Genomic DNA, 114029 nt, shown 5'->3' on the forward strand with positions numbered 1-114029 from the left:
CTGGCGTTGATTTTTGGCACGCTGTTGAGTTCTCAAGGAACGGACGCTTCCTTCGTACTCACCCTCGCGGGCTTTCCTCCGGGCTTTTCCCTTCGGTCTTGCGTTTCCGACTCTATCAGATCTTTCCGATCCGATTTCCTCGGTGCTTTCCAGTCCCTTTTGCTTTCGCTCCGGGCCCTTCCGGCGGTTCCGACTCTATCAGATCCTTTCGGCGTCTGATTCCCGGTCAGCGGGAGTTGTCTTTCCGGCTGTTGGGCCGTTCCGACGTCTCAAACTCTAGCGGATTCCCCCGGCGACTCATAATCGAGTCTTTCGAAATGAATTTCGGCATGGCGAAATTCTTCCCGATGAGGGAGATCGTGCTGAGAAGAGGTGCCGCATGAGCGGCGGGAGTGGCTGTCGCAGAACCGTTCCGGCTCCGTGACAACTCGGAGAACACTACGCATCCGGGAGGGGCGTGTCAACCTCCCCCTCTACCCCGCCCGCCACGGCCTCAATCGAGGTCGGTCAGCCGGCCGCCGGCGTCGGGCTGGGTGTGCTCCACGCGGCGGAGGAGGCGGATGAGGACGTCGCCGAGGACGCCCTTCTCCTCCGTGCTGAGGTCCTGGAGGAGGTCCTCCTCGAAGGCGGTGGCCATGCGCATGGCCTCCAGCCACTTCGTGCGGCCCTCGTCGGTGAGCTCGACGATCACGCGGACCCGGTTGTTCTCGTCGCGATCGCGGGTGACCAGGCCTTCTCCCGCCATGCGGTCGATGCGGTGGGTCATCGCGGCCGGGGTGAGGCCCAGGCGCTTGGCCAGCTCGCCGGGGCCGAGCCGGTAGGGCTCCCCGGAGAGGACCAGCGTCTTGAGGACCTCCCACTCGGCGTTGCTGATGCCGAGGTCGGCGAGCTGGCGTCCGTACGCCACGTTCATCCGTCGGTTCAGCCGGCCGAGGGCGGAGACGACCTTCTCGACCTGGGGGTCGAGGTCGCGGAACTCGCGCTGGTAGGCGGCGATCTGCTCGTCGAGGCTCGGCTCCTGGAGGGCCTGCGGGCCGGATCGCTCGGGGTTTTCGGACATGCGGCGAGTATCCCACGGGCCCCGTTGGCGTTGAAGTCCTTCGATGTGTACAGTTGAGACGTTAACTTTAGCTTTTAAGTCTTCAGGGTTCAGGGCTACAGGACTGAACCCGCGACCGAAGTGGGTGAGTGTGACCAAGGCGAGGGGCGCGGCGATGCGCCGGATTCAGGCAGGCAGCGCGCTGAGCGCGTTCGGACTCGGCTTCACCGTGCCGTACCTCTATGTGTACGTGGCACAGGTGCGGGATCTGGGCGCCGCGACGGCGGGCATCGTGCTCGCCGTCTTCGCCATGGCCGCGCTCGTGGTGCTGCCCTTCAGCGGCCGGGCCATCGACCGGCGCGGGCCCGTGCCCGTGCTGCTCGTGGCCTCGGTCGTCGCCGCCGTGGGCGCGGTGGGGATGGGCTTCGCCTCCAGCGTGCCGGCGGCCGTGGGGGCGGCGGCACTGCTGGGTGCCGGTACGGCCGTCCTCCAGCCGGCCCTCGCCACGATGATCGTCTGGTGCTCGACGCCCGTCGGGCGCACCCGGGCGTTCGCCATGCAGTTCTTCCTGCAGAACCTGGGCCTGGGCGTCGGCGGTCTGATCGGCGGGCAGCTGGTCGACACCAGCCGGCCGGGCAGCTTCATCCTGCTGTTCTCGATCGAGGCCGCGATGTTCCTGGTGCTCGCCGGGATCGTCGGGACCGTCCGGATGCCGGGCTCCCCCGCGCTCCAGGACGCCCGCCCGTCCGACGCGGGCAAGGGCGGCGGCGTCCGCGCGCTGCTCGGGCACAAGGCGATGGTGCAGCTCTGCGTCCTCGGCTTCGTCCTCTTCTTCGCCTGCTACGGACAGTTCGAGTCGGGCCTCGCCGCGTACGGCACCGAGGCCGCCGGGATCCAGCCGTCCGCGCTGGGGCTCGCGCTCGCCGCCAACACGGCGGTGATCGTGCTGGCCCAGTTCCTGGTGCTCAAGTTCGTCGAGCGCCGCAAGCGGTCCCGGGTGATCGCGGCCGTGGGCCTGATCTGGACCCTGGCGTGGCTCATCGCCGGGTACGCGGGCCTCGGGCACGGCAGCCAGGCCATGGCGACGGCGGCCTTCGTCGCCACGTACGCGCTCTTCGGGCTCGGCGAGGCGATGCTGTCGCCGACCGTGGCGCCGCTGGTGGCCGATCTGGCGCCGGAGTCGATGGTCGGGCAGTACAACTCGGCCTTCGCCCTGGTGAAGCAGCTCGCGCTGGCCGTCGGCCCGGCCGTGGGCGGGCCCATGGGGGCCGCGCTGCACGGGCCGTACATCGTGACCTTCGTGCTCTTCTCGCTCGGGATCACCTTCCTGGCCGTCCGGCTCGGCAAGCAGCTCACCCCCGAGCAGAACCAGCCGTCCCTGGCCCTCCGGCCGTCGAAGGTCGTCGTCCGGCACGAGCCGGCCGCGAAGGACGTGCCGGTCAGCGCGCCCTGATTCCCCGGTGCCCTAGTCCCTCAGGGCGAACTCGCACCAGACCGCTTTGCCGCCGCCCGGTGTGCGGCGGCTCCCCCAGGACGAGGCGATCGTCGCGATGATCGAGATCCCGCGACCCGCCTCGTCCTCCGTTTCCGCCCTGCGGCGGCGCGGCAGGTGGTCGTCCCCGTCGGTGACCTCGATGATCAGGCGCCGGTCGGTGCGGCGCAGCCGCAGGCGCATGGGCGGGGTGCCGTGCTGGAGGGAGTTCCCCACCAGCTCGCTGGTGGCCAGGACCCCCAGGTCGCGCAGCTCGACCGGGAAGCGCCAGCTGGAGAGGACCCCGGAGGCGAAGGCACGCGCGCGGGGAGCCGCCTCCACCCCGCCGAGGAGCTCCAGGGCGGCGTTGTGGAAGAGCTCCGCGTCCGTCCCCTCCCGGGAGGGGTGCTGGACGACCAGGACGGCGACGTCGTCGTCGTGCTCGGCGGTCACCCCCAGGGAGCGCAGGAGCCGGTCGCAGACCACCTGCGGGGTGCCGCTGGCGCCGGAGAGGGCGCGGGCGAGCGCGGCGACGCCCTCGTCGATGTCCTCGCGGCGCCGCTCCACCAGGCCGTCGGTGTAGAGGACGGCGGTGGAGCCGGGCGGCAGCGCGATGGAGCCCGAGGTGTGGAGCCAGCCGCCGGTGCCGAGCGGCGGGCCCGTGGGGTCCTCGGCGCGGCGGACGGTGCCGTCCTCGTCCCGTACGAGGATCGGGAGGTGGCCGGCGGAGGCGTACACCAGCTTGCCCTCGTTGGGGTCGTGGATCGCGTACACGCAGGTGGCGATCTGGCTGGCGTCGATCTCGGCGGCGAGGCCGTCGAGGAGCTGGAGGACCTCGTGCGGGGGCAGGTCCAGGCGCGCGTACGCCCGGACGGCGGTGCGGAGCTGGCCCATGACGGCGGCGGCGCGGACGCCCCGGCCCATCACGTCGCCGATGACGAGCGCGGTGCGGCCGGCGCCGAGGGTGATCACGTCGTACCAGTCGCCGCCGACGGCCGCGTCCGTGCCGCCGGGCTGGTAGGTGGCGGCGATCCGCAGGTCGTCGGGCTGCTCCAGGTCCTGCGGGAGCAGGGAGCGCTGGAGGGTGACGGCGGTCTCGCGGTGCTTGCGCTCGCTGGCACGCAGCCGCTCGGCGGCCTCGGCGTGGTCGGTGACGTCCGCGGCGTGGACGAGGACGGCGCCGCCGTCGAGCCGGGGGCTGTCGACGGGCAGGCAGGTGACCGTGTACGAGCCGCCGTCCCGGGTGCGGCGGGACTTGACCGTACGGGGCTTGCCGCTGCGCAGGACCTGGTCCATGAGGGGCGGCAGGCCCAGCTCCTCGGCCTCCGGGCAGGTGGCGGCGACGGTGGCGCCGGGGGTGCGGTGGCCGAAGGCGGCGGCGTAGGCGTCGTTGACGTACGCGATGCGGTGCTCCGGGCCGTACACGAGCGCGACCAGGCCGGGGAGGCGGCCGAGGAGCTCCCGTACGGAGAAGTCCTCCAGGGAGGGGACGTCCTCGGCGACGTCGGCGGGCCGGTCCAGCTGCTGCCCGTGCTCACCGCGGGCAGCGGGCACGGAGCCTTCGGTCCCCCGCGCCGTGCGGCGCTGCGTTCCGGGGAGCCGGGCGCTCCAACGGGTGAAGTTCACGGATCTGTATGCCTCGTGGTGTCGGTGCCGTGCAGAGTCACGCTGTGCAGGTGTGAGCCCACCTATGGTCACACGTCCAGTGTGGACGAGTGCACTGACAGTGATGTCAGGACGACGGCTTGTCGTCGTCGCCGGGGGGCGGGGAGGCGGCGAGTTCGAATTCGGCGCGGGGGTGTTCCAGCGAGCCGAGGGAGACGATCTCCCGTTTGAACAGGCCTGACAAGGTCCATTCGGCCAGGACGCGGGCCTTCCGGTTGAAGGTGGGGACCCGGCTCAGATGGTAGGCCCGGTGCATGAACCACGCCGGGTATCCCTTGAGTTTGCGTCCGTAGACGTGGGCGACGCCCTTGTGGAGGCCGAGGGAGGCCACCGATCCCGCGTACGCGTGCGCGTACTCCTTGAGCGGCTGTCCGCGCAGGGAGGCGGTGATGTTCTCGGCGAGGACCCGGGCCTGGCGGACGGCGTGCTGGGCGTTGGGCGCGCACTCCCCGCCGGGTTCGCCAGAGGTGACGTCGGGGACGGCTGCGGCGTCGCCGGCGGCCCAGGCGTGCTCGACCCCTTCGACGGAGAGCCGGGCGGTGCAGCGGATCCGGCCGCGTTCGTTCCGCGGGAGGTCGGTGGCGGCGAGGAGGGGGGCGGGTTTGACGCCGGCGGTCCAGACGACGGTGCGGGTGGGCAGCCGGGTGCCGTCGCTGAGCACGGCGACCCGGTCCTCGCAGGAGTCGAGCCGGGTCCGCAGGCGCACGTCGACGTTCCGGGCGCGCAGCTCGCGGACGGCGTACCGGCCCATCTTCTCGCCGACCTCCGGGAGGATCCGGTCGGTGGCCTCGACGAGGATCCAGCGCAGGTCGCCGGGCTTGATGTTGTGGTAGTACCGGGCGGTGTAGCGGGCCATGTCCTCCAGCTCGGCGAGCGCCTCCACGCCCGCGTAGCCGCCGCCGACGAAGACGAAGGTGAGGGCGGCGTCGCGGATCGCGGGGTCACGGGTGGAGGAGGCGATGTCCATCTGCTCGATGACGTGGTTGCGCAGGCCGATGGCCTCCTCGACGGTCTTGAAGCCGATGCCGTGCTCGGCGAGGCCGGGGACCGGGAGGGTGCGGGAGACGGAGCCGGGCGCGATGACCAGTTCGTCGTAGGTGAGCTCGACGGGGCCGGTGCCCTCCTCCTCGGTGGCGAGGGTGGTGAGGGTCGCGGTCCGCTTGGCGTGGTCGACGGACCCGACCTCGCCGATGAGGATCCGGCAGCGGTCGAGGACGCGGCGCAGCGGCACGACGACGTGGCGCGGGGAGATGGAACCGGCCGCGGCCTCGGGCAGGAACGGCTGGTACGTCATGTACGGCTCGGGGGTGACCACGACGATCTCGGCGGCGCCGGATCGGAGTTCCGCCCTGAGCTGCCGCTGGAGGCGCAGCGCGGTGTACATGCCGACGTATCCACCGCCGACCACGAGAATGCGCGCAGGTTCGGTCACTGTCCCATGACGCACCCCCGCCCGTTGTTTGTCCACAGCCTCGACAAATTGTGTGACCGGAGGGGTACGGAGGCGCGGGGTGGCGCGTGCGGCGAGGGCGGTGGGATCGGCCCAGGTCACGGTGGTCGGGGCGGGTGCGGCCGGGGGTGGGAAACGGGCGTGATCCGGGCCTTGCTCCGATCGGGGGGCGGACCGTGCGGAACACCCCCTTCTGAATTGACCCCGACTCAACTATGTTCGTACTTCGTCGGGGTGTCGGATGGAAGCGCGTGGACCGAAGCGCTCGTCGGCCGGAAACCCCGCATCAGGGCGGGGAGTCTCCGGGGGGAGACATCATGAGCGGGGGAACGCTTATGCAGATGCAGGATGCACGCTGGCAGCCGGGCGCCGGAGCGCTGGCCGTCGACGACGCGCGCGCCGCGGGGGCCGTCGCCTCCGAGCGCAACGGCGGGCCGGTGGCGGGCGGCAGGGCCGCACCGCTGCGGGTGGACGCCCAGCGCAATCTGGAGCACGTGCTGCGGGCCGCGCGCGAGGTGTTCGGCGAGCTCGGCTACGGGGCTCCGATGGAGGACGTGGCGCGGCGCGCGCGCGTGGGGGTCGGCACCGTCTACCGGCGCTTCCCCAGCAAGGACGTGCTGGTGCGCCGGATAGCCGAGGAGGAGACCGCCCGGCTGACCGAGCAGGCGCGGACCGCGCTCGGTCAGGAGGAGGAGCCGTGGTCGGCGCTCTCCCGGTTCCTGCGGACCTCGGTGGCCTCGGGCGCGGGGCGGCTCCTGCCGCCGCAGGTGCTGCGGGTGCGCGTGGGCGACGCGGTGTCGCCGGCCGTCGCCGACGACGCGGACGACGCCCGGGTGCCGTACCAGCGGGGCGGCGACGGGCAGGCGGACGGGCGGGTGTTCGCGCCGCGCGGCGTGCCGGCCGAGGAGCGGGACGACGCGGGGGCCGCGGAGCTCCTGGAGGTCGTCGGGCGGCTGGTCGACCGGGCGCGGGAGGCGGGCGAGCTGCGGGCGGACGTGACCGTGGCGGACGTCCTCCTCGTCATCGCCACCGCGGCGCCGGCCCTGCCGGACGCGGTGCAGCAGGCGGCGGCCTCGTCGCGGCTCCTGGACATCCTGCTGGAGGGCCTGCGGTCCCGGTGAGCGGCCGGGGCCTTCCGCCGGTGGTGTGATCCGGTCCGGTCCGATCCGTGGTCCGGGCGGACCGACGAGCATGACACGAACGTGTGAGCGGTTACGCCCGGATACGGGAAGTCGCCCCGGACGAGTGGTAAGTGGACGGGTCGCTTCGGCGTGCCCGCGCTCTGTGGCAGGCTTGGCCGGTGTTCGGTTCTGAGCATGTATACGGGGGCTTCCGCGATGAGCGGTGAGAGTCGGGACGAGCCGCTGAAAAACAGCGGTACCGCCGAGGCCGGGGGTCTGCCCGCCCGGCAGGTGCCGAGCCAGGGCGGGCCGGTGGGTCCCTCCGGTGCGGGGGGCGGGTCCGGGGCTTCTTCGGCCGGGCCGCCGGGTTCTCCCGGGTACGTCGATCCGCTCGACGCGAGCGTTCCGCAGCAGCGTGAGGGGAAGCCCGCCGGGGCCGTCGCGGGGGCGGCCACCGGAACCGGGCCTGGCGGAACCGGGCCCGACGGGGTCGGCTTCGCGGAGGCCGGTGGCGAGACCGACGCCGAGGACGAGGCCGGTGGGGTCCTTCCGCCGCCCCTCGAACTGCCGCCCTCCGACGCCGATCTCGTCCAGCTCATGCGGGACGGCGACGACTCCGCGTACGAAGAGCTGTTCCGCCGCCACTCCGAGGCCGTGCGCCGGTACGCCAAGACCTGCTGCCGCGACGCGCACACCGCCGACGACCTCACCGCCGAGGTGTTCGCCCGCACCCTCCAGGCCGTACGGGGCGGGGCCGGGCCCGAGCAGGCGGTCCGCGCCTACCTCATGACCACCGTCCGGCGGGTCGCGGCGAGCTGGTCCAGGACGCAGAAGCGGGAGCACCTGGTCGAGGACTTCGCGGTGTTCGCGGCGGAGGCCGCCCGCTCCTCCGAGGTCTCCGACCAGGACACGATGGACCTCGGCGCGGACGTCCGGGCCATGCACGAGGCCGAGCAGTCGCTCGCCATGCAGGCCTTCCGGTCGCTGCCCGAGCGGTGGCAGGCCGTGCTGTGGCACACCACCGTCGAGGAGGAGTCGCCGAGCGAGGTCGCCCCGCTCTTCGGACTGACCGCCAACGCCACGGCCGTGCTCGCCAGCCGGGCCCGCGAGGGGCTCAAGCAGGCCTACCTCCAGGCCCACGTCAGCCAGTCCCTGACGGCGGGCGGCGACTGCGCCCGGTACGCGGACCGGCTCGGCGCCTACGCGCGCGGCGGACTGCGGATGCGGGCCGAGCGCGGTCTGCGCAAGCACCTGGAGGAGTGCGCCAAGTGCCGGCTCGCCGCCGGTGAGCTGGCGCACGTGAACGCCGGGATCCCCGCGCTGCTGCCGGTCGCCGTCATCGGCTGGTTCGCCGCCGGGTACGCGGTCAAGGCGGCCGGTGTCGTCGCGGGCGGGACCGCCGCCGCGGCCGGTGCGGGCGCGGCGGCCGCCGCCTCCGGGGCCTCGGGGGGCGCCGCGTCGGGCGGTGCCGCCGCCGAGGGGCTCGGCGCCCCCGCCAAGGCCGGGATCGCGGCGGTCATGGCGATCGCCGCGGCCGCCGGGCTCGCCTGGGCCATGGCCGGGGACCCGGAGCCCGTGGCCGCGCCCAAGCCCTCGCAGCCGGTCGTCACCCCGGTGGCGCCGCAGGAGCCCGCGCCGCCGGCGGAGCCGGAACCGGCGGCGAAGCCCGTACCGCCGGTTCCGCCCGCCGCGCCCGCGTCCCCGGCGCCCGAGCCGGTGGCCGCGGCCGCCCCGGCGAAGCCCGTGCCGAAGGCGACTCCGACGCCGGAGCCGACGCATCCCGCGTCCCCGTCCCCGGAGCCGCCGAGGTCCTCGCCGTCGGCAAGCCCCAAGCAGACGCCGAAGCCCACTCCGAAGCCGACCACTCCGCGGCCGACCCCGAAGCCGACGCCGAGCCCCGAGAAGCCCGCGCCCGCGCCGCCGACCGTCTACCAGGTCGACGAGCTGGACTACGGGATCTTCGGTGACGGCACCAAGCCCGAGGTCTCCATGGCGGAGAGCGGCTTCATGTGGCAGCGCAGGGGCCTCTCCACCGGCGGCACCCGGTACCCGTACGGGGTGAGCGTCCACGCGCCGTCCTCGCTGGTCATCGACCTCAACCGGCAGTGCACGAGGTACGACGCGGTGGTCGGGATCGACGACCTGAGCGCCCTGTTCGGCATGGGCGGCGTCCGCTTCTCCGTATACGGGGACGGGCAGCGGCTCTGGCGGTCCGGCGTGATCGAGGCGGGCGACCCTCCGGTCCCGGTGCACGTCGACATCACCGGCCGCTCCCGGATCCGGCTCGTGGCCGAGGAGACGGGCCCGCTGGGGCGGGCCGCGATCGCGAACTGGGCGGAGTCCCGGATCAGCTGCTCCTGACGCCGCCCGGGGAGTCCTGCGAGGGGTTCTCCGAGGGGTCCTCCGCCGCGTCCCGCAAGAAGTCCTTCACGAGGGACAGGACCCCGTCGACGTCCAGGTCCTCGCCCGCCGTCCGGGCGGCGGCGAGGCCCGGCGCGCCGAGGGCGGCGAGCGAGCGGGCCGTCACCGCCTCGGCCTCCTGCCGCTCCGGGACCGAGCGGGGCAGGTCGCGGCGCCAGGAGTCGACGGCGGCCAGGACCGTGGCGGCGGAGGCGGGTTCGTCCGCCCGGGACAGGGCGACCGCGAGCCCCTCGCCGAGCGCCGCGGCGATGAGGTCCGCGCAGTGGGCGTCCCGCGCGGCGCGCAGCGCGGTCGCGGCGGAGGTGACGGCCGCGGCGCCCCCGCCCCCGTACGCCTCGACGCGGGCGGCGAGTCCGATGACCGCGGCCGAGAAGTGCGGCGGCGGGTTTCCGGCCTCGACCAGGCGGCCCGCCTCCTCGACGTGGGCGCGGGCCTCCTCGACGTCGCCCCGGTGGAGGGCGATGGCGGCGCCCAGGAAGGCGACGAAGGGCCGGGCGTCCCCGACGTGGTGGCGCTCGGCCTCCGCCGAGGCCTCGGCCAGGCCCTCCTCCGCGGTCTCCAGGTCGCCGGAGCGGTAGGCGATCTCGGCGAGGCGGGCGAGGAGGAAGGGGGACTCGGCGTGGGCGCCGACCTCGCGGGCGAGGCGGAGCGCCTCCTCGTAGTCCGCCCGGGACTCCTCGTACCGGCCGCGCATCATGGAGGACTCGGCCGCCGCGCTCGCGATCTGCGCCCCCATCCAGCGGTCGCCGACCCGGCGGGCGAGGACGCGGAGCTCGGCCAGGTCCTCGTCCACGTCGGCCTGGCCGCCGGGCATGTCGACGACCATGTGCGTGCGGAACATCAGGGTGACGCCGACCTCCCAGTCGCCTCCGTGGCGGCGGCAGTTGGCGAGGGCGGTGTCGAGCAGGTCCCGCAGCTCGGTCGGCTCCTCGGCCTGGATCTCGTTGAAGGCCTCGGTGAACGGCCAGAGCAGGCCGGGGAAGCGGGCGGCCTCGGGGCCCGGCTCGTCCCCGAACGCGGACCGCACCCGCCGTACGAGGGCGAGGGTGTCGGGGTCGTCGCGGAGCTCCGCGACGGTGCGGCTCTCGATCGCGAGGAAGAAGTACAGCATCCGCAGGCGCATCCGGGGCCAGTGGCGCGGGTCGGCCGGATCGTCGGGGTCCTCGCCGAGGGCGACCGCGCGTTCGGTCCAGGCCAGGCCCTCGGAGCGGTAGTTGCGCAGCCACCAGAACCAGCCCATGGCGAAGACGAGCCGGAGGGCGGCGGTCTCGTCGGGGGCGGTGACGAGGGTGCGGTGGAGGGCGGCGCGGATGTTGTCGAGGTCACGTTCGAGCCGGTCGATCCAGGGGAGCTGCCCGCCGGAGCGCAGCTCGGGCTCGGCGGTCTCGGCGAGGGCGGTGAAGCGGGCGGTGTGGGCGGCTTCGGCGGCGGCGAGCAGGGCGGGGGTCTCGGCGGCGCGCTCGGTCGCGTACTCGTGGACGGTCTCCAGGAGGCGGTAGCGCATCTCGCCGTCCTCGGTGGGGGCGGCGACGACGAGGGACTTGTCGACCAGGGCGCCCAGGGTGTCGGCGGCGTGCGGGGAGAGGGCCTCGGCGGCGGCGAGGTCCCAGCCTCCGGCGAAGACCGAGACCTGCCGGAGCAGGGTGCGCTCGTCCGGGTCGAGCAGGTCCCAGGACCAGTCGACGACCGCGCGCAGGGTCTGCTGGCGGGGCAGGACCGTGCGGGAGCCGGAGGTGAGGAGGCGGAAGCGGTCGTCGAGGCGGTCCGCGATCTGGCGGGGGGTGAGGAGGCGGAGGCGGGCGGCGGCGAGTTCGATGGCGAGGGGCAGGCCGTCGAGGCGGCGGCAGATCTCGTCGACGGCCGCGGCGCCGTCCCGGTCCCGGGGCCCGTTCGCGTCGAAGGAGGGGTGTACGGCGCGGGCGCGTTCGACGAAGAGGCGGTGGGCGGGGTCGGGCGGGAGGGGCTCGACGGGGCGGACCGTCTCCCCGGGGATGCCGAGGGGTTCGCGGCTGGTGGCGAGGACGCGGAGCCGGGGGCAGTGGGTGAGGAGGGTCTCGGTGAGGGCGGCGGCCGCGTCGATCACGTGCTCGCAGTTGTCGAGGACGAGGAGGAGGGGGCGGTCGGCGAGGTGCTCGACGAGGTGGGCGGCGGGGTCGTTCTGGAGGGGCGCGCCGTCGCGGGCGATCAGGGTGGTCTCGCGGAGACGGAGCGCGGAGAGGACGGCGCCGGGGACGGCTCCGGGGTCGTCGAGCGGGGCGAGCTCGGCGATCCAGGCGGCGGGGCCTCCGGCCCGCAGCGCGGCCTCTTCGGCGAGCCGCGTCTTGCCGCTTCCGCCGGGGCCGGTGAGGGTGACGAGCCGGGAGCCGGCGAGGTCGGCCCGGAGCGCGTCGAGCTCGGGCTCGCGGCCGACGAAGGAGGTGAGGCGGGGACGGATGTTTCCGGCGGGGCCCTCGGCGGGGGCGGGGCGGGACGGGGGCGGGCCCGCGAGGAGTTCGCGGTGGAGGGCGGCGAGTTCGGGGCCGGGGTCGGTGCCGAGGGCGTCCACGAGGGCGCGGCGGGCCGACTCGTACGCGGCGAGGGCGTCGGCGTGGCGGCCCTCGGCCCGCAGGGCGCGGACGAGCTGGGCGTGGAAGGCCTCGTCGTACGGGTACGCGGTGGTGAGCTCGGTCAGTTCCGGTACGAGTCCGTCGGTGGCGCCCCGGCGCAGGTCCGCCTCGACGCGGTGCCGGAGGGCGGCGAGCCGCTGGGCCTCGGGCCGGACGCCCGCCGGGTCGGGCAGATCGGCGAGGGCGGGGCCGCGGAAGAGGCCGAGGGCCTCCCGGAGGAGGGCGGCGGCGGTGTCGGGGTCTCCGGCGTCGAGGCGGGCGGCGGCCTCCGCGGCCCGGCGCTCGAAGACGTACAGGTCGATGTCGTCGGGCCCGGCGACGAGCCGGTAGCCGGGGCCGGGCGTGGAGACGACGGCCTCCCTGCCGAGGATCCGGCGGAGGCGGCCCACCAGGGCCTGGAGGGCGGCGGGCGCGTCCTGCGGCGGATCGTCCCCGTACACGTCGTCGGCGAGCTCACCGACGGAGGCGGGCCGTCCACCGCGCACCGCGAGCGCGGCGAGCAGCGCACGCAGCCGGGCACCGCCGAGGGGAAGGGGGGTGCCATCGGGCCGAAGGGCCTCGGTGGTGCCGAGGATGAGATACCGCACCGGTTCATTGTGGCCGCGGGCCCGCGCGGACGCCTCGGGGTTTCCCCGGGCCCGCCCCGGAGACGGGCGGACGTCAGAACTCGGCCGTGTCCAGGGTGAAGCCCAGGGGCGCCGGGATCGGGACGGGCGTCCCCAGCTTGTGGACGGACTTGTGGTCGTAGTCGTCTCCCGCCGGCCCGGAACACACGACGGCTTCGCCGGCCTCGCGGTCGATCAGGAGGTAGAGGGGGATGCCCGCGCGCGCGTAGGCCCGGATCTTCTGGACGCGGTCGCGGCTCGCGGTGGAGGAGGAGGTGACCTCGGCGACGAGGAGGACGGGGTCGGGGGCGTGCCATTCCTGCTGGTCGGCGAAGCTGCCCTTGGGGGCGATGACGAGGTCGGGGATGACCCGCGCCGTGTCGGCTGTACCCGGCAGGCTGAGGCCGATGCCCGTGTAACGCCCCACACCCTTGTCGTGGTCTCGGACCTGGCCGTTCACCTCCGAAACGATCTCCTCGTGCTCGCCATTGGCCGGAGGCACCACGTGAATCTCCTCTTCGATCAGCTCCACGCGCCAGCCCTTGGGGGCCAGCGCGCTGAACAGCTCGAAGGTCTCCTGCACACTCGCACCCTCGCGGTCGGGCGTGCCCTCGGAGAACGCGTCTTCCGGAATCGGCAGCGGCAGCGCCATGCCGGACCTCCTTCGCTCGGTGCGACGCTTTCAGCTTAGAACGGGCGTCGCGGCGGGGTCCGGAGTGCGTTCACTCGAACGAGCGTGCCGCGCACCTGCGACCGGAAGCCGCCCGCGGGGCCTCACGCCGGAAGTGACCGTGACGCCGGGATCAAAGGCCCCTGGACCGCGCGGTGGGCGCGGGGTTCCGTGGTGTTGGTCCAGCAGGAGCCGCGGCGGGCGAGGAGGCGGCGGAGCCAGAGTTCGGTGGAGACGAGGTCGGCGAGGCCGTCGAGGGGGACGGGTTCGCCGTCGGCGGCGGCGCGGAGGGCCTCGCGGACGACGCGGGCCTCGATCAGGCCCGCGTCCGCGAGGAGCGGCGCGTCGAAGAGGGCCAGGAGCTGGGGGAGCGCGGCGCGCAGGCCCGCGCGGACGGCGGCGGCCGGGACGGCCGGGTGGGGGGCGCCCCAGCCCGGCGGCAGCTCGTGGACGCCGGCGCCGGTCAGGACCGTGCGCAGGATGCCGGCGCGGGCGTCCGGCTGGACCCGGAGCGATTCGGGGAGGGCGCGGCAGGCCCGTACGACCTGGTTGTCCAGGAAGGGGGCGTGCAGGCGCTGGCCGCGGATCTCGGCGGCCTGTTCCAGGACCCGGTGGTCGGCGGCGGCCCGGGCCAGGGCCGCACGCGCGCGTGCCTCGCCGGGGCGCTGGACGGAGGACGGGAGGGTCGCCGCCCGGTTCAGGCGAACCGATACTTCGGCCAGCGCCTCCCCCGTCAGCCAGCGCGCCGCCGGACCCGGCCGCGACCAGGCGAGGGCGGAGAGGGAGGCCTCCAGGGGGCCGAAGCCGTCGGGGGCGGTGCGGTTCGCCTCCAGGACCCGGCGGGCCGCCGTCTCCAGACCCGTGCGGTACGGGGTGCGGGCCAGCTTCCGGGCCGCCCGGTACACGGTCAGCGGCACCAGGAGCGCGCCCGCCGAAGGACCCGAGGCCTTGGCGAGCGCGGTGACGGGACGCACCAGGGAGCGGCGTCTGCGGTCCATCAGGAGGTCGGCGAGGCGCGCCGGATGCGCGTCCAGGACCTGCTTGGCGCCCATGCCGGTGAAGTGGTCGGCGCTGCCGCCCGCGAGCCGCCGCCGGTGCCGCTCGGCCGTGACCAGCGCGGGCCCCGGCTCGTCGGTGAGCGGCCCGTCCAGGGCGGCGTACGGGAGCGCCTCCTCCCCGGCCGTGACGACCACGTGGTGCAGGCGCGGATCGGCGGCCAGCTCCCGGGCCCGCGTCAGCTCGTCCTCGCGGTCCGACCCCGCGCGCGTGGCCAGGTCGTTGAAGGTGACGGCGAGCAGCCGCTCCCCCGCGCCCGTGCCGTGGCCGGTGATCGTGCCCGGCACCCCGGGGAGCCCGGCCGCCAGGAGGGCGAGGGTGCCGGAGGCGCTGCCGCCGGACAGGTCGGCGCCGATGCCGGGCGCCGGGCGTCCGCCCCGGGCCGCGCGCCGGTCGGCGGGGCCCATGCCGGGGACCGGGCCGGGGTCGGGGAGCGGCGCCTCGGGCGCGTGCCGGGGGGCGGTGAGCCGGGCCCGTACGGCTTCGACCAGGGCGTCCCTGACCCCTTCGACGGCCTGCCGGGGGTCGGACTCGGGGGTCGCGACCGCGAGCGAGGCGACCTGTTCGTACCCGGTGATCTCGCGCGAGCCCTCCCGGAGGATCAGCGCGTGGCCGGGCGGCACCCGGCGGACCCCCTCGTAGGGGGTGGAGTCGCGCAGCGCCTCCGGGGTCTCGGGGCAGGCGAGCAGGGCCCCCAGGTGCCCGATGTCGAGCTGGGCCTCGACGAGGTCGGCGAGGGGCAGGGCGGCGGTGGCGTACGCGGTGCCGCCCTGCCACGGGGTGTGGAACACCGGCCGGGCTCCCGCGAGGTCGCCCGTGACGGTGACGCGGCGGCCGGCCTTGACGACGGCGGTGTAGCTTCCCGGCCAGGCCGTGAGGTGTCGCAGGGCGCCCCCGCGCGCGGTGAGCAGCCCCCTGCGCAGTTCGTCGTCGCCCGCGGCGCAGCAGCCGAGGACGGCGATGTGGGTGTGGTCGTCGACGGCCACGACCCGGACTTCGTCGGGGCGCCAGTCGCCGACCGCCCACAGCGGATCCGGTCCGCCCCACAGGAGTTGTGCGCCCACCGGTTGCACCGTGCGCCCCTCGGCCGCCGTCGCCCGGTCCGTACCGTAGGGGCCGTGGGACGCCGCCGCGCCGGGGCCGTACGCGCCGGGGCCCGCCGCCGTGCCGGAGGAGCCGGGGCCGTACCCGCCGTGGCCCGTCGTGACCGGGGAACCGGAGCCGTACGCGTCGTACGCGCCGTGGGCCGCCGCGCCCGCCCCGTACGAGCCGTTCGCCGTCCCCGTCCGTGCTCCCCCGGTCGTTGCGAAGCTCGCGGCGACACTGCTCCAGCCCACCAGCCATCGCATCGGCGCCTCCACGTCCGTTTCGGTGGGAGACATGCTGCCATGACAACGGCGCACGGGGCGGTGTCCGGGGGCACGCGCGCGAAAGCCGAATGCGCCCCTGGCATGGGCCAGTTGGACACCGGCGACATTCGGCCGAATATCGACCGCGCCCAAAGGTTTAGAAGGCGCACGGGAACGAACAGGGGCGGTCCGTTCTCCACGGACCGCCGGCTGACCGGGAGGCGGTTCCGCCTCCCGGCGCCGTCCGCCGCCCGCGGGGAATGGGGCGGCGGTGTCCCCCAGCCCACTGGTCCGGAGCTCCGACCCCGGCCGAATGGGCCGACCCACGCGCTACCGATGGAAGCGCTCCCCCGTCGGCCGGACGAGAGCGCACGGCCGGGCGCACGGCCACACGGCCGGAGCACGCGTCCCTCCGACGGTCCTCCCCGCCGATTGGTCACACAACAATCTCGCCATACGGAACACCGCCCCTTAACGGTAGGGATGCGGCGAACTACGCTGTGCTTACGAATGCCGCACGCCTATGCCCGGCGTCGTGGCGGCCGTCTGTGCTGTCGAGGGGTGGCGTCATGTCCAGGGAGCAACGCGGGCCGAACGAAAAGCTCGGCACGGTTCTCGCCCTCGCGGGAATCAGCAACGCCGGGCTCGCCCGGCGCGTCAACGACCTCGGTGCGCAACGGGGTCTGACGCTTCGTTACGACAAGACCTCGGTCGCCCGCTGGGTGTCCAAGGGCATGGTGCCGCAGGGCGCCGCCCCGCACCTGATCGCCGCCGCGATCGGGCAGAAGCTCGGCCGCCCCGTGCCGCTGCACGAGATAGGGCTCGCCGACGCCGACCCGGCGCCCGAGGTGGGGCTGGCCTTCCCGCGCGACGTGGGCGAGGCGGTCCGCTCGGCCACCGACCTGTACCGGCTGGACCTCGCCGGGCGGCGGGCCGGCGGGGGCGGCATCTGGCAGTCGCTCGCCGGATCGTTCGCGGTGAGCGCGTACGCCACGCCCGCGTCCCGCTGGCTGATAACCCCGGCCGACCCGTCGGTGGAGCGGGAGCTCCCGCGCCCGGCGGTCGGCTCCCCGGCGGCGCCCGCGCCGGAGCACGCGCGCGTGGGCCACAGCGACGTCGCCAAACTCCGCGAGGCCGCCGAGGACGCGCGCCGCTGGGACTCCAAGTACGGCGGCGGGGACTGGCGCTCGTCCATGGTCCCCGAGTGCTTACGCGTGGACGCGGCCCCGCTGCTGCTCGGCTCGTACTCGGACGAGGTCGGCCGGGCCCTGTTCGGCGCGACCGCCGAACTCACCCGGCTCGCCGGCTGGATGGCCTTCGACACCGGGCAGCAGGAGGCCGCCCAGCGCTACTACATCCAGGCCCTGCGGCTCGCCCGGGCCGCCGCCGACGTGCCCCTCGGCGGGTACGTCCTGGCGTCCATGTCCCTCCAGGCCACCTACCGGGGCTTCGCCGACGAGGGCGTGGACCTCGCCCAGGCCGCCCTGGAGCGCAACCGGGGGCTCGCCACCGCCCGCACCATGTCCTTCTTCCGGCTCGTCGAGGCACGCGCGCACGCGAAGGCCGGGGACGGACCCGCAGCCGCGGCCGCGCTCAAGTCCGCCGAGGGGTGGCTGGAGCGGTCCCGGGCGGGCGACTCCGACCCGACCTGGCTGGGCTTCTACTCGTACGACCGGTTCTGCGCCGACGCCGCCGAGTGCTACCGCGACCTGCGGATGCCGCGCGAGGTGCGCCGCTTCACCGAGCAGGCGCTGTCCCGGCCGACGGAGGAGTTCGTCCGCTCGCACGGCCTCCGGCTCGTCGTGTCCGCCGTCGCCGAACTGGAGTCCGGCAACCTGGACGCGGCCTGCGCGGCCGGCACGCGCGCGGTGGAGGTGGCGGGGCGGATCTCGTCGGCGCGGACGACGGAGTACGTACGGGACCTGCTGCACCGGCTCGAACCGTACGGGGACGAGCCGCGCGTCATGGAGCTGCGCGAGCGGGCCCGGCCGCTGCTCGTCGCCCCGGCGTGACGGCCGCGCCGCGCGGGTCCCGGACGCGTCTCCGGCCCCGCATGAACACCCGCCTCCGGGTGAACCGCGTCTCATGACGCCGCGCGAGGTTTCACGGCTTTGTCAGTGGGCCAGTGCAGTATCGGGGGTGGGAGGTGGGGCCGGTGTTCGACTGTGACGTGCTGGTGATCGGCGGTGGGATCGTCGGTCTGTCGACGGCGTACGCGCTGACGCGTGCCGCCCCCGGCACACGGGTCACGGTCCTGGAGAAGGAGTACGCCCTCGCGCGCCACCAGACCGGGCGCAACAGCGGGGTGATCCACAGCGGGATCTACTACCGGCCGGGGTCCCTGAAGGCGCGGTTCGCGGTCGAGGGCGCGGCCGAGATGGTCAAGTTCTGCGCGGAGTGGGGCATTCCGTACGAGGTGACGGGGAAGCTCGTCGTCGCCACCGCGCGCGAGGAGCTGCCCCGGCTGCACGCGCTCGTGCAGCGCGGCCGGGAGAACGGCATCCCGGTGCGGGAGCTGGGCCCGGCACAGATCAGCGAGTACGAGCCGCGGGTGCGGGGGCTCGCCGCGATCCACGTCGGCACGACCGGGATCTGCGACTACGGGGCGGTGGCGGAGCGGCTCGCCGAGGCGTCCGGGGCGCGGATCCTGTACGGCGCGGAGGTCGCCGTGATCGACCGGCGGCCCTGGGGCGTGGCCGTGCGGACGGCGGACGGACGGGTGGTGCGGGCGCGGGTCCTGGTGAACTGCGCGGGGCTGTACTGCGACCGGGTCGCACGGCTCGCGGGCGACGACCCGGGGATGCGGATCGTCCCCTTCCGGGGGGAGTACTACGAGCTGGCGGACCCCTCGCTGGTACGGGGCCTGGTCTATCCGGTGCCGGACCCGGCGTTCCCGTTCCTCGGGGTGCACCTGACGCGGGGCATCGACGGCGGGGTCCACATCGGGCCGAACGCGGTGCCGGCGCTCGCCCGCGAGGGGTACGGCTGGTCCGTCGTCCGCCCGCGCGAACTGGGCGCCACCCTGGCCTGGCCCGGCTCCTGGGCCATCGCCCGGGAGCACTGGCGGTACGGGGCGGGCGAGCTGCGCCGCTCGGTCTCCAAGCGGGCCTTCACGGAGGCGGTGCGGCGGCTCCTGCCGGTGGTGGAGGAGTCCGACCTGCGGCGGGCCGCGCCGGGGGTGCGGGCGCAGGCGGTGTTGCGGGACGGGACGCTCGTCGACGACTTCCTGATCCGCGAGGCGGCGCGCACGGTCCACGTCCTGAACGCGCCCTCGCCGGCGGCGACGGCCTCGCTGCCGATCGGACGGGAGGTGGCGGGACGGGCGCTGGCGTTCTTGTAGACGCCGCGGTGGGCTGCGCGGGTGCGGTCCGTGCGGTGCAGCCCGTGCGGTGCAGCCCGTGCGCGTACGGGCCCGCCCTGTACGCGCGCCCGTACGCCGTCCGCCCGTGCACGCCCGCCGTGCCCGTGCCCGTACACCCGTGCACGTACACGCGCGTGCCCGCGCCCACCCGTAGAATCGGCCGCATTGTGTCTGAGCAGCCTGAGAACAGCCCGCGGCCCGTCGCCGACCCCGCCTCCCCGCCCGTCGCGCGGCGGGGCAGCCGGATGTTCGCCCCCGGGGAGGGGCCCCTGCCCGATCCCGCCGGGTCGCACCACGAGCGGCGGATCCGGAGTTTCCAGCCGCGGCGCAGCCGGGTGACCGCCGGGCAGGCCGAGGCGATGCTGAAGCGGTGGCCCGACTGGGGCCTGGACATCGACGGCAAGCGGGTCCTGGACCTGGACGAGATGTTCGGCGGGCTCCCGGTCGTCCTGGAGATCGGCTTCGGGATGGGCGAGGCGACCGCGCAGATGGCGGCCGCCGACCCCGGCACCGGCATCCTCGCCGTGGACGTGCACACCCCCGGCCAGGGCAATCTGCTCGGGCTCGCCGACCGGAACGGCCTCACCAACGTCCGGGTGGCCAACGGCGACGCGATCATCCTGCTCCGCGAGATGCTCGCGGGCGACTCCCTCGACGGCTGCCGGGTCTACTTCCCGGACCCGTGGCCCAAGGCCCGGCATCACAAGCGGCGGCTGATCCAGCCCGAGTTCCTCGGCCTCCTCGCGACCCGGCTCAAGTCCGGCGGCGTGCTGCACTGCGCCACCGACTGGGAGGAGTACGCGGAGCAGATGTTGGAGGTGCTCACCGCGCACCCGGACTTCGAGAACACGCAGGCCGACGGCGGTTACGCGCCCCGCCCCGGCTTCCGGCCCCTCACCCGCTTCGAGGGCCAGGGGCTCGACAAGGGGCACGTCGTCCACGATCTCCTCTTCAGGAGGAAGTGAAGGCGAGCGGGCGGCTCGTAAGTGCGTCGCCCGCTGTCCGTGCCGGTGGTTAGGGTCGCTCACGTGTCGAACCCCGCCCCCGCCGAAACCGGACCCGAAACCGGACACGGCCCCGGAACCGAAGCCGCCCCCGTGCCCCACCGGGACACCGAGGAACCGGCCTTCCCCGCCGCGGCCGACCGGTCCCAGTGGCGCTACCGGCCGCGCCGGGCCTTCTGGCGCAGCCGACTGGTCCGTGCGATATGCCTGGTCACCGTGCTCGCGATCTGCGCCCTGGTCATCCTGGCGCTGGTCCGCGAGCAGACGGGCACGCAGGGCTTCCTCGTCGGCCTGGCCCTCGCCGTGCTCCCCGTACCGCTGCTGATGGCGGCGTTCCGCTGGCTCGACCGGGTCGAGCCAGGACCCTGGAAGAACCTGCTCTTCGCCTTCGCGTGGGGCGCCTTCGCCGCCGCGCTGGTCGCGATCCTGGCGAACTCCTTCGCGGTCCGCTGGATCGCCACGGCCACCGCCGACCCGGACTCCGCCGACCACCTCGGCGCCACCGTCATCGCCCCGGTGGTGGAGGAGAGCGCCAAGGCCGCCGCGATCCTGCTGCTCTTCCTCTTCCGGCGCCGGAACTTCGGCGGGCTCGTCGACGGGGTGGTGATCGCCGGCTTCACCGCGACCGGCTTCGCCTTCACCGAGAACATCCTCTACCTCGGCAACGCCTTCGGCGAGGACCAGGAGGTCGGCGCCACCGGCATCGGCATGGTGACCGCCGGGACCTTCTTCGTCCGGGTCGTGATGTCGCCGTTCGCGCACCCGCTGTTCACCGTGCTCACCGGCCTGGGCTTCGGCTTCGCCGCGCTCGCCCCGCGCGGGAAGCGGCTGCGGAAGGTGCTGCTTCCGCTCGCCGGGCTGCTGCTCGCCATGGGAATGCACGCCGCCTGGAACGGCTCGGCCACCTTCGGCGGCCCCTGGATCTTCTACGCGGTGTACGGGGCGCTCATGATGCCGGCCTTCGGCCTGCTGACCTGGCTCGCGATCTGGAGCCGGCAGCGGGAACTGCGGACGGTATCGGGGGAGCTCCCGGCGTACGCGGCGGCCGGCTGGCTCTCCCCCGCCGAGCCGCTCGCGCTCTCCTCGATGCGGGCCCGGCAGCTGGCCCGCGCCTTCGCCGCCCGGACGTACGGCAAGGAGGCCGCCCGGGCGGTCGGCGAGTACGAGTCCTTCGCGACCACCCTGGCGTTCCTGCGGAACCGGGCCCGGCGCGGCACCGCCGGGCCCGACTTCGCGGCCCGCGAGCAGGAACTCCTGCACCACCTGTGGCAGCGCAGGGCGGTCGCCTCGCCCGCGCTGACGTACGCGGCGCGGGCGACGGGCCGGGCGTGGACGCCGCCGCAGTACCTGGACTACGGCGGCTACAACCCGTACCGCAGTTAGCCCCGGGCTTCGGAGACCTCGGAGGTCTCGGTCAGGAGCGTCAGCTCCTCCTCCGTGAGCTTCAGGTCGGCGGACGCGACCAGGGCCGGGAGCTGTTCGACCGTACGGGCCGAGGCGATCGGCGCGACGACCGTCGGCCGGGAGGCGAGCCAGGCGAGGGCGACGGAGGCGGGCTCGGCGCCGTGCGCCCCGGCGACCGCGTCGAGCGCGGAGAGCACGGCCCGGCCCCGCTCGGTGTCGAGGTGCCGGCCGGCCCCGGCGGCGCGGGCGCTGTCGACGGTGGTGCCGGGGCGGTACTTGCCGGTGAGGAAGCCGGAGGCCAGGCCGTAGTACGGGACGGCGGCGAGTCCGGCCCGCTCGGCGGTCTCCAGGAGCGGGCCCTCGTAGGTCTCGCGGGAGACCAGGTTGTAGTGCGGCTGGAGGGCGACGTAGCGGGCGAGGCCCTCGGCCTCGGCGAAGTCGAGGGAGGCGCGGAGCCGCTCCGGGGAGATGTTGGAGGCGGCGACGGCCCGTACCTTACCCTCCCTCACCAGCTGGTCGAGGGCGGTGACGATCTCCTCGACGGGGACGGACTCGTCGTCGAAGTGGGTGTAGTACAGGTCGATGCGGTCGGTGCCGAGGCGGCGCAGGGACTCCTCGGCGGCGGCCTTGATCGTGGGGGCGGAGAGCCCCTTGAAGCGGGGGTGGGAGCCGACCTTGGTGGCGACGACGACGTCGTCGCGGTTGCCCCGGGAGGCGAGCCAGCGGCCGATGACGGTCTCGGACTCGCCGCCCTCGTTGCCCTCGGCCCACACCGAGTAGACGTCGGCGGAGTCGACGAAGTTGCCGCCCGCGGCGGCGTAGGCGTCGAGGACGGCGAAGGACTGCGCCTCGTCGGCGGTCCAGCCGAAGACGTTGCCGCCGAGGGCCAGCGGGAAGACGTGCAGATCGGACGTGCCCAGCGTACGGAGAGAAGTCATGGGGTGGACAACGGTCCCCGCCGCCGGGCGTATTCCGCGCGGATGGAGCATTCCGCGCGGGCGCGGAAGGGATCAGACGGTCAGGCCCTTGGAGCGCAGCCAGGCCGCCGGGTCGACGCCGTCGCCGCCGCCGGGGTGGACCTCCAGGTGGAGGTGGGCGCCGGAGACGTTGCCGGTGGCGCCGACGCGGCCGATCGTCTCGCCGGTGCCCACGGTCTGGCCCGCGGAGACCGTCATGGAGGAGAGGTGGCAGTACCAGACCTCGGTGCCGTCCTCCAGCTCCAGGACGATCCGGTAGCCGTAGGAGCCGGACCAGCCCGCCGACTTGACCGTGGCGCCGTGGACCGCCTTGAGCGGGGTGCCGGTGGGGGCGGCGAAGTCGAGGCCCGTGTGGTAGCCGGAGGACCACATCGAGCCGGACTGCATGTAGGTGGCGGTGAGGGAGTACGAGGAGAGGGGCATCGAGTAGCTCGCGGCGAGCTTGGCGAGGCGCTCGGCCTCGGCCTTCGCCCTGGCTTCCGCCTCCGCCTTGGCCTTGGCCTCCGCTTCGGCCTTCGCCTTGGCCTCGGCCGCGGCCTTCTCGGCGGCGTCGGCCTTGGCCTGCGCCTCGGCGGCGGCCTTCTCGGCGGCCGCCTTCTCCGCCGCGGCCTTCTCGGCGGCGTCGGCGGAGGCCTGCTGCTGCTCGGCCTGCTGGAGGATGCGGGCGCGCAGGGCCTCGCCCGCGTCGGCGGTGCTCGGGGCGTCCACGGTCGACAGGCTCGCGCGCGTGACCTGCCCGGACCGCGAGGCCCGGTCCTCGGCCTCGGTGGTGTACGTGGCGGAGGTCAGCGGGTTCGGGTTGGCGCGGTCCGCGGGGACCGTCTCCCGCTCTTCCTGCGCGGGCAGGAGCGCGCCGACGCCGGGGAGGTCGTGGGCGTCGGGCAGGTTGAGGTCGGGGAGGTCCGGGAGCGATATCGCGACCGGGGGCTTCTCCTGCGCGGTGGCGAGGCCGCCCGCGCCGACGGCCGCGATGACGCCGACGCCGAGGACGGTGGAGGAGCGGGCGAAGTTGGAGCGCTGCTTGACGACCCGGTGCCGGCCGCCGGAGCGGTTCTGGGCGCGGAGGGAATCCTCGGTGGGGTTCCACTCGGTGTCCGGGGCGGAGGGGGCCGCACCGCCGCCGAAGGCATCGAACGGGGCTTCGGGGGCAGGGGTGTTGGACGCCACGGAGGCGCGCTCCTTTCCTTCCTTCTCGCCTACCGGGTTAGCTGACGGGTTCGGAGCAGGAAGGTCTCCTACGGGCCCGGTCGCACGGGTGCGAAGGGCTCGATTCACCCCAAATGGTGGTTCCCCGGTTCCCTTGCGGGATTCGGCGCGTGCGCACGGTGCCGTCTCTTGCGACGGCTGGGACGACCGCGCTGCGTTATCGAACGTTAATAGACAGGGGGTCCCGATTCCAAGCCGTCCCCCTTGATCATTCATTGAATTGGTAGGGATTGGTCCGACTTGACCCCCCTTCAGCAAGGCCGGATCCCGGAGCCGCAAAACCCCCGCAATCTGACGGTTCATCAATTGTTATCGGAGGGAGACCTCTCGACTACCCCTGGTGACCGGGGCCGTCGGACGGCCGCCGACCGAATCCTCCGGGGAGCCGGTGACGGAGCCCGCCCGACGGCCGGTGACGGGGTCCGCCGGGCGGCACCACCGGCATCGTCCGGCGCCGCTCGGGCTGCCCCGCCGCCGGGCGGCTCAGTGCGAGCAGCGCCATGTCGTCCGTCGCCCCGCCGCCCGTGTGGAGCCGTACGTCGTCCACGAGCGCGTCGAGCACCTCCTCGGGACCGGGGAAGATCCGCCCGGCCAGCCGCTCCGCCGGGTCGTAGAAGACGCCCCACGCGTCCCGCGCCTCCGAGAGGCCGTCGGTGTAGAAGAGCAGCGTCGTGCCCGGCGGGTACGGCCGGGCCTCGGCGCGGTCCGGCCACGACGCCAGGTCCCCCATGCCGAGGGGCAGCGCCGGCCGGCTCGGGTCGACCGTCTCGACCCGCCCGTCGCCGTACAGCATCAGCGGGGACGGGTGCCCCCGGTTGACCACCCGTACGAAGCCGTCGAAGGTCCCGCTGCCGTCGGAGCGCGGGACCTCGGCCAGGACGGCGGTGGTGAACCCCTCGACGGCGTCGAGGCTGTCCCGGCGGGTGCCCTCCCGGTCCAGCGCCCGTTCGAGCCGCCGCGCCACGCCCTCCAGGGTCCGCTCCTGCTCGGCCGCCTCCCGGAAGGCGCCGATGACGACGGCCACGGCCTCGACCGCGTCCAGGCCCTTGCCCCGTACGTCCCCGACCACGAGCCGCACCCCGTACGGGGTGTCCTGCACGGCGAAGAGGTCGCCGCCGATGAACGCGTCCGCCTGCGCCGCCTCGTAGCGGGCCGCGCACCGGAGCCCGCCGATCCGCTCGGCGGGCGTCGGCAGCACCGCCTTCTGCGCGGTCTCCGCGATCACCCGCGCCGAGGCGAGCCGTTCGCCGCTGCGGCGCACCACCCGGTTGATGAGCAGGGCGAGCACGGAGACGGTGAACACGGTGAGGGTCTCGGCGACGGCCGGGGCCCGGGTGACGTCGTCGCTGAAGAGGTAGAGCCCGACCGAGGCGAGGACGGCGGCGATCCCGGTGAGGAGCGTCGTGATCAGGGGGAAGAAGGGCGCGGCGACCAGCGGGGCGGCGGCGAGCATCGGCGAGGCGGTGTACGGGGCGGGGGTCGACACGTCGAAGAGGACACCGCCCAGGATGATCAGCGGCGGCAGCGTCCGGAGGAACCAGCGGGCACGGTTGTACGGGGGACGGCCCTCACCGCCCCGCCTTCCTCGGCCCACCGCTCCTAGGGGGTGCCCCACCTGTTCTCTCCTGCCCGGTCCGCCCGGCCGCGGCCCCGTACCGCGCCCTTCCAGGGTGGCCGCCACCCGGGCGAACGGCGACTCCGCACGGCCGACTGGTGGACGGGGCGGGGGTCGGGGGTGGCTGAGGGGGCTAGGGGCGAGGGCCCGGGGGGCCGGGGCCGGGAGCGGGTGCCGGGGGGCCGGGGGCCGGGGCTACATGTTGCGTTCGGCGTAGATCGCCATCGCGTCCCGGACGAGAATCGCGGTGCCCTCGCCGTACCTGTCGTAGTTCTTGGTGAAGCGGGGGTCGTCGACGTACATCCGGCCGAGGCCGATCACGTACTCCTTGGTCGGCGCCGTGGTGGTCGACAGCCAGGCGACCTGGCGCCGCGCGAGCGCCTGCACCTCGTCGCTGTCCGCGGCCAGGCCGTCCCGCGCCGCCTTCCCGAAGTCGCGGGCGATCCCGGCCTGCTCCTCCATGAACGCCCGCTTCTGCACATCGTCCAGCGAGCGCCACCACCGGTCGCCCTGCTCGTACGCGTCGCGGCCCCAGCGGTGGGTGACCTCCTCCTCGTACCGCGTGTGGTCGAAGCCGTCGAACATCTCGTCCGCCATGAGTTCCTCTCCGTTCTCGGTCTTGTGGAGGGTGGTCCGCACCGACGCGATCTGGCGTCCGATGCGCTCGCGCTCCTGCTCCAGGAGGGCGAGGTGGGCGCGCAGGGCGACGGAGGTGTCCCGCTGACCCGCGAGGACCTCGGCGATGGCGGCCAGCGAGAGCCCCAGCTCGCGCAGCAGCAGGATCCGCTGCAGCCGCACGAGCGCCGCCTGGTCGTAGTACCGGTAACCGTTCGCGCCGATCCGGCTCGGCTCCAGCAGTCCGCGCTCCCCGTAGTGCCGGAGGGTGCGGCTGGTGGTGCCGGCCTTCTTGGCGATCTCCTGGATCGACCACTCCATGCCGAGAACGCTAGATCTTGACGTCGCGTCAAGGTCAAACGGAATCGCGCGCATCCGGGCGGGAACGACGAAGGCCCGGATCCAAGAGGATCCGGGCCTTCGTTCGCTACTGAGTAGCGGGGACAGGATTTGAACCTGCGACCTCTGGGTTATGAGCCCAGCGAGCTACCGAGCTGCTCCACCCCGCGTCGGTAAACATGACTCTACGGCATGACCGGGGCGATCCTGAAATCGGTTTCCGTCAGCAACCGCAGTCGTCGGTGCCGACCGGGGCCGTCAGGGGGTCCGCGGCCTTCTCCGCGGGCCCTTCCCACGTCTCGTACGCGAAGCCCTCCCTCACCCAGTACTCGAAGCCGCCGAGCATCTCCTTGACCGGGAAGCCCCGCTCCGCGAGGGCGAGCGCGGCCCGGGTGGCGCCGTTGCAGCCGGGACCCCAGCAGTACGTGACGACCGGCACGGAACGGTCGAGCAGCTCCTCGGCCCGCTCGGGGATCAGCGCGGTCGGCAGGTGAACGGCGCCGGGCACGTGCCCCTGGTCCCAGGCGGCCGTGGACCGCGTGTCGACCAGGACGAACCCGGGGTCGGCGCCCCCGGCCGCCGCGGCGGCGAGGACCGAGGCCACGTCGGAGACGTCGGCGTGGAAGGCGAGGCTCGCGGAGAAGTACGCGGCAGCGACGGCGGGAGAGGCCGGCGGGGTGCGGAGTACGGGGTTGACCTGCGGTGTCGTCGTCATGGTGATCAAGTTAGGACCGGAGGACACCGGGCTGAAGTAGAGAACCCCGGCGGTCGGGGACTCCGGCCGGGGATTCCCGTGCGTTCACGGCCGAGCGGCGGGGATCTCACGTTCCGGAACTCCGACCGGCCTCCCTCGTCACATTCATGGGACCCAATCCGTCATGGAGACATGACGGGACGCGAAGGGGAAGACAGGACGGTGGACGCGGAGGGGGACGCGGGCGTGCACGGCGAGGCGGGCGTGCACGGCGACGAGGAACTCCTGGCCCGGCGCTTCGACGCAGACCGAGGCCGGCTGCGGGCGGTGGCGTACCGGATGCTGGGCTCGCTGAGCGAGGCCGAGGACGCCGTCCAGGAGACCTGGCTCAAGCTCCACCGCGCCGACGCCGACGCGGTGCGGAACCTCAGCGCCTGGCTGACCACCGTCGTCGGCCGCGTCTGCCTGGACATGCTGCGCTCGCGCGGCTCGCGCCGCGAGTCCCCGCTGGAGTACTACGTCCCCGACCCGGTGGTCCGCGTCGGGGACACCGTGAGTACCGCCGCCGCCACCGGCACCAGCGGTGGCGTCGGCGCCCCCGACGCCACCGACCCGGAGCGCGCGGCCGAGCTCACCGAGTCCGTCGGCCTCGCACTCCTCGTCGTCCTGGAGACCCTGTCACCGGCCGAACGGCTCGCGTTCGTCCTGCACGACATGTTCGCCGTCCCCTTCGACGAGCTCGCCGAGGTCGTGGACCGCAGCCCGGCCGCGACCCGCCAGCTCGCCAGCCGCGCCCGCCGCCGGGTGCGGGACGTCTCCCCGGGCCCCGCCCCGGACCCTCGGCGCCGGCGGGAGATCGCGGACGCCTTCCTCACCGCCGCGAACGGCGGCGACTTCGAGAGCCTGCTCGCGGTCCTCGACCCCGACGTGGTGCTGCGCGCGGACGGCGGCCGGCTCATGGCCGCCACCTCCCGGGTGGTGCGGGGCGCCCGGGCCGTCGTCTCGCAGGCCCTCGCGTACTCCAGGTTCCGGAAGGCGGCGCTGCGGGTCGTGGCCAACGGCGAGCCCGCGGTCCTGTCGGTCGTCGACGGCCGCCCGGCCGCCCTCATGGTGTTCACCATCGCCGGGGACCGGATCGTCGCGCTCCACGTCCTGGCGGACCCGGAACGCCTCGCGACGCTCGGCCTCACCGAGGAGGAACTGTCCCGTGCGGAACCCTGAACCCCCCTTCGCGCTATCCCCGGCGCTGCCGGCGGCGGGCCAGGGAGGCTCCGGCCGTCAGGGAGACGGCGGCGCTGGCGACGCCCAGGACGGCGCCCGCGGCGACGTCGCCCGGATAGTGCACGCCGGTGTGGACGCGGGAGTACCCCACCGTCGACGCCAGGACCCCGAGGGGCACGGCGGCGGCGGGCAGCACCACCCCCACGGCGGTGGCGAAGGCGACCGCCGACGCCGTGTGCCCCGAGGGGAACGAGGCCGAGTCGGGCATGGGGACGTGCCGGCCCGCCACCACCCGGGCCGCCTCCCGGTCCGGCCTCGGTCTGCGGACGAGCCGCTTGCCCAGCAGGTTCGCCGTGGCCGAGGCCACCGCGATCGCCCCGACCCCGGCGAGCGCGGCCCGGCGCGGACGGCCCGGGAAGAGGGCGAGCACGGCCGCGACGGAGAGGGAGATCTTGGAGTGGTCGGCCGTCCTGGAGAGCCGGCGGAGGGCCGTGTCCAGGGTGGGCGTGGGGGTGGCGGCCACGGCGGCGTACACGGCACCGTCGACGGCGCGGAGATCGTGCAGGACCGCCTCGGCGGTCATGGTGGGCGTGTCGTGGGTCATGCGCCGCTCCTCGGAGGTCGGTGATGCGGGTGGGTGTGGAAGGCGAGTTCGCTGATGCGCCGCCAGTCGAGGGGCGGCCTCGGGGGCGCCGTGCCCGGCCGGTCGCGGGGCACCAGGACCCGCAGGGCGCGCGGGCGGAGGGTGCAGACGACCGGGGTGGGCAGCGTCAGGGCCTCGCCGTCGACGGCGACGGAGATGGGGCCGTCACCGCTGTCGCAGGTGACCTCGACCCTACGGGCCGTCAGGACGTTCAGGGCGGCCGCCTGGGTCCCCCGTACCGCCAGCTCGGCGGCCTGGAACGCCCCCTCCACCCGGACGCCGATCACCCCGAGTTCGCCCCCGTCGAGACGGGGTCTTCGGGCGGGGTCGGCACTGAGCGGATCGGGCGTGGCGTACGGGTTGTTGCTGACCAGGAGTGCCTGCTGGGCGTCGACCAGGGTGCCGTCGACGACCGCGTCGACGCGGTCGCCCTCGCCGCCCTGGAGCAGGTCGGGCAGGGCGTCGAGGGCGGTGCCGGCCTTCGCGTCGCGGTACTCGGGGTGCTGGACCACGTCCGCGTACACCCCGAAGGAGACGGTGTTGACGAAGGCGCGGCCGGAGACGGTGCCGAGGTCGACCCGGAGCTCCTCGCCGTCGGTCAGGGCGTTCAGGCAGGTCGACGGGTCGGTGCGGTCGAGGCCGAGGTCCAGGGCGAAGTGGTTGCGGGTGCCGGCCGAGATGACGAGGAACGGCAGGTCGTGCTCGGCGGCCACGGCGGCGACCAGCGCCTGCGTGCCATCGCCGCCGGCCACGCCGAGCAGGTCGGCGCCCTCGGCCACGGCCCGCTGGGCGAGTCCGGTGACGTCGTTCTCGGCGGACGGGTCGAGGAGGATCACCCGGGCGCCCAGCTCCTCGGCGCGCTCGACGAGCCCGAACTGCTCGACCTTCCCGCCGCCGGACTTCGGGTTCATGATCAGGACGGGCCTCTCGGGCCGGGCCGCGGGCTCGCCCCGCATCGTCCCGGACCCGTCCTCCTCCGGGCGGCGCAGGGCGGACCGGGCGCAGAGCAGGGCCACGCCCCAGAGGGCGAGGGCCACGAGGGCGTTCGGCCAGACGCCCCCGACGACGTACAGGGTGAGGACCGTGACGGGCGCTGCCACCGCGAGCAGCGCGCCGATCGCCCGCAGCGGCCCCCGGTGGGCGAGGAACCACCAGATGCCCACGGCCGACAGGGCGAGGCCCACGAGCCCGCTCACCAGGATCAGGACCCCACCACCGCCCAGTGCCGTCAGCAGCACCACGACCGCGGCCACCGCCGCGAGCAGCGCACAGCGCGCCAGCCGTCGGGCCGTCTTCGCCGGACCACCGGTTCCGCTCGCCGTCACCGTCCCCACCTCCACGTTCCATCTCCACCTTTCCCCACGCCCCTGTGCCCCGCGTCCCGGACGAAGCCGTTCGGCGGACGGGATCCGCACGGGATCCACGAGGGCCTCCGGCGGAAAGGCCTCCCGGGAGCGATGACTTCCCGCCCGCCGGGCCGTCTTCCCTCCCGTACCCCGCCGCTTTCCTACCCCGCGACGGGAACGGCACCCGAAAAACCGGGCGAATCAGGGAAGACACAGGGGTACCCGGAGGGCCCGAGAGCCTCGGGACCCCCAGAAAACCCGGAACTCACGGACTCCTGGAGAACCAGGAACCGGGAACGGGAAGCAGAGACCGAGAAGCAGCGACCGGAGGCCCGGCCGCAGGCCCCCGGAAATACAGGAAGAGGATCGCACCCATGCGCATCGTCATCAGCGAGTTCATCAGCCTCGACGGCGTCGTCCAGGCGCCGGGCGGCCCGGAGGAGGACACCGACGGCGGCTTCGCCCACGGCGGCTGGTCACACCCCTTCTTCGACCCGGAGGTGGTGGGCGGCGCGTTCGCCGAGGCCGCGGAGCGGGCGGACGCCCTGCTCTTCGGCCGCCGCACCTGGCGGGCGATGGCGGGCGCCTGGCCGGAGCGGGCCGGCGACCCCTTCGCCGACCGGTTGAACGCGCTCCCGAAGTACGTCGTCTCGGACACCCTCCACGAGGCCGACCTCAGCTGGCACAACACCCGGCTCGTCCACGGCGACAAGGCCGTGGAACGCCTCCGCGAACTCCGTGAGGCCTCCGGCGGCGACCTCCTCGTCCTGGGCAGCCCCACCCTCGTCCGCACGCTCCTGGCCGAGGACCTGGTCGACGAACTCCGCCTGATCGTCATGCCGGTGCTCCTCGGCGGCGGAAAGTCGATCTTCCCGGCGGACGGCGTCCTGCGCACCCTCGCCCCGGTCTCCACCACCACCAGCCCCCACGGCGTGAACGTCTGCGTCTACCGCCGCCCCGAAACCGACTGACGACACGAAGAAGCGCCCCGCCCGGTCGAAACCGTTCGGGGCGCTTCTCGGCGGTCCGGGAAAACCCCTCCCGCCTTTCGGTAGGCCGTGTGGGACTCGAACCCACAACCAACGGATTAAAAGTCCGCTGCTCTGACCAATTGAGCTAACGGCCCGTGGACAAGCACACCCGTGCAGCATAGCCCGAGAGATCCCCGGAGCCGATCGGGTATCCGACACCGGGCGCGCTGCGGGCCGGGCGGAGGGGGCGGGCGGTGTCGGCGGGGTCGGGGGTGGGCGTACGGAACAGGGCCCGTACGGCACCGAAGTGCTCGTACGGGCCCTGGTTCAGGGAGCTATGCGCGATCAGCCGTTGCGCTTCCAGCGCGGCTTGTCGTCGCGGCGGCCGAAGGAGCCGCCGGCCGGGCCGGAGCCGCGGTGGTCGTCGCGGCGGCCGTAGGGGCGGTCGCCGCCGGAGCGGAAGCCGCCGGCCGGACGGTCGTCACGACGGTCACGGTTGAACGGGCGGTCGCTGCCGCGGTGGCCGCCGGAGGGGCGGTCGTCACGGCGGTCGAAGGAACGGCCGCCGCGGTCGTCGCGGTTGAAGCCACCCGACGGACGGTCGTCGCGACGGAAGCCGCCGGACGGACGGTCGTTGTCACGACGCTCGAAAGAACGGCCGCCACGGTCGTCACGGTTGAAGCCGCCCGAGGGACGGTCGTCGCGACGGAAGCCGCCGGACGGACGGTCGTTGTCGCGACGGAAGCCGCCACGGTCACCGCCGCGGTCGTCGCGGTTGAAGCCGCCCGACGGGCGGTCGTCGCGACGGAAACCGCCGGACGGACGGTCGTTGTCACGACGCTCGAAAGAACGGCCGCCACGGTCGTCACGGTTGAAGCCGCCCGAGGGACGGTCGTCGCGACGGAAACCGCCGGACGGACGGTCGTTGTCACGACGGAAGCCACCACGGTCGCCGCCGCGGAAACCACCGCGGTCGCCCCGGTCGCCGCCACGGTCGCGGCGCTCGAAGTTGCCCCGCTCGTCGCGGAAGGACGGACGCTCCTCGCGGCGCTCCTCGGCACGCGCGGCGCGCTCGGCCTCGACGGCCGCCGCAGCGACCTCGGCCTCGGCGGCCTCGGTCACCTCGGCCACGGCCGCCTCCGGGTCCTCGCCGCGCTCGCGGGCGGCGCGGGCCACCAGGCGGTCGGCCTCCTCGCGGAGCTCGACGGCCCGGCGCTGGAGGCGCTCCAGCTGCTTGGTGAGGTCGACGACCTCGCGCTCGGCCTGCTTGGCGGAGTTGTTCGCGGAGTCGGCCTGGACCTCGGTCAGCGAACGGGCGCCGGTGATCTCGGCGACCTCCGGGTCGAAGGCGCCGGCCCCGCCGACGATGTGACGCGAGGCGTCGACGCCCGCGTCCTCCATCAGGCGGAAGATCTGGCGGCGCTGGTGCGGCAGGGCCAGGGAGACCACGACGCCGGAGCGGCCGGCACGGGCGGTGCGGCCCGAGCGGTGCAGGTAGTCCTTGTGGTCGCCGGCCGGGTCTACGTTCAGGACCAGGTCGATGCCGTCGACGTGGATGCCGCGGGCGGCGACGTCGGTCGCGACGAGCGCGTTGACGTAACCGTCCTTGAAGTCGGCCAGGGTCCGCGTACGGGCGCCCTGGGTCATGCCGCCGTGCAGCGCGTCGGCCTTCACGCCCGACTCGCGGAGCTGCTCGGCGATGCGGTCGGCGCCCAGCTGGGTGCGGACGAAGATGATCGTGCGGCCCTTGCGGGCGGCGATCGCGGCGGTGACCGGGGCCTTGTCCTTCGGCTTCACGACGAGGACGTGGTGGGTCATGGTCGTGACGGCACCGGCGGACGGGTCGACCTCGTGGGTGACCGGGTTCACCAGGTAGCGCTTGACCAGGCTGTCGATCTCGTTCTCCAGGGTGGCGGAGAAGAGGAGGCGCTGGCCGCCCTCGGGGATCTGGTCGAGCAGCTCGGTGACCTCGGGCAGGAAGCCCAGGTCGGCCATCTGGTCGGCCTCGTCGAGGACCGCGATCTTCACGGCCTCCAGGGAGCAGGCGCCGCGGTTGATGATGTCGCGGAGACGGCCCGGGGTGGCGACGAGGATGTCGACGCCGCGCTCCAGGGCGTAGATCTGGTTGCCCATGGACGTACCGCCGCAGACGACCTTCATCTTGAGGCCGAGCACGTCGCCGTAGGGCTGGAGGGCGTCCGCGACCTGCATCGCGAGCTCACGGGTGGGGGTGAGGATGACGCCGCGGGGCTTCTTCTTGTCGGTGTGGCCGCCCGCCAGGGTGGCGAGGAGCGGCAGACCGAAGGAGAGGGTCTTGCCGGAGCCGGTGCGGCCGCGGCCGAGGATGTCCTTGCCGGCCAGGGCGTCCGGGATGGTCGCCGCCTGGATCGGGAAGGGGGTGGTCACGCCGTTCTGCGCGAGCTTGCGCACGACGCCCTCCGGCAGACCGAGGTCCGCGAAGGTGATCGTGGGCTCGGCGGGCTCCTCGGCGGAGTCGTCGTCCTCGGCGAGGACGTCGGTCTCCGCGAGGGCCTCGGCCTCGATCAGGGCCTGGGCCTCGGCCTCGATCGCGACGGTCTCGGTGGCCTCCACGGCCTCGACGATCTCGTCGTTCTCGGGCATGACGGCGTGGTCAGAACTGAAAATGGACATGCGAAATGCGAAACCTTCCGGAGTCTCGGCACGCGCCCGTCAACTCCGTGTTTTCGCAAATCGACCGCCTCAATGCGGTCCAGCCACGGCTAGGGAGAGTACGCGCCACACGGCGCTCTTCTGTGTCGGCGCCGGGCAATGGGATCAAACGATCTACCACCATACGCACCCTCCCCCACCTATGGCAAATCGGACTCCCTCACACCGGTCCCACCTGCGGAGACGCCGTCGGCTCCGGGGTCGCGTCCGCGCTCTTCCCCTCCGCCGCGGCGGCGCGCATGGCACCCATCTGGGCGTCGGGGCCGGACGCGGGCGGGTCGGTGGGGTCCGAGGTCGGCTCGGGCGTCGGCTCCGGGGTCGGAACCGGCGGCTCCGGCGTGGGCTCGACGGGCGGCTGCGTGGACTCCGGGGTGGGCGTGCCCCCGCCGCCGCCCGGTCCTCCGGTCCCGCCGCCGGCGCCGCCGTTCCCGCCGCCCGCGCTCCCACCCCCGCTTCCGCCGTTCCCGCCGCCGCCCGCGCTGCCGGACGGCTGCTCGTGGCCGCCTCCGGTCGGCTGCGGCTTCGCCGTGCCGCCCGAGGGGCCGACGCCCGGCAGGGGCACGCCCTCCGCAGGCGGCGCGCTGCCGGACGGCGAGCCGGTCGGCACCGGGTTCTCCTTGCCCGAACCGGTCACGTCCGGCCCGCCCCCGTCCGGCCGGCCGTTCCAGGAGCCGCCGCCCCCGTCCGGGAGGCCCCGGCCGCCGTCGGACTCGGCCGCCACGCCCCGCTTCCCGCCGGAGGCGCCGGGCCCCGGCTTCGCCCCGTCGTCGCTCACACTCATACAGCCGCTCAGACCGGCACAGGCCGCGACGGCCAGTGCGGTGGCGACCCATCTCGCCGGGGTGGGCAAATGGCGCACGGGGGCACCTCCAGGACACAACAGGCAGGAACGGAACGCGTCCCACTGCCCAACTCCCCCAGCCCCGCAAGGGACACGGGCCCCCGCGCAAGGGAAACGGAGTCCGCCCTCTCACCCGGTCGGCACATCCCGGCCGCACGGCCCGGCCGTCACTGCCGGACGCACCCCGCACGGCAGCCGTCAGCCACCGGCCGCGCCCCGCGCCCCGCGCCCCGCGCCCCGCGCCCCGCGCCCCGCGCCCCGCGCAACAACGGTCGGCCCCGCCCGCGGGTGCCGGCCGCGACCGTCAGCCGTAGCCCAGCGCGTGGAGCCGTTCGTCGTCGATGCCGAAGTGGTGGGCGATCTCGTGCACCACCGTGATCTCGGTCTCCGCGACCACGTCCTCGCGCGACTCGCACATCCGCAGCGTCGGCCCCCGGTAGATCGTGATCCGGTCGGGGAGCACCCCGGCGTACCACTCGCCCCGTTCGGTCAGCGGCGTCCCCTCGTAGAGCCCGAGCAGCTCGGGGTCGTCGGAGGGCGGTTCGTCCTCCACGAACACGGCGACGTTGTCCATCAGCCGCGTCAGCTCCGGCGGGATCCGGTCCAGGGCCTCGGCGACCAGCTCTTCGAACTCCTCGCGCGTCATCTCCAGCACGCGCCCATTCTCCCCCGGGCGGAAACCGTTTTGGCGATAGCGCCCGGGATCCCATATGCTTCTCACGTCCCCGACGCGCTGCGAAGCGCGCAGGTGAGCCTCTAGCCCTCATCGTCTAGTGGCCCAGGACGCCGCCCTTTCAAGGCGGTAGCACGGGTTCGAATCCCGTTGGGGGCACGCAGTACCGTGTGCGAGACTAGTGATCGCGCACAAGCTTGGCTCTGTGGAGCAGTTGGTTAGCTCGCCACCCTGTCAAGGTGGAGGTCGCGGGTTCAAGTCCCGTCAGAGTCGCTGAAGCTGGAAACAGCTTCGTGGCTGGGTAGCTCAGTTGGTACGAGCGATCGCCTGAAAAGCGATAGGTCGCCGGTTCGACCCCGGCCCCAGCCACCAACAGAAGGCCCCGTTCGAAAGAACGGGGCCTTCTTCGTGTGCCCGCACACGAAGATGCTTACGCGGAGATGCTTACGCGGAGATGCTTACGCGGATGGGCGTACGGGGAGGAGGCCGGCGCCCCCTCCCCGTACCGTCACACCTCCTCGCGCTCCCGCGAGCGGCTCCCCCGCCGGCCCCGCAGTGCGAGGACCAGCGCCACCACGGCCACCACGGCGGTGAGCAGGGCCCAGTCCGGGACCGCCCGGCCGAGCGAGGCCACCCGCTCCTCCACCGCGAACGAGTCGTCCACCGACAGCGGGCCCGGCAGCGCGGTCGTCCCGTCGAAGACCAGGAAGAGCGTGCCCAGGGCGACGAAGAAGAGGCCCGAGAGCACCGAGGTCGAGTGGAGCGTGAGCCGGCCGAGCCGGAGGGGCCGCCCGCGCAGCCAGCGCCGCCGGCCCAGGTCGTACCGCTCCCAGAGCAGCGCGAGCACGAACAGCGGAACGGCCATGCCCAGTGCGTACACCGCGAGGAGCAGGCCTCCGTACACCGGGCTGCCGCTCAGCGCGGCCACCGTCAGGACGCTGCCGAGGATCGGGCCCGCGCAGAAGCCCGCGAGGCCGTAGACCAGGCCCAGGGCGTAGACGGAGAGCGCCGAGGTGGGCCGGATGCGGCCGCTCGCCTCCGCGATCCGGCGGGAGGCGAAGCCCAGGCCCAGGATCTGGAGGACGCCGAGCCCGACGATCAGCCAGCCGCCGACCGTGACGAGCAGGTCCCGGTGGCCGTAGAAGAACCGGCCCGCGAGGGAGCCGGCCGCGCCGAGCGGGACGAGGGTGGTCGCCAGGCCCGCGTAGAGGATGCCGGTCCTGGCGACCAGCCTCGCGCGCGTGTCGATGGAATACGCGAAGAAGGCCGGCAGGAGCAGGGCGCTGCACGGGCTGAGCAGGGCGAGCAGTCCGCCGAGGAAGGCGGCGAAGTAACCGATGCCGGAGGTCACTGCCCGGCCCCGGTGCCGGTCCCGGCGCCGGTGCCGGTCCTGCCCTCGGACCCGGCCCCTGTCTCGTCCTTGGCCTCGCCCCCGGACTCCGCACCGGCACCGGTACCGGCCCCGGACGGCTTCGCGGGCTTCTTCGGGCTCTTCGCCGCCGTCCTCGCCGCCGCCTCGATCGCCTCCGTGAAGGTCTCCAGGGGCTGCGCGCCCGCGATCGGGCGGCCGTTGACGAGGAAGGACGGGGTGGAGGTGGCGCCGAGCGCGTACCCCTGGTCCTGGTCCTTCCGGACGGCCGCGCGGGCCGCCTGCCCCTCGGTGTCCTTCGCGAACCGGGCCGCGTCGGGCACGCCCGCCTCCTTCGCGAGGGCGGCGAGGCGGTCCTTCCCGAAGCCCTGCTCCTTGGCGCCCTCCGCGTAGGCGGCGCGGTGGAACTCCCAGAACCGGCCCTGCTGCCCGGCCGCCCAGGCGGCGCGGGCCACGGCCTCGGACTCCTCACCGAAGATCGGGAAGTTCCGCCACTCGATGCGCAGGGTCCCGTTCTTCACGTACTTCTCCACCAGGACCGGCTCGGTGTCCCGGGCGAACTTCCCGCAGTAGCCGCACTTGAAGTCCGCGTACTCGATGAGCACCACGGGCGCGTCGGCCCGGCCCAGGGCGAGCCCGTCGAAGGCGTCGCGCCGGGCGTACGCCTCCAGCTCGGGGTAGACGCCCGCGGCCGGGTCGGCGGAGACCTCCGCGACGGCGGACGAACCGGAGGCGCCGGGGGACGCGGGCTTGGTGGCGGTGTACGAGACGACGCCGAGCAGCACGGCGGCGGCCGCCACCCCGGCGACGATCGCGACCGGCTTGCTCTTGGAGGAGGAGGTGGAGCTGGAGCTGGACATGCGGAAGCACTCCTGGAACAGACAGAACAGAAAGAGGGGAAGAGGACGGCGGAAGGAGGCCGTCCGTCTACACCCTCAGGACCGACAGCTCCACCGGCGACGGCGGTACGAGGTCGGGCGGCTCCCGCCCCGGCCCCGGCTTCCGCCCGGCCGCGTCTCCGGGTCGCCCCCCGCCCGGCGCCCGGTCGGCGGCGAGGGCGGGCAGCAGCTCCGCGAAGCCGTGCGCGCGCGGCGGTACGACGGGGCCGTCGGCCCCCGCCTCGGCGGGACGGACCGGATCGCAGCCGGGCACGGCGGCCCCGGGAGCGGAAACCACGGGACCAGCGGAAACCACGGGACCAGCGGAAACCCCAGGAGCAGCAGAAGCAGCGGGCCCCGCCGAAATCGCGGAAGCAGCCGCCCGATCCCCCTGGGCCCCCCACACCAGAAGCCCCAGCACCAGCCCCAGGAGCGCGGCGAACGCCGCCGGCGCGCGGGTGGTGCGGAACATGCGAAACCTCTCCGGTCCGGTCGGCGTGCCCGAAATAGTACGCACCCCGCGCGACCGCCCCGGGGACACCGCTCGTAAATCGGTTCGCCGCTTCTCGTCCGCAGGTGCGATCCTGGATTCCGTATGTCTACTTCCTTCGCCGCCCTCCAGTCCGTCCTGGCCGGGGTCTCGCTGCGGGACTCCCACCGGCTCGGCCGTCGTCTCGAAGGCGCCCGCCGCATCCGCAAGCCCGAGGCCCGCGCGGCCGTCCTGGACGAGATCGCCGCAGAGGCGGCCAAGGCCAAGGAGCGCGTCGACGCGCGCGCCGCGCGCGTGCCCGCCGTCACCTATCCCGAACAGCTCCCCGTCTCGCAGAAGAAGGACGAGATCCTGGAGGCGATACGCGACCACCAGGTCGTGATCGTCGCCGGTGAGACGGGCTCCGGAAAGACCACCCAGATCCCGAAGATCTGCATGGAGCTGGGCCGGGGCGTCCGGGGCATGATCGGGCACACCCAGCCCCGCCGGATCGCCGCCCGCACGGTCGCCGAGCGGGTCGCGGAGGAGCTGAAGACCCCGCTGGGCGAGGCCGTCGGCTGGAAGGTCCGCTTCACCGACCAGGTGAACCCCGACGCGACCTTCGTGAAGCTGATGACGGACGGCATCCTGCTCGCCGAGATCCAGACGGACCGCGAGCTGCGCGCGTACGACACGATCATCATCGACGAGGCCCACGAGCGGTCCCTCAACATCGACTTCCTGCTCGGCTACCTGGCCCAGCTGCTTCCGAAGCGCCCCGACCTCAAGGTCGTGATCACCTCCGCGACCATCGACCCGGAGCGCTTTTCCCGCCACTTCGGCGACGCCCCGATCGTCGAGGTCAGCGGTCGTACGTACCCCGTCGAGGTCCGCTACCGGCCGCTCCTCGAAGAGGACTCCGAGGAGTCCGACCGGGACCAGATCACCGCGATCTGCGACGCCGTCGACGAGCTCCAGGGCGAGGGCCCCGGCGACATCCTGGTCTTCCTCTCCGGCGAGCGCGAGATCCGCGACACGGCGGACGCCCTGCTCAAGCGGAAGCTGCGCAACACCGAGGTCCTCCCCCTCTACGCGCGCCTGTCGCACGCCGAGCAGCACCGCGTCTTCCAGGCCCACTCCGGCCGCCGGATCGTCCTCGCCACGAACGTCGCCGAGACGTCCCTGACCGTCCCCGGCATCAAGTACGTGATCGACCCGGGCACCGCCCGCATCTCGCGCTACTCGCACCGGACCAAGGTGCAGCGGCTGCCGATCGAGCCCGTCAGCCAGGCCAGCGCCAACCAGCGCAAGGGCCGCTGCGGCCGTACGTCCGACGGCATCTGCGTCCGGCTGTACTCGGAGGACGACTTCCTGTCCCGTCCGGAGTTCACGGACGCCGAGATCCTCCGGACGAACCTGGCCTCCGTCATCCTCCAGATGACCGCCGCCGGGCTCGGCGACATCGAGAAGTTCCCCTTCATCGACCCGCCGGACCACCGCAACATCCGGGACGGCGTGCAGCTCCTCCAGGAGCTGGGCGCGATCGACCCGGCCGAGAAGGACCCGAAGAAGCGGCTCACACCGCAGGGCCGGAAGCTGTCCCAGCTGCCCGTGGACCCCCGGCTCGCCCGGATGGTCCTGGAGGCCGACCGGAACGGCTGCGTCCGCGAGGTCATGGTGATCGCGGCGGCGCTCTCCATCCAGGACCCGCGCGAGCGGCCGGCGGAGAAGCAGGCGCAGGCCGACCAGCAGCACGCCCGGTTCAAGGACGAGACGAGCGACTTCCTCGCGTACCTCAACCTGTGGCGGTACGTGCGCGAGCAGCAGAAGGAGCGGGGTTCCAGCTCCTTCCGCCGCATGTGCAAGCAGGAGTACCTGAACTTCCTGCGGATCCGGGAGTGGCAGGACATCTACTCCCAGCTGCGGACGGTCGCCAAGCAGATGGGGATCCATCTGAACGAGGAGGACGCGCCGGAGCAGTCCGTGCACGTCTCGCTCCTAGCGGGTCTGCTGTCCCACATCGGTCTCAAGGACGTGAAGGACGGGGCGAAGAACGACTACCTCGGCGCCCGCAGCGCCAAGTTCGCGATCTTCCCCGGTTCCGCGCTCTTCAAGAAGCCCCCGCGCTTCGTCATGTCCGCCGAGCTGGTGGAGACCTCGCGGCTCTGGGCCCGGGTGAACGCCCGGATCGAGCCCGAGTGGATCGAGCCGCTCGCCCAGCACCTGGTGAAGAAGACGTACAGCGAGCCGCACTGGGAGAAGGACCAGGCGGCCGTGATGGCGTTCGAGAAGGTGACGCTGTACGGCGTCCCGATCGTCGCCGACCGGAAGGTGAACTACGGGCGGATCGACCCGGAGGTCTCCCGCGACCTGTTCATCCGGAACGCGCTTGTCGAGGGCGACTGGCGCACCCACCACAAGTTCTTCGCCGACAACCGCAAGCTGCTCACCGAGGTCGAGGAGCTGGAGCACCGGGCCCGGCGCCGGGACATCCTCGTCGACGACGAGACGCTCTTCGACTTCTACGACAAGCGGGTCCCCGAGCACGTCGTCTCCGGAGCCCACTTCGACTCCTGGTGGAAGCACAAGCGCCACGAGGAGCCCGAGTTCCTCGACTTCGAGCGCGAGATGCTCATCAACGAGAAGGCGGGGGCGGTCACCAAGGACGACTACCCCGACTCGTGGCGGCAGGGCCCGCTCAAGTTCCGGGTGACGTACCAGTTCGAGCCGGGCGCGGACGCGGACGGCGTGACCGTCCACATACCGCTCCAGGTGCTCAACCAGGTGACGGACGAGGGCTTCGAGTGGCAGATCCCGGGCCTGCGGGCGGAGGTCGTCACGGAGCTGATCCGCTCCCTGCCGAAGCCGATCCGCCGCCACTACGTCCCGGCGCCCAACTTCGCGGGCCGCTTCCTCGACGCGGTCGTGCCCGTGCAGGAGCCGCTGACGACGGCGCTGGCGCGCGAGCTCCAGCGGATGGTCGGAGTGCCGCTGACGGCCGAGGACTTCGACTGGGCGAAGGTGCCCGAGCACCTCAAGGTGACCTTCCGGATCGTCGACGAGCGGCGCCGGAAGCTGGCCGAGGCCAAGGACCTGGAGACGCTGCGGCTCAAGCTGCGTCCCAAGGCGCGCCAGGCGCTCTCCAAGGCCGCCGCGGCGGCCACGGGCGGCCCGGACGGCTCCGGGCCCTCCCTGGAGCGCTCGGGCCTGAAGGACTGGACGATCGGCACGCTCACGAAGGTCTTCGAGACCAGACGGGCGGGCCAGCCGGTCAAGGCGTACCCGGCGCTCGTGGACGAGGGCGACACCGTGGCCGTGCGGCTCTTCGACACGGAGGCCGAGCAGGCGCTCGCCATGTGGCGGGGCACCCGGAAGCTGATCATGCTGAACATCCCGGTGAACCCGGCGAAGTTCGCCTCGGACAAGCTGACCAACCAGCAGAAGCTGGCCCTGTCCTCGAACCCGCACGGTTCGATCCAGGCCCTCTTCGACGACTGCGCGACCGCCGCCGCCGACAAGCTGATCGCGGACCACGGCGGCCCGGCCTGGGACGAGGAGTCCTTCCGGAAGCTGTACGACAGGGTCCGCGCGGACCTGGTGGACACGACGGTACGGACGGTGGGCCAGGTCCAGCAGATCCTGGCGGCCTGGCAGGCCTGCGAGCGGCGCCTGAAGGCCACGGGCAGCCCGGCGCTCCTGCCGAACCTCCAGGACGTGCGGGCGCAGCTGAACTGGCTGGTTCCGGCCGGTTTCGTCACCCGTACGGGTCTGAAGCGGCTCCCGGACCTGATGCGCTACCTGGTGGCGGTGGACCGGCGGCTCCAGCAGATGCCCACCGGGGCCCAGCGGGACACCACCCGGATGGAGAAGGTCCAGGAGATGCAGGACGAGTACGCCTGGCTCCTGGAACAGCTCCCGAAAGGGCGGCCGGTGCCGGCCGAGGTCACCGACATCCGCTGGATGATCGAGGAGCTGCGGGTGAGCTACTTCGCGCACGCCCTGGGGACGGCGTACCCGGTCTCGGACAAGCGGATCGTGAAGGCGATCGACGCGGCGGTCCCGTAGCCCGGGAGCGGTGCGGCGCCGTGGCGGAAGCGGTGCGGCGCCGGGCTTCGGACCCGCGCGGTCCGGTAGCCGGGTCCTCGCCGTCGGTGAGTTCGACCGCACCCGCTGACCTGCTGTACAGTCTCTCTCGCAGCCGCTTGAAAAGAGCGCTGCGAGCAAGGTCCTGTGGAGCAGTTGGTTAGCTCGCCACCCTGTCAAGGTGGAGGTCGCGGGTTCAAGTCCCGTCAGGATCGCCCCGAAAACGAAGGCCCGCATCGTGAGATGCGGGCCTTCGCTGCGTTCCCGTGTCTTGACGGGGGCCCGTGCCCGCCGGTACTCCGGACTTCAGGGAATCGGGGGCCCCGACTGGAGGTGGTCGCGCATGGCCGCGGCGTCCGCAGCACGGCACGACACACGAGCACTGCTGCGCGCCCATCTGGCGGCCGCGTCGCGGTACGGGCACCTCACGCGCCACTGCGTGGTCTGCCACCGCCTCCTGAGGCTCGCCATGGAGATGCCGGAGACCCCGGAGGCGGCGCGGGCTCCGGAGGCTCCGGAAGCGGCGCGGGCTCCGGAGGCTCCGGACGCCGGGGAGCGGCCGCCGGCGACGGAGGACGAAGGTCCCGCCGACCCGTGACCAACGGCGTGCCGGAGTCCGGCTCCGGAGTGGCAGCCTTGACCTTGGCAAGAGTTCGCCCGTGTGACGGGTGTCACTGAAAGAGTTTCAGAAACCCCTTCACTTACACCCTCCCTACACCGGTCCGATTTAATCGGTGCAATTGCACCACCATCCAACGGAGGGCACCGGGCACAAAAAGATCGCGCTGGACCCGGCGGAGTCCAGCGCGATCGTTTGACGAAGACCTGTTGGGGCAAGTGTTCGCCGGCAGAGCTAGGGGTGGGCCACCGGATTGGGGGATCCGGAAGGGCCCGGTGTTACGGGGTACTGCGGGGTGTCACGCGACCTCAGGCCTCGCTGCGCTGCTGCGGAATGCCCGCCAGCAGCGCGCGGACCTCGGCCTCGCGGTACCGGCGGTGCCCACCCAGGGTGCGGATGGACGTGAGCTTGCCCGCCTTGGCCCAACGGGTCACCGTCTTCGGGTCCACACGGAACATCGTGGCGACCTCGGCAGGGGTCAGCAGCGGCTCGGCATCAGGGGTGCGAGCGGTCATGAGCGGCCTCCTCGGGAGAACCGAACCAATCTCGGTTCTTTCCTCTAAATTCTGCACCTTGACCCGCGTTGCCCGAAATGGCAGAAGCGGGCCGAGTCGGTTATAGGACGAACGGCTTGTCCTCGGCACTACAACTACACCATCCGTCCAGCCACGTCGGCCAAACCGATGGAATTGCCCTCGCAGGTGTTCATCAGCGGCGGAAGTCGATGGACCATGCCATAACGGACAGTCACGCGTCTGTGACGATCAGTCACAGGGCGATCAGGAGTCCTCAGACCCCCCATAGAGTGCAATGCTGAGCGTTCCGCCCAAAGTTGGGCGGAAGGAACCCTCCCCGGACTCCTTGTCCTATTTTGGCACGAGGATGGGTGATCGGCGCAAGGGTGCGTTAAGTGCTGTCCGTCACGCTTGAGCCAAAGGCCCGGATCGGGACCAACGTCCCCACCGGACGGGAGCCGAAGGACCCGTGGACCGGAGGAAGGGGGCGCGGAGGAACCCCGGCGCCATCGGCTCCAGGAGGCCTCGAAGATCATTTACACCGGTCGGACATGTCTTGTCGATACCGACCTGACGAAGATGCCCGACTGATGTCAGTTCGCACACGGAGGCTTCCGGCCACGGTTACCGATTACCGACGGCCGGACGCCTCCGGTCACCGACGGCCGGCCCCTCCGGCTACCGACGGCCGGGCCTCTCCGGTCGCCGGCGGCCGGACCGCTCCGGTCACCGACAGCCGGACCCTCTCCAGTGGCCGACGGCCGGACCCCTCCCGGGGGCGCGTCAGTTCGCGAACCGCAGGTCCCTGATCGCCCGCCAGCGCTCGGCCAGCTGCCCGTACGCCTCGCTCGCCGCCTCGCCGTCCCCCGCCCGCAGCGCGGCGATCCCCTCCGCCAGCCGGGCCGCCGACCGCTCCTCCGCCAGCCACTCCTCCGGCACCACGTGCACGAGCCCGCCGAAGTCCAGCTCCACCAGGGCGCGCGGGTGGAACTCCTCCAGCCAGCGCCCCACCTCGACCAGACCCTCCGTCATCGGACCGTCGTCGATCGACTCCCGCAGCGCCCGCAGCGCCCGCGCGAGCCGGCGCCGCGCCTGGGCCATCGTCGTCCGGTACCGCAGCACCGGCGCCCGGCCCGCGCCCGCCGCGTCCTTCGGGACGCCCGGCTCGTACTGCCGGTCCTCGTCGCCGAAGAGGGCGAACCAGCGCACCGGCACCTGCCAGACCGCCGTACGGATCCACGGCCGCGCGTCCGGGTTCCGCGCCAGCCAGCGCTCGTGGTCCGCCGCCACCTGGCCGCGCACCACCGGCGGCAGCATCGCGTCGAGCACCGGCCCCGGATACCCCTCGGCCACCAGCTCCTCCAGGGCCAGCCACGCGCGCAGCCGGGTCCGCCACGGGCAGATCACCACCACCCCGTCCAGATGCGCGACGAAGGCCTCGCCGCTCTCGTGGACCGGCACCGGGACCGGGGGCGTCGGCAGCAGGTCCGCGAGCGACCGGCGCAGTTCCTCCTGCGCCCCCGGGGTGCGGGGCCGCCGCGCGTACCGGGCCCAGTGGGACCGCTCCGGCTCGGGGAACGCGGCCAGCGGCTCGTACACCCGCAGATAGGACGCGTAGGGGACGAGGACCGAGGAGGCGACCGACATGTCGCGAATCCTTCCACGGAGGTACTCCGCGAGGGGGTGATCCTGCGCACTGCGGCTGATCTACGCCCAGGTAGCGCTTACCCTCTTGCCGAACCGGTCCCTCCCCCACCCGCAGGGAGGGCCGAAACCGCCGCTTCGTACTTGGGAGTCACCACCGTGACCGATGTGACCGGCGCTCCTGTCGATCCCGCAGACGTGCTGCAGACCCTCTTCCGTTCGGAACAGGGTGGCCACGAGCAAGTCGTGCTCTGCCAGGACCGCGCGACCGGCCTCAAGGCCGTCATCGCCCTCCACAGCACCGCCCTGGGCCCGGCCCTCGGCGGCACCCGCTTCTACCCGTACGCCACCGAGGCCGAGGCGATCGCCGACGCGCTCAACCTGGCGCGCGGCATGTCGTACAAGAACGCCCTGGCCGGTCTCGACCACGGTGGCGGCAAGGCCGTCATCATCGGCGACCCGGAGCAGATCAAGACGGAGGAACTCCTCCTCGCCTACGGGCGCTTCGTCGCCTCCCTCGGCGGCCGGTACGTCACGGCCTGCGACGTCGGCACCTACGTCGCCGACATGGACGTCGTCGCCCGCGAGAACGCGTGGACCACCGGCCGCTCCCCCGAGAACGGCGGCGCCGGCGACTCCTCCGTCCTCACCGCCTTCGGCGTCTTCCAGGGGATGCGCGCCTCCGCGCAGACCCTGTGGGGCGACCCCACGCTGCGCGGCCGCAAGGTCGGCGTCGCGGGCGTCGGCAAGGTCGGCCACTACCTCGTCGAGCACCTCCTGGAGGACGGCGCCGAGGTGTACGTGACCGACGTGCGCGAGGAGTCGGTGCGCCGGATCACCGACAGGCACCCGCAGGTGAAGGTGGTGGCCGACACCGACGCGCTGATCCGCGTCGAGGGCCTGGACGTCTACGCGCCCTGCGCGCTCGGCGGCGCCCTGAACGACGACACCGTCCCGGTCCTCACCGCAAAGATCGTCTGCGGCGCGGCCAACAACCAGCTCGCCCACCTCGGCGTCGAGAAGGACCTGGAGGAGCGCGGCATCCTCTACGCGCCCGACTACGTGGTCAACGCCGGTGGCGTGATCCAGGTCGCGGACGAGTTGCACGGCTTCGACTTCGACCGGTGCAAGGCGAAGGCGACGAAGATCTTCGACACCACCCTCGCGATCTTCGCACGTGCGAAGGAGGACGGAATCCCGCCGGCCGCGGCCGCCGACCGGATCGCCGAGCAGCGGATGGCGGAGGCCCGGCGCGGCTGACCCGCGCCGGGGGACGGCCCGCCGCGAAAGGGACGCCGGGGAGACTTCCCTCACCCTGATCGGCGGGTCGTGCCCCTAGAAGAGGTTAAAATCGCGACTGACCAGCGAGGAAAGGGCACCTCGAAGGTTCTGTACCGGGGTATGTGATGCGCACGGCGTACCGTAGACCCACGGAAACAGGTACCGTTGAAGCCCTACGGGCCGGTCTCTCCGTCGAGAGTCCGTTCCGAATCATGAACGCGTGTCAAGACTCTGGGGCCATCGAGCCCCGTCACCGAGGGGGTCGAGCCATGGGGCGCGGCCGGGCAAAGGCCAAGCAGACCAAGGTCGCCCGCCAGCTGAAGTACAGCAGCGGCGGGACGGACCTGACGCGTCTGGCCAATGAGCTGGGCGCTTCGACTTCGAGTCAGCCGCCGAATGGCGAGCCGTTCGAGGACGACGACGAGGAAGACGACCCGTACGCCCAGTACGCGGATCTCTACAACACGGACGACGAGGACGAGGACGACCAGTCCGGCCCCTCTTCGTCCCCGCGTCGCGCTTGACCTTCTGAACCACCGAAACCCGGTCCGGTACACCCGGCCGGGTTTCTGTGCTGTCCGTGTACCCGTCCGCCGACAAGCGCGGGCAACGGGCGGGCAACGGCGATCGGGGGCGCCCCTGGAGGCACCCCCGATGACGTACATTCCGGCCGGTCAGCCCGCGTAGTCCCCGACCAGCTCGGCGCCGGTGGCGAGGTCGCCGCGCTCGGTGATCTCGCCCGCGACCCAGGACTCGACCCCGCGGTCCGCCAGGGTGGCCAGGGCCGCGTCCACGGAGTCGGCCGGCACGACGGCCATCATGCCGACGCCCATGTTCAGGGTCTTCTCCAGCTCCAGGCGCTCCACCTGTCCGGCCTTGCCGACCAGGTCGAAGATCGCGCCCGGGGCCCAGGTCGAGCGGTCGACGGTGGCGTGCAGGCCGTCCGGGATCACCCGGGCCAGGTTGGCCGCGAGGCCGCCGCCCGTGATGTGGCTGAAGGCGTGGACGTCCGTGGTCCGGGTGAGGGCCAGGCAGTCGAGCGAGTAGATCTTCGTGGGCTCCAGGAGCTCCTCGCCCAGGGTCCGGCCGAGCTCCTCGACCCGCTGGCCGAGGGTCATGCCGGCGCGGTCGAAGACCACGTGCCGCACGAGCGAGTACCCGTTGGAGTGAAGGCCGGAGGAGGCCATGGCGATGACCGCGTCACCCGTACGGATGCGGTCCGGGCCGAGCAGCCGGTCGTACTCCACGACGCCCGTGCCCGCGCCGGCGACGTCGAAGTCGTCCGGGCCGAGGAGGCCCGGGTGCTCCGCCGTCTCGCCGCCGACCAGGGCGCAGCCGGCCAGGACGCAGCCCTCGGCGATGCCCTTGACGATCGCCGCGACCCGCTCCGGGTGGACCTTGCCCACGCAGATGTAGTCGGTCATGAAGAGCGGCTCGGCACCGCAGACGACGATGTCGTCCATGACCATCGCGACCAGGTCGTGGCCGATCGTGTCGTACACGCCCATCTGGCGGGCGATGTCGACCTTCGTGCCGACGCCGTCGGTCGCGGAGGCGAGCAGCGGACGCTCGTAGCGCTTGAGGGCGGAGGCGTCGAAGAGGCCGGCGAACCCGCCGAGGCCGCCCAGGACCTCGGGGCGCTTCGTCTTCTTCACCCACTCCTTCATCAGCTCGACGGCGCGGTCGCCCGCCTCGATGTCGACGCCCGCGGACGCGTAGCTGGCGCCGCCTTCGGCACTGAGGGACTCAGACATGCTGGGAACTTTCGTGTCGTACTGCGGTTGCAGCGGTTGCGACGGGGTCTTGCGAACTTACGGACGACGGAGCGCGTCGGCGGCCGCGGTGGCGGCCGGACCGGCGGCCAGCTCGGTCTCCAGGAGCTGCTTGCCGAGCAGCTCGGGGTCCGGCAGCTCCATCGGGTACTCGCCGTCGAAGCAGGCACGGCAGAGGTTCGGCTTCTGGATCGTGGTCGCCTCGACCATCCCCTCCAGGGAGATGTACGAGAGCGAGTCCGCGCCCAGCGACTTGCCGATCTCCTCGACCGACATCCCGTTGGCGATCAGCTCCGCGCGGGTCGCGAAGTCGATGCCGAAGAAGCAGGGCCACTTGACCGGCGGGGAGGAGATCCGGATGTGGACCTCGGCCGCACCGGCCTCGCGGAGCATCCGGACCAGGGCGCGCTGGGTGTTGCCGCGGACGATCGAGTCGTCGACGACCACGAGCTTCTTCCCCTTGATGACTTCCTTGAGGGGGTTCAGCTTCAGCCGGATGCCCAGCTGGCGGATGGTCTGGGAGGGCTGGATGAAGGTGCGCCCGACATAGGCGTTCTTCACCAGGCCAGCGCCGAAGGGGATGCCCGAGGCCTCGGCGTAGCCGATGGCGGCCGGGGTGCCGGACTCCGGAGTCGCTATCACCAGGTCGGCCTCGACGGGCGCCTCCTTCGCGAGGCGGCGGCCCATCTCCACGCGGGAGAGGTACACGTTCCGGCCGGCGATGTCGGTGTCCGGGCGGGCCAGGTACACGTACTCGAAGACACAGCCCTTGGGCTTCGCTTCCGCGAATCGAGAGGTGCGGATGCCGTTCTCGTCGATCGCGATCATCTCGCCCGGCTCGACCTCGCGGACGTAGCTGGCGCCGCAGATGTCGAGGGCGGCGGACTCGGAGGCCACCACCCAGCCGCGCTCGAGGCGGCCGAGGACCAGCGGGCGGATGCCCTGCGGGTCACGGGCCGCGTAGAGCGTGTGCTCGTCCATGAAGACGAGGGAGAAGGCGCCCCGGACCTCGGGGAGGATCTTCGCGGCGGCCTGCTCGATGGTGAGCGGCGCGCCGTCCTCGTCCACCTGGCCCGCGAGGAGCGCGGTCACCAGGTCGGTGTCGTTGGTGGCGGCGACCCGGGTCGCGCGCCCTTCCTTCTTGGGCAGGTCCGCGACCATCTCGGCGAGTCGCGCCGTGTTCACCAGGTTGCCGTTGTGGCCGAGCGCGATGGAGCCGCGGGCGGTCGCCCGGAACGTCGGCTGCGCGTTCTCCCACACGGAGGCCCCGGTGGTCGAGTAGCGGGCGTGACCGACCGCGATGTGACCTTGGAGGGAACCGAGAGAGGTCTCGTCGAAGACCTGGGACACGAGCCCCATGTCCTTGAAGACGAGGATCTGGGAGCCGTTGCTGACCGCGATTCCCGCGGATTCCTGGCCCCGATGCTGGAGGGCGTAGAGCCCGAAGTACGTGAGCTTTGCGACCTCTTCACCCGGAGCCCAGACCCCGAAGACGCCACAAGCGTCCTGGGGGCCCTTCTCGCCGGGAAGCAGGTCGTGATTGAGTCGACCGTCACCACGTGGCACGTTTCCGAGTGTAGACGGGCTCGACCACTGGTCCGAATTGAGGAAATGCAGGACCGCCCGCACTCGTGCGATCGCACGAAATGATCATCTCGTGCTTGGAGAGGGCTACAAACCAGACGGGGGAAGGGATTCCGGCTCCGGGACCGTGACGAGCGGACGCTCGTATCAGGCCCGGAGCCGTCCCGCGATGTGACGGAGTTCGCAATCGGAGAGGGACCGGCGCGGGTCCGGACGCCCGGTGCTACGCGCGTCCGGCCGGTTCGGCGGTGGCGGTGAGGCCCTCGCCCGAGGCGTCGGTGAGCGTCAGGGTCCGGTGGTCGACCCGATAGGTGAGCGGCCCGTCGAGGAGCGCGTACAGCTGCGTCTCCAGCTTCATCTGCGGGCCCGTACACATCATCCGGGTGGTGGCCGCCGGGCCCTCGACGGTGAGGGTCGTGCCCTCGGTCCTGGCGGTCGCGGAGAAGTTGTTGCACCCCAGGTTGCCCGTGACCTTGCCGTCCTCGCCCAGGACGATCCGCGCCTTGCCCTCGCTGCCGGCGGGCAGGGAGGAGGCGGTCTTCCCGGAGAGCAGGCCGTCGACCTTCCACGCGGTGCCGCGCAGCGGGGCGGGCCGCTCGGCGGTGAGCGCGAGGACGTCGCGCCCGTCGGGCGAGGTCAGGGTCAGGGTGTCGTTCTTCAGCGTGCCCTTGAGCTCCCCGGAGAAGGCCTCGACCAGGTCCTTCTCGAAGCGCATCCGGTCGTCGGAACAGGCGATCTCGGTCATCGGGCCCGGGGAGACGGTGAGGGTGTCCCCCCGGACGGCGGCGGTGGCGTTGAAGGTGTTGCACCCGCCCCGGCCGGTGATCCGGCCGTCCTTCCCGAACGTGACGCGGGCGTCGTCGGGGGCGTCGGACGCGCTCCCGTCGACGGTGACCTCGTCGACGGTCCAGTGCGTGCCGGTGAGCGGGAGGTCCGGGGAGACCGTGCCCGCCCCGGGCTTGGATCCCTGCCCTCCCTCCGTGCCGCAGGCGGTGAGCAGGAGCGCGGGGAGGAGCGGTACCAGGACGACGAGTGCTCGTGGCTTCGACATGGAGATGGGACGGACGACCGGACGAGTCGGTTCCACGGTCCCGGCGACCTGCGCGGACCCGTGGATCAGCCCATCAGGGGCAGCAGGTCCGCCAGGTCGGCGCGTTCGCCGCTCGCGCTCACCAGGGCCGCGTCCAGCTCCGCCGCCCACTCCACGCGCCCGGTCGCGAGCCGGATCCAGGTCAGGGGGTCCGTCTCGACCACGTTGGGCGGGGTGCCCCGGGTGTGCCGGGGGCCCTCCACGCACTGGACGACGGCGTACGGCGGGACCCGCACCTCGACCGCCCCGCCGGGGGCCCGCACCGCGAGGATGTCGGCGAGGAGACGGGTGCAGGCGGCGAGGGCCTTCCGGTCGTACGGGATGCCCGCGCCGGTCGCCTCGTTCAGGTCGTCGGTGTGGACGACGAGTTCGACGGTCCGGGTGACGAGGAAGTCCCCGAGGGTCATGGCGCCGAAGCTCAGCGGCAGGAGCCGGTCGTCGGCCGCGCCCGCCACCGCCTCCTCGTAGTCGTCCTGCACGCGCGCGTAGAGCCCGTGCAGGTCCGAGGCGTCGATCCCGCGCGTGTGCGCGTCGATCCGTTCGGCGGCCGACGCGGTCCTGGACGGCCAGTCGAGCAGGGCCAGTTCCCGCGCGGCCGGCGCGGGCTCGGCGAGCAGCAGGGGTACGGAGTCGACCATCCACGCGACGTGCGCCGCCAGGTCCCGCACGGTCCACGTCCCGAGCCGGGTCGGCCCGTCGAGCTGCACGGGCGTGAACGCCTCGACGGCTTCCCGCACGTGCCGGAACTGGGCGTGAACGGCGGCCCGGGTCTTGGCGGAATCGTAGCTACGGGTGCGCTTCTTGGCCGGTGGCATGGGGCGAGGGTAGTCGGAGGGGAGGGCGGGGGTGGGGTGGACGCGGGTGGAGTCGAGGGGGGTTGGGCGCGGTCGGCGGGGTGGGTGCGGTTTGTGGCGGGCACGGTCGGCGGTGGGTGCGGTCGGTGACAGGTGCGACGGCGGGAGCGGTGGGCGTCTGGAGCGGTCGGCGGTGGGTGTGGTCCGTGACAGGTGCCCTCGGTGGTGGGTGTGGTCCGTGACGGAGGCGGCCCGTGACGGGAGCAGTCCGTGGCCGAGGTCAGGCCGGATGGGTGGCTCCCGGTATCGACTCGAACGTCTCCTTGTTCTTCGGCACTCCGAGACCGCGCCAGGTGAAAGGAACGCCCCTGGCCCTGTCCAGGTCCGGGCCGTCCATCAGCTGGAAGTGCAGGTGCGGTTCGGTGGAGTTGCCGGAGTTCCCGCACCGGGCGAGCTCCTGGCCGGCCGTAACCCGGTCGCCCGCCCGGACGGTGAGCGAGCCCCGCCGGAGGTGGGCGTACACCGCGTAGGTGCCGTTCCCGAGGTCGAGTATCAGATGGTTCCCGACGACCCGCCGGGCCCCCGCGAGGACGCGGACGGTGGCCTCGAGGACCATCAGATAGAGCACGGCGGGCAGCGAGTTGCGGCTGAGGTGGTCGCGCTGGCCGTCCTCCGCGTGCACGACGGTCGCGTCGGCGACCGCGAACAGCGGAGCTCCGAAGGCCGGGAAGTCCTCGCTCCGGCGGGCCACCGGCCACAGCCACGCGAAGGGGGGCCGGGACCGCTCTCCCTCCTCCGCCTCCGCCACGATGTCGATCGCGTACGTCTGGCCGTACTGGTGGGTGCCGTGACTGGGCGTCCGGTCCGCCGGGCTGTTGAGCGCCGACCAGCGGCCGGCGACCGGCGGATCCACTTCGACCGGGGGCCGCGCCGCCGCCTCGATCTCCTTGCCGGTGTGCCGGGCAAGCGCGATCCCGACCCCCACGGCGGCGATCAGCGGCAGCCAGCTCACCGCGTACGGGTAGGGCAGCCCGACGGTGAACGAGACGACGAGCTGGACGAAGAACAGCAGCCAGAGCGTGCGGTGGAGCATCACCGCGGTCTTGCGCGTGAACATGAGCGTTCCCCCTGAACGATCGTGGTCGACGGCAGTGGTCGATGGTCTACGGGTGGGCCGCCGTGAGGGCCACCAGGAGCGGGACGACCCGGGCCGCCGGAACCTCGTAGCGGCCGCGTCCGGTCGTGTGGAGCCAGCCCGCGCCGGTCAGTTGGCGCAGGTGGTGGTAGACCTGGCCGGTCGTGCCCGTCTCCGGGAGCTCGGCCAGCTCGGCGGCGGTGCGGCGGCCGCCGAGTATCTCCCGCAGCAGCCGGAGCCGTACGGGATGGCCAAGCGCGGCGAAGGAGTCGGCGGTCTCGGCCCAGTCCTCGTCGAGCAGCCGCTCGGTGAACGCGCCGAACTGCCACTCGTACCGCTCCTCGGTGGGCAGGCGGACCGAGCCCGTGAACAGAACCCCGCCGTCAGCGCCCCGCGGGCCCGCTTCGGCCAGCTCGGCCTTGAATCCCTCCAGGGCCCAGAAGTCCCCCCGGGAGGGGTCGGGGCGCGCGGAGTCGGAGGGCTCCATGCCCTCCAGCGCGGCGATGCGCCGCTCCAGCTCGGTGAACCGCTCTTCCAGCTCCATGCGTACAGATTACGTAATTACGTAACTCCGCGCAAGAGGGAATCAGGAGGAGAACAACGAAGCCCCCGTCCGGGCCCGAAGGTCCGGACGGGGGCTTCCCCTGTGCTTCGCGTCAGGCCAGCAGGCCCGGGATCGTCGCCTCGTGGGCCGTGCGCAGCTCCTCCAGGGAGAGGGCGAACTCGCCCTGCACGTCGACCGCGTCCCCGTCGACGACACCGATCCGGGTCGCCGGCAGACCCCGCGCACCGCACATGTCGGTGAAGCGGAGCTCCTCGCTGCGCGGGACGGCGACGACCGCGCGGCCCGCCGACTCGCTGAAGAGGAAGGTGAAGGCGTCCAGGCCCTCCGGGACGACCAGGCGCGCGCCCTTGCCGCCGCGCAGGCAGGACTCGACGACCGCCTGCACGAGACCGCCGTCGGAGAGGTCGTGCGCCGCGTCGATCATGCCGTCGCGGGAGGCCGAGATCAGGATCTCGCCGAGCAGCTTCTCCCGGTCGAGGTCCACGGCCGGCGGCAGACCGCCGAGGTGCTGGTGGATCACCTCGGACCAGGCCGAACCGCCGAACTCCTCCTTGGTGTCGCCGAGCAGGTAGAGGAGCTGGCCCTCTTCCGCGAAGGCGATCGGGGTGCGGCGGTTGACGTCGTCGATCACGCCGAGGACGGCCACGACGGGCGTCGGGTGGATCGCCACGTCACCGGTCTGGTTGTAGAGCGAGACGTTGCCGCCGGTCACCGGGGTGCCCAGCTGGAAGCAGCCGTCCGCGAGACCGCGGGTGGCCTCGGCGAACTGCCACATCACGTCCGGGTCCTCGGGCGAGCCGAAGTTCAGGCAGTTGGAGATCGCCAGCGGCTTGGCGCCGGAGGCGGCGACGTTGCGGTACGACTCCGCGAGCGCGAGCTGCGCGCCCGCGTACGGGTCGAGCTTCGCGTACCGGCCGTTGCCGTCGGTCGCCATGGCCACGCCGAGGTTGGTCTCCTCGTCGATGCGGACCATGCCCGCGTCCTCGGGCTGCGCCAGGACGGTGTTGCCCTGCACGAACCGGTCGTACTGGTCCGTGATCCAGGACTTCGAGGCCTGGTTCGGGGAGGCGACGAGCTTGAGGACCTGGTCCTTCAGCTCCGCGCCGTTCGCGGGCCGGGGCAGCTTGCCGGCGTCGTCGGCCTGGAGCGCGTCCTGCCACTCCGGGCGGGCGAACGGGCGCTGGTAGACCGGGCCCTCGTGGGCGACCGTGCGCGGCGGCACGTCCACGATCTGCTCGCCGTGCCAGAAGATCTCCAGGCGCTCGCCCTCGGTCACCTCACCGATGACGGTGGCGATGACGTCCCACTTCTCGCAGATCTCCAGGAAGCGGTCGACCTTGTCGGGCTCGACGATCGCGCACATGCGCTCCTGCGACTCGCTCATGAGGATCTCCTCCGGCGAGAGCGTCGCGTCGCGCAGGTGCACGCGCTCCAGGTCGACCCTCATGCCGCCGGAGCCGGCGGAGGCCAGCTCGGAGGTGGCGCAGGAGAGCCCGGCGCCGCCGAGGTCCTGGATGCCCGCGACCAGCTTCTCCGCGAAGATCTCCAGGGTGCACTCGATGAGGAGCTTCTCCTGGAACGGGTCGCCGACCTGGACGGCGGGGCGCTTGGTCGGCTTGGTGTCGTCGAAGGTCTCGGACGCGAGGACCGAGACGCCGCCGATGCCGTCGCCGCCCGTGCGGGCGCCGTACAGGATCACCTTGTTGCCGGTGCCGGATGCCTTGGCGAGGTGGATGTCCTCGTGCTTCATCACGCCGATGCAGCCGGCGTTGACCAGCGGGTTGCCCTGGTAGCAGGAGTCGAAGACGACCTCGCCGCCGATGTTGGGCAGGCCGAGACAGTTGCCGTAGCCGCCGATGCCGGCGACGACGCCGGGCAGCACGCGCTTGGTGTCGGGGTGGTCGGCCGCGCCGAAGCGCAGCGGGTCGACGACCGCGACCGGGCGGGCGCCCATGGCGAGGATGTCGCGGACGATGCCGCCGACGCCGGTGGCCGCGCCCTGGTAGGGCTCGATGTACGAGGGGTGGTTGTGCGACTCGACCTTGAAGGTGACCGCGTACCCCTGGCCGACGTCGACGACGCCCGCGTTCTCCCCGATGCCGACGAGCATGGCGTCGTTGGCGGGGACCTTCTCGCCGAACTGCTTCAGGTGGACCTTGCTGCTCTTGTACGAGCAGTGCTCCGACCACATGACGGAGTACATGGCGAGCTCGGCGCCGGTGGGACGGCGGCCGAGGATCTCGCGGATGCGCGCGTACTCGTCCTCCTTGAGGCCGAGCTCCTTCCAGGGCTGCTCGCTGTCCGGCGTCTCGCTCGCGTGCTTGACGGTGTCGAAGGCGCGGGGGTACGGGGGGCGTCCCCCGGAAGAAGACAGCATCAGGCGTTGACCAGCTTCTTGAGGATCGAGGTGAAGAAACCGAGGCCGTCGGTCTTGCCGGTGCCGACCAGCGGCTCGACGGCGTGCTCGGGGTGCGGCATGAGGCCGACCACGTTGCCGGCGGCGTTGGTGACGCCCGCGATGTCGCGCAGCGAGCCGTTGGGGTTCACGTCCAGGTAGCGGAAGGCCACCCGCCCCTCGGCCTCCAGCTCGTCGAGCACGCGCTCGTCGGCGACGTACCGGCCGTCCATGTTCTTGAGCGGGACCTCGATCTCCTGGCCCTCGGTGTAGTCCGAGGTCCAGGCGGTCTCCGCGTTCTCCACCCGCAGCTTCTGGTCGCGGCAGATGAAGTGGAGGTGGTTGTTGCGCAGCATCGCGCCCGGCAGCAGATGGGCTTCGGTGAGGATCTGGAAGCCGTTGCAGATGCCGAGGACGGGCATGCCCGCCTTCGCCTGCTCGATGATCGTTTCCATCACCGGCGAGAAGCGGGAGATGGCTCCGGCCCGCAGGTAGTCGCCGTAGGAGAAGCCGCCGGCCAGGACCACGGCGTCGACCTGCTTGAGGTCCTTGTCGCGGTGCCAGAGCGAGACGGGCTCGGCGCCCGCCAGGCGGGCGGCGCGCAGCGCGTCCTGGTCGTCGAGCGTTCCGGGGAACGTGACGACGCCGATGCGTGCGGTCACGACGAGGCCCCGGCGGTCTCGGTGGACTCCACCTTCACGACGAAGTCTTCGATCACGGTGTTGGCGAGGAAGGTTTCGGCCATCTCATGGATGCGGGCGAGGGCGGCGTCGTCGACCGGTCCCTCCACCTCCAGCTCGAAGCGCTTCCCCTGACGGACGTCGGCGATTCCGGCGAATCCCAGGCGGGGCAGTGCACGCTGCACCGCCTGCCCCTGGGGGTCGAGGATCTCCGGCTTGAGCATGACGTCGACTACGACGCGTGCCACTGGCACTCCCGGTGGTGTGTTGCGTGGGCGGTTCCTTCAGCGTACCTGCCTCCAAATTCTACGCGGGTAGAAATCTGAAGGATCCTACAAAAGGAGGGTTCCCGGCAGCCTCTCCCGCCACACCCCGGCCACCCCCTCCACGGCAAAATTCACGTGAAATATTGCGCACCGCATTGCACCGGGACACGCTGAAACAATTGGCAGGGCTTCACAATGCGACGCCTGCCGCTGTAGAAAGGTTTCCAGAAGAAAGCAGCATTGTCCCGGCACAGCCGAACGGTCGGCATCGTCGCAGTTCAGGGGCGCCACAAGCGCCGCCTATGACCTCGGCAGCCGAAGGAAAGGACCGATATCCGTGGCTCAGCGTGTGGTGGTCACCCTCTCCGATGACATCGAGGGCGGAGAAGCAGCTGAAACGGTCGCGTTCGGCCTCGACGGGAAGATGTACGAGATCGACCTGAATGCTGCCAATGCAAAGAAACTCCGTAAGGCCCTCGCGCCCTACCTGGCGGCCGGCCGCAAGATGCCCGCGCGGATCGGCGCCGGTTCCGGCGCCGGCGGCCGGGGCCGGACGGCCGCGACGTACACGCACACCGACCTCGCCCCCGACCCGGCGGCGGTCCGCGCCTGGGCCCAGTCCAACAAGATGGACGTGCCCGCCCGGGGCCGGATCCCGAAGCGGGTGTACGAGGCCTTCCGCGAGGCGAGCTGAGCGGGGGGCCTCCGGGGCGGGCTCCTTCAGGGTGAGCTCCTTCAGGGTGAGCTCCTTCAGGGCGGGTCCCTGCGGAGTAGGCCTCTCTGGGGTGAGACCCACCGGGGCGGCGGGGGCCGCCGGGATGAGGCCCACCGAAGTGGACCCCTCCGAGGCGGGATCCACCGGGACGAGCTCCACCGAGGTGAGGTCCAGCGGGGCGAGGTCCAGCGGGGCGAGTCGCTCCAGGGAGGGTTCCGGCCCGGCCGGGGCCGCCCGTCGTCGCAGGCCGAGCCGATTTGCATTGCACCCCGGGTGATCGGCTAGAGTCTGGATCACGCCGAGGGGCGAGGCCGAAAGGCCCCACTCCAAGCAGCGTGCGGGTGTAGTTCAGTAGCAGAACAGCCCCCTTCCAGGGGGAAGGCGCAGTGTGCAATTCCTGTCACCCGCTCTGCATCGCATGACCGTCCACTCTTGTGGATCAGGTACAGTGGTGCTCGCACCGCCCGGTGAAAGCCGGTCGGGAGCAATGCGGACGTGGCTCAGTTGGTAGAGCATCACCTTGCCAAGGTGAGGGTCGCGAGTTCGAATCTCGTCGTCCGCTCAGAGTATGAAGGCCTCGGTTCTCAGGAACCGGGGCCTTCGTCGTGTTTCCCTCCTCCCGTTCCTCCCCTCTCTCTTTCCCTCCCGCTGCTCCACCTCCTCATGACATTTGTCAGCTGGGGTCATGACAGCACGCACTGCCGGAGAGGAGGGGCCGCCGGGAGTCTGGACGCATGACACCTGCGATCGAGGCGACCGACCTGCGCCGTACGTATGCCGAGGGATCCGGCCGGGGAACCGGCGGCGGCTTCGAGGCCGTGCGCGGGATCTCCTTCGCCGTCCCCCGGGGCGAGATCTTCGCCCTCCTCGGGACCAACGGCGCCGGCAAGACGTCCACCGTCGAGCTCCTGGAGGGCCTCGCCGCCCCCAGCGCCGGCACCGCCCGCGTCCTCGGCCACGACCCGTACCGCGAGCGGTCCGCCGTCCGCCCCCGGATCGGCATCATGCTCCAGGAGGGCGGCTTCCCCTCCGATCTCACCGTGGCCGAGACCATACGGATGTGGGCGGGGTGCACCAGCGGTGCCCGTCCCGTCGGGGAGGCGCTCGCCGCCACCGGCCTCGCCGGGCGCGAGCGCGTCCGGATCAAGCAGCTCTCCGGCGGCGAGCGGCGCCGGCTCGACCTGGCGCTCGCGCTGCTCGGCCGCCCCGAGGTGCTCTTCCTCGACGAGCCCACCACCGGCCTCGACGCCGAGGGCCGCCGCGACACCTGGGAGCTCGTCCGGCAGCTGCGGGACGGCGGCACGACCGTGCTCCTCACCACGCACTACCTGGAGGAGGTCGAAGCCCTCGCCGACCGCCTCGCGATCATGCACCGGGGCGAGATCGTCCTCTCCGGCACGCCGGCCGAGGTCACCGCCGCCCGCCCCGCCCGGATCCGCTTCACCCTCCCCGAAGGCGTGCTGGCCGCACATCTCCCGCTACGCCTGCGGGCCGCCGAGTCCGGCGGCCGCGTGGAGATCCGCACCCACGACCTCCAGGAGGACCTCTCCGTCCTCCTGGCCTGGGCCGGAGACGACGGCATACGGCTCGACGGGCTCGACGCCCGCTCCGCCTCCCTCGAAGAGGCGTTCCTCGACATCGCCTCGCGCGAAGGGTCGTCCCCGGACGGCCTGGCGCGGGACGGCTTGGAGCAGGACGGCCTGGGACAGGACGGTCCGTCCCACCACACCGCAGTCCGTACCGACCGGCAGGAGGCCGACACCCGATGAGCACCGTCACGACCACGTCCACGTCCCCGGTTCCCGGGCCCGCCTCCACCGTCCGCGGGCGGCTCACCGCCCTCGGCCGGGCCGAGCTGACCCTCCTCCTGCGCAACCGGAACAACCTCTTCATCGCGCTGCTCATGCCGCTGCTGATGGTCTTCCTGCTGCGCTCCTCGCTCAGCCAGCTCGACGCGGAGGCCCTGCCGATGGGCGCCGGGGCGGCCACCCTCATCGGCGGTACCGGCATGGTCCTGCTCCTCGTCGCCTACATGAGCCTCGTCTCCGCGCTCGTCGCCCGCCGCGAGGAACTCGTCCTCAAGCGGCTGCGGACCGGCGAGGCGAGCGACGCGGAGATCCTCACCGGCTGCGCCCTGCCCGCCACCGCCATCACGCTCGCGCAGTGCGCCGTGCTCACGGCCGGCGGGGTCGCCGTCCTCGGCGTGCCCGCTCCCGCCCGCCCCGACCTGCTGCTGCTCGGCGTCGCCGCCGCGATCGTCCTGCTCTCCGGGCTCGCCGCGCTCACCACCGTGATCACCCGCTCCGTCGAGAGCGCCGGCCTGACGACCCTGCCGCTCTTCCTCGTCTCCTGCTTCGGCTCGGGCCTCTTCGTGCCCCGCGACGTCCTGCCCCCGCTCGCCGGCGACCTCTGCGGACTGCTCCCGCTCAGCGGCGTGATGGAGTTCGTCCGGGCGGGCTGGCTCGGCACCGCGCACGCGGAGAGCCTGCTGGGCGCCGGCCTCAATACAGTGGCCTGGGGCGTCGTGACGGGGTGGGCGGTCCACCGGTGGTTCCGCTGGGAACCGCGGCGCTAGGTCTCGGAAAGGGGGGCGGCCCGATGTCCAGGCTGACCGGCTGGTGGTCCCGGCGCAGCAGCGCCGGAAAGGTCGAGTTGTACACGCGGTGGACCTTCCACCTCTTCGTGCCGATCGAGCTGTTCGTGCTCGGCGGCATCCCCTTCAGCAACGACGTACGGAGCCCGCACTCCACGAAGATCGCGGTCGGACTGCTCCTGTGGATCGGCGTCCACGCCGTGCTCTGCGCGTTCCTCGCGTCCCGCGCCCTGGACCACGCGACCGGGAAGCGGGAGCGGCCCGTGCGGCTCGCCGTCACGGTGGTCGGCGTCACCCTCGGCGTCGACTTCGTCCTGAACCTCCTGTGGGTGGCCCGCACACTGCCCGATCCGGGGGTGAACGTGACCGTCCTGGCGGGGACGTCCATCTTCACGCTCTGCGCGCTCGTCCTCTGCCTCGGCCCGGTGCGGCACATGGTGTACGCGGTGCTCGGTACCGCGTTCGCCACCGGCGCCCCGATCGCGGCGGCCGGCAACGGGCTGGACGTGGCGGCCGGTTCCGCGGTCGGCATCCTCGTCGGCGGCGTCTTCGTCTCCGCGACCAGCGGCTTCTCCTCCTGGCTGCTCCGGATCGTGAAGGAGCTGGAGAACTCCCGGGACCTCAAGGCCCGGCTGGCCGTCGCCGAGGAGCGGCTCCGCTTCGGACGGGACCTGCACGACGTCATGGGGCGGAACCTGTCGGTGATCGCGCTCAAGAGCGAACTCGCGGTGCAGCTCTCCCGGCGCGGACGCCCGGAGGCCATGGACCAGATGGTCGAGGTGCAGCGGATCGCGCAGGAGTCGCAGCGGGAGGTGCGCGAGGTCGTGCGCGGCTACCGCGAGGCCGACCTACGGGTCGAGCTGGAGGGCGCGCGCGGTGTGCTCGGGGCCGCCGGGATCGCCTGCGCCGTGGACGCCCCGGCGCTCGACCTGCCCCCGGAGGTGCAGTCGGCCCTGGGCTGGGTGGTCCGGGAGACCACGACGAACGTCCTGCGCCACGGGGACGCGCGCCGGTGCGCGATCGTGCTCCGGGCCGAGCCGGGGGCGGTGCTGCTCACCGTCGAGAACGACGGAGCGGTGGGCGCTGCCGACGGCCGGGACGGGGCGGGGGCAGTCGGCGTCACGGGCGGGCGCCGGGCCGGGTCCGGACTCGCCGGGCTGCGGGAGCGGCTCGGTGCGGTGGACGGCACCCTGGACGCGGGCCCGTCGGCACCTCAGTCCTTTCGCGTGACCGCCCGGGTCCCGCTGCCCCGCGCGGAACGGGTCGGTGCGGCGCGGAAGCCGGCGGCCCCGGCACGTCCCGTACCCGGGCAGGACCGGGAGCCCGGGCAGGACGGGAAGCCCGAGAGGCGAGGGAAGGTCGGGAAGCCCGACGGGCGGGGGGAGCCCGAGAAGTACGGGACGCTCGATGGGCACGAGGCGCGTAGGGCGCACGAGACGCCCGACGCGCACAACGCGCACGAGATGTGCGAGGCACACGAGCCACGCAAGACGCACAAGGCGCATGAGCCGCACCAGGCGTGCGAGAAGCACGAGGCACACGAGATACACAGGACGCACGAGCCGCACGGGGCGCAAGAGAAGCACGGGGCGCAAGAGAAGGAGGAGACGGTCGCGTGACCGTACGCGTACTGCTCGCCGACGACGAGCATCTGATCCGGGGCGCACTCGCCGCCCTGCTCGCCCTGGAGGACGACCTCGTGGTCGTCGCCGAGGCCGCAACCGGGCCCGAGGCGCTCGCCATGGCCCGCGCCCACCGGCCCGATGTCGCCGTGCTCGATCTGCAGATGCCGGGCATGGACGGTGTGATGGTCGCCACTGCCCTGCGGGACGAACTTCCCGACTGCCGGGCCATGATCGTGACGAGTCACGGGCGCCCCGGGCACCTGAAGCGGGCCCTCGCGGCGGGCGTCCGCGGCTTCGCCCCGAAGACCGTCAGCGCCCAGCGGCTCGCCGAGATCATCCGTAGCGTGCACGCCGGAAACCGTTACGTGGACCCGGAGTTGGCGGCCGACGCCATAGCGTCCGGGGACTCGCCGCTGACCGTGCGGGAGGCCGAGGTGCTCGAACTCGCCGCCGACGGAGCGCCCGTCGCGGAGATCGCCCGGCGCGCCTCGCTCTCCCCCGGGACCGTCCGGAACTACCTCTCCTCGGCCGCCGCGAAGGTCGGTGCCGAGAACCGTCACACGGCGGTGCGTCTCGCCCGGGCGAAAGGTTGGGTATAGTGGGCTGCGCGCTACGGCGCACGCGGACGTGGCTCAGTTGGTAGAGCATCACCTTGCCAAGGTGAGGGTCGCGAGTTCGAATCTCGTCGTCCGCTCCACGAAGAAGTCCCCGGTCGAATCCGACCGGGGGCTTTCTCGTTGCCGTGCTAGCTCCAGGCGTTGCCGGTGAGGAGCTCGTACGCCTCGATGTACTTGGCGCGGGTCGCGTCCACGACCTCCTGGGGGAGCGCCGGCGGGGGCTGCTCGCTCTTGCGGTCCCAGCCGGAGGCCGGGGAGGTCAGCCAGTCGCGCACGAACTGCTTGTCGTACGAGGGCTGGGCGCGGCCCGGCTGCCACTGGTCGGCCGGCCAGAAGCGCGAGGAGTCCGGGGTGAGGACCTCGTCGGCGAGGACGAGCCGGTCGCCGTCCGGGGTGCTCTCGAAGCCGAACTCGAACTTGGTGTCGGCCAGGATGATCCCGCGCTCGCGGGCGATGTCCCGGGCCCGGGAGTACACGGCGAGGGTGGTCTGGCGCAGCAGCGCGGCCGTCTCGGCGCCGACCTGGCGGGCGACCTCCTCGTACGACACGTTCTCGTCGTGGTCGCCCACGGCGGCCTTGGTGGCCGGGGTGAAGATCGGGGCGGGCAGCTCGGAGCCGTCGCTCAGGCCCTCGGGGAGCGCGAGGCCGCAGACCGTGCGGGACGCGTCGTACTCGACGAGACCGGAGCCGGTGAGGTAGCCACGGGCGACGCACTCGACCGGGACCATGTTCAGCGACTTGCAGACCAGGGTGCGGCCCGCCCAGTCGGCGGGGGCGCCGGCCGGCAGCTCGGTGGAGAGGACGTGGTGCGGGACCAGGTCGGAGAGCCGGTCGAACCACCACAGGGAGAGCCGGGTGAGGACCCGGCCCTTGTCGGGGATCTCGGTGGGCAGGACCCAGTCGTACGCGGACAGGCGGTCGCTCGCCACCATCACGAGGTCACCGGCCTCGTTCCGGTACAGGTCGCGCACCTTGCCCGTGTGGAGATGGGTGAGGCCCGGGACCTGGACGGGCTCGGGCTTTTCTACGAATCCGGACACGGTTCCTCCGCGTAGGTTGATCCAGGAGCGCTTCGATTCTCTCGCACCTGCGTGGATCACCGGCGGGCGGCCTCCGCGTACGGACCTGCCGACTCCTCCCCGTACCCGGTCAGTCCCTCTTGCAGATGCGGTCGAGGAGGTTCGCCGTGGCGCGCTGGATCCGGGAGTCCACGTGGCCCGGCCGGTCGAGGGCGGGCGACCAGGCGAAGGTGCCGGAGGCGAAGACCCAGGCGCCGGACGGGGCCCGGTAGAGGGAGGTCTCCTGGTGGCGCAGGGCTCCGTCGCCGTCCCGGTAGGGCGAGTGGGCGAGCAGGATGCGGCTCTCGTGCTCGGGGAGCGCGGTGCGCGGGAAGTACCGGTCGGCCTCGCCCGCGACCAGGCCCGGGATCTCGTCGCCGTCCCCGGCGCCGGTGGCCTCCCAGAGCCAGTGTTCGGCGTTCCGCACGACCAGCGGGTGCGGTTCGGGCACCCGGCCCGCGTACTGGATGCCGAGGAGCTGCTGCTCGGGGCGGTCGACCTCGCGCCAGAGCGCGGGCCTGCCAGGACCCTGGCGCTTGCGGCAGGTGAGGAGGCGGTCGGGCACGCCGGAGGCCGAGGGGCCCAGCTCCACCTGCCAGTACATGGTGTTGGCGGAGAGGAAGACGAGCGAGGTGCCCAGGTCGCGGGCGCGTTCGGCGGCCCGGCGCATCGGCGCCGACCAGTACTCGTCGTGGCCGGGGAAGACCAGGCCCCGGTAGCGGCCCGGGTCGACGCGGCCCGCGTGCAGGTCGCGGGTCTCGGCGTACGCCAGGTCGTAGCCGTAGCGCTCGGCCCAGCGGATGAAGTCGTAGGCGTGCCCGACGTGCAGCGGCAGCCCCGCGCCCGCGTAGGGGCGGTCGAAGGAGACGGTGACGGCCGCGTCCTCCTCGCCGAGCAGCCGGCCGTCCTCGTCCCAGGCGTGGTAGAGGCTGGCGCCGGTGCGGCCGTCCTCCGGGTAGAGGTTGTACGCCTGCCAGGTCACGTCCGGGAGGACGAGGAGCAGGTCCGCCGGGTGGTCGTCGCGGACCGTGAAGGGGATGTGGGAGCGGTGCCCGTCGGCGGTGGTGAGGACGGCGACGTACGCGCCGATCGCCCAGTAGCCGGGGACCTGGAGCCGCCAGGACTGCCACCAGTGGTGGCAGGAGACCGTGCGGTCGACGATGAGCGGGGCGGGCTGGACGATCCCGGAGAGGCGCGGGCTGGTGGTGATCTTCGCGGCGCCGTGACCGCCGTAGTGCCCGATGCGATAGATGTCGACCGAGAACTGCTGCGGCGGGTCCACGGTGATGTGGAAGTCGATCGACTCGCCCGGCGCGACGGCTCCGCCGGACGCGAAGCCCTTGATCTGGCGCCGGACGTCGTCGGCCGTGCGGGGGCCGCCGCTGCCGCCCCGGGCCAGGACCTCGTCCGCGTACCAGGGCACCATCTGGCCGGTGTCGTCGAAGTAGTTGTCCGAGCCGCGCAGCCAGGGCAGCGGGCCCTGGCCGAAGGGATCGGAGACGGCGTGCGCGAGCGCGCCCGACTCCCACCGTCTGATCTGATCCGCCCCCATGCTGCGCCCCTCCCTCGACTCCCCCGGTCGGCCGGTCAGTGCCGGTGAATTCGCGTCTCTGTCAGTGATGACCTCCAGCACATCACATAACGCACGCACTCCGTCACCGTTCGTCGTGAATTGACGAGAGTGGAAGACGGGGTTCCGCATGTGCCACCGGTCTATGCCGGGGGCTCACGACGGAGCCGCGTCCGGGGGCGCGCCCCGGGCGGTGCGCCAGCGGTGCGTCAGACGAGCCGTACGGGCTTCTCGGGGCGTACGCCGGTGCGCGCGAGCCAGTCCCGCAGGGGCTCGGGGTCGCCGTCCTCGACCAGGGAGAGGACGCGGGGGCCGAGGTCCGTGGCCCGCTCGCCGCCGAGGAGCAGGGCCGGACCGTCGAGCCAGTCGAGCCCGGGGGCCGCCTCGGCGGTGTCCACGGCCGCGCAGCAGACCATCGCGGTGACGTGGTCGGCGAGCAGGTCGCGGCCGCTGCGGGGTGGCTGGAGCGGGAAGAGCGGCAAGGGGCCGTCGGGGCCGCTGACGCCCTCGTACGCGGTGGCCTGCTCCCCCGTCGGCTCGGCCGCCGCCCGGCCGCCCCGGGCGCTCTCGGCAGCGACCCGCGCCTCCCGCGCGGCCTCCTCCCGCGCGAGCAGGGCGCTGAGGGCCCCGGCGAGCGCGTCGGCGGCGGGGTTGACCGGGAGGTCGTCGTCGAGGTCGTCGAGACCGCCGAACTCGTCGGGACCGCTGAGACCGCCGAGACCGTCCGGATCGGAGAGGTCTTCGGGGGCTCCCGAGCCGGAGGGACCGTCCGGGCCGGAAAGGCGGCCCGGGCCGGAGGGGTTCTCCACGGCGGAGGGGCCGTCACGACCGTCCGACTCGCGGCCGGCCGTGCCGGGAGAGCCGCCCGGCACGGAGAGGCCCTCCGGGTCGGACGAGCCGGTCGTGTCAGAGGAACCGCCCAGGTCGGGCAGACCGTCGGGGCCTCCCGCGCCCGAGGGGCCGTCGAGGAGCCGGGCGTCCGACTCCGGAAGGCCTTCCGGGGTCTCGAGAGGCCTCGGGCCCGAAGGGGCTTCCCCTACCGCCCCGGGGGGCGGCGTCGTCGTCAGGCGGTCGATCACGCGGGTCAGGGTCGGGCCGTCGGCCGGGGGCGGGGCGCCGGGCGCGGCGGCGGCCGCGTCGATGCCGTCGAGGACCTGGTGGAGCCGGGCCGCGTCCGTACGCCACTTCCGGTCGACGACCTCTTCCGGGTACTGGCTCCACTCAACCGGCGACCAGTCGGGGCCGGGCGCGGCCGGGCCGCCGTGGAAGAGGCGGGCGGCGAGCAGCGAGGCGGCCTCGTCGACCGCGCCCGGCTCCTCCAGGAGGTCGCAGGCCGGCCGCTCCCCGAGCCGGGAGGAGAAGCCGTCCGCGAGCCGGTCGCGGCGGGACAGCTCGGTCAGGGCGGAGACCACGCCCGCGTCGAGCTTGGCGGGCCAGCGGCCCATGCGCCAGGCGGGCAGCGCGACCCGGGTCAGGAGGCGGTCCCAGCCCGCGTAGGCCAGGCCGACCTGCTCCTGCGCCACGATCCGTACGCCGTAGTCGACCTCCTGGGCGCGCTCCGAGCCCGCGGCGGCGACCCCGCGCTCCATCTCGGCGGCGTGCCCCCGACAGGCGCGCAGCAGGACGCGGGCGACCTGCCCGACGCCGTGGGCGCCGAGGCGGCGGACCGGGTCGAGGCCGGGGTCCCGGGGCACGGCGATCGCGGCGTCCAGGCCGCGGACGAAGCGGCGGGCGGCGGCTATGTCGGGGTGGGCGGCCGGTCCCGTACCGGCGACGACGGGGGCGAGGACCGCCCGCAGCTCGCCGACGCGCATCCACCAGAGGAAGGGCGAGCCTATGACCAGGACGGGAGCGGCACCGGCTCCGGCTCCACCGCCCGCGCGGGGCGCCCGGTGGGCGCGGTGCGTGCGGTCCTCCAGCCAGCTGTCGCAGTCCGGCGTCAGGGCTATCGCGGCCGGTGCCGGGACGCCGAGCCGGTCGGCCAGGTCCCGCACGAGCCGGTACAGGTCGGGGGCGGCGGTCTCGGCCAGCTCCACCGTCGGCGTGGCGGCCGGGCGGGCCCGGGCGACGACGGCGGCGACGGCCGCGGCGACCAGGAGGACGACGACCGCGAGGACGGTCACGACCCAGCGGGCCGTGCCCCATCCCGTACCCGAGAAGTGGCCGGTGACCTCGCCCGCGTACAGCACGACGGCGACCGCGGCGGGGAGCACCGCGAGGCCCAGTGCCCTGCCGCGGACGCGGAGGACGGCGAGGGCCCGGGAGCGCGCGGCGCGCGCACCCCACTCCTCGCCGACGGCGGAACCGGTGCCGGACACGCCGCTCATCATCCCCTCCTGCCCTGGTCGGGACTGCCTGTGGCGGTGTTGGTCACTCCCCCACTGTGGCACCCGTCACTGACATCGCAATGCCGGTGGGCCAAGTGCCGGAACGCCTGCGCCGCACCCTAGTTGGGGTGGTGGCGGGCGTCATCCGGATGGCTCATCCGTCACTCGATGGAATGGCTTTGGGCAAAGGTGATGGCGCTCGCGCGGCCGTGCGGTCCACCGCACGGCCGCGCGAATCGGTCACGGGGAAATCAGGCCTCGGCGGCCTTCCGCGCGATGTCCGTGCGGTGCTGGGAACCGTCAAGCCGGATGCGGCCGACCGCCGCGTAGGCGCGCTCGCGGGCCCGCGCCAGGTCCGTTCCGGTGGCGGTGACCGAGAGGACGCGGCCGCCCGCGCTCACCACGGCGTCGCCGTCCCGCTTCGTCCCGGCGTGCAGCACGTACGCGTGCGGGGCGTCCAGCTCCGCGATCTCCTCCAGGCCCGTGATCCGGTCGCCGGTGCGCGGGGTGTCCGGGTAGTTGTGGGAGGCGACGACCACGGTGACGGCGGCGGCGTCCCGCCAGCGGAGCGGGGCCTGGTCGGCGAGGGTGCCGTTGGCGGCGTTCAGCAGGACGCCGGCGAGCGGGGTCGCGAGCCGGGCCAGGACGACCTGGGTCTCGGGGTCGCCGAAGCGGGCGTTGAACTCGATGACCCGGACGCCGCGGCTCGTGATCGCCAGACCGGCGTACAGCAGGCCGGAGAAGGGGGTGCCGCGGCGGCGCAGCTCGTCGACGGTCGGCTGGAGGACGGTCTCCAGGACCTCGTCGACCAGCTTGGGGTCGGCCCAGGGCAGCGGGGAGTACGCGCCCATGCCGCCGGTGTTCGGGCCCTCGTCGCCGTCGAGCGCGCGCTTGAAGTCCTGCGCGGGCTGGAGCGGGAGGACGGTGGTGCCGTCGGTGATCGCGAAGAGGGAGACCTCGGGGCCGTCGAGGTACTCCTCGATGACCACGCGGTCGCACGCGAGCGCGTGCGTCCGGGCCTTCTCCAGGTCGTCGGTGACGACGACGCCCTTGCCGGCGGCGAGGCCGTCGTCCTTCACCACGTACGGGGCGCCGAAGGCGTCGAGCGCCTCGTCGATCTCCTCGGGGGTGGTGCAGACGTAGCTGCGGGCGGTGGGCACTCCGGCGCCGGCCATGACGTCCTTGGCGAAGGCCTTGGAGCCCTCCAGCTCCGCCGCCTCCCGCGAGGGGCCGAAGACGGGGATGCCGGCCGCGCGGACGGCGTCGGCGACGCCGGCGACGAGCGGGGCCTCCGGGCCGACGACGACGAGGCCGGCGTCCAGCTCGGTGGCGAGGCGCGCGACGGCGTCGCCGTCCAGCTGGTCGACGGCGTGCAGCTCGGCGACCTCCGCGATTCCGGCGTTGCCGGGCGCGCAGTGCAGAGCGGTGACGTCGGGATCGAGGGAGAGAGAGCGGCACAGGGCGTGTTCGCGGGCGCCGCCGCCGATGACGAGGACCTTCACGCCAGCCAGGGTAGCCCGCGGGACGGGATGCCCCTCGTACGGGCCACCGAGCGAGACGGCCCTACTCGTTCGTGTATTCCTCCACAACGGTGGCGCCGAGCTCGCGCACGATCAGGTCGTGGCCGGAGAGGGCCGAGTCGACGAGGTCGGGGTCGTCCTCCTCGGGAACGTCGTCCTCCGGCGCCACGGGCTGCGGCGCGGGCGGGGTGTAGGCGGGCGCGGACGGCGCCTTCGCGGGCGGTGCCGGGGCGGGCGCCTCCCGTACGGGCGGGGGCGGCGGGGCCTGCTGGAAGGAGGGCGCCGGGGCGGGGGCCGGGGGCGCCGCCGGGGCGGGGGCGACCGGGCGGCCGCCGAAGTTGGCGGCGGCGGGCGGCGGCGCGGCACCGCCCGAGGGATCGACGATCGCCTCGATCTTCCAGTTGACGTTGAACTGCTCGGCGAGGGCCTGCTTCAGGACGTCCTCGCTGCCGCTGCTCGCGAAGTTGTCCCGGGCGCCGGCGTTGAGGAAGCCGAGCTGGAGGGTGGTGCCGTCGAACCCGGCGACCTGCGCGTTCTGACTGAGCAGGATCCAGGTGAACCGGCGGCGGTTCTTGACGGCGTCGAGGATCTGCGGCCACAGGTTCCGCACCTGGGCGGTGTCACCGCCGGAGGGCGCGGGGGACGCGGAAGACGCGGGGGCGGGTACGGGGGCCTGCGGGGCCTGTACGGGGGCCGGGGCGGGAGCGGGCGTGGACGCACCGGGCCAGGCGCCGGGGGTGCCGCCGCCGGGCACGGCCGCTCCGGGCCAGGCCCCGGGCCGGGAGCCGGCGGACGCGGGGGCGGGTGCCTGCTGCTGGGCCTGGGGCTGCGGTTGTACGGGCGGGGGCGGGGCCATGGGGGTGTGGGCGTCGGGCCCGGGGACGTACCCCATGGCGGGCGCGGGGGGCCCGGGCGTGAAGACGGGCGCGGGGGCCGCGGGCGCGGCGGCGGACGACGGGGCGCCGCGCTCCAGCCGGTCGAGGCGCGCCTGGACGGAGCGCTCGTCGTCGAAGGCGGCGGGCAGCAGTACGCGCGCGCAGATCAGCTCCAGCTGGAGCCGGGGGGAGGTGGCGCCCCGCATCTCGGTGAGACCGGCGTTCACGAGGTCGGCGGCCCGGCTGAGCTCGGCGGCTCCGAAGACGGACGCCTGGGCCTGCATCCGCTCGACCACGTCGACCGGGGCGTCGATGAGCCCCTTCTCGGCGGCGTCCGGGACGGCGGCCAGGATCACCAGGTCGCGCAGCCGCTCCAGGAGGTCGGCGACGAAGCGGCGGGGGTCGTTGCCGCCCTCGACGACCCGGTCGACGATCTCGAAGGCGGCGGCGCCGTCCCCGGCGGCGAAGGCGTCGACGACGGAGTCGAGCAGCGTGCCGTCGGTGTAGCCGAGGAGGGAGGTGGCCATGGCGTAGGTCACGCCGTCGTCGGCGGCACCGGCCAGGAGCTGGTCCATGACGGACATCGAGTCACGCACGGAACCGGCGCCGGCACGCACGACGAGGGGCAGCACGCCGTCCTCGACGGGGATGCCCTCGCGTCCGCAGACGTCGCCGAGGTAGTCGCGGAGGGTGCCGGGCGGCACGAGCCGGAAGGGGTAGTGGTGGGTCCGCGACCGGATGGTCCCGATGACCTTCTCGGGCTCGGTGGTGGCGAAGATGAACTTCAGGTGCTCCGGGGGCTCCTCGACCACCTTCAGGAGGGCGTTGAAGCCCGCCGAGGTGACCATGTGGGCCTCGTCGATGATGTAGATCTTGTACCGGCTGGAGGCGGGCCCGAAGAAGGCCTTCTCCCGCAGGTCACGGGCGTCGTCCACACCACCGTGCGAGGCGGCGTCGATCTCGATGACGTCGATCGACCCGGGGCCGTTCCGCGCGAGGTCCTGACAGGACTGGCACTCGCCGCAGGGGGTGGGGGTGGGTCCCTGCTCGCAGTTCAGGCACCGCGCGAGGATCCGCGCGCTGGTCGTCTTGCCGCAGCCGCGGGGTCCGCTGAACAGGTACGCGTGATTGACCCGGTTGTTCCGCAGGGCCTGCTGCAACGGGTCGGTGACATGCTCCTGCCCGATGACCTCGGCGAAGGACTCGGGGCGATAGCGGCGGTAGAGCGCGAGAGACGACACGTGTACGAGGTTATAGGCGCGCACCGACAACCCGGGAAAAACGGCCGGGGCCGCCTGGCCGCCCGGTTGCCCCCGACCGCCGGTCGCCGGCCCCGGGAACGCAAGCGCCCCCCACGCACCCGCCAGAGCCGACCTACCCTTGCTGCCTTCCGGCCCTGGGGGAGTTCAGTCAGATAGCGCCGCGTGAGGGGCTCCGCCCAGACTACCCGATGCCGGGGCTCCCGGACCCCACACCTCCCGCCCCGGACCCGGCACCGACCCCACCTGGGATCGAGTTCGCGAGCACCCCCCTCGGTCATGTAATGTTCCCGGCGGAGGATTCGCCTAGAGGCCTAGGGCGCACGCTTGGAAAGCGTGTTGGGGGCAACCCCTCACGAGTTCGAATCTCGTATCCTCCGCCAGTGCCTCACCGGGCACGATGTCGAAGGGCCCCACCGTTCGCGGTGGGGCCCTTCGACGTTCCAGGGCCACCAGACAGATGGCTACCCCATCTGTGACGCTCGCCACGGGCACAGACGCCTCGGGGATGGTTCGCTTACCGACCGGCTCCCGATGCACTTTCTCCATGTTGACCCCAAATCCGTCAACCTCGGCCCTTTCTTCGGCCAGTAACACCCCAGCTCTCCCTTGCTCAGGCGCAGCGGTAACCACTCCTACGGAGTGAGGACAGCCGAGAAGGCCCCATTCACTTGATCGAGGGTTTACGAGCGGAAGGTACGTTCCTGCGGCCACTCGAACTCGATTATGCCGATACGTTCTGTGACGTTCAGTCGGCATGTGAGCGACAGGGGTTATCCATGAGGAAGCTTACCGCAGCGGCGATTACCACCGGGTTGTTCTTCGGGGGAATGGGGGTAGCCATGGCCGACTCCGCATGGCACCGCACGGAGGACTTCAAGACAGGCGGAGCTCGGTTCGAAGAAGCAAAGTACAAGTGGGAGGCCCCGGGGACCATGCATGGCGCATTCCACATCAAAGGAAGGCTGTCCGACATCGGCTTCAAGGACAGCCACAACGTCTATCTGCAGGTAAAGGTCCACGGCTACGGGTGGAACCGCTTCAACGGCACTCAAAAGAGGAGTGTCTGGATCGACAAGATCGTCTACGACGGAGCCACTCGATACACAAGGTCGGCCGAAGTTCGCGTGTGCCAGAACCGTGGCTCCCTCCGCCCCGACAACTGCTCCTTCACCAGGCCTTTCGAACGTCCTTGACAAATCAACCGGACTCTACGGGAGCCGTCATCCAGCGGCTCCCGCCCTAGTAGGAGTACGCATAAAAATGGACGTCATCCTCCGCGCTGAAGGCGTGGACCTCTTCTACGGCACCCAGCAGGCCGTCATCGGTGTCGACTTCACACTCAAGCGCGGCGAAGTGGCCGCCATCATGGGCAGCAGCGGATCGGGCAAGTCGTCCCTGCTGTACTGCCTCGCCGGCGTCCTGCCGCCCACCAACGGGGCGGTGACCTTCGACGGGGAGCGGTTGTCCTGCCTGCCCGACGGGGAACTCAGTGCGCTGCGGCGTACGCGGTTGGGCTTCGTCTTCCAGTACGGGGAGTTACTGCCGGAGCTGACCGTCGAGGAGAACGCGGCGCTTCCTCTCCGGCTCGCCGGGATCAGCAAGGACCACGCCCACGCCATGGCCGGCCAGGTGCTTAAGCGGCTCGGCATGAGCGATCTGGTGCGGCGCAGGACCTCGAAGCTGTCGGGCGGCCAGAGTCAGCGGGTGGCGGTCGCCCGGGCCTTGGTCCACCGGCCGGACGTGGTGTTCGCGGACGAGCCGACCGGGGCGCTCGACAGTGCCAATGCGGCTGCCGTGCTCGATGAGTTCCTTCAGTTGGCGCGGAGGCAGAAGACCGCGGTGGTCATCGTGACTCACGATGCCGATGTCGCGGCGAAGGCCGATACGCAGTACACGATGACGGACGGTGTTCTGGCGCAGCGGGTGGCGGTGTGAACCCGTTCCTCCTCGGGATGCGCCTGCTGTGGGGTAGTGGGCGCAGGGGGCGGGTTCGTTTTCTGTTGATGTCGCTCGGGTCGGCGCTTGGGGTGGCTTGTCTTGCCGCCACCCTTACGATTCCCACGATCATCGCCGCCAACGACGCACGCGTGACAAGTCGAACCGTGCATCCGGGAAACAACAAGAACGCCGTTTATCAGGAATTCCTGGACCCCTACGGATCACAACGACTTCATCGAGTTTTCATCGGACGTACGGGAACTGGATCCGTACCCACTCCACCTGGCGTAAAAGAACTCCCTCATGCGGGAGAAGCGATCGTCTCGCCAAAGTTGACAGAGGTTCTGGCGGCCAATCCACGCGCGGCGGGGCTTGTACCCGGACGTGTGATCGGCACCATCGCGCCGACGGGACTGAGTGGGCCTGACGACTTGTACGCCTACATCGGCGCACCTCCCACCGAACTTAGCGAAGCGAGGCCGTTGGGCTACTTCGGTTCCACGTACACAGAGCACGAACTCATCGACCCCTCAACCCTCGACATCCTGCGGTTCACTCTTGGGTGCATCGTGTTGCTCCCCCTCACCATCTTTCTTTCTGTCTGTGCACGGCTGTCCAGCGAGTCCCGTGCACGTCGCCTCGCCGCCCTCCGACTTGTTGGACTCAGCAGGAAGGACACGTTGCGGGTCAATGCTGGGGAGAGTGTGGTAGCCGTGTTCCTCGGGGCTGTCCTGGGGATTCTGGGGTACCTCGCTGTAAACGAAGCCATGGCACGCATCGGCCTGCCCGGACTGCGCTGGTTCCCAGCGGACGGACGCCCCGAGACGACCACATTGATTGCGTGCCTGTTGGGTTGCCCGGTCCTCGCCGCAATCGTAAGCCGGGTTGGCGCACAGCAAGCCGCGTTGTCACCCATCAATGTGCGGCGGACAGGAGAGCGTAAGGCCCCTAGGAAATTCGGTACGTTTCTACTGGTTCCAGGCCTCGGGGTCATCGGTGGATATTGCACACTCAGCGCGATGGGGGAAGATCCGTCAGGAGGCTCTGCCAGCGCCGTACTGGTTCCTGGCGCTGTCCTACTGACTGGCACAGGGCTTGCACTTGGATTGGCACCGATTACGGCATGGCTCTCGCAACGCCTTGCCTCAACATCGAAATCTCTGACATTGGCGCTGGCCATGCGCCGGACAGAAGTCGATCCGGGAAGTGCACTACGGGTGGCCACAGGGCTCGTATTGCTCCTATTCGGCGCCTCACTCACTCAAGGTGTCCTCATTGAGTTGGACCAGGTAAGTCGCCGAACAGCCCCCGTGCAGGAGTACAGGATTCCCCTTTCCGACTTGAGCAACCAACAGCGCTCACAGATCATTGAGCTGAACAAAGTGAACGCTCATGCGCTGTCTGTCGACTCCTGGGAAGGGGATCTCGAAGAGGACCGGCCACAAGTGGGCGGCATCGTCGCCAAGTGCGCCCAGTTGGCAGCTTTCAGTAAGACCATCCGCGGTTGTGTCGATGACGAAGTTATGATCCTCAAAGATCCGGACTTCCTTTTCGACGAAGACGCCCGGCCCGGAAGTACTTTTCCGTTCCTGTTGAGCGATGGGCGCAAGGTGGGCATCGCTGTACCTCAAGCCACTGTCGCCGCTCAGTTTTACGACCCTTCCGAAGTCAATGGCCCGAGTCTCCTCATCCCACCCTCGTTGTTCCCCCGAGGAACTCAGGTCGAAAACGCCGATCTCGTACTGGTCAGCTCTTCCGACCCCGCCACCATCCGCTCCGTCCTGGACGGCATCGGCGCCATCGCCCCCACCGCCTCCGTAGAACCCGTGGGCATCGTGATCGATTCGCTCGCGCAGTTGACCGTGATTCGGAGTCTGCTCGTCGTCGGGATGGTGCTGGGGCTGGTGATCGGGGTGGCCGCGTTCGTCGTGTCCGTGGCCGATCGGGCCATGGAGCGGCGGGGGCAGGTGACCGCGTTGGCGTTGTTGGGGGCGGGGGCCGGGACGTTGCGGGTGGTGCAGGTGGTGCAGGTGGTGTTGCCGTTGGTGGTGGGGCTGGGGGCGGCGATCGTGGCCGGGTGGCTTGCCGAGTCCAGTTATCTGATCACCGGGGGCGGGGCCGTGCACTGGGACTGGGAGGGGCTGCCCCTGCTGTTCGCCTGTGCGCTGGGCGTCGTGCTCGCGGCCGCGCTCGCCTCCGTGCCCATGGTCCGGCGGCACGTCGATCCCGAGCACATCCGGCGGGATTGATCGGGATCGGTGCCGGGAGGAGCGATGAGTTCGGGGTGGGGCGGGGGTCTTAGGAGTGACCGTCCGCCTCACCCCAGGAGATCATCGTGGCCGAGAACGTCGTCAAGGGTCCCGCCAGTTACTTCCCCTCCATCGAGAAGAAGTACGGGCGGCCGATCGGCGAGTGGCTGGAGATCGTTCGTTCCTCGCCGCTCGACAAGCACATGGAGCTGGTCTCCTGGCTGAAGGCCGAGCACGGCCTCGGCCACGGGCACGCGAACGCCCTCGTGGCCCATGTCCGGGCGAGTGAAGGGAAGTAGACGGGGGTTCAGGCCGCCAGCGTGTGGGCCGTGCGGCGTTCGATCCTCGTCCTCAGGGCCAGGGTCGCCGCCGCCGCGGCCCCGCCCGCCGCCAGGGCCGTCCACCACAACACCGCCGGGCCCAGGGTCGTATAGGCGGCGACGCCCAGGGTCAGGGCCGCGAAGCGGGCCACGCCCCAGGTCCAGCCGAAGGCGCCCTGGTAGCGGCCGCGGGCGTGGGCCGGGGCCAGGTCGGCGACGACGCTCGCCGCGATGCCGGCCACCACCACCTCGCCGAGCGACCAGACCACGACCGACACCGTGTAGCCGACGACCCCGTCCGCGAGGCCGGTGAGCGCCACGCCCACCGCGATCAGCGCGCCGCCCGCGCTCTGCACCGCCAGGCGCGGCAGCCTCGCCAGCCGTGCGGTCGCGAACGGCTGGAGCGCCACCACCAGGACCGCGTTCACCGCCGCCATCGCCCCGTACACCGCCGGGGAGAGCCCGCTGTCGCGGATCGCGAGCGGCAGGGCCACCTCGGTCAGCGAGTACACGAAGAGCTGGATGCCGAGGAGGGGGAGGATCAGGAGGGCCAGGCGGTCGCGGAGGACCACGCCGTAGCCGATCCCCTGCTCCTCCCGTTCGCCCTTCGCCGGGCGCTCCGGCTCCTTCACGCGGACCGTCACCACCAGGGCGTACAGGAGCATCGCGCCCGCGTCCACCGCGAAGAGGAGCCAGTAGCCGTGGGCCGCCAGGTAGCCGCCCAGGACTCCCCCGACCGCCGTCCCGATGTTCACTCCCCAGCCGAAGAGGGCGTACGCGCGCTGCCGCCGTCCGCCGTCGACCGCGTCCGCGAGAAGCGCGTACGCGGCCGGCGAGACGGTGCTGCCCGCCGCGCTGATCAGCAGCGCGGCCGCCGCCATCGTCCAGACGCCGGGCGCGAGGAAGAGCGCCCCCTGCGCCGCCGCCGTGCCGGTCAGGCCGATGAGCATGGTGGGGCGGCGGCCGACGCGGTCGGCGAGGACGCCGCCGACCGCGGGGCCGAGCAGGTGGCCCGCGCCCAGGGCGCCGAGGACGTACGAGGTGTCGGGTCCCGTCACTCCCCGCGAGGCGAGGAAGAAGACCAGGAACGGGGTGACGAGATAGCCGAGCCGGTTGACGATCGTGCCGGCGAAGAGGGTCCAGACGACGGGCGGGAGGTCCCGGAAGGAGGAGGGCATGGGGGGAGGTTGCTTCCTCCGCCCGTGCGCGCTCCACTGATTAAGGTGGGACCGAATCCATCGTGATCGAGGTGGGTCGAATCCGGCGGCGGCCGTACGGTCGCCGCCTCGACGTTCCGGGAGTGCGGTCCACATGGAAGCCGAGCTCAGTTTCTCCGCCGCCGACCTCGCCCAGACCCGCTTCGCCGTCTCCCCGCTGTGGGAGGTCGTCACCAGCTTCCGGGTCCTCGCCCAGCGGTCCGACTCCGCGCCGCACCAGCGCTGGGCCGCGCAGGTCCGGCCCCGGATCGTCCGCGCCGGGCTCGACCGCAGGCGGCTCGCCGCGCTCGTCCCCGCCCGGGGATTCCTCGCGGACTTCCTCAACCCCACCCCCGCCGGGCCCTTCCCCACCCTCGGCGCCGAACTCGACGCCGTCCGCCGCACCCCCGCCGGGCAGGTGCGCGAGGACCTGCGGAAGCTGGCCGTGGAGGGCGGGGACGGGGGACGGCTCCAGTCCCTGTACGACGATCCCGAGGGCGTCCTGCCGAAGGTCGCCGACGAGATCGAGACCTACTGGGAACTCGCCCTCGCCCCCTACTGGGCCCGCATCCAGAAGGTCCTGGAGGCCGACGTCTTCCACCGGGCCCGGCAGGTCGCCGAGCACGGTTCGGCCCGGGTCCTGAGCGAACTCCACGAGACCGTGCGGTGGGACGACGGCACCCTGCGCCTCGTACGGCGGCACTGCGCGCTCACCCGCGACCAGGTCGGCTCCGGGCTGCTGCTCGTGCCCTCCGTCTTCGCCTGGCCCCGGATCCTCACCCGCTCCGTCCACCCCGACCCGCCCCAACTCGCCTATCCGGCACGCGGCTTCGGGACCGTGTGGGAGTCCCGTACCACCGCCGCCACGGACGCCGTCGCCGCCGTCCTCGGCCGTTCCCGGACCCTGCTCCTCGCCGCGCTCGACACCCCGGCCTCCACCACCCAGCTCGCCACGCACTCCGGGCTCTCCGCCGCCGGCGTCTCCCAGCACCTCATCGCCCTGCGGAACGCCGGGCTCGTCACCGCCCACCGCAGCGGACGCTCCGTCCTCTACGCCCGCACGTCCGTCGCCGACCAGCTCCTCGACCCCTAGCCGGACAGGCTCTAGTGCCGGGCGTCCAGGCCCGGTACGCCCAGGTCGGAGAGGCCGTCGAGGACCAGGTCGACGCCGACGGCGGCGAGCAGGAGGCCCAGGAGACGGCCGAGGAGCTCGATCGTGGCGTGGTGGGTGTGGAGGAGGACCGGGGTGAGGAGCAGGACGCAGACCAGGTCGAGGGCGATGACCGCCACGTACGCCCCGACGACCGTCGAGCGCCAGCTGAAGCCGGAGCGGGCGGCCGCCTCGATGAGCACCGCCGTCAGGGCGAGCGGGCTCACCACGTACGGCATCAGCAGCTCGCGCAACCCGCTGACCAGGTCCGGGGCGTCCTGGTGGGTGCCGTCGGAGCCGAGGTGCATCCCGAGGACGAGGCCGACGGCGTAGACGAAGAAGATGAGGCCGCCCGCGAGCTGGAGGGCGGAGGTGCTGATGTGGAAGAGGTCCAGCAGCCAGGGGGCCGTGATGCCGGCGAGGACGCCGACGAGGACGGCCGCGGCCGAGGAGATGAGGGCGATGGTCCTCAGCTGGCCGGCGGGGTGGACCTGGGCGAGGCCGGCGAAGGAGAGGAGCACCTTCGGCGGGCCGACGACGGAGAAGAAGGTGATGAAGGCGGCGGAGAAGGTGAATGCGTTCACGTCTGCATCATGGAGCGGCCGGGTGATTTATCCCGTTTTTCGGCCTCGCTCCCGCGCGGTGTCGGGAACGGCGGCCCGGCTCCGGCTGTGCTGCGGGGGACAGGCGCGTGTCGAGCGAGGAGGACGTCGTGAAGTACCTGGTGACGGTCCAGGGGTCACAGGCCGACTACGAGGCGATGACGGGACGGGGCTCCGCCGGCAGCCCCGCCTGGGACGAGGCGGGGATCCGGGCGATGTTCGCCCACATGAACGCGGTCAACGAGGAACTCGCCGCGAACGGCGAGCTGCTCGACGCCCAGGGCCTCGCCGCCCCGTCCACGACCCGCTTCGTGACGGTGGACGACGCCGGGAACCCGGTCGTCACGGACGATCCGTACGCCGCCGCCGAGGAGGTCGTCGCCGGCTACTGGCTCCTGGAGTGCGCCTCCCTGGACCGCGTGACCGAGATCGCCGCCCGCGTGGCCCGCTGCCCGGTCCCGGCCGGCTCCCCGGTCCACCCGGTGGTGATCCGCCCGGTGGACGAGACCGGGCCGAGCCGGGACTGACCGCCGGCTCCCCCTCTTTTCCCGCTCTCTTCCCGGCCGTTCGTCAAAATTTCACATTGTCCACTCCACCTCCTGTTGCGGACGCTACGGTTCCCGTGGGACGTAGATCACATCGCGAGGGTCCGGGGGGACACGTGCACGAGATGACCAAGGGAGCCAACGTCGGGCTGGCCGCCCTCAGCGAGGACACCGGCGCGGTCGTCGTCGGGCTGAGCTGGAGCAGCGCGACGGGCGACGGCGACGCCGACGTCTCGCTGCTGCTCCTCGACGACGGCGGCAAGGTCCGCGGTGACGCCGACTTCTACTTCTACAACCGCCCCGCCGCCGAGGACGGCAGCGTGCAGCTCCTCGGCAAGGTCCCGACGGAGAACGGCAGCGAGGACCGGATCAGCCTGGACCTGACGGCGATCCCCGGGGACGTCGTCCGGATCGTGGTGGCGGCGAGCCAGGACGGCGGCGCCCGCTTCGGCGACCTGGACGACCTGCGCATGACGCTCACGGACCGGTCCGGCGAGCCGCTGCTCGGCTTCTCCATCACGGACGCCACGGTCGAGACGGCCTTCATCTTCGGCGAGCTCTACCGGCGGAACGAGGAGTGGAAGTTCCGCGCCGTCGGCCAGGGGTACGAGACCGGGCTCGCCGGGCTCGCCACCGACTTCGGCATCGCCGTGGAGGAGGAGGACGAGCACGGCGTGGACGGCGGGGACGGCGGCGAGGACGTCGCCGGTACGGAGGAGGAGGAGGAGGCCGTGGGCGCCGGCGCGGTCCCGGCGCCGCGGGTCCCCGTCACCGGTACGGAGTCCGCGCCGGATCCCACGCAGGGTCCGGTCGGCGGCCGGGGCGAAGGCCCGGTAGGCGATCGGGTCGGCGGTCCGGCCGACAGCCCGTCCGGTGATCCGTCAGGCGGCCCGTCCAGTGGTCCTTCCGGCCGTCCTTCCGGTGATCCGGCCGACGGTCCGGCGCCGGCCGTCGCCGCCCGGCGCCGTGGCACGCGTACGGCCAAGAAGAAGGTCACGCTCCCGAAGGCCGCGAAGAAGTCGCTGGCGGAGAACGACTCCTGGAAGCCCGCACGGCTCTTCCCCGTGCCCTCCTACAAGAGCGACCGGGAGCGCGAGGTGCGCGCCACCTCGGTGCTGCTCTCCGTGATGGCGGAGGTCCCGGAGTTCGGCCGGCGCCTCACCGCCGGGTTCGGGGCGCCCGCGGGGCGGATGCAGACCTTCACCGAGGTGTCGCTGCCGCACGGGGACAGCCCGAAGCGCCCGGACGGCGTCATCCGCACGGAACGGGCCGGGAAGCTCTGGACGGCGCTCGTCGAGACCAAGACCAACGGCAACCCGCTGAAGTCCGAGCAGGTGCAGACCTACATGGACATCGCCGCGCGGCGCGGGTACGAGGCCGTCATCACGCTCTCCAACGACGTGGCCCTGGAGGGCAGTCCCCTCGTCACGGTCAAGACGGACGGGCGGCGCAAGCACAAGGTGTCGCTGTGGCACCTCTCGTGGGCCGAGGTCGCCCACCAGGCCCAGCTGCTGATCCGGCACGAGGGCGTGGGGAACGCGGCGCACGCCTGGCTCCTCCAGGAGCTGCTCCACTACCTCCAGCACGAGAACTCCGGCTGCCACGGCTTCCAGAACATGGGGCCGGCCTGGGTGCCCGTGCGCAACGGCATCGACACCGAGACCCTGTGCCAGGGCGACCCGCGCGCGGTGGAGGTCGTGGAGAGCTGGGAGCGCCTGATCCGCCAGGTCTGCCTGCGGCTCGGCGGCGAACTCGGGCAGAAGGCGCTGCCCGTGCAGCGGGCCAGGCGCGGCACCGACCCGAAGTCCCGCCGCGCCGAGCTGGCCGACCGGCTCTGCGCGGAGGGGAAGCTGTCCGCGGAGGTACGGGTCGACGGCGCGTGGAGCATCCTGTCGGTCACGGCCGACCTGCGCACCGGGAAGATCCGCACGTCCATGGACGTGCCCGCCCCGGACGGCGCCTATCCGCTCTCGGTCGCGAAGCGCCTCCTGCGCGTCCTGGAGGAGGCCCCGGCCGACCTGCACGTGGAGACCCTGGTCGACGGGGCGAACGGGCCGCGCGGGACGCTGGAGCGGCTGCGGCCCGAGCCGGGTGATCTGCTGCCCGGGAGCGGCGCCGCCATCACCGGCTTCCGGCTGTCGCTCTTCAAGGGGATGGGCAGCGGCCGGGGCGGCGCGGAGTCGGGGTTCATCCGCAGCGTCGACGACGCCGTCGACCGTTTCTACGGGTCGGTCGTCACCCACCTGGGCCAGATCGAGCAGCGGCGGCCCGCCCGGGCGCGGCAGACGGCCGGGTCCCCCGGGACCGGCTGAAAGCGGTGGCCCCCCGGGCGGCGGCCGTCGGCGTGGTTCCGCAGGTGTCATCCTTGGAGCAGGGCGGAGCCCCGTGCCGGGGAGCGAACCACCCCCCGGGGTATCTGTGGAGGAGACGTCGTGGAACTCGATCTCGCGGGCGCGGAGCTCAAGGCCGTGCTGAACCGGCTGCGCCGGGCGCAGGGCCAGATCTCCGGGGTGATCCGGATGATCGAGGAGGGGCGGGACTGCGAGGAGGTCGTGACCCAGCTCGCCGCCGCCTCGCGCGCCCTCGATCGGGCCGGGTTCGCGATCATCGCGACGGGTCTCCAGCAGTGCCTGACCGACATCGAGGGCGGTCGCAAGGACGGCGAGGACCGCGACGCCATGCGGGCCCGTCTGGAGAAGCTCTTCCTGTCCCTGGCCTGACCCCCGCGGGCCCGTCTGGAGAAGCTCTTCCTGTCCCTGGCCTGACCCCCGCGGGGTCTCAGACGTCCGCGAGGCCCTTCAGGCGCTTCGCGATCCTGGTGAGGCGTTCGCCCTGGTAGCGGGCGGCGGCGAGGACGTTCTCGTCGGGGGCGCCGTGGGCGCCGGGGTGGGCGGTCCCGTAGGGGTTGCCGCCCGCCGCGTACACGGACGAGTCCGTGAAGCCGGGCGAGACGATCACCGAGCCCCAGTGGTGGAAGGTGTTGTAGAGCGCGAGCAGCGTCGACTCGTTGCCGCCGTGGACGTTGTGGGCGCTGGTGAAGGCGGTCGCGGGCTTGTCCGCCATGACGCCCCGCTGCCACAGGCCGCCCGACGTGTCGACGTACTGCTTGAGCTGCGCGGCCACGTTCCCGAAGCGGGTCGGGGAGCCGAGGGCGTACGCGTCCGCCCACTCCAGGTCGTCCAGGGTGGCGACCTCGACGTCACGGGTGGCGTCCACGTGGGCGCGCCAGGCCGGGTTCGCGTCGATCGCGGCGTCCGGGGCGAGCTCGGGCACCCGGCGCAGGCGCACCTCGGCGCCCGCCTTCTCCGCGCCCTCGGCGACGGCCCGGGCGAGGCGGTGGACGGTGCCGGTGGCGGAGTAGTGGATGACGGCGACCTTGACGGACATGACGGACTCTCCTCGGTCGGGATCGGTTCTCTTCTCGGCGTCGCCTCGATCGGGATCGAGTCGGCCCGGAGAAGTGGATTTCTATCCGGTTTCTTGCGCCGAGATTAAACGGATCGCTATCCGGTTCGCAAGAGGGGGCAGGTATGCTCGATCCGGGGGACAGGGACCGAGGGCAGGAGCCGCAGAGATGAGCACCGAGAACCCGCGGGCCGGAGAGCGGGCGGCGGCGCCCTCGCTCGGCCTGCTCCCCACCCTCGACGCCCCCGCCCCCGAGCGCGCCGACGCGGCCCGCAACCGGCGCAGGATCCTCGACGCCGCCGCCCGGATCGTCGCCGAGCAGGGCCCCGACGCCGTCACCATGAACCAGGTCGCCCACGCCAGCGGCATCGGCGTCGGCACCGTCTACCGCCGCTTCGGCGACGTCTCCCAGCTCCTGTGGGCGCTCCTCGACGACCGCGAGCGCCAGTTCCAGGAGGCGTACATGAGCGGCCCGCCGCCGCTCGGGCCCGGCGCCCCGACCGCCGAGCGGCTCGACGCCTTCCTCGACGCCCTCGTCGACCGGGTCGCCGAGCAGCGCGAGATCCTGCTGGCCGCGCACTCCGCCGCGCCCCGCGCCCGCTACCACAGCGGCGCGTACCGGGTGATGCACACCCACGTCGCCCTGCTCGTCGGGCAGCTCAGGCCCGGTTCGGACGGCGCGCTCCTCGCGCACCTGCTGCTCGCGCCCTTCTCCCCCGACGTCATGCACCACCTGGCCGTCGAGCAGGAGCTCTCGGGCGAGCGCCTCAAGGCGGGCGTACGGGAGCTCCTCACCCTGCGGCAGGACGGCTGACGGCCCGCCCCACCCCCACCCCGGAATCCGTCCACACCCTGGAACCCGGCTGGACCCGCGGGCCCCCGGGACCGCACGATCCCGCCATGACGACCGAGATCGCGACCGAGACCGAAGCGGGGGCGGGCCCCGGGCCCAAGACCTTCCTCGTCCTGCACGGCTTCCAGAACCACCGGCCGCCCGGCCACTGGCAGCACTGGCTCGCCGGGCGGCTGCGGGAGCGCGGGCACGAGGTCCGCTACCCGCAGCTGCCCTCGCCGGACGCGCCCGTGCTCGCGGAGTGGCTCGACGCCCTGGAGGAGCACGGGAAGCGGCCCGCCCGGGGCGAGTTCGTGGTCCTCGCGCACAGCCTGTCCGTCCTGCTGTGGCTGCGGGCCGGGGCCCGCAGGCCGGACGCCGACCGGGTGCTGCTCGTCGCCCCGCCCTCGCCGCCGGTGACCGCCTCGATCCCCGAGATCGCCGCCTTCGCCGACGGCCTCGACCTCACGCGGACCGGCGTGGAGGCGCGGCTCGTGTACGGGGACGGCGACCCGTACTGCCCCGAGGGCGCCGACCTGCACTACGGCCGCCCGCTCGGCCTCGACCTCGACCACGTGCCGGGCGGCGCACACCTCAACCCCGACAACGGGTACGGGGACTGGCCCTCGGTGCTGGAGTGGTGCGAGGACCCGTCGGTGCGGGTGAGGGGTCGGTAGGGTCGGCCGGACGCGCCCGGAGACCGCACCGTACGGCCAGGGCCTGCTCGACGTGGGCGACGGCAGCCGCGTCCACTGGGAGGTCTCCGGCAACCCGGAGGGCAAGCCCGCGCTCGTCGTCCACGGCGGGCCGGGCTCCGGCTCCTCCCCGCGCTCCCGGCGCCTCTTCGACCCGGAGGCGTACCGGGTCGTCCTCTTCGACCAGCGCGGCTGCGGCCGCTCCGTCCCGCACGCGAGCGACCCGGCCGCCGACCTGTCCGTCAACACCACCGCCCACCTGGTCGCGGACATGGAGCGGCTGCGCGAGCACCTCGGGATCGACGCGTGGCTGCTGTACGGGGGCTTCTGGGGCTCCACGCTGATCCTGGCGTACGCGGAGGCCCACCCCGAGCGCTTCCGGGCGGGCGCCGGGGCCGGCCCGGAGACCGGGGCGGAAGGGCTGGTCGGGGCGTACGCCGCCCTGATGAACCACCCCGAGCGGGCCGTACGGGAGAAGGCCGCGGCCGACTGGTGCGCCTGGGAGGACGCCGTCCTGTCGGCGGAGGGCATGGGCACCCCGTACACCGACCGCGTCGACGACGCCCGGCTCGGCTTCGTCCGGATCTGCTCGCACTACTTCGCGCACGGCGCCTGGCTGGAGGAGGGCGCCCTGATCCGCGACGCGCACCGGCTCGCCGGCATCCCCGGCGTCCTGGTCCACGGCCGGCTCGACATGGGCGGGCCGCTCGCCACCGCCTGGGAGCCGGCCCGCGCCTGGCCGGACGCCGAGCTGCGGGTGGTCGAGCGCGCCGGTCACCTGGGCGGCGAGGAGACCGGCCGGCTGGTCCTCGCGGCCCTCGACCGCTTGGCGCGAACCTGACCTCCGCAAAAGCCGCGAAAGCTGCCCAGCCGTAAGGGAATTGAGAATTCCAGATTTCAATCCTGTTCGACCCGGCAGGAATTGTGGCGAATCTGTTCACAGAACGCCCCCGAGATCGCTAACTTCCCCTCAACCTCGTCCGTACCGGGAAGGACTTCTGTGAACGCATCCCAGCGCCGGGCCGCGGCCATCCTCGCCGCCGCCGCTCTCGCCGCCCCGCTGGTCCTCTCATCCCCCGCCACCGCGGGACAGGACCCCACGGCCGCACCCGCCCGTGATGCCGCCAAGCTGGCGAAGAAGCTGGTCCGCGACACCACCGCCAAGGACGCCTACAAGCACCTGCAGAAGTTCCAGGCGATAGCCGACTCGGCCAGCGGCCACCGCGCGGCCGGTTCGCTCGGGCACGACGCCTCCGCCGCGTACGTGTACACGCAGCTCAAGAAGGCCGGCTACAACGTCTGGTACCAGAAGTTCGACTTCGAGTACACGGAGACGCTCGCCGAGAAGGCCTCCGTCGTCACCCCCGCGCCCCGCGCGCTGGACATCAAGGCCATGACGTACACCAAGTCCACCCCGGTCGGCGGCGTCAAGGCCGAACTGGTGGCCGCGCCCGTCGACGCCGACGCCACCAGCGGCTGTGAGCCGGGCGACTTCGCCGCCGGCGCCTTCACCGGCAAGATCGCGCTCATCAAGCGCGGCGGCTGCGCCTTCGCGGTGAAGCAGCAGAACGCCGCCGACGCCGGTGCCGTCGCCGCCGTCATCTACAACAACGCCGAGGGCGTCCTCTCCGGCACCCTCGGGGACGCGGCCTCCGGCAAGATCCCCACCGGCGGCATCACCCTGGCCGAGGGCACGGCGCTCGCCGCCGACCTGGCCAAGGGCCCGGTCACCCTCTCCCTGGAGATCCGCCAGCTCCAGCAGATACGTTCCACCAACAACGTCATCGCGGAGACCAAGGCCGGCAACGCCGCCAACACCGTGGTGCTCGGCTCCCACCTCGACTCCGTCACCGCGGGCCCCGGCATCAACGACAACGGCTCCGGCTCCGCCGGCCTCCTCCAGGCCGCCCTGAAGCTGGCCGAGTCGAAGGACAAGGTCCGCAACAAGGTCCGCTTCGCCTGGTGGTCGGCGGAGGAGAACGGCCTCCTCGGCTCCGAGCACTACGTGCAGAACCTCACGGCGCTCGACAAGAAGGAGATCAAGCTCTACCTGAACTTCGACATGATCGCCTCGCCGAACTACGGCCTGTTCGTGTACGACGGCGACGACTCGGACGGCGTCGGCGCCGGCGCGGGCCCCGAGGGCTCGGCGCAGCTGGAGCGCGACATCAACGAGTTCCTCGACAAGAACGGCCACCCGCACGAGGGCACCGACTTCACCGGCCGCTCCGACTACGGCCCGTTCATCGAGGTCGGCATCCCCTCCGGCGGCACCTTCACCGGCGCCGAGGGCATCAAGACCGCCGCCCAGGCGGCCAAGTTCGGCGGCCAGGCGGGCGTCGCGTACGACGTGAACTACCACGCCAAGGGCGACAACCTCAGCAACGTCAACCTGAAGGCGTTCGACGTCAACATCGACGTCATCGCCAACGCCGTGGGCACCTACGCCCACGACATCTCCTCGCTCCGCAAGCCGGTCGTCTCCGTCCCGACCACCGGCGACGCGGGCAGCGGCGGCGGCCTGCACGACGACCACCACGAGGTCACCGAGTAGTCCCCGCGCACCGGCGGCAGGCGAGGGCTCCCCGTTTCCGGCGGGGAGCCCTCGCTCCGTCGCGGGCGCCGCACGGCGGTCGACGGGGGGCGGACCGGCGCGTACGGGTGAAGGCGTCGTCCCGGAGCGGGGCCCCGGACCGCGTGCGGGGCCGTCCGGGGCCCCGTGCGCCCGGGTCGCGGCGGCCCGCTCGGGCGCCGGACGGCACCCCGGTCCCGGTTCGTCCGGGTTCGTACCGGCATCCCGTCGGGCGCGCGTGGCTGCGCCGGTGGCCGCTCGCCCGGTAGGCTTTCCGTGTGATCTTCAAGCGCATCGGAAACGGAAAGCCGTATCCCGACCACGGCCGGGAAAGCACCCGGCAGTGGGCGGACGTCGCCCCGCGCCCGGTCCGCCTCGACCAGCTGGTCACCACCAAGGGCCAGCTGGACCTGGAGACCCTGCTCGCGGAGGACTCCACCTTCTACGGCGACCTCTTCGCGCACGTCGTGAAGTGGCAGGGCGACCTGTACCTCGAGGACGGACTCCACCGGGCCGTCCGCGCGGCGCTCCAGCAGCGGCAGGTGCTGCACGCCCGCGTCCTCGAACTGGACTGACGAGCGGCCCGGAGGACACGGCCGCTGACCCTTTCGGGGTCAGTTCCACCCCATCCGGACGCGATCACATGATCATCAAGTAGGCATCGCCGACGGGCGGCATTACGCTGCGTTCATGAGCATGCTCACTCCCCCCGGCATGGGTGGAAAGTACCGCATCACGGGGGATGTCTACCCGCGTATGCGCCGCCCCCACCGCAGGCGCAGGATCGTCCTCGCGGCCACCGCCGCCGTGGTCGTGCTCGGCGCGGCCGGCTGGGGCACGCTACAGCTCGTCGACGTGTTCTCCGGCGACGCGGGCACGAAGGCGGCGGCCGGGAAGCAGGCCGACTGCAAGCCCGCCCCCACCCCGACCGCCGCGGCGGCCGCGGCCCTGCCCAAGCCCGCGCAGATCACGGTCAACGTCTACAACGCGACCCCGCGCAGCGGACTCGCCAAGACGACGGCCGACGAGCTCAAGAAGCGCGGTTTCAAGGTCGGCAAGGTCGGGAACGCGCCGGCCGCCTACGACAAGAAGGTCCCGGGCGCCGGACTGTTCCTCGGCGCGCCCGCCGCCACCAAGGGCGCCTTCCCGGTCCTCGGCACCCAGCTCACGGGCGCCACGACCAAGACGGACACCCGGGCCACGGCGGACGTGGACCTGATCATCGGGACCGCCTTCAAGAACCTGTCCCCGAAAACGACGGCGGACGCGGCCCTGGTCGCCCTGACCAAGCCCGCGCCCGCTCCGACCGGGAAGTGCTGACGGCCTACTCGGCCGAGCCGTACATGCGGTCGCCCGCGTCGCCCAGGCCCGGGACGATGTAACCGTTCTCGTTGAGCCGCTCGTCGACCGAGGCCGTCACGACGGTGACGGGGGTGCCCGCGAGCTCGCGCTCCATGACCTCGACGCCCTCCGGGGCGGCGAGGAGCACGACCGCGGTCACGTCGTCCGCGCCGCGCTTGATCAGCTCCTGGATCGCCGCGACCAGCGTGCCGCCGGTCGCCAGCATCGGGTCCAGGACGTACACCTGGCGGCCCGAGAGGTCCTCCGGCATCCGCGTGGCGTAGGTCGACGCCTCCAGCGTCTCCTCGTTGCGGATCATGCCCAGGAAGCCGACCTCGGCGGTCGGGAGCAGCCGGACCATGCCGTCGAGCATTCCGAGGCCGGCGCGCAGGATCGGGACCACCAGCGGACGCGGGTACGACAGCTTCACACCGGTCGTCTTCGTGACCGGGGTCTCGATGTCGACCTGCTCGGTCCGCACGTCCCGGGTGGCCTCGTAGGCGAGCAGGGTGACCAGCTCGTCGGCGAGACGGCGGAAGGTCGCGGAGTCCGTGCGCTTGTCGCGCAGGGTGGTGAGCTTGTGGGCGACCAGGGGGTGGTCGACGACGTGGAGACGCATGACTCAACAGTAGCCCGCCCCGCACTGGCGTCGATCCGCGCCACTGGGGGAAGGTGGGGGCACACGGACCCGGCGATGGGGTGGTGTGGCAGATGTCCGACCTGGAAGGACCGGTCGAGGGGCGTGCCGAGAGGGCGGCCCGGCGGCCGGCGACGGAGACCGAGGCGGAGCGCCGCAGGCGCCGCGCCCAGTTCCTCCGCGAGCTGCACGAGGCGAAGGCGCTGCGCGAGCGCGTGCAGCCGCGGCGGGCCCGGGCGGCCCGGATGCGGCAGGCGATGCGGATGCGGACCTTCCGGTGGTGAGGCGCGGGGGGCTCCACCGGTGAGGCCGGTGGGCGCGGTGGGGCGCGTGTGTCCCGCCGGATCCGTGTGACCGGCGGAAACGGGTCCGGACCAGCGGAGACCGGCCATGGCCGACCGCGCGCCCCCCGAGTGCGCCGGGGTCGCGCGCCCGCCCGATAGCGGGGACGTTCAGACTGATGCACGACGCAAGAGCCGAAGACCTCTCCTGCGGGCGCCGTTTCTGTCACGATGCCGAGGGGCGGGGCTCAGGACCGCGCCCTCGGAACGTCACACCTCTGATCAGTGGGAGAGAGTCAGGTGTACTTCGCCGCACTGCTCGCGCGCACCGAAGACGGGTGGGAAGCGAGCGACACGGAGCTCGACGACGTGGAGACCCTGTCGGATCTGGTCGATCTGGCCCGCGACGCCTCGGACGACGACACGGTGATCGTCTTCGTCGAGCAGGAGGACGCGTGGTTCGGGATCGTACGGATCGAAGGGGAGGAGGACCCCCGCATCTACGTCTCGGACGGGGCGGCCGCCGCCCGTTCCTCGTACGGGGAGATCCTCACCCGGGAGATCCTCGGTGACGATCTGGACGACCTCGTCGACGAGCTGGAGTCGCTGGACCTGGACGGCACCGAGGACGGGGAGCCGCTCGGCGCCGACGGGGACGAGGACGACGAGGCGGGCTCCGTGGCCGCCGAGGCCGTCCCGGCCGCCCCGGTGGGCGACCGGCTGATCCTGGCGGACCTCGGTCTGCCGCCGGCCGAGCTGCTCGCCCTGGAGACCGACGCGCTCTCGGAGATCGCGGACGCGCTGGGCGCGGGCGAGGTCCTGGAGGCCGTCCGCTAGTGGTCCCCGCGGCACCTCTTCCCGACCCTGCGACCGACCCTGTAGGGGGCCCCGCGACCGGGTCCGTACGGGACCCCGCGACCGGACCCGTACGGGACCCTGCGACCGACTCCGTACAGGGCCCCGCGATCGGGTCCGCGACGGAACCGGCGACCGGGCCCGTACGGGATCCCCTGCGGGATTCCGTACCGGACCCCCTGCGGGACCCCTGGCGGGAGGCCATGCGGCTCGCCCTCGACGAGGCGGACGCGGCCGGGCCGGCCGGTGACGTGCCGGTCGGCGCGGTCGTCCTCGGCCCGGACGGGAAGGTCCTGGCGCGGGCGCACAACGAGCGGGAGGCGGCCGGCGACCCCACCGCGCACGCCGAGGTGCTCGCCCTGCGCCGGGCGGCCGCGGTGACCGGCGAGTGGCGCCTGACGGGCTGCACGCTGGTCGTGACCCTGGAGCCCTGCGTGATGTGCGCGGGCGCCCTGGTCCAGTCGCGGGTGGAGCGGGTGGTGTTCGGGGCCCCGGACGAGAAGGCGGGCGCGGCGGGCTCCCTCTGGGACCTCGTGCGGGACCGGCGGCTCAACCACCGCCCCGAGGTGATCCACGGCGTGCTCGGCGAGGAGTGCGCCCGGCAGCTGACGGCCTTCTTCCGCACCCGCTGACCTGCCCGGCGGCCCCTCCCCGCCCCCTCTCCGACCTGCGGCGGGATACGGATTTCATCGCAGCGGCAGTTTCGGCTAAGCTCTCTCTCGGTAGCGTGTCCGAGCGGCCGAAGGAGCTCGCCTCGAAAGCGAGTGTGGGGAAACTCACCGAGGGTTCAAATCCCTCCGCTACCGCTTCGATCGAAGGGCCCGGCGCATCAGCGCCGGGCCCTTCGTGCACGTGGGGAAGGCTTCGGTCGGGGGGAGCGGCATCGGGGGGACAAGCCGCTCCCCCCGGTGAGAACCGGTCCTCCAGGTCCGTGCCGCCGTCGGGGGAAGCCTCGCGGCGCGGACCCCGCAGTGCGGGCCGGTTCCGGAGCCCCTCGGATTCCTGCCAGATCCTCCGGGGCTCGCCATCCATACTGCGCGCCCGGCACCCTTCCGGCGGACGGCAAAAGTCCTCGTTCTCCGGGCCCTTGGTCCGTAAAGGCTCGGTTAGAGTGGCGCGGTCGTACGGCGGGGGAACAGGGGAGGGCTGGAAATGGCGCAGGCGAAGAAGGTCGCGCTGTACGCGGTCGTGGTCTTTGTGCTGTACACGATCGTCACGTCCCCGGCGAGGGCGGCGGATCTGGTCCAGGTAGGGTTCGAGGGCATTTCCAGCGCCGCCCAGGGAGTCGGCGAGTTCATGACCGAACTCATCAATTAGGAGCCCTCCGTGATCCGCCATCTGGTCCTGTTCAAGCTCAACGACGGCGTCGACCGCGACGAGCCGCGCGTCGTCGAGGGCGTCGAGGCCTTCCGGGCCCTCGGCGGACAGATTCCGGAGCTGCGGTTCTGGGAGTGCGACTGGAACATCACCGACCGGCCGATCGCGTACGACTTCGCCATCAATTCTGCCGTCGAGGACACCGACGCCCTCCAGCGCTATCTGGAGCACCCGGCCCACCAGGCGGGCGTCGCCCAGTGGCGGGAGTTCGCCACCTGGGTGATCGCCGATTACGCCTTCTGACCTCCGGTCACGACCGAGGCCCCCCGCCGGGAAGGCGGGGGGCCTCGCGGCTTTCCGGCCCCCTTTTCCCGCCCTCCGCGCCCTCAACACGTGGTTATGGGGTGCTTGCACACAGTGGACATGTCTTGTGATGCTATGACCGCTTTTGACGGATGAGTTGACCGTAGTTGACACCAGCCGACCAGCAGGACCAGCCGAAGGGGTGGCGTGAACGTGCCGGCCAGTACAGCACCTCAAGTCCCGCCCCAGCACGAGGCAGGCGGCCCGGAGGCCCCGCGTCCGCGCCCCCAGAGCACCCGCGGCGCCGACACCCGCGCCCTCACCCAGGTCCTCTTCGGGCAGCTCAAGGGCCTCGAACCGGGCACCCCCGAGCACGACCGGGTGCGCGGGGCCCTCATCGAGGCCAACCTGCCGCTCGTCCGGTACGCGGCGGCCCGCTTCCGCTCCCGCAACGAGCCCATGGAGGACGTCGTCCAGGTCGGCACCATCGGCCTCATCAACGCCATCGACCGCTTCGACCCCGACCGGGGCGTGCAGTTCCCGACGTTCGCGATGCCGACGGTCGTCGGCGAGATCAAACGCTACTTCCGGGACAACGTGCGGACCGTGCACGTGCCCCGCCGGCTGCACGAGCTGTGGGTCCAGGTCAACGGCGCCACCGAGGACCTGACGACCGCTCACGGGCGCTCCCCCACCACCGCCGAGATCGCCGAGCGGCTGCGGATCGGGGAGGACGAGGTGCTCGCCTGCATCGAGGCCGGACGCTCGTACCACGCCACCTCCCTGGAGGCCGCGCAGGAGGGCGACGGGCTGCCGGGACTGCTCGACCGGCTCGGTTACGAGGACCCCGCCCTCGCCGGGGTCGAGCACCGGGACCTGGTCCGGCACCTCCTCGTACAACTGCCCGAACGGGAGCAGCGGATTCTGATGCTGCGGTACTACAGCAACTTGACCCAGTCTCAGATCAGCCAGGAACTCGGCGTCTCCCAGATGCACGTGTCAAGGCTCCTCGCACGGAGCTTCGCACGATTGAGATCCGCAAACAGGATCGAAGCGTAACCGGAACGGGTAGACCGGTTCGGAGTAGTTCCGCACCGCACAACATGCCCAACACCCCTTGTTTCCTGCGGATATGCGCGGGCATTGTGTCGACAAGTCACTACAGCGTGTTGCCGACATGTGACATTCTGCTGGAACCGCGTTTGCCGCAGCCCCGCCGCCGGTATTCAGGTGGTGGCTGCGTTCCTCAGATGGTCGCGGCACCGCGACCGTCCGCGACCTCAAGGGGGTGGCATGTCCACAGAACTGGGCAGCTCCAAGGTGCTCACGCTCACGCCCGTTCCCGTCGTTCCCGTGCCCACGCAGACGACGGCGCCGACGGCGCCCGAGAGCGCGGAGCCCGCCCCGCCGCCGATGGTCGTGACGACCGGCGCCCTCGACACCCGCACCCTCTCCCGCTCCCTCTTCCTGCGGCTGCGCGCCCTGGACGCGGAGGGCGCCGCCGCCGACAGCCCGGAGCGGACCTACGTCCGCGACACCCTCATCGAGCTCAACCTCCCCCTCGTCCGGTACGCGGCCGCCCGCTTCCGCTCCCGCAACGAGCCCATGGAGGACATCGTCCAAGTCGGCACCATCGGCCTGATCAAGGCCATCGACCGCTTCGACTGCGAACGGGGCGTGGAGTTCCCGACGTTCGCGATGCCGACGGTCGTCGGCGAGATCAAGCGCTTCTTCCGCGACACCTCGTGGTCGGTGCGGGTCCCGCGCCGGCTCCAGGAGCTGCGCCTCGCCCTCACCAAGGCCAGCGACGAGCTCGCCCAGAAGCTCGACCGCTCCCCCACCGTCCCCGAACTCGCCGCCGTGCTCGGGGTGTCGGAGGAGGACGTGGTCGACGGCCTCGCCGTGGGCAACGCGTACACCGCCTCCTCGCTCGACTCGCCCTCCCCCGAGGACGACGGCGGCGAGGGCTCCCTCGCGGACCGCCTCGGCTACGAGGACACCGCCCTGGAGGGTGTCGAGTACCGCGAGTCGCTCAAGCCGCTGCTCGCCAAACTCCCGCCCCGCGAGAGGCAGATCATCATGCTGCGCTTCTTCGCGAACATGACGCAGTCGCAGATCGGCGAGGAGGTCGGCATCTCCCAGATGCACGTCTCGCGCCTGCTCACCCGCACCCTGGCCCAGCTGCGGGACGGACTCATCTCCGACTGACCCCGCCGGACGGTCCTCGACCGGCCCCTTCGAGCGCCCCTCGACCGGCCTCTTCGGACGGCGGTACGCCGGCGAGGGGGCCGCTCGCTATCCGGCGGCGACCGGGAAGCGCACCCCGGTCAGGCGCTCCGAGAGCTCCCACAGCCGGCGGCCCGCCTCCGGGTCGGCCGCCGCGTCGGAGATCCGCACGCGGGTCGGGGCGCCGCGCAGCTCGGCCGGGCCGTCGGGGCCGATGAACTCGCCGCCCCTCACCTGCGGGGCGGTCGCCGCGTAGAGCTGGGGCAGCGCGCCGCGCTCCGGGCGCTGGGCAAGCAGCGGGTTGCCGAGGTACCCGAAGAGCACCTTGGCCGGGCCGGACGCCTTGGTCTGGAGGCCCGTGGCGGTGTAGCCGGGGTGGGCGAGGACGGCCAGGACCGGGCTGCCGCTCCCGGTCAGGCGCCGGTGCAGCTCCTGCCCGAAGACGGCGTTGGCGAACTTCGACCGGTCGTAGAAGGCCATGGGCGCGTAGCCGCGCCCGCCGTCCAGGTCCTCGAAGCCCAGCCCCTTCCGGCGGTGGTTGACCGAGCTGACGGTGACCACCCGGGAGTCCCGTCCGGCGGCCAGCAGGTCCAGGAGCAGCCCCGTGAGGGCGAAGTGGCCGAGGTGGTTGACGGCGAACTGGAGCTCGTGGCCCTGGGGGCTGAGCGTGCGGGGCGGGGCCATCACGCCCGCGTTGTTGACGAGGACGTCCAGACGGGAGTGGTCCTCCCGCACCCGTCCGGCGAAGTCCCGCACCGAGTCGAGGTCGGCGAGGTCGAGCGGGCGCACGTCGAGCAGGTCCGGCGCGATCCCCTCGGCCGCCAGGCCCTCGGCGGCCCGGCGCCCCCTTCCCTCGTCCCGTACGGCGAGGATCACGCGCCCGCCCCGGCGGGCCAGCTCCCGGGTGGTGGCGAGGCCCAGGCCGCTGTTGGCCCCGGTGACGACGGAGACCCGCCCGGTCTGGTCCGGAATGCGGTCGGCGGTCCAGCGCTGTTTCTTGGTCATGCGACACACGTTGCCGTTCGTGTCACCGAGTGTCAAGCGCGCGCCTCGATGCCACGGGAGGCACCGCGTTACCATTCCGGAGTGAGCACCCGTCCCGGTAGCACCGAGACCGGCCCCGCCGCCGGCTCCTCCACCCTCGCCCAGCGCAAGCGTCAGCTCGTCGCGACCGAGCTCACCGAGGCGTCCCTCCAGCTGTTCGCCCTCAAGGGCTTCGACGCGGTCACGGTGGACGAGATCGCTGCCGCCTCCGGGGTCTCCAAGCGGACCTTCTTCCGGTACTTCGCGTCCAAGGAGGACGTGGTCGTCCAGTTCCTGGCGGGAATGGGCGCCGACATCCGCACGGCGCTCGCCGCCCGGCCCGCCGCCGAGCGGCCCTCCGAGGCACTGCTGCACGCCGTCTCCGTACCCCTGGCCACCTGCGGGGACCACGCCGAGCGCGCGCTGCCGGTGGTCCGGCTGATCCTGCGGACGCCCGCGCTGCTCGCCCGCTTCCTGGAACACCAGGCACAGTGGCGCGAGGAGCTGACGGAGGAGCTGGCCGTACGCCTGGGGCGCGATCCCGGCACCGACCTCTACCCCCGGCTCGCCGCGGGCATGGCGCTGACCGCCTTCGACGCCGTCCTGCGCCGGTGGAGCGAGGGCGGGGGCGCCGAGGAACCGGACGCGCTGATCGGGGAGGCCTTCGCGGTGCTCGCGCCGTCGCTGGACTCCGCGACCGGGTGAGGGCGGGGGGAGGCCCGGGGGCCCGTAGAACCCGCCGCTACCTATAAAGCCCGTAGAGGCCACAGAGCTCATAGAGCCTGCGGCTATCCATGAACAGCCCGCCGGGCCGCAGGCCCCGTACCCCCTAAAAAGAGAAGCGGGCCGGTCCGCGGAGTGCGGAGCCGGCCCACCCTGGGTGTGCGGAGCGGTCAGAAGATCGCGAGCCAGGCGACGGCCGCCAGGACGACGACGGCCGCGACCACGCCGACGATCAGGCCGACCCGGGGGCCCGAGGAGGCGGCGACGGCCTGCGGCTGCTGCCGCTGCGGGGCGCCCTCGTCGACGAAGGCGCGGAACATCTGGGTGCTTCCGGCGGGGTCGTAGGAGCCCTCGGGGCCCTGGCCCTGGCCGTACGGTGCTTGGGGGTTGTGTGCCATGGGCCAGGACCCTAGCGAAGTCGGCCGGGGGCCCCAAGCCCCGGCCCCCCGGCCCGGCGCGAGGACGCCCGCCGGACGCCCCGGCTCCCGCTTTGCCGATTCTTTAGCGCCGTTTGACCGATTTAGTTTGCCTGGAGCAACCATCCATCTCTATGGTTGCCCTAAGCAACAAGATATGTGGAGCACGCGGTGGAGTACGCGATGGACACAGGAAATCGGTACGAGAACCTCGCCCGCCAGGTGAGCGCCATCGGGGCGGTGAAGCGCGGACTCGCGCGGACCCTGCCCGCCGAGTGCCCCGGCGGATCCGCGATCGTCCTCGCGCTCCTCAACCACCACGGGGACATGCGGATGGGCCGCGTGTCCGAGCTGATGGCCGTCGACGTGTCGGTCAGCAGCCGCCACGTGGCCCACACGGTGGACCGCGGATGGGTCGAGCGCCTGCCCGACCCCGCCGACCGGCGCTCCCGGATCCTCCATCTGACCCCGGCGGGCGCGTCCATGCTCGCCGTCCTCGACCGACGGCTGACCGACATGCTCGCCCGCACCCTCGCGGAGTGGTCCGACGAAGACGTCGAACTGCTCACCACCCTGCTCGCCCGCCTCCGCGATTCCTTCGGGGACTGCCGGGCCCACCACGCTTGAGAACGAAGGAAGTCCATGGCTAGCACCACACCAGAGACCGGTGTGCGCGGCGGGAGCGCCAAGGAGGGGGACCTCGCCTCCGGCGGCGCCCCGATGACGCACAAGCAGATCATGGAGGCGCTCTCCGGGCTGCTGCTCGGCATGTTCGTCGCCATCCTGTCCTCGACGATCGTCTCCAACGCCCTGCCCCAGATCATCACCGACCTGGGAGGCAACCAGTCCGCCTACACCTGGGTCGTGACCGCGGCCCTCCTGGCGATGACCGCGACCACCCCGCTCTGGGGCAAGCTCGCGGACCTCTTCTCCAAGAAGCTGCTCGTCCAGATAGCCCTGGTCATCTACGTCGCGGGCTCGATCGTCGCCGGCCTCTCGCAGAGCACCGGAATGCTCATCGCCTGCCGCGTCGTACAGGGCATCGGCGTCGGCGGTCTGACCGCCCTCTCCCAGATCATCCTGGCCGCCATGATCGCCCCGCGCGAGCGCGGCCGGTACAGCGGCTACCTGGGCGCGACCTTCGCCGTCGCCACCGTCGGCGGCCCGCTGCTCGGCGGCGTCATCACCGACACCGACTGGCTCGGCTGGCGCTGGTGCTTCTACGTCGGCGTGCCCTTCGCGATCATCGCGCTGCTCGTCCTGCAGAAGACCCTGAAGCTCCCCGTCGTGAAGCGCGAGGTCAAGGTCGACTGGGCCGGCGCCCTCTTCATCAGCGCCGCCGTCTCCCTGCTCCTCATCTGGGTCACCTTCGCGGGCGACAAGTACGACTGGATGTCCTGGCAGACGGTCGTCATGGTCCTCGGTTCCGTCCTCCTCGGCGCGGTCTTCGTCCTGGTCGAGTCGAAGGCGAGCGAGCCGATCATCCCGCTCCGCCTCTTCCGCAACCGCACGATCACCCTCGCCTCGCTCGCCTCGCTCTTCGTGGGCGTCGCGATGTTCGCCGGCACGGTCTTCTTCAGCCAGTACTTCCAGCTGGCGCGCAACGAGTCGCCGACGATGTCCGGCGTCCTCACCATCCCGATGATCGCGGGCCTGTTCGTCTCCTCGACGGTCTCCGGCCTGGTCATCACCAAGACCGGCCGCTGGAAGGCGTGGCTGGTCAGCGGCGGCGCCCTGGCCGCCGGCGGCCTCGGCCTGCTCGGCACGATCCGCTACGACACGGAGTACTGGCACATCGCGCTCTTCATGGCGCTCCTCGGCCTCGGCCTCGGCATGATGATGCAGAACCTGGTGCTCTGCACCCAGAACCAGGTGGCCCCCGCCGACCTCGGCGCGGCCTCCTCCGTGGTCACCTTCTTCCGCTCCCTGGGCGGTGCGATCGGCGTCTCGGCGCTCGGCGCGGTCATGGCCCACCGGGTCACGGACTACGTCAAGGAGGGCCTGGCCGAGCTCGGCCCGAAGGCCGCGGGCGCCATGGGCCAGGGCGGCACGGGCGGCGGCATCCCCGACATGGACAAGCTGCCGGCCCCGATCCGCACGGTCATGGAGGACGCGTACGGCCACGGCGTCGCGGACGTCTTCCTCTACTCGGCGCCCTTCGCGCTGCTCGCCTTCGTGGTGACGCTGTTCATCAAGGAGGTCGCCCTCAAGAGCGGCACGGTGAAGGCGGACGAGAAGGCCGGCGGCGCCGGGAAGGCCACCGCCGACGCGAAGGTCACGGCGGACGCCAGGTAGGAAGCTCCCGGCCGCGCTTCGAGCGGAGGCGCGGCCGGGTCGGTACGGAGCGGCGGGCAGGGGACGGCCCGCCGCTCCGTCGTTCCCATTCCCGTTCCTGTTCCTGTCCCCGCCCCGTCCCCGTTCCCGTTCTCATTCCTGTTCGCGGGCCACCATCGCCTCGATGCCGGAGACCAGGACGTCCAGGGCGAAGGCGAAGTCCCGCTCCCAGATGGCGCTGACGCTGCCGTGCGAGACCCGTTCGTCGAGGATGTCCTTCATGTCCTCGATCTTCGGCGAGAACTCCGGGTCGTCCCGGAAGGCCGTGAGCCCCTCGCGGTAGAAGTCGTCCTGCGACATGCCCGCGGCCGCCGCGCGCGCGCCGAACTGGCCCTCGATCGTGCCGTACCCGTACACGAACTGGAAGACCGCCGCCATCGCGCCCGGCACGCCGTGCAGGGGCAGTCCGGACTCCCGGACGGTCCGCTGGATCCGGTACCCGACGGCGAGCGCGTTCGGCCCGATGTTGAGGTACGAGCCGACGCACGGCGAGAGCCACGGGTGCCGGACCAGCATCCTGCGGTAGACGAGCGCGAGCACGCGGATCCGGTCCTGCCAGGTCTCCGCCGCGTCCACCGCGTCGAGGTCGACCTCCCGGTAGACGGCGTCCAGCGCGAACTCGACGATGTCGTCCTTGGTGTCCACGTACCAGTAGAGCGACATGGCCGTGACGCCGAGCCCGGTCGCGAGCTTGCGCATCGACAGCCCGGCCAGGCCCCCCTCGTCGAGCATCCGGATCGCGGCGGCCACGATCCGGTCCCGGTCGAGCCCGGCCGGACCGCCCCCGGCGCGCGGGGTCCGCTTCTCCAGCCAGACGCTGGAACGCGCCGGGTTCTCGGCCCGATCGGCTGCCTTGACCATCGCGTTCCTCCGTCTGTCAGCGCTTCGTGCCCATGCTAGGCAGCCGCCGCCGGATCCGGGACCGCGGTCTTCCCGGCCCGTTCGGCGCCCTCGGCCCGCTTGAGCAGGACCGCGGCGAGCAGGCCGCCCGCGAGGACGGCGACCGCGCCGACGAGCTGGCTGGTCTGGAGGCCGGAGGCGAACGCGTCGGAGACCCGGGCCCGTTCGGCGTCGCTCCCGGCCGCCGCGAGGGCCGCGGGCAGCGAGGTCGCGGTGACGGTGACGAGGGCGGCGAAGCGCGCGTTGAGCACGGCTCCGAGGACGGCGACGCCCAGGCCGTTGCCGAACTCGGCGAGGGTGCCGTTGACGCCCGCGCCCACGCCGGCCTTCTCCGGCGGGATGGCGCTCATGATGGCGTTGGCCATGGCCGGGTTGGAGACCGCGAGGCCGACGCCCATCAGGACCAGGCCCAGGAGCATCCCCCCGTAACCGCCGTCCGTTCCGCCGCCGACCAGGGCGATCGAGGCGAGACCGGCCGCGACGAGGGTCATGCCGACGGCCACGGCGGACGCGGTGCCGAGCTTGACCACGATCCGGGGGCCGACACCGGTGAGGTTGAGCGCGACCACGGTCAGGGCGAGCGGCGCCATCCGCAGACCGGCCTCCAGCGGCTCGTACCCAAGGACGAACTGCAGGTGCTGGGTGAGCAGGAAGAGCGAGCCGCCCAGGCCGAACATGACCAGGATCGCGCCCGCGACGGCGCCGACGAACTTCTGGTTCCGGAAGAAGTGCATGTCGAGCATCGGGTACGGGACGCGCAGCTCCCAGAGCGCGAAGGCGGCGAGGACGACGGCGGCGACGGCCGCCGGGACCAGCACCTCGGCCGAGGTCCAGCCGTGCTCGGGGCCGGTGATGATGGCGTACACGGCGGCGGTCATGCCGACGGTGGAGAGCAGCGCGCCGACCAGGTCGGGCCGCTCGCCCTGGGGGTTCTTGGACTCGGGGACCAGCTTGACCACGGCGACCAGGCCGACGAGCGCGACCGGGATGTTGATCAGGAAGATCATGCCCCACCAGAAGTGGTGGAGGATGGCGCCGCCGATCAGCGGTCCGGCGGCGAAGCCGAGCGAGCTGACGGTGGCCCAGAGCGCGATGGCCTTGATCCGCTCGGCGTCGTCGAAGATCTGCATGACGACGGCGAGGGTGGTGGTCATGAGCAGCGCGCCGCCGACGCCCATGCCCGCGCGGGCGGCGATCAGCTGGGCGGTGGAGTCCGCGAGCCCGGCGGCGAGCGAGCCGAGGCCGAAGAGCGCGAGCCCGGCGGCGAGGAGCTTCTTGCGGCCGTAGCGGTCGGCGGCGTTCCCGGCGGTCAGGAGCAGGCCGGACTGGACGAGCGAGTACGCGTTGACCATCCACTGGATGTCGGCGGTGGAGGCGTGGAGTTCCGAGGTCAGCGAGGGGATGGCGACGCCGAGCACGGTGTTGTCGAGCAGCACGGTGAGCTGGGCCAGACAGATGACGCCGAGGATCAGCCAGCGCTGCGGGTGGCCGCCGGGGGTGGCGGACGGTTCGTTCGCGGCGGTCGGCGCCGTCATGGGGAGCACTCCTTATACGGTGTACGAGATCAGGTCTCGTACACCGTACAAGGGCTCTCTTACGCTGTATAGCGGTTATTTTTCGGCCTTGCGGTGGCTGGTCACTTCTCCTTGGTCAGGTCCTTGGTCAGGTCGTAGAAGGTGGCGCTGCCGACCGTGACCTTCTCGAAGGTCTCCGAGACCCAGGTGGAGATCTCGGAGTTGCCGCCCATACCTCCGCCCATGCGGCCGCCGCCCGTGCGGCCGTTGCCTTCGCCTCCGGACTCTCCGCCGGCCTCGCCCCCGCTTCCGATGAAGTAGTGGATCTTCCCCTCGGCGACGTACTGCTTGAACTGCGCGAGGGTCGGGGACGGGTCGCTGCCGTTGAAGCCGCCGATCGCCATGACCGGCTTCTCCGTGGCGAGCTGGTAGCTGGCGGCGTTCTGGGCGCCGACCGTGGCCGCGACCCAGGTGTACGAACCGGCGTCCTTCAGGAGCGCCGCCTTGGCCTCCGTACCGACGTTCGCGCCGTTGAGGAGACCGCCCATGCCGCCGCCACCGCCGCCACCGAAGCCGGGGCGCTCGCCGCGGGCCGTACCGTCCTGGGGCATCCCTTGCGGCATTCCCTGGGGCATCCCCTGGGGCGGGGTGCCGCCGGGCATCTGGCCCTGGCCTTGTCCCTGACCCTGGCCTTGCCCTTGTCCTTGGCCCTGGCCTTGTCCTTGGCCCTGGCCACCGGGGCCGCCGGGCATCTGTCCGCCTTGGCCGTTCTGGCCTCCCTGCCCGCCCTGACTGCCCGGGAACGCCATTCCGCCCTCGAACGTCCGGCCCCCGAAGCCGCCCGGCATACGGCCGCCGAAGCCGCCCGGGCCCCGGCCGCCCGCCGGGCCCGCCGTCACGATGGAGCCCTGGTGGCCGGTGTTCACCGTCTCCAGGGTGTACGCGAAGGGGCCCGCGAGGCCCGCCGCCAGGCCGAGGCCCGCCGCCGCGAGCCCGAAGCGCCGGTCGACCCGGCCCGCGACAAGGAGCCCGAGGGCCGCCGCGCCGCCCGCCACCAGGACCGTCCAGCGCAGCCACGGGAGCCAGTCCGGCGTACGGCCTAGCAGCGTCCAGGCCCACCAGGCCGTCACCGCCGCCGTCACCGCGAGCGCCGCCGAGGCGGCGAACCGGGTGCGCTCCTCCCACAGCACGGCCGCGCCCATGCCGACGAGCGCCGCGACGTACGGGGCCAGGGCCACCGTGTAGTACTCGTGGAAGATGCCGGCCATGAAGCTGAACACCGCGAGGGTCATCAGCAGCGCGCCGCCCCACACCAGGAACGCCGAGCGCGCGGTGTCCGTGCGGGGCGCCCGCCGGGTGACGACGAGCCCCGCGACGAGCAGGAGCAGCGCCGCCGGAAGCAGCCAGGAGATCTGACCGCCGACCGAGTCGTTGAACATCCGGCCGACGCCGGTCTCGCCCCAGCGTCCACCGCCCGCGCCCCCGCCGGGGCCTCCGCCGCCGCCCACGCTGCCGGTCTCGTTGCCGTTGATCCGGCCGAGGCCGTTGTAACCGAAGGTCAGCTCCAGGAAGCTGTTGTTCTGCGAGCCCCCGACGTACGGACGGGAGGACGCCGGCCACAGCTCGACCAGGGCCACCCACCAGCCCGCCGAGACCAGCATCGCGAGCCCGGCCAGGGCGAGCCGCCCGGCGCGGCGCCCGATCCCGCCCGGCGCGCACACCGCGTACACGAGGGCGAGCGGCGGCAGGATCAGGAAGGCCTGGAGGGTCTTCGCCAGGAACGCGAAGCCGAAGGCCACGCCCGCCCACACGAGCCACTTCGCCGCGCCCGGCCCGTCCTCCAGGGCGCGCAGCACCCCGTACACGGCGACCGTCATGAGCAGGGCGAGCAGCGCGTCCGGGTTGTTGAAGCGGAACATCAGGGCGGCGACCGGCGTCAGCGCGAGGACCGTGCCCGCGATCAGGCCGGCTCCCGCGCCGAACCGGCGCCGGACGGCCGCGTACAGGACGCCGACCGTGGCCACGCCCATGAGCACCTCGGGCACGAGGATCTGCCAGGAGCCGAGGCCGAAGAGGCGGACGGAGAGCGCCATCGGCCAGAGCGCGGCCGGCGGCTTGTCGACGGTGATGGCGTTGGCCGCGTCGAGGGAGCCGAAGAAGAAGGCCTTCCAGCTCTCCCCGCCCGCCTGGACGGCGGCGGAGTAGAAGGAGTTGGCGTAGCCGGAGGCGCTCAGGTTCCACAGGTAGAGCACGCCGGTCACGACGAGCAGGCCGAGGAAGGCGGGCCGGACCCAGGGGGCGTCCTCGGCGCGTCCACGCCGGAGGCGGGCGAGCCGGTCGCTCCCCCGGGCGGCCGGTGCCGCGGGGTTCAGGGTGGTCATCGTTCGTTCCTTGCGGTGGCCCGCTCGGGGAAGACCCAGAGCCGGAAGAGGAGGAAGCGCAGGACGGTCGCGGCGAGGTTGGCGACGATCAGGACGGCCAGCTCGGTGGAGTGCGACGGGTCTCCGGTCGCCGCGCCGAGGGCGGCGAGCGAACCGCTGGTCAGGGCCAGGCCGATGGCGAAGACCACCAGCCCCTGCGCCTGGTGGCGGACGGCCCGGTCCCGGCCCCGCACCCCGAAGGTGAGGCGCCGGTTGGCCGCCGTGTTGGCGACGGCCGAGACGAGGAGGGCGGCGGCGTTGGCGAGCTGCGGGCCCAGGCCGAGCCGGAAGGCCGAGTACAGCGCCAGGTAGAAGAGCGTGGACAGGACCCCGACCACGCAGAAGCCGACCAGCTGGCGGGCGAGACCGCCCGGCACGCCGCTGAGTTCGCGGTCCCGGGGGTCGTCCCCGAACGGCCGGGCGAGCCGGTCGAGCGGCAGCGAACCGGTCGCAAGGGCCCGCCCCACCCGCCAGACGCCCTTCAGGTCGTCCGTGGCCGTCTGCACGATGTGCACGGTCGAGTCGGGGTCGTCGACCCAGTCGACCGGCACCTCGTGGATCCGGAGCCCGGCCCGCTCGGCGAGCACCAGCATCTCGGTGTCGAAGAACCAGCCGGTGTCCTCGACCATCGGGAGCAGCCGCTCGGCGACCTCGCGCCGTATGGCCTTGAACCCGCACTGCGCGTCCGAGAACCGGGCCGCGAGCGAGGAGCGCAGGATCAGGTTGTACGCGCGGGAGACGAACTCCCGCTTCGGGCCGCGCACCACCCGCGAGGAGCGGGAGAGCCGGGAGCCGATCGCCAGGTCCGAGTGGCCCGAGATGAGCGGCGCGACCAGCGGGAGCAGCGCGTTCAGGTCGGTGGACAGGTCGACGTCCATGTAGGCGAGGACGGGCGCGTCCGACGCCGACCACACCGTGCGCAGCGCCCGCCCGCGCCCCTTCTGTTCGAGGCGTACGGAACGCACCCCGGGCACTTCGCGGGCGAGGGCCGCGGCGACGGCGGGCGTCGTGTCGGTGGAGGCGTTGTCGGCGACGGTGATGCGGAAGCCGTACGGGAAGGTCCGGGAGAGGTGCTCGTGGAGCCGGCGGACGCACGGCTCCAGGTCCTTCTCCTCGTTGTACACGGGGATCACCACGTCCAGGACGGGCCGTCCGGCTACGTCCACGGGCAGGTGTTCCCGGGCGGGCAGGGCGCCGGGCACGGGCCGCGCGATCGTTGGGGTTCGCATACCCGGACACTCGCCGGTGCGGCTGTCACGGCCGTGTGCCGAGCCTGTGCCCCGCCTGTGAGTCCTCGTCCGGGGGCTACGCGTCCACGGGCAGGCGGACCGTGAAGACGGTCCTGCCGGGGACGCTCGCCACCGTCACCCCGCCGCCGTGGGCGAGGACGACCGCGCGGACGATCGCGAGCCCGAGGCCGGTGGAGCCGGCGGCGCGGGAGCGGGAGGCGTCGCCGCGCGCGAACCGTTCGAAGACGGAGGGCAGGAGGGCGTCCGGGATGCCGGGCCCGTCGTCCTCGACCTCCACGAGCGCGTCCGGCCCCTCCGTGCGGACGCGGGCGGTGACCTTCGTGCCGGGCGGGGTGTGGGTGCGGGCGTTGGCCAGGAGGTTGAGGAGCACCTGCCGGAGCCGGGCGCCGTCCCCGCGCACCTCCGCCGCCTCCCCGGGGAGTTCGAGGCTCCAGTGGTGGCCGGGCCCGGCGGCGCGGGCGTCGCTCACGGAGTCCACGACGAGCGCGACGAGGTCGACGGGCTCGTACGAGAGGGGGCGTCCGGCGTCGAGCCGGGCGAGCAGCAGCAGGTCCTCCACCAGGCCCGTCATCCGGGTCGCCTCCGACTCGATCCGGCCGAGCGCGTGCCGGGTGTCGGGTCCGCACTCCTCGTGGCCGCGCCGGGTCAGCTCCGCGTATCCCCGGATCGAGGCGAGCGGGGTGCGCAGCTCGTGGCTGGCGTCCGCGACGAACTGCCGGACCCGGGTCTCGCTCCGCTGGCGCGCGTCGAGGGCCGAGTGGACGTGGTCGAGCATCCGGTTGAGGGCCGCGCCGACCTGGCCGACCTCCGTGCGCGGATCGGCCTCCGGCTCCGGGACCCGCTGGTGGAGCGCCACCTCGCCGCTGTGCAGGGGGAGCCGGGCGACCTGGCGGGCGGTGGCGGCGACCCGGCGCAGCGGGCGCAGGGCCACCCCGACGAGGACGGTCCCGGCGAGCGAGGCCGCGACGAGTCCGGCCCCGGTGACGCTCAGCTCGACCAGGACGAGGGTGGAGAGGGCGTCGTCGACCTCGGTGAGCGGGATGCCGGTGAGGAAGGTGCCCCGGCTGCCCTCCGCGTACGCGACCCGGTAGGAGCCGAGGCCGCCGGGCAGCTCGACGGTGTGCGGCTCGCCGTCGCGCGGAACGGCGGCGAGGGCGGCCCGCTGGCCCGCGTCCAGCTCCTCGACCGGGAACCTCGGCCCGTCCGTACCGCTGTTGCCGGGCACCTCCGTCGAGTACCCGGCGGAGGTGACCTCGCCGTCGGTCAGAACCGCGCCGAGGGTCCCTATCGGGGCGCCCGGGCCGCCGAGGAAGGCGAACGGTTCCCGGCCCCGGCCGGGATCGGGCGCGGGCAGGACGACCGGCGGCCCTGCGGCCCGCTGGGAGAGCCCCCGGACCTGCTCGTCGGCCTGGTCGTACAGGTACGAGCGGAACGCGATCGTCGTGACCGTGCCGATGACGGCCGCGACGACCGCGATCAGCGCGACCGCCGCCACGACGAGCCGGGTGCGCAGCGACCAGGGCCGCCGCGCACGCCGGGACAGCCGCGCGGCCGAGAGGAGCCGTACGCCTCGGAACGGCCGCGTGCCCCGGGACGACCGTGCGTCCCGGGGCGACCGTGGAGCCAGGAACACGGGTCGTTACTCCCCCGGCTTGATCAGGTAGCCGGCCCCGCGCCGGGTGTGGATCATCGGCGAGCGCCCCGCGTCGATCTTCCGGCGCAGATAGGAGATGTAGAGCTCGACCACATTGGCCTGGCCGCCGAAGTCGTACGACCAGACCCGGTCGAGGATCTGCGCCTTGCTGAGCACCCGGCGCGGATTGCGCATGAGGTAGCGCAGCAGCTCGAACTCGGTCGCCGTGAGGTGGATCGAGTCGCCGCCCCGGGTGACCTCGTGACTGTCCTCGTCCAAGGTCAGGTCCCCGACGGTGAGCAGCGACTCGCTGCGCGCCTGCGCGGCGCCGGACCTGCGGATGAGGCCGCGCAGCCGGGCGACCACCTCCTCCAGGCTGAAGGGCTTGGTCACGTAGTCGTCGCCACCCGCCGTGAGCCCGGCGATCCGGTCCTCCACGGCGTCCTTCGCCGTCAGGAAGAGCACCGGCACGTCGGGCAGCTCGCGCCGGATCGAGCCGAGCAGGCTCAGCCCGTCGACGTCGGGCAGCATCATGTCGAGGATCACGGCATCGGGCCGGAACTCGCGCGCGGAACGCAGGGCGGCAGCCCCGTCCCCGGCGCTCATGACCTGCCAGCCCTCGTAACGCAGGGCCATGGAGAGCAGTTCGGTGAGCGAGGCCTCGTCGTCCACGACGAGGACCCGGACGGCGGTTCCGTCGGCACGGAGCATGTCGGCGCGGGTGCCGGGGCGGTTGCTCGTGCGGTGTGGGGTGACGGTCATGGGTCCCACGCTGACCGTCGCCGCTGAAAGGCCCCTTTTCCTTTCCTGTGAATTCGCTGAGAAATGACCACCGCCGTGGAGATGACCTCCAGGGGCGGTTTCACGTGAAACAGAGCGCTCTGGGGGTCAACGGGCCGGTTTCACGTGAAACATCGCGGCACCGTTCTCGTACAGCACCTTCCGGAGCCAGTCGTCCCCGAGCCCGAGGCGTTCGAGGGCGTGGAGCTGATGGGCGTACGGATACGGGATGTTGGGGAAGTCCGAGCCGAGGAGGATCCGGTCGCCGAGGTCGAGCAGCCGCTTGTGCTCCCGCACGGGGAAAGGCGCGAGCCGCTCGCTGAAGTCGGTGAACGCCATGGTGGTGTCGAGGTGGACGCCCTCGTACCGCTCGGCCAGGGGGAGGAAGTCCCCGTACTCGGGCATCCCCATGTGCGCGACGATCACCCGCAGCCGGGGATGGCGGGCGAGCAGCCGTCCCATGGGGCCGGGGCCGGTGAAGTTGCCCGGGGTGGGCCCGGAGCCGCAGTGGACGACGACGGGGGTGCCGCTGTCCGCGAGGCTCCCCCACGCGTCGTCGATCCGCTCGTCGTTCGGGTCGAACCCGCCGACCTGGAGGTGCACCTTGAAGACGCGGGCCCCGGCGGCGAGCGCCTCGCGGACGTAACCGTCGACGCCCGGCTCTGGGAAGAAGGTCGCGGTGTGCAGACAGTCGGGGGTGCGGGCGGCGAAGTCGGCGGCCCAGGAGTTCAGCCAGGGGGCCATGCCGGGCTTGTGCGGGTAGAGCATCGCGGTGAAGGCGACCGCCCCGAATCCGCGCAGGAGGGCGATCCTGCGGTCCTCCTCCTCACGGTAGGTGATGGGCCACTCCAGACCGGTCAGAGGGCCGACGGCGTCGAAGTAGGCCCAGACCTTGTCGAGGACGTTCTGCGGCATGAAGTGCGTGTGCACGTCGACGAGTCCGGGGATTCCGAGCCGTGCGAGGAGCGCGGGGACGTCGACGACGCCGTTCTCCCCGTGCGCCCGGTCATGCGCGCTCATGGCCGTAACTCCGCTCGACCCTGCCGATGTGGACGCTGTACCCGTCGTACCAGTGCTCCCGCCCGTACGCCTTGGCCTCCTGGTGCGCGGGGTGGACGCGCCAGGCGTCGAGGGACTCCAGGTCGCGGAAGTAGGCGACGGTGATGCCGATGCCGCCGGGGGTGCGGGCGAACTCGTATCCGAGGTAGCCGGGAATCCCCTCGACGATCTCCCGCATCCGGGAGGCGGTCTCGGCGTAGCCCTCGGGCTCGTCGGGCCGGACCGAGGTGAAGACAGCGGTGTAGTAGGGCGGTTCGATGCCCGCCACCAGTTTCGGGGTCATGCGATCACCCTCGCGGGGGCCGGGCGGGGATGTCCACGGCCGCCGGCCAAAGGGATCCAAGACTTTACGAAGCGGGCCGGGTGGCCGGGAGGGCCTTCAGGAAGGCCCACCGGAGAAGCCCACGGCTAAAGCCGTTTCAGAAGAGCTCCCCCTGCTCGTTCGGGTCGCTCGCGGGAGCCGCCGCCGTCACCGGCACGGAGACCCCCTCCTCCTCGCGCGCCTTGTGCAGGGCCCACCCGCCCATGAGCCGGGTGTCGAGGGCGAGACAGCGCCCGTCGGGTGCGAGGAGGTGCAGGTCGGGCCCGGCGGCGGCGAGCAGCCGCCCGGTGACGGTGCCGCCGTCGGTCAGCTCGGTGACCGTGCCGGCGAACGGCGGCAGTCCGTCGAGGCGGAAGGCCCCGGCGTGGTCGCGCGGGGCGAACTCCAGCGGCTCCAGGGTCTCGGTCCAGCCGCCGACCTCCCGGGCCCGCCGGTACAGCTCCTCGACCTCCCGGGCCCGTTCGGCGGCGGGCGGCAGGGCGTGCCGGGCGGCCCGCTTGCGCTCGTACGGCACCCGGTCGGGCACGCCGAGGGCCTGGCGCAGGACCTCCTCGGTGCGCCGGGCGGCCATCAGCGGCCCCCGGCCGAGCCAGCTGAACGCGACGGCCCCCTGCTCCAGGAGCCGGGCCTCGCCCCGGGCCTCGGCGGTGATGCCCACCTTGGTCATGCCGGGCCCGAACCAGGCCAGGTAGACGCGGTACGGCTGGGGGTCGTCCGCGACGGTGTCGGCCGCGACCGAGTGGGCCCGGTCGAGCCGGGCGCACTCCGCGCACCGCCCTCCGGTGGCCCGGCCGGGGACGGCGGCCGCCAGGGGGCAGGGGTTGCCCCGGGCCCCCGGGCAGCGCCGTACCCCGACGGCGCGGAAGGCGAGCGGCTGCCCGTACGCGAGCGGGCTGACCTTTCCGCCCTGCCACCGCAGCCCCGGCACTCCGCCGCTCCAGGTGATCCCCCGGCACCGCCACTCCACGTCCACGCCTCCCCGTACTGCTCGGATCCCCAGTCTCCGCCACACCCGGACCGAAACCCCGACCCGAGCTCCGACCCGCGCCCTGCTCAGGGCAGGACGTAGATCCGGGTCCCGTCCGGGTCGGGCTCTCCGACCTCCCTCATGCAGCCGCGTTCGAGGAGGAGCCGCACGCAGTCGCGCACGCGCTCGCCGGAGAGGCCGGTGCGGCGGGTGACGTCCTGGGGCCGGTAGCGCACCCCGCCCCGGACGAGCCCGGGGGCGAGACAGCTGGCGACCGTCCGCACGTCCCCGGTGATGGCCCAGGACTCGACGAGCTCCTGCGGGCTGAGCGCGACGGCGGAGCCGGTGCGCTGGCGGGGCACGGCGAGCCGCTCAAGGGATTCGGCGACCCTTGAGAGGCTCTTGCGGGTCTCGCGGAGCAGCTCCGCGTACTCGACCTGCCCGGCCGACGCGAGGGCCCCCTCGTCGAACCGTCCCTCCAGGCGCACGAGGACGTCGACGAGCTCCGGCGGCAGGAGGAACCCGCCGTGCACCGGCGAGGGTTCGAGCCCGTACCCGCCGTACCGCTGGACCGAGGCCACGACCTCGGACACCCACGCCAGGAACGGCCCGGCCTCCGGCCTCCGGCACGCCCCGACGAGCCGGACGAGCCCCTGGAGGCTCACCATCCGCGTCGACGCGCGGATCCCGCACCGGCGGAGGAACTCCTCGTCGCCGGCGATCTCCCGCGCGGACGTCAGGCACTCCCCCGGCAGCGCCACCGTCCGCAGGGCCTCCCTCGTCCCCGCGTACCCCAGCCGCTTCGCCACGTCCACCACGGGGAACCAGTGGGCCCCGTCCGACGCGGTCAGCCTCCGCAGGCGCTCCCCGGTGGCGGCGTACACCACGTCATCGATGTCGATCGCGTCCATCGATCATCACCTCCGTCTCGCAAGCTAGTCCGAAGGCATATTCAACTGACATGCAAATAAGACGGGTTCACCCGAAAGGGGAGGGTTCTCGGGGATTTCCCCGAGAACCCTCCCCTTCCGCACCGCCTACTTGGCGACGAACTGCGTGAGGATCGCCTGCGCCTCGTAGATGTCGACCCCCTTGGTGAAGGTCTTCTGCACGGGCAGCTGGCTGCCCGAGATCCAGATCTTCAGCTCGGCGTCGAGATCGAAGGTGCCGGCGGTCTCGACGGCGAAGTGGGTGATGCTCCGGTACGGGATCGAGTGGTACTCGACCTTCTTGCCGGTGATCCCCTGCTTGTCGACCAGCACGAGCCGCCGGTCGGTGAAGAAGATCGTGTCCCGTATCAGCAGGTACGCGGCGTGCACCTGCTCCCCCGGCCCGAGCAGCCGCGCGAAGTCCTGCTGCGCCTGCGCCGGATCGATCGCGTGCGCGTTCCCGAAGAGCGCCATGGCCCAACCCCCTGTACGACGAAAGAACGATCACTCGACCCTAACCCCCACCGCCACCGGAACCGGGCTCAACCGCCCACAGCCGGGCAGCGCGGGCGGACACCCCGTCCCACGCAGGAGGCGTCCAACGCGAGAGGCCCGGACTCTCGTCCGGGCCTCTTGTCTGTGTGCACTCGGCAGGATTCGAACCTGCAACCTTCTGATCCGTAGTCAGATGCTCTATCCGTTAAGCTACGAGTGCTTGTTTTCAGTTCTTGTCTTCGCTCCCCGGTCTTTCGACCCGCTCGCGGCGACAGGAAGAACATTACATGACTGCCGCCGTCATGTGAAATCCGATTGCCCCACCCCTTGTGACCTGCGGAAACGCCATGTCGGGGGGAGTGCGGGGCAGCCCCGGGAACGGCCGAAGCCCCGGCCTTGGGGCCGGGGCTTCGGTGTGGGGCGGAGGCGGAGGGATTTGAACCCTCGATGGGCTTTAAGACCCAAACCGCATTAGCAGTGCGGCGCCATAGACCGGACTAGGCGACGCCTCCATGCACCTCGCGCATACGCGGGTGGTGCGTGCAGATGATGACACAGACGAACCGGCTGTCACCAATCGATTCTCACCGTACTAGCCCTCCGGGGGTCAGGGCAAAGCCCACCGGCGCGCGTGCGGGCCCGCGTGCCCGCCCGGCGCACTCCCCCCGCCGCGCCCCGCCGCGCAACGCCGCCGGGTCCGGAGCGTTAGACCGGGCGGGCGCGTCGTGCGCCCGTGCCCGGCGCGTCCACCGCGTCCGCCGCGCACCCGCGCTCCTGGAGATCCACATGCTGCGCCGTATTGCCCTCGCGACCCTCGCCACCGCCGCCGGGACCGCCGGTCTCGGCCCCCTGCCGCCGCTGTCGCTGTTCCCCGCGCCGGCGCCCGCGCCCGACTCCCTGACCGTGGCGATCTCCCGGAGCGGCCACCCCGAGGCCGACGGCACCTTCGAGCTGACGTGCGGCGACCGGCCCGGCGGCGACCACCCGGCCGCCGCGCGCGCCTGCGAGCGTCTGGAGCGGCTCGCGGCGGCGGACGAGGACCCCTTCCTGCCCGTCCCCGAGGGCCGACCGTGCGCACAGGTGTACGGCGGGCCCGTCCTCGCCCGGGTGACCGGCACCTGGCGGGGCCGCGAGGTCGACGCCCGCTTCTCCCGGGCGAACGGTTGCGAGATCGACCGCTGGGAGAATCTGGAGCCCGTCCTTCCCCTTGTCCGGAGGTGACCTCCGGACGACCTTCGGGACCGCCGTCCGGGGATGACGTGCGGAGATGCCGTGTGGGGACGGCGAGCGGGGGCGACGTCCGGGAGGGCCGGCCGGAGGCTCCCTTAGACTCCCTTCAGTGACAGGCCACGGCCCGAGGGGCAAGATGGGGCCGGCCGGTCGACAGGCCAAGCGCGTGCAGTGCGTCAGGGAGGAAGCGTCGTCGTGAGCAGCAGGCCATCCCGAGGCGCTGCTCGCCTCGCAGCCATACTCGACGCCCTTCCCGACGGCCTCGTGCTCGTCAACTGCAACGGCACGGTCGTCAACGCCAACACCATCGCCCTCGGCATGTTCGAGACGCCCGGCACCGCCCTCGTCGGGCGCGGCCTCCTCGACCTGCTGCCCGACTTCGACTCGCGGCTCATCCCCGGCTCCATGCGGCGCCCGGACAACACCGACGAGCAGGGCCGTACCAAGCCGACCCGGATGATCGCCCGCCGCACCGACGGCGGCGAGTTCCCCGTCGAGGTGACCAGCGCCAGCCTGGAGGACGGCCGCGAGGCCTACGACTCGTACGGCGGCTACACCGGCGACGAGCTGCTCATGCTGGTCGTGCGGGACCTCACCGGCACCCTCGACACCGAAGCCGAACTCGCCCGCTCGCAGCGGCAGACCGAGATGATCCTGCGCGCCGCCTCCGAGGGCGTCGTCGGCACGGACACCGACGGCCGGGTCGTCCTCGTGAACCCCGCCGCCGCGCAGATCCTCGGCCACCGCGCCGGCGAGCTCGGCGGCCGGGAGCTGCACCCCCTGATCCTCTCCAAGCGGGCCGACGGCGAGCCCTTCCCGTACGAGGAGTCGCCGCTCGCGGACACCCTCAAGTCCGGGCGGAAGCACCGCGTCCGCGGGCAGGTCCTGTGGACGAAGAAGGGCGACCGCGTCCCGGTCGACCTGACGACCGCTCCGGTACGGGACGGGGACCAGCTCGTCGGCGCGGTGATGACCTTCACCGACCGCAGGCCGTACGAGCAGCTCGCCGAGCAGCACGCCGCCGAGCTCGCCGACCGCGCCGAGCGGGCGGCGGCGGAGCGCGAGGAGCAGCAGGAGCGGTACGCCTCGCTCGCCGCCCGCCACGAGCAGCTGACGGCCGTCCTCGCCGAGTCGCTGCGCGGCCCCCTGGAGGAGCTGCGCACCCAGCTGGGCGCGCTCGCCGCCGACGACGCCGGGCAGCTGTGGCCCGAGGCCAACCAGGTCCTGCACCACCTCGCCGCCGGGTACGCCCGGATGACTGCGCTCGTGGACAACGTCCTGGGCTACCAGCGCCTCGACGCGGGCGCGGAGGAGCTCGACAAGCACGTCACGCTCCTCGACGGGGTCGTGTCGGCCGGCATCGACGGGGCCGTCGAGCTGATCGGGCCCGGCCGCGCACAGTTCGCCGTGCACACCCCGCCCATCGAGGCCGAGGTGGACCCGGTCCGGCTCGCGACCGCCCTCGCGCACCTCGTCGCGGACGTCGCGGGCGTCGACGCGACCGGCCGGAACCGGGCCGCCGTCCCGGGCGCCGGGCTCGCGGACTCCACGATCGTCGTGGCGGCCGCCCAGCGCGGCGACGTCGTACGGATCGAGGTCCGCGGCCCGTACGCGGGCGGCGACCCGGTCCACGGGCCCGTCGTGCGCGGAATCGTGGCGGCGCACGGCGGCGTCGTGCAGACCCACGAGGTGCCGGGCACGAGCGGCGGCGCGTACGTCCTCGAAGTGCCGGTCGGCGCGGGCCGGGGCACGGTCCCCGCCCCGGCGCCCCGGACCGCCGACCGACCGGACGGCCGGGAGGCCCTCGCGCTGCCCGCGCAGGCTTCGGCGCCGCTCACCGAGACGCCGGTCGCCGCTTCCCCGGCCGCCGGGACCCCGGTCGCCGGGGCACCGGTCTCCGCGTCCCCGGCCGCCGTGGACGCGGGGCCGGACGCGGAGGCTCCCAGCGGGCGGCGGCGGGCCCGGCGCGGCTCGACGGACGCCTTCCTGGACGGCGCGGTCGCGGACGCGGGCGACGCCCCGGCCGGCACCACCGGTCCCGGCGGTCGACGCCGTGCCCGTACGGAGGGGTCCGCCGCGGCCGACCTGATCCCGGCTCAGCAGCACGCGATCGCGCCCGCCCAAGGCGCCTCGGACGTTCCGGCCGCCGCGCCCGTCGAGCCCACCGGGCGCCGTCGGGGACGGCCCGCCGAGGGTTCCGTCGTGACCGCCGCCGAAGGGGCGCAGGGGCGTGCCGCGCTCGGCGCGGCCGTGCCGCCGCAGGGCGTGGCCGTCGACCCCTCGGGCATCCCCGGAACCGGGCCCGGCTCCGGGCCCGTTCCGTCCCCCGCCTCCGCCCTGGCCCTGCCGGCCGTCGCCTCCGAGGAGGCTCCGGCGCAGCCGAGCGGACGCCGTCGGCGCGCGCTGGCCGCCGCGCAGGAGCGGGCGGCCGCGGCCGAGGCCGGTCCCCGGACCCCGTTCGCGCTGCCGCCCGCCGACGCGGACCGCGAAGTGCCGCTGCCCGCCGCTCCCGTGGCCGGTCCGCTGCCGGTCTCCGACGAGGGACAGCACGAGGCCGTACGGGGTGTCCCGGGCGCGGACCACACGCCTCCGCAGCCCCACCCCCACGTCCCTGCGCAGGGACCGCTGCCGGAGCAGTCGCCCGACGCCTCCGGGACCGCGTCCGTACCCCCGTCCGTCGAGCCGACCGGGCGGCGGCGGGCCGTCGCGGCTCCGCGTCCGGAGCAGCCGCAGACGCACCCCCACCCCCACCCCCACCCGCAGCCCCAGCCGTCGTCCGGCAACGGCACGGGGCCCGGGACCGGCACCGGGTCCGTACCGCTGCCGCCCGAGCTGCCCATGTCGAGGGAGTCGACCCAGGGGCGGGCGTTCAGCGTCCGGACCCTCGGGCAGGGCGTCCCCTTCGCTCCCCCGGGCCCGGCTCCGGCCCCGGTACCGACGCAGGCCCCGGCCGCGCCCGGTGCGGCCCCCGCGCCCACCGCTCCCTCCAACGGCTCCGGGCGGCGGCGCAAGCTCGCCACCCCGCCCGAGGTCGACCCGCCGGCCCCGGCGGCGCTCCCCGCACCGGCCGGGACCGAGGCCAAGCCGCATCCGCAGCCGCAGGCCCCGGCCCAGCCGGAGGCCGTGCCCGCGCCCGCCCCGCTCGCTTCCCCCGTCGTCCCCGCCTCCCCCGCGTCCGAGGGCCGGGCGTACGCCATAGGAGCGCCCGCCGAAGG

At 72.7% G+C, this 114029-nt stretch carries 96 protein-coding genes, 13 tRNA genes, 1 other RNA gene and 1 riboswitch (1 of these 111 running past the window's edge); of the genes, 53 read left to right on the plus strand and 57 right to left on the minus strand.

The annotated features are described in order from the left end of the window. Window positions 1-493: 493 nt before the first annotated feature. Complete coding sequence (locus ACIQD7_RS20765) at window positions 494-1060, minus strand: MarR family winged helix-turn-helix transcriptional regulator (protein WP_053641016.1); 567 nt, start codon at window positions 1058-1060, stop codon at window positions 494-496. Between the two features lie 154 nt (window positions 1061-1214). Between ACIQD7_RS20765 and ACIQD7_RS20770 the strand changes: the two genes are divergently transcribed. Next, window positions 1215-2492 carry an MFS transporter gene (locus ACIQD7_RS20770; protein WP_402443309.1) on the plus strand — a complete coding sequence of 426 codons (1278 nt, stop codon included), beginning with the start codon at window positions 1215-1217 and terminating at the stop codon, window positions 2490-2492. A gap of 12 nt (window positions 2493-2504) precedes the next feature. On the opposite strand, the gene ACIQD7_RS20775 is transcribed toward ACIQD7_RS20770, so the two are convergent. Together ACIQD7_RS20775 and ACIQD7_RS20780 are read right to left on the minus strand one after the other, a co-directional pair. Further along, window positions 2505-4136: a SpoIIE family protein phosphatase gene (locus ACIQD7_RS20775; protein ID WP_121833630.1), complete on the minus strand. Its 1632-nt coding sequence runs from the start codon at window positions 4134-4136 to the stop codon at window positions 2505-2507. Window positions 4137-4242: 106 nt separating this feature from the next. Next, entirely contained in the window at window positions 4243-5607 is a 1365-nt protein-coding gene (locus ACIQD7_RS20780; RefSeq protein ID WP_121833629.1) for an NAD(P)/FAD-dependent oxidoreductase, read from the minus strand. Window positions 5608-5966: 359 nt separating this feature from the next. Here ACIQD7_RS20780 and ACIQD7_RS20785 point away from each other — a divergent pair, with 359 nt between their 5' ends. Then, on the plus strand, window positions 5967-6746 hold the full coding sequence (locus ACIQD7_RS20785) for a TetR/AcrR family transcriptional regulator (protein ID WP_237530127.1): 780 nt from the start codon (window positions 5967-5969) through the stop codon (window positions 6744-6746). A 216-nt stretch (window positions 6747-6962) separates the two neighbouring features. Beyond that, window positions 6963-9107, plus strand: a complete 2145-nt coding sequence (locus tag ACIQD7_RS20790; RefSeq protein ID WP_402443312.1) for a sigma-70 family RNA polymerase sigma factor — start codon at window positions 6963-6965, stop codon at window positions 9105-9107. On the opposite strand, the gene ACIQD7_RS20795 is transcribed toward ACIQD7_RS20790, so the two are convergent. The 3 genes from ACIQD7_RS20795 to ACIQD7_RS20805 form a co-directional block, all read right to left on the minus strand. Further along, complete coding sequence (locus tag ACIQD7_RS20795; protein WP_402443314.1) at window positions 9094-12360, minus strand: BTAD domain-containing putative transcriptional regulator; 3267 nt, start codon at window positions 12358-12360, stop codon at window positions 9094-9096. The genes ACIQD7_RS20790 and ACIQD7_RS20795 overlap by 14 nt on opposite strands. 73 nt (window positions 12361-12433) lie before the next feature. Then, complete coding sequence (locus tag ACIQD7_RS20800; protein WP_161373628.1) at window positions 12434-13030, minus strand: Uma2 family endonuclease; 597 nt, start codon at window positions 13028-13030, stop codon at window positions 12434-12436. A gap of 122 nt (window positions 13031-13152) precedes the next feature. Then, entirely contained in the window at window positions 13153-15453 is a 2301-nt protein-coding gene (locus ACIQD7_RS20805) for an asparagine synthase-related protein (RefSeq protein ID WP_402443782.1), read from the minus strand. A 569-nt stretch (window positions 15454-16022) separates the two neighbouring features. Between ACIQD7_RS20805 and ACIQD7_RS20810 the strand changes: the two genes are divergently transcribed. From ACIQD7_RS20810 to ACIQD7_RS20825, 4 genes are all read left to right on the plus strand, one after another. Continuing rightward, on the plus strand, window positions 16023-17465 hold the full coding sequence (locus ACIQD7_RS20810; RefSeq protein ID WP_121832297.1) for an MFS transporter: 1443 nt from the start codon (window positions 16023-16025) through the stop codon (window positions 17463-17465). A gap of 143 nt (window positions 17466-17608) precedes the next feature. Beyond that, a complete protein-coding gene (gene lhgO, locus ACIQD7_RS20815) occupies window positions 17609-18793 on the plus strand; it encodes an L-2-hydroxyglutarate oxidase (RefSeq protein ID WP_402443316.1) in 1185 nt (394 codons plus the stop codon). 155 nt (window positions 18794-18948) lie between these two features. Then, window positions 18949-19779, plus strand: coding sequence for a tRNA (guanosine(46)-N7)-methyltransferase TrmB (trmB, locus tag ACIQD7_RS20820; RefSeq protein ID WP_205613911.1), 831 nt, complete (start codon window positions 18949-18951; stop codon window positions 19777-19779). A gap of 63 nt (window positions 19780-19842) precedes the next feature. Further along, the gene (locus tag ACIQD7_RS20825; protein ID WP_402443318.1) at window positions 19843-21201 is read left to right on the plus strand and encodes a PrsW family intramembrane metalloprotease; all 1359 of its coding nucleotides are present in this window, start codon (window positions 19843-19845) and stop codon (window positions 21199-21201) included. Here ACIQD7_RS20825 and ACIQD7_RS20830 read toward each other — a convergent pair. From ACIQD7_RS20830 to ACIQD7_RS20855, 6 genes are all read right to left on the minus strand, one after another. After that, window positions 21198-22160, minus strand: a complete 963-nt coding sequence (locus ACIQD7_RS20830) for an aldo/keto reductase (protein ID WP_402443320.1) — start codon at window positions 22158-22160, stop codon at window positions 21198-21200. The genes ACIQD7_RS20825 and ACIQD7_RS20830 overlap by 4 nt on opposite strands. Before the next feature lie 72 nt (window positions 22161-22232). Beyond that, window positions 22233-23366 (minus strand): M23 family metallopeptidase, encoded by a 1134-nt coding sequence (locus ACIQD7_RS20835; protein ID WP_121832294.1) that lies wholly within the window; start codon window positions 23364-23366, stop codon window positions 22233-22235. A gap of 11 nt (window positions 23367-23377) precedes the next feature. After that, window positions 23378-23524: riboswitch (cyclic di-AMP (ydaO/yuaA leader) on the minus strand. Window positions 23525-23736: 212 nt separating this feature from the next. Then, the gene (locus ACIQD7_RS20840; RefSeq protein ID WP_402443323.1) at window positions 23737-25020 is read right to left on the minus strand and encodes a PP2C family protein-serine/threonine phosphatase; all 1284 of its coding nucleotides are present in this window, start codon (window positions 25018-25020) and stop codon (window positions 23737-23739) included. A gap of 195 nt (window positions 25021-25215) precedes the next feature. Further along, window positions 25216-25956: a MerR family transcriptional regulator gene (locus ACIQD7_RS20845; RefSeq protein WP_402443325.1), complete on the minus strand. Its 741-nt coding sequence runs from the start codon at window positions 25954-25956 to the stop codon at window positions 25216-25218. 114 nt (window positions 25957-26070) lie between these two features. Then, window positions 26071-26144, minus strand: a tRNA-Met gene (locus ACIQD7_RS20850). Window positions 26145-26197: 53 nt separating this feature from the next. Continuing rightward, complete coding sequence (locus tag ACIQD7_RS20855) at window positions 26198-26689, minus strand: rhodanese-like domain-containing protein (RefSeq protein WP_121832291.1); 492 nt, start codon at window positions 26687-26689, stop codon at window positions 26198-26200. 171 nt (window positions 26690-26860) lie between these two features. Between ACIQD7_RS20855 and ACIQD7_RS20860 the strand changes: the two genes are divergently transcribed. Beyond that, window positions 26861-27889 (plus strand): sigma-70 family RNA polymerase sigma factor, encoded by a 1029-nt coding sequence (locus ACIQD7_RS20860; protein ID WP_402443327.1) that lies wholly within the window; start codon window positions 26861-26863, stop codon window positions 27887-27889. A 13-nt stretch (window positions 27890-27902) separates the two neighbouring features. Here ACIQD7_RS20860 and ACIQD7_RS20865 read toward each other — a convergent pair whose 3' ends face one another. Further along, window positions 27903-28493: a phosphatase PAP2 family protein gene (locus ACIQD7_RS20865; protein ID WP_402443328.1), complete on the minus strand. Its 591-nt coding sequence runs from the start codon at window positions 28491-28493 to the stop codon at window positions 27903-27905. After that, window positions 28490-29866, minus strand: coding sequence for a diacylglycerol/lipid kinase family protein (locus ACIQD7_RS20870; RefSeq protein ID WP_402443784.1), 1377 nt, complete (start codon window positions 29864-29866; stop codon window positions 28490-28492). Before ACIQD7_RS20870 ends, ACIQD7_RS20865 begins: the two co-directional genes overlap by 4 nt. Window positions 29867-30252: 386 nt before the next feature. Here ACIQD7_RS20870 and ACIQD7_RS20875 point away from each other — a divergent pair, with 386 nt between their 5' ends. Then, entirely contained in the window at window positions 30253-30849 is a 597-nt protein-coding gene (locus tag ACIQD7_RS20875; protein WP_402443330.1) for a dihydrofolate reductase family protein, read from the plus strand. An 81-nt stretch (window positions 30850-30930) separates the two neighbouring features. Here ACIQD7_RS20875 and ACIQD7_RS20880 read toward each other — a convergent pair. The 4 genes from ACIQD7_RS20880 to ACIQD7_RS20895 form a co-directional block, all read right to left on the minus strand. Beyond that, a tRNA-Lys gene (locus tag ACIQD7_RS20880) sits at window positions 30931-31004 on the minus strand. A gap of 190 nt (window positions 31005-31194) precedes the next feature. Then, window positions 31195-33501, minus strand: a complete 2307-nt coding sequence (locus ACIQD7_RS20885; protein WP_402443332.1) for a DEAD/DEAH box helicase — start codon at window positions 33499-33501, stop codon at window positions 31195-31197. A 199-nt stretch (window positions 33502-33700) separates the two neighbouring features. Further along, window positions 33701-34399 carry a hypothetical protein gene (locus ACIQD7_RS20890; RefSeq protein ID WP_402443333.1) on the minus strand — a complete coding sequence of 233 codons (699 nt, stop codon included), beginning with the start codon at window positions 34397-34399 and terminating at the stop codon, window positions 33701-33703. Between the two features lie 286 nt (window positions 34400-34685). Further along, complete coding sequence (locus ACIQD7_RS20895) at window positions 34686-35036, minus strand: metallopeptidase family protein (protein WP_053648331.1); 351 nt, start codon at window positions 35034-35036, stop codon at window positions 34686-34688. Between the two features lie 104 nt (window positions 35037-35140). On the opposite strand from ACIQD7_RS20895, the gene ACIQD7_RS20900 reads away from it, so the two are divergent. From ACIQD7_RS20900 to ACIQD7_RS20910, 3 genes are all read left to right on the plus strand, one after another. Beyond that, window positions 35141-35213 (plus strand) — tRNA-Glu (locus tag ACIQD7_RS20900). Between the two features lie 40 nt (window positions 35214-35253). Next, window positions 35254-35327 (plus strand) — tRNA-Asp (locus ACIQD7_RS20905). A gap of 22 nt (window positions 35328-35349) precedes the next feature. Then, window positions 35350-35426: transfer RNA gene (locus tag ACIQD7_RS20910), tRNA-Phe, on the plus strand. Between the two features lie 136 nt (window positions 35427-35562). On the opposite strand, the gene ACIQD7_RS20915 is transcribed toward ACIQD7_RS20910, so the two are convergent. The 3 genes from ACIQD7_RS20915 to ACIQD7_RS20925 all read right to left on the minus strand — a co-directional run bounded on the left by ACIQD7_RS20915 (window position 35563) and on the right by ACIQD7_RS20925 (window position 37599). Continuing rightward, window positions 35563-36405, minus strand: a complete 843-nt coding sequence (locus ACIQD7_RS20915; protein WP_402443335.1) for a cytochrome c biogenesis CcdA family protein — start codon at window positions 36403-36405, stop codon at window positions 35563-35565. Then, entirely contained in the window at window positions 36402-37283 is an 882-nt protein-coding gene (locus ACIQD7_RS20920) for a DsbA family protein (RefSeq protein ID WP_402443336.1), read from the minus strand. Before ACIQD7_RS20920 ends, ACIQD7_RS20915 begins: the two co-directional genes overlap by 4 nt. 67 nt (window positions 37284-37350) lie before the next feature. Next, a complete protein-coding gene (locus ACIQD7_RS20925) occupies window positions 37351-37599 on the minus strand; it encodes a hypothetical protein (protein WP_402443338.1) in 249 nt (82 codons plus the stop codon). 297 nt (window positions 37600-37896) lie between these two features. On the opposite strand from ACIQD7_RS20925, the gene hrpA reads away from it, so the two are divergent. From hrpA to ACIQD7_RS20940, 3 genes are all read left to right on the plus strand, one after another. Continuing rightward, window positions 37897-41835 (plus strand): ATP-dependent RNA helicase HrpA, encoded by a 3939-nt coding sequence (gene hrpA, locus ACIQD7_RS20930; RefSeq protein WP_402443339.1) that lies wholly within the window; start codon window positions 37897-37899, stop codon window positions 41833-41835. 159 nt (window positions 41836-41994) lie between these two features. Beyond that, window positions 41995-42068, plus strand: a tRNA-Asp gene (locus ACIQD7_RS20935). Window positions 42069-42196: 128 nt separating this feature from the next. Further along, the gene (locus tag ACIQD7_RS20940) at window positions 42197-42451 is read left to right on the plus strand and encodes a DUF6274 family protein (RefSeq protein ID WP_402443340.1); all 255 of its coding nucleotides are present in this window, start codon (window positions 42197-42199) and stop codon (window positions 42449-42451) included. Between the two features lie 329 nt (window positions 42452-42780). On the opposite strand, the gene bldC is transcribed toward ACIQD7_RS20940, so the two are convergent. Both bldC and ACIQD7_RS20950 read right to left on the minus strand, forming a co-directional pair. Continuing rightward, complete coding sequence (gene bldC / locus ACIQD7_RS20945) at window positions 42781-42987, minus strand: developmental transcriptional regulator BldC (RefSeq protein WP_003949541.1); 207 nt, start codon at window positions 42985-42987, stop codon at window positions 42781-42783. 783 nt (window positions 42988-43770) lie between these two features. After that, complete coding sequence (locus ACIQD7_RS20950; RefSeq protein ID WP_402443341.1) at window positions 43771-44634, minus strand: hypothetical protein; 864 nt, start codon at window positions 44632-44634, stop codon at window positions 43771-43773. A gap of 156 nt (window positions 44635-44790) precedes the next feature. On the opposite strand from ACIQD7_RS20950, the gene ACIQD7_RS20955 reads away from it, so the two are divergent. Both ACIQD7_RS20955 and ACIQD7_RS20960 read left to right on the plus strand, forming a co-directional pair. Then, window positions 44791-45891, plus strand: coding sequence for a Glu/Leu/Phe/Val dehydrogenase dimerization domain-containing protein (locus tag ACIQD7_RS20955; protein WP_161374911.1), 1101 nt, complete (start codon window positions 44791-44793; stop codon window positions 45889-45891). 290 nt (window positions 45892-46181) lie between these two features. Next, window positions 46182-46436, plus strand: a complete 255-nt coding sequence (locus tag ACIQD7_RS20960; protein WP_053648317.1) for a DUF3073 domain-containing protein — start codon at window positions 46182-46184, stop codon at window positions 46434-46436. 150 nt (window positions 46437-46586) lie between these two features. Here ACIQD7_RS20960 and purM read toward each other — a convergent pair whose 3' ends face one another. From purM to purS, 9 genes are all read right to left on the minus strand, one after another. Continuing rightward, window positions 46587-47666, minus strand: a complete 1080-nt coding sequence (gene purM, locus ACIQD7_RS20965; protein WP_402443343.1) for a phosphoribosylformylglycinamidine cyclo-ligase — start codon at window positions 47664-47666, stop codon at window positions 46587-46589. Window positions 47667-47723: 57 nt separating this feature from the next. Next, window positions 47724-49250, minus strand: a complete 1527-nt coding sequence (purF, locus tag ACIQD7_RS20970; RefSeq protein ID WP_121831185.1) for an amidophosphoribosyltransferase — start codon at window positions 49248-49250, stop codon at window positions 47724-47726. A gap of 241 nt (window positions 49251-49491) precedes the next feature. Further along, window positions 49492-50319, minus strand: a complete 828-nt coding sequence (locus ACIQD7_RS20975) for an META domain-containing protein (RefSeq protein ID WP_161374912.1) — start codon at window positions 50317-50319, stop codon at window positions 49492-49494. A gap of 65 nt (window positions 50320-50384) precedes the next feature. Then, window positions 50385-51173, minus strand: coding sequence for a sterol carrier family protein (locus tag ACIQD7_RS20980; RefSeq protein WP_402443346.1), 789 nt, complete (start codon window positions 51171-51173; stop codon window positions 50385-50387). A 259-nt stretch (window positions 51174-51432) separates the two neighbouring features. Beyond that, a complete protein-coding gene (locus tag ACIQD7_RS20985) occupies window positions 51433-52269 on the minus strand; it encodes a M23 family metallopeptidase (RefSeq protein WP_402443348.1) in 837 nt (278 codons plus the stop codon). Window positions 52270-52315: 46 nt separating this feature from the next. Continuing rightward, window positions 52316-52831 (minus strand): helix-turn-helix transcriptional regulator, encoded by a 516-nt coding sequence (locus ACIQD7_RS20990; RefSeq protein WP_121831182.1) that lies wholly within the window; start codon window positions 52829-52831, stop codon window positions 52316-52318. 112 nt (window positions 52832-52943) lie between these two features. Then, entirely contained in the window at window positions 52944-55229 is a 2286-nt protein-coding gene (gene purL / locus ACIQD7_RS20995; protein WP_402443350.1) for a phosphoribosylformylglycinamidine synthase subunit PurL, read from the minus strand. Continuing rightward, window positions 55229-55909 carry a phosphoribosylformylglycinamidine synthase subunit PurQ gene (purQ, locus tag ACIQD7_RS21000; protein WP_383408780.1) on the minus strand — a complete coding sequence of 227 codons (681 nt, stop codon included), beginning with the start codon at window positions 55907-55909 and terminating at the stop codon, window positions 55229-55231. The genes purL and purQ overlap by 1 nt, the downstream gene beginning before the upstream one ends. After that, entirely contained in the window at window positions 55906-56175 is a 270-nt protein-coding gene (gene purS / locus ACIQD7_RS21005; protein ID WP_053648299.1) for a phosphoribosylformylglycinamidine synthase subunit PurS, read from the minus strand. Before purS ends, purQ begins: the two co-directional genes overlap by 4 nt. A gap of 355 nt (window positions 56176-56530) precedes the next feature. On the opposite strand from purS, the gene ACIQD7_RS21010 reads away from it, so the two are divergent. The 8 genes from ACIQD7_RS21010 to ACIQD7_RS21045 all read left to right on the plus strand — a co-directional run bounded on the left by ACIQD7_RS21010 (window position 56531) and on the right by ACIQD7_RS21045 (window position 61823). Beyond that, window positions 56531-56887 (plus strand): Lsr2 family protein, encoded by a 357-nt coding sequence (locus ACIQD7_RS21010; RefSeq protein ID WP_402443353.1) that lies wholly within the window; start codon window positions 56531-56533, stop codon window positions 56885-56887. A gap of 358 nt (window positions 56888-57245) precedes the next feature. Then, window positions 57246-57317 (plus strand) — tRNA-Gly (locus tag ACIQD7_RS21015). Window positions 57318-57397: 80 nt separating this feature from the next. After that, window positions 57398-57470: transfer RNA gene (locus ACIQD7_RS21020), tRNA-Gly, on the plus strand. Between the two features lie 172 nt (window positions 57471-57642). Then, entirely contained in the window at window positions 57643-58677 is a 1035-nt protein-coding gene (locus tag ACIQD7_RS21025; protein ID WP_402443354.1) for an ABC transporter ATP-binding protein, read from the plus strand. Further along, on the plus strand, window positions 58674-59483 hold the full coding sequence (locus ACIQD7_RS21030; RefSeq protein ID WP_402443356.1) for an ABC transporter permease: 810 nt from the start codon (window positions 58674-58676) through the stop codon (window positions 59481-59483). Before ACIQD7_RS21025 ends, ACIQD7_RS21030 begins: the two co-directional genes overlap by 4 nt. Window positions 59484-59506: 23 nt before the next feature. After that, the gene (locus ACIQD7_RS21035; protein WP_402443358.1) at window positions 59507-61120 is read left to right on the plus strand and encodes a histidine kinase; all 1614 of its coding nucleotides are present in this window, start codon (window positions 59507-59509) and stop codon (window positions 61118-61120) included. Then, window positions 61117-61725: a response regulator gene (locus ACIQD7_RS21040; protein WP_391165932.1), complete on the plus strand. Its 609-nt coding sequence runs from the start codon at window positions 61117-61119 to the stop codon at window positions 61723-61725. The genes ACIQD7_RS21035 and ACIQD7_RS21040 overlap by 4 nt, the downstream gene beginning before the upstream one ends. Before the next feature lie 22 nt (window positions 61726-61747). Beyond that, window positions 61748-61823, plus strand: a tRNA-Gly gene (locus ACIQD7_RS21045). Between the two features lie 48 nt (window positions 61824-61871). On the opposite strand, the gene ACIQD7_RS21050 is transcribed toward ACIQD7_RS21045, so the two are convergent. The 6 genes from ACIQD7_RS21050 to ffs all read right to left on the minus strand — a co-directional run bounded on the left by ACIQD7_RS21050 (window position 61872) and on the right by ffs (window position 70530). Beyond that, window positions 61872-62783, minus strand: a complete 912-nt coding sequence (locus ACIQD7_RS21050) for a phosphoribosylaminoimidazolesuccinocarboxamide synthase (RefSeq protein WP_121831176.1) — start codon at window positions 62781-62783, stop codon at window positions 61872-61874. Between the two features lie 109 nt (window positions 62784-62892). Then, window positions 62893-64353, minus strand: a complete 1461-nt coding sequence (locus tag ACIQD7_RS21055; protein WP_402443361.1) for a N,N-dimethylformamidase beta subunit family domain-containing protein — start codon at window positions 64351-64353, stop codon at window positions 62893-62895. Between the two features lie 227 nt (window positions 64354-64580). Beyond that, window positions 64581-66698: a hypothetical protein gene (locus ACIQD7_RS21060; RefSeq protein ID WP_402443362.1), complete on the minus strand. Its 2118-nt coding sequence runs from the start codon at window positions 66696-66698 to the stop codon at window positions 64581-64583. A 251-nt stretch (window positions 66699-66949) separates the two neighbouring features. Next, entirely contained in the window at window positions 66950-68200 is a 1251-nt protein-coding gene (gene purD / locus ACIQD7_RS21065; RefSeq protein WP_402443364.1) for a phosphoribosylamine--glycine ligase, read from the minus strand. A 61-nt stretch (window positions 68201-68261) separates the two neighbouring features. Continuing rightward, complete coding sequence (locus tag ACIQD7_RS21070) at window positions 68262-70334, minus strand: DNA polymerase III subunit gamma and tau (protein WP_402443366.1); 2073 nt, start codon at window positions 70332-70334, stop codon at window positions 68262-68264. 97 nt (window positions 70335-70431) lie between these two features. Continuing rightward, an RNA gene (gene ffs, locus ACIQD7_RS21075) (signal recognition particle sRNA small type) lies at window positions 70432-70530 on the minus strand. Window positions 70531-70647: 117 nt separating this feature from the next. On the opposite strand from ffs, the gene ACIQD7_RS21080 reads away from it, so the two are divergent. From ACIQD7_RS21080 to ACIQD7_RS21100, 5 genes are all read left to right on the plus strand, one after another. Beyond that, window positions 70648-70735 (plus strand) — tRNA-Ser (locus ACIQD7_RS21080). A 396-nt stretch (window positions 70736-71131) separates the two neighbouring features. Continuing rightward, on the plus strand, window positions 71132-71548 hold the full coding sequence (locus tag ACIQD7_RS21085) for a hypothetical protein (protein ID WP_402443368.1): 417 nt from the start codon (window positions 71132-71134) through the stop codon (window positions 71546-71548). Window positions 71549-71615: 67 nt separating this feature from the next. Beyond that, window positions 71616-72290, plus strand: coding sequence for an ABC transporter ATP-binding protein (locus tag ACIQD7_RS21090; protein ID WP_121829725.1), 675 nt, complete (start codon window positions 71616-71618; stop codon window positions 72288-72290). Then, window positions 72287-74542, plus strand: coding sequence for an ABC transporter permease (locus tag ACIQD7_RS21095; RefSeq protein ID WP_402443370.1), 2256 nt, complete (start codon window positions 72287-72289; stop codon window positions 74540-74542). The genes ACIQD7_RS21090 and ACIQD7_RS21095 overlap by 4 nt, the downstream gene beginning before the upstream one ends. 86 nt (window positions 74543-74628) lie before the next feature. Then, window positions 74629-74841 (plus strand): DUF4287 domain-containing protein, encoded by a 213-nt coding sequence (locus tag ACIQD7_RS21100; RefSeq protein WP_402443372.1) that lies wholly within the window; start codon window positions 74629-74631, stop codon window positions 74839-74841. 8 nt (window positions 74842-74849) lie between these two features. Here the strand turns inward: ACIQD7_RS21100 and ACIQD7_RS21105 are convergent, their stop codons facing one another. After that, window positions 74850-76040 carry an MFS transporter gene (locus tag ACIQD7_RS21105; RefSeq protein WP_402443374.1) on the minus strand — a complete coding sequence of 397 codons (1191 nt, stop codon included), beginning with the start codon at window positions 76038-76040 and terminating at the stop codon, window positions 74850-74852. A 133-nt stretch (window positions 76041-76173) separates the two neighbouring features. Here ACIQD7_RS21105 and ACIQD7_RS21110 point away from each other — a divergent pair, with 133 nt between their 5' ends. After that, window positions 76174-77151 (plus strand): DUF5937 family protein, encoded by a 978-nt coding sequence (locus ACIQD7_RS21110; protein WP_402443376.1) that lies wholly within the window; start codon window positions 76174-76176, stop codon window positions 77149-77151. A gap of 11 nt (window positions 77152-77162) precedes the next feature. Here ACIQD7_RS21110 and ACIQD7_RS21115 read toward each other — a convergent pair whose 3' ends face one another. Continuing rightward, window positions 77163-77792 carry a MarC family protein gene (locus tag ACIQD7_RS21115; RefSeq protein WP_402443378.1) on the minus strand — a complete coding sequence of 210 codons (630 nt, stop codon included), beginning with the start codon at window positions 77790-77792 and terminating at the stop codon, window positions 77163-77165. A gap of 128 nt (window positions 77793-77920) precedes the next feature. On the opposite strand from ACIQD7_RS21115, the gene ACIQD7_RS21120 reads away from it, so the two are divergent. The 3 genes from ACIQD7_RS21120 (at window position 77921) to ACIQD7_RS21130 (ending at window position 81075) form a co-directional block, all read left to right on the plus strand. Beyond that, the gene (locus ACIQD7_RS21120; RefSeq protein ID WP_402443786.1) at window positions 77921-78337 is read left to right on the plus strand and encodes a YciI family protein; all 417 of its coding nucleotides are present in this window, start codon (window positions 77921-77923) and stop codon (window positions 78335-78337) included. Window positions 78338-78480: 143 nt separating this feature from the next. Next, window positions 78481-80667: a TerD family protein gene (locus tag ACIQD7_RS21125; protein WP_402443380.1), complete on the plus strand. Its 2187-nt coding sequence runs from the start codon at window positions 78481-78483 to the stop codon at window positions 80665-80667. 120 nt (window positions 80668-80787) lie between these two features. Continuing rightward, the gene (locus tag ACIQD7_RS21130; RefSeq protein WP_121829708.1) at window positions 80788-81075 is read left to right on the plus strand and encodes a metal-sensitive transcriptional regulator; all 288 of its coding nucleotides are present in this window, start codon (window positions 80788-80790) and stop codon (window positions 81073-81075) included. Window positions 81076-81133: 58 nt separating this feature from the next. Here ACIQD7_RS21130 and wrbA read toward each other — a convergent pair whose 3' ends face one another. Next, window positions 81134-81742, minus strand: coding sequence for an NAD(P)H:quinone oxidoreductase (wrbA, locus tag ACIQD7_RS21135; RefSeq protein ID WP_402443383.1), 609 nt, complete (start codon window positions 81740-81742; stop codon window positions 81134-81136). 187 nt (window positions 81743-81929) lie between these two features. Here wrbA and ACIQD7_RS21140 point away from each other — a divergent pair, with 187 nt between their 5' ends. The 6 genes from ACIQD7_RS21140 to ACIQD7_RS21165 all read left to right on the plus strand — a co-directional run bounded on the left by ACIQD7_RS21140 (window position 81930) and on the right by ACIQD7_RS21165 (window position 87179). Continuing rightward, the gene (locus ACIQD7_RS21140) at window positions 81930-82574 is read left to right on the plus strand and encodes a TetR/AcrR family transcriptional regulator (protein ID WP_402443385.1); all 645 of its coding nucleotides are present in this window, start codon (window positions 81930-81932) and stop codon (window positions 82572-82574) included. Window positions 82575-82660: 86 nt separating this feature from the next. Then, the gene (locus tag ACIQD7_RS21145) at window positions 82661-83269 is read left to right on the plus strand and encodes an RBBP9/YdeN family alpha/beta hydrolase (protein ID WP_402443387.1); all 609 of its coding nucleotides are present in this window, start codon (window positions 82661-82663) and stop codon (window positions 83267-83269) included. A gap of 52 nt (window positions 83270-83321) precedes the next feature. Further along, window positions 83322-84128: an alpha/beta fold hydrolase gene (locus ACIQD7_RS21150; protein WP_402443389.1), complete on the plus strand. Its 807-nt coding sequence runs from the start codon at window positions 83322-83324 to the stop codon at window positions 84126-84128. 159 nt (window positions 84129-84287) lie between these two features. Then, window positions 84288-85841 (plus strand): M28 family metallopeptidase, encoded by a 1554-nt coding sequence (locus tag ACIQD7_RS21155; protein WP_402443391.1) that lies wholly within the window; start codon window positions 84288-84290, stop codon window positions 85839-85841. Between the two features lie 296 nt (window positions 85842-86137). Further along, the gene (locus ACIQD7_RS21160) at window positions 86138-86434 is read left to right on the plus strand and encodes a type II toxin-antitoxin system VapB family antitoxin (RefSeq protein ID WP_030209440.1); all 297 of its coding nucleotides are present in this window, start codon (window positions 86138-86140) and stop codon (window positions 86432-86434) included. A gap of 115 nt (window positions 86435-86549) precedes the next feature. Further along, window positions 86550-87179, plus strand: coding sequence for a LytR C-terminal domain-containing protein (locus ACIQD7_RS21165; RefSeq protein WP_402443393.1), 630 nt, complete (start codon window positions 86550-86552; stop codon window positions 87177-87179). Window positions 87180-87183: 4 nt separating this feature from the next. Here the strand turns inward: ACIQD7_RS21165 and upp are convergent, their stop codons facing one another. Next, complete coding sequence (gene upp, locus ACIQD7_RS21170; RefSeq protein WP_053639912.1) at window positions 87184-87819, minus strand: uracil phosphoribosyltransferase; 636 nt, start codon at window positions 87817-87819, stop codon at window positions 87184-87186. A gap of 92 nt (window positions 87820-87911) precedes the next feature. Between upp and ACIQD7_RS21175 the strand changes: the two genes are divergently transcribed. The 8 genes from ACIQD7_RS21175 to ACIQD7_RS21210 all read left to right on the plus strand — a co-directional run bounded on the left by ACIQD7_RS21175 (window position 87912) and on the right by ACIQD7_RS21210 (window position 92801). Then, window positions 87912-88121 carry a hypothetical protein gene (locus ACIQD7_RS21175; protein ID WP_402443395.1) on the plus strand — a complete coding sequence of 70 codons (210 nt, stop codon included), beginning with the start codon at window positions 87912-87914 and terminating at the stop codon, window positions 88119-88121. A gap of 297 nt (window positions 88122-88418) precedes the next feature. Next, entirely contained in the window at window positions 88419-88955 is a 537-nt protein-coding gene (locus tag ACIQD7_RS21180) for a hypothetical protein (protein ID WP_121829701.1), read from the plus strand. 221 nt (window positions 88956-89176) lie between these two features. Then, the gene (gene tadA / locus ACIQD7_RS21185; RefSeq protein WP_351974134.1) at window positions 89177-89605 is read left to right on the plus strand and encodes a tRNA adenosine(34) deaminase TadA; all 429 of its coding nucleotides are present in this window, start codon (window positions 89177-89179) and stop codon (window positions 89603-89605) included. 89 nt (window positions 89606-89694) lie between these two features. Then, a tRNA-Ser gene (locus ACIQD7_RS21190) sits at window positions 89695-89779 on the plus strand. Window positions 89780-90125: 346 nt separating this feature from the next. Beyond that, window positions 90126-90290, plus strand: a complete 165-nt coding sequence (locus tag ACIQD7_RS21195) for a hypothetical protein (RefSeq protein ID WP_163013800.1) — start codon at window positions 90126-90128, stop codon at window positions 90288-90290. Window positions 90291-90299: 9 nt separating this feature from the next. Next, complete coding sequence (locus ACIQD7_RS21200; RefSeq protein WP_402443398.1) at window positions 90300-90593, plus strand: Dabb family protein; 294 nt, start codon at window positions 90300-90302, stop codon at window positions 90591-90593. 213 nt (window positions 90594-90806) lie between these two features. After that, window positions 90807-91652: an RNA polymerase sigma factor SigF gene (locus tag ACIQD7_RS21205; RefSeq protein WP_121829720.1), complete on the plus strand. Its 846-nt coding sequence runs from the start codon at window positions 90807-90809 to the stop codon at window positions 91650-91652. Between the two features lie 234 nt (window positions 91653-91886). Beyond that, window positions 91887-92801, plus strand: coding sequence for an RNA polymerase sigma factor SigF (locus ACIQD7_RS21210; RefSeq protein WP_205613819.1), 915 nt, complete (start codon window positions 91887-91889; stop codon window positions 92799-92801). Window positions 92802-92888: 87 nt separating this feature from the next. Here the strand turns inward: ACIQD7_RS21210 and ACIQD7_RS21215 are convergent, their stop codons facing one another. After that, entirely contained in the window at window positions 92889-93824 is a 936-nt protein-coding gene (locus ACIQD7_RS21215; protein WP_402443401.1) for an oxidoreductase, read from the minus strand. A gap of 48 nt (window positions 93825-93872) precedes the next feature. On the opposite strand from ACIQD7_RS21215, the gene ACIQD7_RS21220 reads away from it, so the two are divergent. Then, on the plus strand, window positions 93873-94547 hold the full coding sequence (locus ACIQD7_RS21220; RefSeq protein ID WP_402443402.1) for a TetR family transcriptional regulator: 675 nt from the start codon (window positions 93873-93875) through the stop codon (window positions 94545-94547). A gap of 188 nt (window positions 94548-94735) precedes the next feature. Here ACIQD7_RS21220 and ACIQD7_RS21225 read toward each other — a convergent pair whose 3' ends face one another. Continuing rightward, on the minus strand, window positions 94736-94963 hold the full coding sequence (locus ACIQD7_RS21225; RefSeq protein WP_121829696.1) for a hypothetical protein: 228 nt from the start codon (window positions 94961-94963) through the stop codon (window positions 94736-94738). A 201-nt stretch (window positions 94964-95164) separates the two neighbouring features. On the opposite strand from ACIQD7_RS21225, the gene ACIQD7_RS21230 reads away from it, so the two are divergent. Both ACIQD7_RS21230 and ACIQD7_RS21235 read left to right on the plus strand, forming a co-directional pair. Beyond that, window positions 95165-95608 carry a MarR family winged helix-turn-helix transcriptional regulator gene (locus ACIQD7_RS21230; protein WP_121829719.1) on the plus strand — a complete coding sequence of 148 codons (444 nt, stop codon included), beginning with the start codon at window positions 95165-95167 and terminating at the stop codon, window positions 95606-95608. 15 nt (window positions 95609-95623) lie between these two features. Further along, the gene (locus tag ACIQD7_RS21235) at window positions 95624-97276 is read left to right on the plus strand and encodes an MDR family MFS transporter (RefSeq protein ID WP_402443405.1); all 1653 of its coding nucleotides are present in this window, start codon (window positions 95624-95626) and stop codon (window positions 97274-97276) included. A gap of 132 nt (window positions 97277-97408) precedes the next feature. Here the strand turns inward: ACIQD7_RS21235 and ACIQD7_RS21240 are convergent, their stop codons facing one another. The 13 genes from ACIQD7_RS21240 to ACIQD7_RS21300 all read right to left on the minus strand — a co-directional run bounded on the left by ACIQD7_RS21240 (window position 97409) and on the right by ACIQD7_RS21300 (window position 110096). Then, window positions 97409-98176: a TetR/AcrR family transcriptional regulator gene (locus ACIQD7_RS21240; protein ID WP_402443407.1), complete on the minus strand. Its 768-nt coding sequence runs from the start codon at window positions 98174-98176 to the stop codon at window positions 97409-97411. A gap of 35 nt (window positions 98177-98211) precedes the next feature. Further along, window positions 98212-99750, minus strand: a complete 1539-nt coding sequence (locus tag ACIQD7_RS21245) for an MFS transporter (protein ID WP_402443409.1) — start codon at window positions 99748-99750, stop codon at window positions 98212-98214. Window positions 99751-99851: 101 nt separating this feature from the next. Further along, complete coding sequence (locus tag ACIQD7_RS21250; protein ID WP_402443411.1) at window positions 99852-102110, minus strand: ArnT family glycosyltransferase; 2259 nt, start codon at window positions 102108-102110, stop codon at window positions 99852-99854. Continuing rightward, the gene (locus ACIQD7_RS21255; RefSeq protein ID WP_402443413.1) at window positions 102107-103378 is read right to left on the minus strand and encodes a glycosyltransferase; all 1272 of its coding nucleotides are present in this window, start codon (window positions 103376-103378) and stop codon (window positions 102107-102109) included. Before ACIQD7_RS21255 ends, ACIQD7_RS21250 begins: the two co-directional genes overlap by 4 nt. A gap of 76 nt (window positions 103379-103454) precedes the next feature. Continuing rightward, a complete protein-coding gene (locus tag ACIQD7_RS21260; RefSeq protein WP_402443788.1) occupies window positions 103455-104942 on the minus strand; it encodes a sensor histidine kinase in 1488 nt (495 codons plus the stop codon). 96 nt (window positions 104943-105038) lie between these two features. Then, the gene (locus ACIQD7_RS21265; protein WP_121829717.1) at window positions 105039-105794 is read right to left on the minus strand and encodes a response regulator transcription factor; all 756 of its coding nucleotides are present in this window, start codon (window positions 105792-105794) and stop codon (window positions 105039-105041) included. Between the two features lie 126 nt (window positions 105795-105920). Further along, window positions 105921-106832, minus strand: coding sequence for an amidohydrolase family protein (locus tag ACIQD7_RS21270; RefSeq protein ID WP_402443415.1), 912 nt, complete (start codon window positions 106830-106832; stop codon window positions 105921-105923). After that, window positions 106819-107154 (minus strand): antibiotic biosynthesis monooxygenase family protein, encoded by a 336-nt coding sequence (locus tag ACIQD7_RS21275; protein WP_402443417.1) that lies wholly within the window; start codon window positions 107152-107154, stop codon window positions 106819-106821. Before ACIQD7_RS21275 ends, ACIQD7_RS21270 begins: the two co-directional genes overlap by 14 nt. 136 nt (window positions 107155-107290) lie before the next feature. Then, a complete protein-coding gene (locus tag ACIQD7_RS21280; RefSeq protein WP_402443419.1) occupies window positions 107291-108160 on the minus strand; it encodes a DUF2797 domain-containing protein in 870 nt (289 codons plus the stop codon). Between the two features lie 86 nt (window positions 108161-108246). After that, window positions 108247-109071: a BRO family protein gene (locus tag ACIQD7_RS21285; RefSeq protein WP_402443421.1), complete on the minus strand. Its 825-nt coding sequence runs from the start codon at window positions 109069-109071 to the stop codon at window positions 108247-108249. Between the two features lie 126 nt (window positions 109072-109197). Further along, window positions 109198-109563, minus strand: a complete 366-nt coding sequence (locus ACIQD7_RS21290) for a PH domain-containing protein (RefSeq protein ID WP_402443422.1) — start codon at window positions 109561-109563, stop codon at window positions 109198-109200. A gap of 168 nt (window positions 109564-109731) precedes the next feature. Next, window positions 109732-109804 (minus strand) — tRNA-Arg (locus tag ACIQD7_RS21295). Between the two features lie 201 nt (window positions 109805-110005). After that, a tRNA-Ser gene (locus tag ACIQD7_RS21300) sits at window positions 110006-110096 on the minus strand. Window positions 110097-110370: 274 nt separating this feature from the next. Here ACIQD7_RS21300 and ACIQD7_RS21305 point away from each other — a divergent pair. Together ACIQD7_RS21305 and ACIQD7_RS21310 are read left to right on the plus strand one after the other, a co-directional pair. Next, window positions 110371-110805, plus strand: coding sequence for an SSI family serine proteinase inhibitor (locus ACIQD7_RS21305; protein WP_402443424.1), 435 nt, complete (start codon window positions 110371-110373; stop codon window positions 110803-110805). Window positions 110806-111009: 204 nt separating this feature from the next. Further along, a protein-coding gene (locus ACIQD7_RS21310) for a PAS domain-containing protein (protein ID WP_402443426.1) crosses the window boundary here: on the plus strand, window positions 111010-114029 show its 5' portion. It continues 814 nt past the right edge of the window; only the first 3020 of its 3834 coding nucleotides appear in the window; the start codon lies at window positions 111010-111012; its stop codon lies off the right edge, out of view.

Source organism: Streptomyces sp. NPDC093071 (genome assembly GCF_044754545.1).
Lineage (GTDB): Bacteria > Actinomycetota > Actinomycetes > Streptomycetales > Streptomycetaceae > Streptomyces.

Bases quoted from the DNA above. Each gene is read 5' to 3' on its own strand.
- ACIQD7_RS20765 (WP_053641016.1), bottom strand. From the start codon at position 1,060: ATGTCCGAAAACCCCGAGCGATCCGGCCCGCAGGCCCTCCAGGAGCCG.
- ACIQD7_RS20770 (WP_402443309.1), top strand. From the start codon at position 1,215: ATGCGCCGGATTCAGGCAGGCAGCGCGCTGAGCGCGTTCGGACTCGGC.
- ACIQD7_RS20785 (WP_237530127.1), top strand. From the start codon at position 5,967: ATGCAGGATGCACGCTGGCAGCCGGGCGCCGGAGCGCTGGCCGTCGAC.
- ACIQD7_RS20790 (WP_402443312.1), top strand. From the start codon at position 6,963: ATGAGCGGTGAGAGTCGGGACGAGCCGCTGAAAAACAGCGGTACCGCC.
- ACIQD7_RS20800 (WP_161373628.1), bottom strand. From the start codon at position 13,030: ATGGCGCTGCCGCTGCCGATTCCGGAAGACGCGTTCTCCGAGGGCACG.
- ACIQD7_RS20805 (WP_402443782.1), bottom strand. From the start codon at position 15,453: ATGCGATGGCTGGTGGGCTGGAGCAGTGTCGCCGCGAGCTTCGCAACG.
- ACIQD7_RS20810 (WP_121832297.1), top strand. From the start codon at position 16,023: ATGTCCAGGGAGCAACGCGGGCCGAACGAAAAGCTCGGCACGGTTCTC.
- ACIQD7_RS20830 (WP_402443320.1), bottom strand. From the start codon at position 22,160: ATGACTTCTCTCCGTACGCTGGGCACGTCCGATCTGCACGTCTTCCCG.
- ACIQD7_RS20845 (WP_402443325.1), bottom strand. From the start codon at position 25,956: ATGGAGTGGTCGATCCAGGAGATCGCCAAGAAGGCCGGCACCACCAGC.
- ACIQD7_RS20855 (WP_121832291.1), bottom strand. From the start codon at position 26,689: ATGACGACGACACCGCAGGTCAACCCCGTACTCCGCACCCCGCCGGCC.
- ACIQD7_RS20860 (WP_402443327.1), top strand. From the start codon at position 26,861: ATGACGGGACGCGAAGGGGAAGACAGGACGGTGGACGCGGAGGGGGAC.
- ACIQD7_RS20865 (WP_402443328.1), bottom strand. From the start codon at position 28,493: ATGACCCACGACACGCCCACCATGACCGCCGAGGCGGTCCTGCACGAT.
- ACIQD7_RS20875 (WP_402443330.1), top strand. From the start codon at position 30,253: ATGCGCATCGTCATCAGCGAGTTCATCAGCCTCGACGGCGTCGTCCAG.
- ACIQD7_RS20885 (WP_402443332.1), bottom strand. From the start codon at position 33,501: ATGTCCATTTTCAGTTCTGACCACGCCGTCATGCCCGAGAACGACGAG.
- ACIQD7_RS20920 (WP_402443336.1), bottom strand. From the start codon at position 37,283: ATGTCCAGCTCCAGCTCCACCTCCTCCTCCAAGAGCAAGCCGGTCGCG.
- hrpA (WP_402443339.1), top strand. From the start codon at position 37,897: ATGTCTACTTCCTTCGCCGCCCTCCAGTCCGTCCTGGCCGGGGTCTCG.
- ACIQD7_RS20940 (WP_402443340.1), top strand. From the start codon at position 42,197: ATGGCCGCGGCGTCCGCAGCACGGCACGACACACGAGCACTGCTGCGC.
- bldC (WP_003949541.1), bottom strand. From the start codon at position 42,987: ATGACCGCTCGCACCCCTGATGCCGAGCCGCTGCTGACCCCTGCCGAG.
- ACIQD7_RS20950 (WP_402443341.1), bottom strand. From the start codon at position 44,634: ATGTCGGTCGCCTCCTCGGTCCTCGTCCCCTACGCGTCCTATCTGCGG.
- ACIQD7_RS20960 (WP_053648317.1), top strand. From the start codon at position 46,182: ATGGGGCGCGGCCGGGCAAAGGCCAAGCAGACCAAGGTCGCCCGCCAG.
- purM (WP_402443343.1), bottom strand. From the start codon at position 47,666: ATGTCTGAGTCCCTCAGTGCCGAAGGCGGCGCCAGCTACGCGTCCGCG.
- ACIQD7_RS20975 (WP_161374912.1), bottom strand. From the start codon at position 50,319: ATGTCGAAGCCACGAGCACTCGTCGTCCTGGTACCGCTCCTCCCCGCG.
- ACIQD7_RS20980 (WP_402443346.1), bottom strand. From the start codon at position 51,173: ATGCCACCGGCCAAGAAGCGCACCCGTAGCTACGATTCCGCCAAGACC.
- ACIQD7_RS20985 (WP_402443348.1), bottom strand. From the start codon at position 52,269: ATGTTCACGCGCAAGACCGCGGTGATGCTCCACCGCACGCTCTGGCTG.
- ACIQD7_RS20990 (WP_121831182.1), bottom strand. From the start codon at position 52,831: ATGGAGCTGGAAGAGCGGTTCACCGAGCTGGAGCGGCGCATCGCCGCG.
- purL (WP_402443350.1), bottom strand. From the start codon at position 55,229: ATGCTGTCTTCTTCCGGGGGACGCCCCCCGTACCCCCGCGCCTTCGAC.
- ACIQD7_RS21025 (WP_402443354.1), top strand. From the start codon at position 57,643: ATGACACCTGCGATCGAGGCGACCGACCTGCGCCGTACGTATGCCGAG.
- ACIQD7_RS21030 (WP_402443356.1), top strand. From the start codon at position 58,674: ATGAGCACCGTCACGACCACGTCCACGTCCCCGGTTCCCGGGCCCGCC.
- ACIQD7_RS21035 (WP_402443358.1), top strand. From the start codon at position 59,507: ATGTCCAGGCTGACCGGCTGGTGGTCCCGGCGCAGCAGCGCCGGAAAG.
- ACIQD7_RS21055 (WP_402443361.1), bottom strand. From the start codon at position 64,353: ATGGGGGCGGATCAGATCAGACGGTGGGAGTCGGGCGCGCTCGCGCAC.
- ACIQD7_RS21060 (WP_402443362.1), bottom strand. From the start codon at position 66,698: ATGAGCGGCGTGTCCGGCACCGGTTCCGCCGTCGGCGAGGAGTGGGGT.
- ACIQD7_RS21085 (WP_402443368.1), top strand. From the start codon at position 71,132: ATGAGGAAGCTTACCGCAGCGGCGATTACCACCGGGTTGTTCTTCGGG.
- ACIQD7_RS21090 (WP_121829725.1), top strand. From the start codon at position 71,616: ATGGACGTCATCCTCCGCGCTGAAGGCGTGGACCTCTTCTACGGCACC.
- ACIQD7_RS21105 (WP_402443374.1), bottom strand. From the start codon at position 76,040: ATGCCCTCCTCCTTCCGGGACCTCCCGCCCGTCGTCTGGACCCTCTTC.
- ACIQD7_RS21110 (WP_402443376.1), top strand. From the start codon at position 76,174: ATGGAAGCCGAGCTCAGTTTCTCCGCCGCCGACCTCGCCCAGACCCGC.
- ACIQD7_RS21125 (WP_402443380.1), top strand. From the start codon at position 78,481: ATGACCAAGGGAGCCAACGTCGGGCTGGCCGCCCTCAGCGAGGACACC.
- wrbA (WP_402443383.1), bottom strand. From the start codon at position 81,742: ATGTCCGTCAAGGTCGCCGTCATCCACTACTCCGCCACCGGCACCGTC.
- ACIQD7_RS21140 (WP_402443385.1), top strand. From the start codon at position 81,930: ATGAGCACCGAGAACCCGCGGGCCGGAGAGCGGGCGGCGGCGCCCTCG.
- ACIQD7_RS21145 (WP_402443387.1), top strand. From the start codon at position 82,661: ATGACGACCGAGATCGCGACCGAGACCGAAGCGGGGGCGGGCCCCGGG.
- ACIQD7_RS21165 (WP_402443393.1), top strand. From the start codon at position 86,550: ATGAGCATGCTCACTCCCCCCGGCATGGGTGGAAAGTACCGCATCACG.
- upp (WP_053639912.1), bottom strand. From the start codon at position 87,819: ATGCGTCTCCACGTCGTCGACCACCCCCTGGTCGCCCACAAGCTCACC.
- ACIQD7_RS21175 (WP_402443395.1), top strand. From the start codon at position 87,912: ATGTCCGACCTGGAAGGACCGGTCGAGGGGCGTGCCGAGAGGGCGGCC.
- tadA (WP_351974134.1), top strand. From the start codon at position 89,177: ATGCGGCTCGCCCTCGACGAGGCGGACGCGGCCGGGCCGGCCGGTGAC.
- ACIQD7_RS21195 (WP_163013800.1), top strand. From the start codon at position 90,126: ATGGCGCAGGCGAAGAAGGTCGCGCTGTACGCGGTCGTGGTCTTTGTG.
- ACIQD7_RS21210 (WP_205613819.1), top strand. From the start codon at position 91,887: ATGTCCACAGAACTGGGCAGCTCCAAGGTGCTCACGCTCACGCCCGTT.
- ACIQD7_RS21215 (WP_402443401.1), bottom strand. From the start codon at position 93,824: ATGACCAAGAAACAGCGCTGGACCGCCGACCGCATTCCGGACCAGACC.
- ACIQD7_RS21220 (WP_402443402.1), top strand. From the start codon at position 93,873: ATGCCACGGGAGGCACCGCGTTACCATTCCGGAGTGAGCACCCGTCCC.
- ACIQD7_RS21225 (WP_121829696.1), bottom strand. From the start codon at position 94,963: ATGGCACACAACCCCCAAGCACCGTACGGCCAGGGCCAGGGCCCCGAG.
- ACIQD7_RS21230 (WP_121829719.1), top strand. From the start codon at position 95,165: ATGGACACAGGAAATCGGTACGAGAACCTCGCCCGCCAGGTGAGCGCC.
- ACIQD7_RS21235 (WP_402443405.1), top strand. From the start codon at position 95,624: ATGGCTAGCACCACACCAGAGACCGGTGTGCGCGGCGGGAGCGCCAAG.
- ACIQD7_RS21240 (WP_402443407.1), bottom strand. From the start codon at position 98,176: ATGGTCAAGGCAGCCGATCGGGCCGAGAACCCGGCGCGTTCCAGCGTC.
- ACIQD7_RS21245 (WP_402443409.1), bottom strand. From the start codon at position 99,750: ATGACGGCGCCGACCGCCGCGAACGAACCGTCCGCCACCCCCGGCGGC.
- ACIQD7_RS21250 (WP_402443411.1), bottom strand. From the start codon at position 102,110: ATGACCACCCTGAACCCCGCGGCACCGGCCGCCCGGGGGAGCGACCGG.
- ACIQD7_RS21255 (WP_402443413.1), bottom strand. From the start codon at position 103,378: ATGCGAACCCCAACGATCGCGCGGCCCGTGCCCGGCGCCCTGCCCGCC.
- ACIQD7_RS21265 (WP_121829717.1), bottom strand. From the start codon at position 105,794: ATGACCGTCACCCCACACCGCACGAGCAACCGCCCCGGCACCCGCGCC.
- ACIQD7_RS21270 (WP_402443415.1), bottom strand. From the start codon at position 106,832: ATGAGCGCGCATGACCGGGCGCACGGGGAGAACGGCGTCGTCGACGTC.
- ACIQD7_RS21275 (WP_402443417.1), bottom strand. From the start codon at position 107,154: ATGACCCCGAAACTGGTGGCGGGCATCGAACCGCCCTACTACACCGCT.
- ACIQD7_RS21285 (WP_402443421.1), bottom strand. From the start codon at position 109,071: ATGGACGCGATCGACATCGATGACGTGGTGTACGCCGCCACCGGGGAG.
- ACIQD7_RS21290 (WP_402443422.1), bottom strand. From the start codon at position 109,563: ATGGCGCTCTTCGGGAACGCGCACGCGATCGATCCGGCGCAGGCGCAG.
- ACIQD7_RS21305 (WP_402443424.1), top strand. From the start codon at position 110,371: ATGCTGCGCCGTATTGCCCTCGCGACCCTCGCCACCGCCGCCGGGACC.